At 62.4% G+C, this 115,343-nt stretch carries 94 protein-coding genes, 11 tRNA genes and 1 pseudogene (1 of these 106 running past the window's edge); 23 read left to right on the top strand and 83 right to left on the bottom strand.

Features of this window, described 5'->3' with window-relative positions; translation table 11 throughout:
- Positions 1 to 360 precede the first annotated feature (360 nt).
- The 3 genes from V6093_RS25535 to V6093_RS25525 are packed head-to-tail and all read left to right on the top strand — an operon-like array spanning position 361 to position 5,830.
- A complete protein-coding gene (locus V6093_RS25535) occupies positions 361 to 1,599 on the top strand; it encodes an exonuclease SbcCD subunit D C-terminal domain-containing protein (RefSeq protein ID WP_003247235.1) in 1,239 nt (412 codons plus the stop codon).
- Positions 1,596 to 5,240 (top strand): AAA family ATPase, encoded by a 3,645-nt coding sequence (locus V6093_RS25530; protein WP_179052271.1) that lies wholly within the window; start codon positions 1,596 to 1,598, stop codon positions 5,238 to 5,240. Before V6093_RS25535 ends, V6093_RS25530 begins: the two co-directional genes overlap by 4 nt.
- Positions 5,237 to 5,830, top strand: coding sequence for a glutathione S-transferase (locus V6093_RS25525; RefSeq protein ID WP_017147821.1), 594 nt, complete (start codon positions 5,237 to 5,239; stop codon positions 5,828 to 5,830). Before V6093_RS25530 ends, V6093_RS25525 begins: the two co-directional genes overlap by 4 nt.
- 72 nt (positions 5,831 to 5,902) lie before the next feature.
- Here the strand turns inward: V6093_RS25525 and V6093_RS25520 are convergent, their stop codons facing one another.
- From V6093_RS25520 to V6093_RS25470, 11 genes are all read right to left on the bottom strand, one after another.
- Positions 5,903 to 6,079: a hypothetical protein gene (locus tag V6093_RS25520; protein WP_003247232.1), complete on the bottom strand. Its 177-nt coding sequence runs from the start codon at positions 6,077 to 6,079 to the stop codon at positions 5,903 to 5,905.
- Between the two features lie 122 nt (positions 6,080 to 6,201).
- Positions 6,202 to 7,332: a lactonase family protein gene (locus tag V6093_RS25515; RefSeq protein WP_004577428.1), complete on the bottom strand. Its 1,131-nt coding sequence runs from the start codon at positions 7,330 to 7,332 to the stop codon at positions 6,202 to 6,204.
- On the bottom strand, positions 7,298 to 7,588 hold the full coding sequence (locus V6093_RS25510; RefSeq protein WP_004577427.1) for a DUF5629 family protein: 291 nt from the start codon (positions 7,586 to 7,588) through the stop codon (positions 7,298 to 7,300). Before V6093_RS25510 ends, V6093_RS25515 begins: the two co-directional genes overlap by 35 nt.
- A gap of 151 nt (positions 7,589 to 7,739) precedes the next feature.
- Positions 7,740 to 10,139, bottom strand: a complete 2,400-nt coding sequence (locus V6093_RS25505; protein WP_003247228.1) for an RND family transporter — start codon at positions 10,137 to 10,139, stop codon at positions 7,740 to 7,742.
- Positions 10,136 to 11,176 carry a YCF48-related protein gene (locus tag V6093_RS25500; RefSeq protein WP_003247227.1) on the bottom strand — a complete coding sequence of 347 codons (1,041 nt, stop codon included), beginning with the start codon at positions 11,174 to 11,176 and terminating at the stop codon, positions 10,136 to 10,138. The genes V6093_RS25505 and V6093_RS25500 overlap by 4 nt, the downstream gene beginning before the upstream one ends.
- 271 nt (positions 11,177 to 11,447) lie before the next feature.
- Entirely contained in the window at positions 11,448 to 14,105 is a 2,658-nt protein-coding gene (pepN, locus tag V6093_RS25495; protein ID WP_047604543.1) for an aminopeptidase N, read from the bottom strand.
- 13 nt (positions 14,106 to 14,118) lie between these two features.
- A complete protein-coding gene (locus tag V6093_RS25490) occupies positions 14,119 to 14,949 on the bottom strand; it encodes a DUF2797 domain-containing protein (RefSeq protein ID WP_003247225.1) in 831 nt (276 codons plus the stop codon).
- The gene (locus V6093_RS25485) at positions 14,946 to 15,206 is read right to left on the bottom strand and encodes a YeaC family protein (RefSeq protein ID WP_003247224.1); all 261 of its coding nucleotides are present in this window, start codon (positions 15,204 to 15,206) and stop codon (positions 14,946 to 14,948) included. The genes V6093_RS25490 and V6093_RS25485 overlap by 4 nt, the downstream gene beginning before the upstream one ends.
- Positions 15,207 to 15,219: 13 nt before the next feature.
- Entirely contained in the window at positions 15,220 to 16,107 is an 888-nt protein-coding gene (locus tag V6093_RS25480) for a rhomboid family intramembrane serine protease (RefSeq protein WP_004577424.1), read from the bottom strand.
- The gene (locus V6093_RS25475; protein ID WP_003247221.1) at positions 16,104 to 17,075 is read right to left on the bottom strand and encodes a metallophosphoesterase; all 972 of its coding nucleotides are present in this window, start codon (positions 17,073 to 17,075) and stop codon (positions 16,104 to 16,106) included. The genes V6093_RS25480 and V6093_RS25475 overlap by 4 nt, the downstream gene beginning before the upstream one ends.
- On the bottom strand, positions 17,075 to 17,965 hold the full coding sequence (locus V6093_RS25470) for an NAD(+) kinase (RefSeq protein WP_003247220.1): 891 nt from the start codon (positions 17,963 to 17,965) through the stop codon (positions 17,075 to 17,077). Before V6093_RS25470 ends, V6093_RS25475 begins: the two co-directional genes overlap by 1 nt.
- 43 nt (positions 17,966 to 18,008) lie before the next feature.
- Here V6093_RS25470 and V6093_RS25465 point away from each other — a divergent pair, with 43 nt between their 5' ends.
- Together V6093_RS25465 and V6093_RS25460 are read left to right on the top strand one after the other, a co-directional pair.
- Complete coding sequence (locus V6093_RS25465) at positions 18,009 to 18,986, top strand: DUF1853 family protein (protein ID WP_230623070.1); 978 nt, start codon at positions 18,009 to 18,011, stop codon at positions 18,984 to 18,986.
- 223 nt (positions 18,987 to 19,209) lie between these two features.
- Positions 19,210 to 19,755, top strand: coding sequence for a cytochrome b (locus tag V6093_RS25460; protein WP_003247218.1), 546 nt, complete (start codon positions 19,210 to 19,212; stop codon positions 19,753 to 19,755).
- Here the strand turns inward: V6093_RS25460 and V6093_RS25455 are convergent.
- A complete protein-coding gene (locus V6093_RS25455; RefSeq protein WP_179052304.1) occupies positions 19,746 to 20,639 on the bottom strand; it encodes a 1-aminocyclopropane-1-carboxylate deaminase/D-cysteine desulfhydrase in 894 nt (297 codons plus the stop codon). The genes V6093_RS25460 and V6093_RS25455 overlap by 10 nt on opposite strands.
- Before the next feature lie 236 nt (positions 20,640 to 20,875).
- Positions 20,876 to 22,912, bottom strand: coding sequence for an NADPH-dependent 2,4-dienoyl-CoA reductase (locus V6093_RS25450; protein ID WP_004577419.1), 2,037 nt, complete (start codon positions 22,910 to 22,912; stop codon positions 20,876 to 20,878).
- Between the two features lie 326 nt (positions 22,913 to 23,238).
- Between V6093_RS25450 and V6093_RS25445 the strand changes: the two genes are divergently transcribed.
- From V6093_RS25445 to V6093_RS25430, 4 genes are all read left to right on the top strand, one after another.
- On the top strand, positions 23,239 to 24,471 hold the full coding sequence (locus V6093_RS25445) for a TULIP family P47-like protein (protein ID WP_265980442.1): 1,233 nt from the start codon (positions 23,239 to 23,241) through the stop codon (positions 24,469 to 24,471).
- 25 nt (positions 24,472 to 24,496) lie between these two features.
- Positions 24,497 to 26,140 carry a TULIP family P47-like protein gene (locus V6093_RS25440; RefSeq protein WP_003247214.1) on the top strand — a complete coding sequence of 548 codons (1,644 nt, stop codon included), beginning with the start codon at positions 24,497 to 24,499 and terminating at the stop codon, positions 26,138 to 26,140.
- A 189-nt stretch (positions 26,141 to 26,329) separates the two neighbouring features.
- Positions 26,330 to 27,448 (top strand): nitrilase-related carbon-nitrogen hydrolase, encoded by a 1,119-nt coding sequence (locus V6093_RS25435; protein WP_265980445.1) that lies wholly within the window; start codon positions 26,330 to 26,332, stop codon positions 27,446 to 27,448.
- Positions 27,449 to 27,452: 4 nt separating this feature from the next.
- The gene (locus V6093_RS25430; RefSeq protein ID WP_173880892.1) at positions 27,453 to 28,493 is read left to right on the top strand and encodes an AraC family transcriptional regulator; all 1,041 of its coding nucleotides are present in this window, start codon (positions 27,453 to 27,455) and stop codon (positions 28,491 to 28,493) included.
- A 290-nt stretch (positions 28,494 to 28,783) separates the two neighbouring features.
- On the opposite strand, the gene V6093_RS25425 is transcribed toward V6093_RS25430, so the two are convergent.
- The 21 genes from V6093_RS25425 to leuC form a co-directional block, all read right to left on the bottom strand.
- Positions 28,784 to 29,608, bottom strand: a complete 825-nt coding sequence (locus V6093_RS25425) for a DUF2242 domain-containing protein (protein ID WP_047604529.1) — start codon at positions 29,606 to 29,608, stop codon at positions 28,784 to 28,786.
- A 200-nt stretch (positions 29,609 to 29,808) separates the two neighbouring features.
- Positions 29,809 to 29,885, bottom strand: a tRNA-Asp gene (locus V6093_RS25420).
- 141 nt (positions 29,886 to 30,026) lie between these two features.
- A tRNA-Asp gene (locus V6093_RS25415) sits at positions 30,027 to 30,103 on the bottom strand.
- A gap of 99 nt (positions 30,104 to 30,202) precedes the next feature.
- Positions 30,203 to 30,279 (bottom strand) — tRNA-Asp (locus V6093_RS25410).
- 65 nt (positions 30,280 to 30,344) lie between these two features.
- Positions 30,345 to 30,420, bottom strand: a tRNA-Val gene (locus tag V6093_RS25405).
- 219 nt (positions 30,421 to 30,639) lie between these two features.
- Positions 30,640 to 31,413: an SDR family oxidoreductase gene (locus tag V6093_RS25400; protein ID WP_047604528.1), complete on the bottom strand. Its 774-nt coding sequence runs from the start codon at positions 31,411 to 31,413 to the stop codon at positions 30,640 to 30,642.
- Positions 31,410 to 32,621, bottom strand: a complete 1,212-nt coding sequence (locus tag V6093_RS25395) for an O-succinylhomoserine sulfhydrylase (RefSeq protein ID WP_003247208.1) — start codon at positions 32,619 to 32,621, stop codon at positions 31,410 to 31,412. Before V6093_RS25395 ends, V6093_RS25400 begins: the two co-directional genes overlap by 4 nt.
- 16 nt (positions 32,622 to 32,637) lie before the next feature.
- A complete protein-coding gene (purF, locus tag V6093_RS25390) occupies positions 32,638 to 34,143 on the bottom strand; it encodes an amidophosphoribosyltransferase (protein WP_004574897.1) in 1,506 nt (501 codons plus the stop codon).
- A 42-nt stretch (positions 34,144 to 34,185) separates the two neighbouring features.
- Complete coding sequence (locus V6093_RS25385; RefSeq protein ID WP_047604527.1) at positions 34,186 to 34,743, bottom strand: CvpA family protein; 558 nt, start codon at positions 34,741 to 34,743, stop codon at positions 34,186 to 34,188.
- Between the two features lie 197 nt (positions 34,744 to 34,940).
- Positions 34,941 to 35,585, bottom strand: a complete 645-nt coding sequence (locus V6093_RS25380) for an SPOR domain-containing protein (protein ID WP_003247204.1) — start codon at positions 35,583 to 35,585, stop codon at positions 34,941 to 34,943.
- A complete protein-coding gene (gene folC / locus V6093_RS25375) occupies positions 35,569 to 36,876 on the bottom strand; it encodes a bifunctional tetrahydrofolate synthase/dihydrofolate synthase (protein WP_265978495.1) in 1,308 nt (435 codons plus the stop codon). The genes V6093_RS25380 and folC overlap by 17 nt, the downstream gene beginning before the upstream one ends.
- Positions 36,876 to 37,769 carry an acetyl-CoA carboxylase, carboxyltransferase subunit beta gene (accD, locus tag V6093_RS25370; RefSeq protein ID WP_003247202.1) on the bottom strand — a complete coding sequence of 298 codons (894 nt, stop codon included), beginning with the start codon at positions 37,767 to 37,769 and terminating at the stop codon, positions 36,876 to 36,878. Before accD ends, folC begins: the two co-directional genes overlap by 1 nt.
- 220 nt (positions 37,770 to 37,989) lie before the next feature.
- Complete coding sequence (locus V6093_RS25365; protein WP_014859296.1) at positions 37,990 to 38,610, bottom strand: phosphoribosylanthranilate isomerase; 621 nt, start codon at positions 38,608 to 38,610, stop codon at positions 37,990 to 37,992.
- Positions 38,611 to 38,671: 61 nt separating this feature from the next.
- Positions 38,672 to 39,532: a tRNA pseudouridine(38-40) synthase TruA gene (truA, locus tag V6093_RS25360; RefSeq protein WP_014754042.1), complete on the bottom strand. Its 861-nt coding sequence runs from the start codon at positions 39,530 to 39,532 to the stop codon at positions 38,672 to 38,674.
- Between the two features lie 137 nt (positions 39,533 to 39,669).
- A complete protein-coding gene (locus V6093_RS25355) occupies positions 39,670 to 42,393 on the bottom strand; it encodes a FimV/HubP family polar landmark protein (RefSeq protein ID WP_179052309.1) in 2,724 nt (907 codons plus the stop codon).
- Between the two features lie 71 nt (positions 42,394 to 42,464).
- Complete coding sequence (locus tag V6093_RS25350) at positions 42,465 to 43,469, bottom strand: aspartate-semialdehyde dehydrogenase (RefSeq protein ID WP_004574881.1); 1,005 nt, start codon at positions 43,467 to 43,469, stop codon at positions 42,465 to 42,467.
- A 638-nt stretch (positions 43,470 to 44,107) separates the two neighbouring features.
- Positions 44,108 to 45,220: an aspartate-semialdehyde dehydrogenase gene (asd, locus tag V6093_RS25345; protein WP_003247195.1), complete on the bottom strand. Its 1,113-nt coding sequence runs from the start codon at positions 45,218 to 45,220 to the stop codon at positions 44,108 to 44,110.
- A 63-nt stretch (positions 45,221 to 45,283) separates the two neighbouring features.
- Complete coding sequence (gene leuB / locus V6093_RS25340; protein WP_003247194.1) at positions 45,284 to 46,366, bottom strand: 3-isopropylmalate dehydrogenase; 1,083 nt, start codon at positions 46,364 to 46,366, stop codon at positions 45,284 to 45,286.
- Between the two features lie 54 nt (positions 46,367 to 46,420).
- Positions 46,421 to 47,185 (bottom strand): class I SAM-dependent methyltransferase, encoded by a 765-nt coding sequence (locus tag V6093_RS25335; protein ID WP_003247193.1) that lies wholly within the window; start codon positions 47,183 to 47,185, stop codon positions 46,421 to 46,423.
- Between the two features lie 116 nt (positions 47,186 to 47,301).
- Entirely contained in the window at positions 47,302 to 47,946 is a 645-nt protein-coding gene (leuD, locus tag V6093_RS25330) for a 3-isopropylmalate dehydratase small subunit (RefSeq protein ID WP_003247192.1), read from the bottom strand.
- Positions 47,943 to 49,376 carry a 3-isopropylmalate dehydratase large subunit gene (gene leuC, locus V6093_RS25325; RefSeq protein WP_003247191.1) on the bottom strand — a complete coding sequence of 478 codons (1,434 nt, stop codon included), beginning with the start codon at positions 49,374 to 49,376 and terminating at the stop codon, positions 47,943 to 47,945. The genes leuD and leuC overlap by 4 nt, the downstream gene beginning before the upstream one ends.
- Before the next feature lie 131 nt (positions 49,377 to 49,507).
- Here leuC and V6093_RS25320 point away from each other — a divergent pair, with 131 nt between their 5' ends.
- Positions 49,508 to 50,386, top strand: a complete 879-nt coding sequence (locus V6093_RS25320) for a LysR family transcriptional regulator (RefSeq protein ID WP_003247190.1) — start codon at positions 49,508 to 49,510, stop codon at positions 50,384 to 50,386.
- Between the two features lie 61 nt (positions 50,387 to 50,447).
- Positions 50,448 to 53,744: a bifunctional diguanylate cyclase/phosphodiesterase gene (locus V6093_RS25315; protein ID WP_108078526.1), complete on the top strand. Its 3,297-nt coding sequence runs from the start codon at positions 50,448 to 50,450 to the stop codon at positions 53,742 to 53,744.
- 89 nt (positions 53,745 to 53,833) lie between these two features.
- Here the strand turns inward: V6093_RS25315 and V6093_RS25310 are convergent, their stop codons facing one another.
- The 11 genes from V6093_RS25310 to V6093_RS25260 all read right to left on the bottom strand — a co-directional run bounded on the left by V6093_RS25310 (position 53,834) and on the right by V6093_RS25260 (position 59,097).
- Complete coding sequence (locus V6093_RS25310; protein ID WP_003247188.1) at positions 53,834 to 54,277, bottom strand: Hsp20 family protein; 444 nt, start codon at positions 54,275 to 54,277, stop codon at positions 53,834 to 53,836.
- Positions 54,278 to 55,207: 930 nt separating this feature from the next.
- Complete coding sequence (locus V6093_RS25305) at positions 55,208 to 56,179, bottom strand: tRNA-dihydrouridine synthase (RefSeq protein ID WP_014754050.1); 972 nt, start codon at positions 56,177 to 56,179, stop codon at positions 55,208 to 55,210.
- Positions 56,180 to 56,230: 51 nt separating this feature from the next.
- A complete protein-coding gene (locus V6093_RS25300; protein WP_003247186.1) occupies positions 56,231 to 56,665 on the bottom strand; it encodes a thioesterase family protein in 435 nt (144 codons plus the stop codon).
- Between the two features lie 104 nt (positions 56,666 to 56,769).
- Positions 56,770 to 57,648, bottom strand: a complete 879-nt coding sequence (locus V6093_RS25295; RefSeq protein ID WP_004577677.1) for an alpha/beta fold hydrolase — start codon at positions 57,646 to 57,648, stop codon at positions 56,770 to 56,772.
- 15 nt (positions 57,649 to 57,663) lie between these two features.
- Positions 57,664 to 58,203 (bottom strand): TetR/AcrR family transcriptional regulator, encoded by a 540-nt coding sequence (locus V6093_RS25290; protein WP_121783857.1) that lies wholly within the window; start codon positions 58,201 to 58,203, stop codon positions 57,664 to 57,666.
- Between the two features lie 170 nt (positions 58,204 to 58,373).
- Positions 58,374 to 58,449 (bottom strand) — tRNA-Glu (locus V6093_RS25285).
- A gap of 42 nt (positions 58,450 to 58,491) precedes the next feature.
- Positions 58,492 to 58,567 (bottom strand) — tRNA-Ala (locus V6093_RS25280).
- A 61-nt stretch (positions 58,568 to 58,628) separates the two neighbouring features.
- Positions 58,629 to 58,704: transfer RNA gene (locus V6093_RS25275), tRNA-Glu, on the bottom strand.
- A gap of 42 nt (positions 58,705 to 58,746) precedes the next feature.
- Positions 58,747 to 58,822: transfer RNA gene (locus tag V6093_RS25270), tRNA-Ala, on the bottom strand.
- Between the two features lie 51 nt (positions 58,823 to 58,873).
- Positions 58,874 to 58,949: transfer RNA gene (locus tag V6093_RS25265), tRNA-Glu, on the bottom strand.
- A 72-nt stretch (positions 58,950 to 59,021) separates the two neighbouring features.
- Positions 59,022 to 59,097, bottom strand: a tRNA-Ala gene (locus V6093_RS25260).
- 523 nt (positions 59,098 to 59,620) lie between these two features.
- Here V6093_RS25260 and V6093_RS25255 point away from each other — a divergent pair.
- On the top strand, positions 59,621 to 60,571 hold the full coding sequence (locus V6093_RS25255; protein ID WP_004577666.1) for an IS110 family transposase: 951 nt from the start codon (positions 59,621 to 59,623) through the stop codon (positions 60,569 to 60,571).
- 181 nt (positions 60,572 to 60,752) lie between these two features.
- Here V6093_RS25255 and gltX read toward each other — a convergent pair whose 3' ends face one another.
- On the bottom strand, positions 60,753 to 62,234 hold the full coding sequence (gene gltX, locus V6093_RS25250; protein ID WP_003247183.1) for a glutamate--tRNA ligase: 1,482 nt from the start codon (positions 62,232 to 62,234) through the stop codon (positions 60,753 to 60,755).
- A gap of 143 nt (positions 62,235 to 62,377) precedes the next feature.
- On the opposite strand from gltX, the gene V6093_RS25245 reads away from it, so the two are divergent.
- Both V6093_RS25245 and V6093_RS25240 read left to right on the top strand, forming a co-directional pair.
- Positions 62,378 to 63,433, top strand: a complete 1,056-nt coding sequence (locus V6093_RS25245) for an HlyD family secretion protein (protein WP_265978486.1) — start codon at positions 62,378 to 62,380, stop codon at positions 63,431 to 63,433.
- Positions 63,434 to 63,482: 49 nt separating this feature from the next.
- A complete protein-coding gene (locus V6093_RS25240) occupies positions 63,483 to 64,973 on the top strand; it encodes an MDR family MFS transporter (RefSeq protein ID WP_172830958.1) in 1,491 nt (496 codons plus the stop codon).
- A gap of 128 nt (positions 64,974 to 65,101) precedes the next feature.
- Here the strand turns inward: V6093_RS25240 and uvrB are convergent, their stop codons facing one another.
- Positions 65,102 to 67,117, bottom strand: coding sequence for an excinuclease ABC subunit UvrB (uvrB, locus tag V6093_RS25235; protein ID WP_003247179.1), 2,016 nt, complete (start codon positions 67,115 to 67,117; stop codon positions 65,102 to 65,104).
- Positions 67,118 to 67,401: 284 nt separating this feature from the next.
- Here uvrB and V6093_RS25230 point away from each other — a divergent pair, with 284 nt between their 5' ends.
- Both V6093_RS25230 and V6093_RS25225 read left to right on the top strand, forming a co-directional pair.
- Positions 67,402 to 68,598 (top strand): amino acid aminotransferase, encoded by a 1,197-nt coding sequence (locus tag V6093_RS25230; RefSeq protein ID WP_003247178.1) that lies wholly within the window; start codon positions 67,402 to 67,404, stop codon positions 68,596 to 68,598.
- 62 nt (positions 68,599 to 68,660) lie between these two features.
- Positions 68,661 to 68,736: transfer RNA gene (locus tag V6093_RS25225), tRNA-Asn, on the top strand.
- A 58-nt stretch (positions 68,737 to 68,794) separates the two neighbouring features.
- Here V6093_RS25225 and V6093_RS25220 read toward each other — a convergent pair.
- The 17 genes from V6093_RS25220 to V6093_RS25140 form a co-directional block, all read right to left on the bottom strand.
- The gene (locus V6093_RS25220) at positions 68,795 to 69,196 is read right to left on the bottom strand and encodes a cupin domain-containing protein (protein ID WP_003247176.1); all 402 of its coding nucleotides are present in this window, start codon (positions 69,194 to 69,196) and stop codon (positions 68,795 to 68,797) included.
- An 866-nt stretch (positions 69,197 to 70,062) separates the two neighbouring features.
- The gene (locus V6093_RS25215; RefSeq protein WP_003247173.1) at positions 70,063 to 70,620 is read right to left on the bottom strand and encodes a DUF1285 domain-containing protein; all 558 of its coding nucleotides are present in this window, start codon (positions 70,618 to 70,620) and stop codon (positions 70,063 to 70,065) included.
- Between the two features lie 10 nt (positions 70,621 to 70,630).
- Positions 70,631 to 71,236 carry a DUF4823 domain-containing protein gene (locus V6093_RS25210; protein WP_014861671.1) on the bottom strand — a complete coding sequence of 202 codons (606 nt, stop codon included), beginning with the start codon at positions 71,234 to 71,236 and terminating at the stop codon, positions 70,631 to 70,633.
- Between the two features lie 66 nt (positions 71,237 to 71,302).
- Complete coding sequence (locus tag V6093_RS25205) at positions 71,303 to 72,271, bottom strand: GTP 3',8-cyclase MoaA (RefSeq protein ID WP_406669658.1); 969 nt, start codon at positions 72,269 to 72,271, stop codon at positions 71,303 to 71,305.
- Positions 72,272 to 72,528: 257 nt separating this feature from the next.
- A complete protein-coding gene (locus V6093_RS25200) occupies positions 72,529 to 73,164 on the bottom strand; it encodes a TetR/AcrR family transcriptional regulator (protein WP_003247170.1) in 636 nt (211 codons plus the stop codon).
- Between the two features lie 988 nt (positions 73,165 to 74,152).
- Positions 74,153 to 74,935, bottom strand: a complete 783-nt coding sequence (locus V6093_RS25195) for a TatD family hydrolase (RefSeq protein WP_004576627.1) — start codon at positions 74,933 to 74,935, stop codon at positions 74,153 to 74,155.
- 30 nt (positions 74,936 to 74,965) lie between these two features.
- Positions 74,966 to 75,952, bottom strand: coding sequence for a DNA polymerase III subunit delta' (locus tag V6093_RS25190; RefSeq protein ID WP_003247167.1), 987 nt, complete (start codon positions 75,950 to 75,952; stop codon positions 74,966 to 74,968).
- Positions 75,945 to 76,577, bottom strand: coding sequence for a dTMP kinase (gene tmk / locus V6093_RS25185; RefSeq protein ID WP_121783861.1), 633 nt, complete (start codon positions 76,575 to 76,577; stop codon positions 75,945 to 75,947). Before tmk ends, V6093_RS25190 begins: the two co-directional genes overlap by 8 nt.
- Positions 76,578 to 76,586: 9 nt before the next feature.
- A complete protein-coding gene (mltG, locus tag V6093_RS25180; RefSeq protein WP_003247164.1) occupies positions 76,587 to 77,807 on the bottom strand; it encodes an endolytic transglycosylase MltG in 1,221 nt (406 codons plus the stop codon).
- Positions 77,808 to 77,811: 4 nt separating this feature from the next.
- Positions 77,812 to 78,627 carry an aminodeoxychorismate lyase gene (pabC, locus tag V6093_RS25175; RefSeq protein ID WP_406669657.1) on the bottom strand — a complete coding sequence of 272 codons (816 nt, stop codon included), beginning with the start codon at positions 78,625 to 78,627 and terminating at the stop codon, positions 77,812 to 77,814.
- Positions 78,627 to 79,871 carry a beta-ketoacyl-ACP synthase II gene (gene fabF / locus V6093_RS25170; protein ID WP_110744535.1) on the bottom strand — a complete coding sequence of 415 codons (1,245 nt, stop codon included), beginning with the start codon at positions 79,869 to 79,871 and terminating at the stop codon, positions 78,627 to 78,629. The genes pabC and fabF overlap by 1 nt, the downstream gene beginning before the upstream one ends.
- 188 nt (positions 79,872 to 80,059) lie before the next feature.
- Positions 80,060 to 80,296: an acyl carrier protein gene (gene acpP, locus V6093_RS25165; RefSeq protein WP_265978472.1), complete on the bottom strand. Its 237-nt coding sequence runs from the start codon at positions 80,294 to 80,296 to the stop codon at positions 80,060 to 80,062.
- Between the two features lie 203 nt (positions 80,297 to 80,499).
- The gene (gene fabG / locus V6093_RS25160; RefSeq protein WP_003247160.1) at positions 80,500 to 81,240 is read right to left on the bottom strand and encodes a 3-oxoacyl-ACP reductase FabG; all 741 of its coding nucleotides are present in this window, start codon (positions 81,238 to 81,240) and stop codon (positions 80,500 to 80,502) included.
- Positions 81,241 to 81,255: 15 nt separating this feature from the next.
- Positions 81,256 to 82,194 (bottom strand): ACP S-malonyltransferase, encoded by a 939-nt coding sequence (gene fabD, locus V6093_RS25155; protein WP_265978469.1) that lies wholly within the window; start codon positions 82,192 to 82,194, stop codon positions 81,256 to 81,258.
- Positions 82,195 to 82,321: 127 nt separating this feature from the next.
- Entirely contained in the window at positions 82,322 to 83,332 is a 1,011-nt protein-coding gene (gene plsX / locus V6093_RS25150) for a phosphate acyltransferase PlsX (protein WP_019752226.1), read from the bottom strand.
- 3 nt (positions 83,333 to 83,335) lie between these two features.
- Entirely contained in the window at positions 83,336 to 83,518 is a 183-nt protein-coding gene (gene rpmF / locus V6093_RS25145; RefSeq protein ID WP_003247154.1) for a 50S ribosomal protein L32, read from the bottom strand.
- 13 nt (positions 83,519 to 83,531) lie between these two features.
- Complete coding sequence (locus V6093_RS25140) at positions 83,532 to 84,059, bottom strand: YceD family protein (protein ID WP_010952934.1); 528 nt, start codon at positions 84,057 to 84,059, stop codon at positions 83,532 to 83,534.
- 96 nt (positions 84,060 to 84,155) lie between these two features.
- Between V6093_RS25140 and V6093_RS25135 the strand changes: the two genes are divergently transcribed.
- Positions 84,156 to 84,734, top strand: a complete 579-nt coding sequence (locus V6093_RS25135) for a nucleoside triphosphate pyrophosphatase (protein ID WP_265978463.1) — start codon at positions 84,156 to 84,158, stop codon at positions 84,732 to 84,734.
- Positions 84,735 to 85,181: 447 nt separating this feature from the next.
- Here V6093_RS25135 and V6093_RS25130 read toward each other — a convergent pair whose 3' ends face one another.
- The 3 genes from V6093_RS25130 to rluC are packed head-to-tail and all read right to left on the bottom strand — an operon-like array spanning position 85,182 to position 87,812.
- Positions 85,182 to 86,171 (bottom strand): S49 family peptidase, encoded by a 990-nt coding sequence (locus V6093_RS25130; RefSeq protein ID WP_003247151.1) that lies wholly within the window; start codon positions 86,169 to 86,171, stop codon positions 85,182 to 85,184.
- A 6-nt stretch (positions 86,172 to 86,177) separates the two neighbouring features.
- A complete protein-coding gene (locus V6093_RS25125; protein ID WP_004576623.1) occupies positions 86,178 to 86,852 on the bottom strand; it encodes an HAD family hydrolase in 675 nt (224 codons plus the stop codon).
- A 3-nt stretch (positions 86,853 to 86,855) separates the two neighbouring features.
- Positions 86,856 to 87,812 (bottom strand): 23S rRNA pseudouridine(955/2504/2580) synthase RluC, encoded by a 957-nt coding sequence (rluC, locus tag V6093_RS25120; RefSeq protein ID WP_265978461.1) that lies wholly within the window; start codon positions 87,810 to 87,812, stop codon positions 86,856 to 86,858.
- Positions 87,813 to 88,609: 797 nt separating this feature from the next.
- Between rluC and rne the strand changes: the two genes are divergently transcribed.
- Entirely contained in the window at positions 88,610 to 91,894 is a 3,285-nt protein-coding gene (rne, locus tag V6093_RS25115) for a ribonuclease E (RefSeq protein WP_047604516.1), read from the top strand.
- Between the two features lie 420 nt (positions 91,895 to 92,314).
- On the opposite strand, the gene murB is transcribed toward rne, so the two are convergent.
- The 8 genes from murB to V6093_RS25075 form a co-directional block, all read right to left on the bottom strand.
- Positions 92,315 to 93,334, bottom strand: coding sequence for a UDP-N-acetylmuramate dehydrogenase (gene murB, locus V6093_RS25110; RefSeq protein ID WP_047604515.1), 1,020 nt, complete (start codon positions 93,332 to 93,334; stop codon positions 92,315 to 92,317).
- Positions 93,331 to 93,795 (bottom strand): low molecular weight protein-tyrosine-phosphatase, encoded by a 465-nt coding sequence (locus tag V6093_RS25105; RefSeq protein WP_004575950.1) that lies wholly within the window; start codon positions 93,793 to 93,795, stop codon positions 93,331 to 93,333. Before V6093_RS25105 ends, murB begins: the two co-directional genes overlap by 4 nt.
- A complete protein-coding gene (gene kdsB / locus V6093_RS25100) occupies positions 93,795 to 94,559 on the bottom strand; it encodes a 3-deoxy-manno-octulosonate cytidylyltransferase (RefSeq protein WP_003247143.1) in 765 nt (254 codons plus the stop codon). The genes V6093_RS25105 and kdsB overlap by 1 nt, the downstream gene beginning before the upstream one ends.
- Positions 94,556 to 94,741 carry a Trm112 family protein gene (locus V6093_RS25095; protein ID WP_003247142.1) on the bottom strand — a complete coding sequence of 62 codons (186 nt, stop codon included), beginning with the start codon at positions 94,739 to 94,741 and terminating at the stop codon, positions 94,556 to 94,558. Before V6093_RS25095 ends, kdsB begins: the two co-directional genes overlap by 4 nt.
- 44 nt (positions 94,742 to 94,785) lie before the next feature.
- Positions 94,786 to 95,787 (bottom strand): tetraacyldisaccharide 4'-kinase, encoded by a 1,002-nt coding sequence (gene lpxK / locus V6093_RS25090; RefSeq protein ID WP_014859650.1) that lies wholly within the window; start codon positions 95,785 to 95,787, stop codon positions 94,786 to 94,788.
- Entirely contained in the window at positions 95,787 to 96,221 is a 435-nt protein-coding gene (locus V6093_RS25085) for a biopolymer transporter ExbD (RefSeq protein ID WP_014859651.1), read from the bottom strand. The genes lpxK and V6093_RS25085 overlap by 1 nt, the downstream gene beginning before the upstream one ends.
- Complete coding sequence (locus V6093_RS25080; RefSeq protein ID WP_003247132.1) at positions 96,218 to 96,853, bottom strand: MotA/TolQ/ExbB proton channel family protein; 636 nt, start codon at positions 96,851 to 96,853, stop codon at positions 96,218 to 96,220. Before V6093_RS25080 ends, V6093_RS25085 begins: the two co-directional genes overlap by 4 nt.
- Before the next feature lie 155 nt (positions 96,854 to 97,008).
- The gene (locus tag V6093_RS25075; RefSeq protein ID WP_265978457.1) at positions 97,009 to 99,225 is read right to left on the bottom strand and encodes a DNA internalization-related competence protein ComEC/Rec2; all 2,217 of its coding nucleotides are present in this window, start codon (positions 99,223 to 99,225) and stop codon (positions 97,009 to 97,011) included.
- Between the two features lie 142 nt (positions 99,226 to 99,367).
- Here V6093_RS25075 and V6093_RS25070 point away from each other — a divergent pair.
- A pseudogene (locus V6093_RS25070) lies at positions 99,368 to 99,874 on the top strand (DUF2062 domain-containing protein); the annotation flags it as partial.
- 9 nt (positions 99,875 to 99,883) lie between these two features.
- On the opposite strand, the gene V6093_RS25065 reads toward V6093_RS25070, so the two are convergent.
- The 3 genes from V6093_RS25065 to V6093_RS25055 form a co-directional block, all read right to left on the bottom strand.
- On the bottom strand, positions 99,884 to 100,663 hold the full coding sequence (locus tag V6093_RS25065; RefSeq protein WP_047604512.1) for an ABC transporter permease: 780 nt from the start codon (positions 100,661 to 100,663) through the stop codon (positions 99,884 to 99,886).
- Positions 100,660 to 101,592, bottom strand: a complete 933-nt coding sequence (locus tag V6093_RS25060; protein WP_003247127.1) for an ABC transporter ATP-binding protein — start codon at positions 101,590 to 101,592, stop codon at positions 100,660 to 100,662. The genes V6093_RS25065 and V6093_RS25060 overlap by 4 nt, the downstream gene beginning before the upstream one ends.
- Before the next feature lie 133 nt (positions 101,593 to 101,725).
- Positions 101,726 to 102,349 carry a glutathione S-transferase gene (locus V6093_RS25055; RefSeq protein ID WP_047604511.1) on the bottom strand — a complete coding sequence of 208 codons (624 nt, stop codon included), beginning with the start codon at positions 102,347 to 102,349 and terminating at the stop codon, positions 101,726 to 101,728.
- Positions 102,350 to 102,753: 404 nt separating this feature from the next.
- Between V6093_RS25055 and V6093_RS25050 the strand changes: the two genes are divergently transcribed.
- A complete protein-coding gene (locus V6093_RS25050; RefSeq protein ID WP_047604510.1) occupies positions 102,754 to 105,201 on the top strand; it encodes an acyl-CoA dehydrogenase in 2,448 nt (815 codons plus the stop codon).
- An 88-nt stretch (positions 105,202 to 105,289) separates the two neighbouring features.
- On the opposite strand, the gene V6093_RS25045 is transcribed toward V6093_RS25050, so the two are convergent.
- Positions 105,290 to 106,798 carry a hypothetical protein gene (locus tag V6093_RS25045; protein WP_047604509.1) on the bottom strand — a complete coding sequence of 503 codons (1,509 nt, stop codon included), beginning with the start codon at positions 106,796 to 106,798 and terminating at the stop codon, positions 105,290 to 105,292.
- Between the two features lie 142 nt (positions 106,799 to 106,940).
- Here V6093_RS25045 and V6093_RS25040 point away from each other — a divergent pair, with 142 nt between their 5' ends.
- From V6093_RS25040 to V6093_RS25030, 3 genes are all read left to right on the top strand, one after another.
- Positions 106,941 to 107,378: a PA2817 family protein gene (locus V6093_RS25040; protein WP_052196245.1), complete on the top strand. Its 438-nt coding sequence runs from the start codon at positions 106,941 to 106,943 to the stop codon at positions 107,376 to 107,378.
- Between the two features lie 162 nt (positions 107,379 to 107,540).
- On the top strand, positions 107,541 to 108,074 hold the full coding sequence (locus tag V6093_RS25035) for a fimbrial protein (protein ID WP_052196244.1): 534 nt from the start codon (positions 107,541 to 107,543) through the stop codon (positions 108,072 to 108,074).
- Positions 108,075 to 108,137: 63 nt separating this feature from the next.
- Positions 108,138 to 108,866, top strand: coding sequence for a molecular chaperone (locus tag V6093_RS25030; protein WP_108078205.1), 729 nt, complete (start codon positions 108,138 to 108,140; stop codon positions 108,864 to 108,866).
- A 12-nt stretch (positions 108,867 to 108,878) separates the two neighbouring features.
- Here the strand turns inward: V6093_RS25030 and V6093_RS25025 are convergent, their stop codons facing one another.
- The 4 genes from V6093_RS25025 to V6093_RS25010 form a co-directional block, all read right to left on the bottom strand.
- The gene (locus V6093_RS25025) at positions 108,879 to 110,336 is read right to left on the bottom strand and encodes a hypothetical protein (RefSeq protein WP_265978452.1); all 1,458 of its coding nucleotides are present in this window, start codon (positions 110,334 to 110,336) and stop codon (positions 108,879 to 108,881) included.
- A 49-nt stretch (positions 110,337 to 110,385) separates the two neighbouring features.
- Positions 110,386 to 112,524 (bottom strand): autotransporter outer membrane beta-barrel domain-containing protein, encoded by a 2,139-nt coding sequence (locus tag V6093_RS25020; RefSeq protein WP_223817366.1) that lies wholly within the window; start codon positions 112,522 to 112,524, stop codon positions 110,386 to 110,388.
- Between the two features lie 239 nt (positions 112,525 to 112,763).
- Positions 112,764 to 114,782, bottom strand: coding sequence for a hypothetical protein (locus tag V6093_RS25015; RefSeq protein ID WP_146175953.1), 2,019 nt, complete (start codon positions 114,780 to 114,782; stop codon positions 112,764 to 112,766).
- Positions 114,783 to 114,939: 157 nt separating this feature from the next.
- Positions 114,940 to 115,343, bottom strand: partial view of a hypothetical protein gene (locus V6093_RS25010; RefSeq protein ID WP_406669656.1) — the final stretch only. It continues 2,425 nt past the right edge of the window; 404 of the gene's 2,829 nt are visible here — the last part of the coding sequence; its start codon lies beyond the right edge, outside the window — the gene reads right to left on this strand; its stop codon occupies positions 114,940 to 114,942.

Genomic DNA, 115,343 nt, shown 5'->3' with positions numbered 1-115,343 from the left:
CGTTCAAGGCGGAAATGGCCGAGCGTGTGCTCGACGCTTTGCCGCGACACGTCCGTGGGGCAAACCGAGATGAGCGACACCCTGCTATCAATGTCAGCTTTTCATGGAACCAACGTGGCAACCCGCGTCAACGCCTGGAGTCGCAGGACGCTACCGCGATAAGCCAATGCCATCCATGAACAAGGGGTTTAATGCGCGGGCTTGCCTGTAGGACAACCAGCACCGTGCGCCTATGAGATCAAGCGCTGAACTTTCGGGCCGCACAGCGGCCCCGTGCTTGGGTTACCATACCGCCCTTGCGCAACACCCATCACCCAAGCCAAGCCCTCGCTTGCTCGACTCGACACCAACAGGTCATCCATGCGTCTGTTTCATACCTCCGACTGGCACCTGGGCCAAAGCCTGCACGGCCAGGAACGCGACTTCGAACACGCCTGCTTCCTCGACTGGCTGCTCGGCCAGCTGCGCCTGCGCCAGCCGGATGCGCTGCTGATTGCGGGCGACATCTTCGACACCGTCAACCCACCCGTCAAAGCCCAGGAACGCCTCTACGACTTCATCGTCCAGGCCCATGAGCAACAGCCCAAGCTGGACATTGTGATGATCGCCGGCAACCACGACTCCGGTTCGCGCATCGAGCTGCCCGCCGCACTCATGCGCCGCCTGCGCACCCATGCGTTGGGCCGTGTGCACTGGCTGGACGAGGGTCAGCTGGATGCCGAGCGCCTGTTGATTCCGTTGACCAACGGCCGGGGCAAGGTCGCTGCCTGGTGCCTGGCCCTGCCCTTCCTGCGGCCGGCCGAAGTCACCGGCCCGCAGCTGGGTGACGATTACCTGCAAGGCATCACCCAGGTGCACCAGCAACTGATCGCCGCCGCCCTGAAGAAACGCAAGAAAGACCAGGCGCTGATCGCCATCAGCCACGCGCACATGGCCGGTGGCGCGGTGTCGGAAGACTCCGAACGCAGCCTGATCATCGGCAACGCCGAGGCACTGCCGGCCAAGCTGTTCGACAAAGCTATCAGCTACGTCGCCCTGGGCCATCTGCACAAGCCGCAGAAGGTCAACCGCGAAGAACGCATCCGCTACAGCGGCTCGCCAATCCCGCTGTCGTTCGCCGAAATCAACTACCCGCACCAGGTCCTGGAAGTGGAGCTGGACGGCAACGGCCTGGTCAGCGTCGAGCCACGCCCCGTACCACGCGCCGTGGCCCTGCAACGGGTGGGCCCGGCACCGCTGGGCGAGCTGTTGCAGCAACTGGCCGACCTGCCCGTGGTCGACCTGCTTGAAGACCCCAACCGCCAGCCCTGGCTGGAGGTGCGGGTGATGCTCGACGAGCCGCAACCTGACCTGCGCCAGCAGATCGAAACCGCGCTTGAAGGCAAGGCGGTACGGCTGATCCGCATCAGCGCCGAGTACGCCGGCCGCAACAACGCCGAGGACGATGACCTGGCCTTTGTCGAACTGGCCCAGATGACCCCGCAAGACCTGTTCAGCCGCGCCTGGGAGCAAGCCTACGGCAACCCCGCCGACGAGCAGGCGCTGGCCGACTTCGCCCTGCTGTTGCAGGACGTGCAGCAGGAAGAGGAACAGCCATGAAGATTCTCGCCATCCGCCTGAAGAACCTGGCATCGCTGGCCGGCCCGATCGACATCGATTTCACCGCAGAACCGTTGGCCAGCGCTGGCCTGTTCGCCATCACCGGGCCTACCGGTGCGGGCAAGAGCACCTTGCTTGACGCCCTGTGCCTGGCGCTGTTCGGCACCGTGCCGCGCCTCAATGCCATTGGCCGTGAGGCCAAGGTGCCGGACGCCGACGGCGACATCCCCACCTCCGACCCGCGCAACCTGCTGCGCCGTGGCACCGGCAGCGGGTTTGCCGAGGTCGATTTCGTCGGCATCGACGGCCGCCGCTACCGCGCCCGCTGGGAAGCCAACCGCGCCCGCGACAAGGCCAACGGCAAACTGCAGCACAGCCGTCAAAGCTTCTACGACCTCGACAGCGAGCAAGTGCTCGGCAGTGGCAAGAACGAATACAAGCAACTGGTCGAAGCCCGTCTGGGCCTGAACTTTGAACAGTTCACCCGTGCGGTGATGCTGGCCCAGAGCGAGTTCGGCGCGTTCCTCAAGGCCGACGACAAAGACCGTAGCGAGTTGCTGGAAAAGCTCACCAACACCGCGATCTACACCCGCCTGGGCCAGCGTGCCTTCAGCAAGGCGCGCGAAGCCGGCGAGGCGCACAACGCCCTGAAAGAACGCGCCAACCATCTACTGCCGATGGCTGCCGAGGCCCGTACCGAACTCGACCAGCGCCTGGAGCAGGCGCAACAGCAGTTCAAGGCCGACCAGGCCGGCGAGCGCCAACTGGAGCAGCAACGCAACTGGCTGAATGAACAACGCCAGCTACAGGCCCAACACACCGAAGCCAGCACCACGCTGCAGGCCGCCGAACTGGACTGGCAACAGCTGGCCGAACCACGCCTGGACCTGGCACGTCTGGAGCGCCTGGCCCCACAGCGTCACCAGTTCCACCGCCGACAGGCCCTGAGCGCACAGCTGGCGCCAGTGGCCGCGAAAATGGCCGAACAGCAACAGCAGCAAGCCGAACTGCAGGTGCGCACCCGCGAACTCGAACAGGCGCTGGACACTGCGCGCCAAGCGCTTGCCGACCGCCAGGCCCAGCACAGCGAGAACGCGCCGCGCCTGCGCCAGGCTTTTGCCGCGCAGGACAGTCTGGCACGCCTGGACCAGGAGCTGGCCGCCCAGCGCAGCATCAGCCAACAGGCGCAACAACAGGTCGCTGACGGCCAGCAGCAACTGCAGCAGCTGGAAGACAACCAGCAGCGCAGCGTGCAGCAACTGGCGCAGATCGACACCGCGCTTGCCGACAGCCAGCACCTGGCGGGCCTGGCCAATGCCTGGCACGCCTACCTGCCGCAACTGAAACAGGTGATGCTGATCGGTGGCCGCCTGACCAAGGGCCGAGAAGAGCTACCCGGCTTGCAGGCCCAGGCCAGCCAGGCCAATGCGCACCTGCAGGCCGAGCGCGACGCCTACGACCTGTTGTTCCGTGAAGCCAAGGCCGAACCCCAGGCCCTGGCCGAACAGATCGACCTGCTCGGCGGCATGCTGCAGGACAACCGCAAACAGCAGCGCGCCGTAGAAGAAATGTCACGCCTGCACGGCCGTGAACAGGAGCTGCGCCAGCAGCTGGATGCCCTGCGCGAACGACAGCAGCAGGCCATGCTGCAACGCCAGCAACTGATTACCGAAGGCACCGCCGCCAAGGCCGAGCTGGAGGCCGCCGAGCAGGCGTTGATCCTCACCCGTCAACTGCTGGAACGGCAACGCCTGGCACGCAACACCAGCGTCGAAGAACTGCGTGACCAACTGCGTGACGGCGAACCCTGCCCGGTCTGTGGCAGCGCCGAACACCCCTTCCATCAGCCAGAAGCGCTGCTGCAGAGCCTGGGTCGCCATGACCAGGCCGAAGAGCACGCCGCGCAGAAGCAGGTCGAAACGCTCAACAACAAGCTGGTGGAGCTGCGTACCCAGCTGGGTGTGGTCAATGCCCAGCTCAAGGACTTTCAGCAGCAACAGCAGCAACTGGGCGAACAGTTGCAACCGCTGGTGGCTCAGGTACAGGCACACAGCCTATGGCCAGCCCTCGCCCCGCAGGACGACAAGGCCCGTAGCACCTGGCTCGACAGCCAGCTGCGTCGCCTGGATGAAGAAATCAGCCAGGACGAGAAACGCCAGAGCGCCCTGCTGGCCCTGCAAAAAGACGCCGCCCGCCTGAACCAGCAATTGCAGGCGGCCCACGACGCCCAGCAACAGGCCCAACGCCATCTGGAGCAACAGCACCAGGCCCTGGCCAACGACGAACAGCTGTTGCAGCAAGGCCTGAACGACCTGGCCGGCGTACTGCCAGAGGAAGCGCTCAAGGCCCTCAACGACGACCCGGCCAATGCCTTCCTCGCCCTCGACCAGCAGATTGCCCAGCGCCTGCAGCAACTGGAACAGCGCAAGGACGAACAGGAAGAACAGCAAGCCCGGCAAGCCCAGCTGGACAAACTGCGCGATCAGCAACAGGCGCGCGTGCAAGGCCTGCAGCAGTTGCAACACACACTCGCGGCCCTCGACGAACAGCGCCAGCAGGCCCAGGCGTCGCTCGGCGAGCTGCTAGGCGAACATGCCAGTGCCGAAGCCTGGCAGCAGCATATGGAAGCCACGCTGGAACAAGCCCGCGCCCTCGATGCCGACACCGCCCAGCGCCTGCAAGATCTGCGCACCCAAGGCGTGCAACTGGCCAGCGAGCTCAAGGCCAATACCCAGCAACAACAGGCACTGGATGCCGAATGCCAACAGTTGCAGGCCCAGATCGCCCAGTGGCGCAGCGAGCATCCGGAACTGGACGATGCCGGCCTCGATCGCCTGCTGGCCATGGATGACGCGCAAGTCAATGAATTGCGCCAGCGTTTGCAAGCCGCGGAAAAAGCCATCGAGCAGGGCCGCGTGCTGCTGCAGGAACGTGAGCAGCGCCTGCAACAACACGCCGCACAAATGACCGTGGACACCTCGGCCGAAGCCTTGGAACACGCCCTGACCGAGCTGCGCGGGCGGCTGGTCAACCATGAGCAGCAATGCGCCGAATTGCGTGCACAACAGGCCGACGATCAGCGCCGGCAGCAGGCCCACCAGGCGCTGGCGGCAGAAATCGAACAGGCCCACCAGCAGTGGCAACGCTGGGCCCGCCTCAATGCCCTGATCGGTTCGGCCTCCGGTGATGTGTTCCGCAAGATCGCCCAAGGCTACAACCTTGATCTGCTGCTGCACCACGCCAACGCCCAGCTACGTCAGCTGGCCCGTCGCTACCGCCTCAAGCGCGGCGGCAGCGCCCTTGGCCTGCTGGTGCTGGACACCGAGATGGGCGACGAACTGCGTTCGGTGCACTCGTTGTCGGGCGGGGAAACCTTCCTGGTGTCGCTGGCCCTGGCGCTGGGCCTGGCGTCGATGGCGTCCAGCACCTTGCGTATCGAGTCGCTGTTCATCGACGAAGGCTTCGGCAGCCTCGACCCCGAGTCGCTGCAACTGGCAATGGACGCCCTCGACGGCTTGCAAGCCCAGGGCCGCAAAGTGGCGGTGATTTCCCACGTACAGGAAATGCACGAGCGCATCCCGGTCCAGATCCAGGTGCGGCGCCAGGGTAATGGCCTCAGTGACGTGGAGGTGTGCGGGTGATCCTCTACTCGTTCCGCCGCTGCCCGTGGGCCATGCGTGCGCGCCTGGCCCTGCGCTATGCCGGCTGCGAGGTGGAAATCTGCGAGGTGGCGATGAAGAACAAGCCGGCAGAGCTGCTGGCCTTGTCGCCCAAGGGCACGGTACCGGTGCTGGATACCGGTGCCGAGGTACTGGAAGAGAGCCTGGACATCATGCGCTGGGCGCTGACGCAAAACGACCCGCAGAATTGGCGGCTACAGGCCAACCCTGCGGCTGCGCAGCAGGCTGAAACACTGATTGCACGCAATGACACCACGTTCAAGGCGCACGTGAACCTGTACAAGTATGCCGAACGTTACCCGGAGCATTCCCGCGAGCATTACCGCCAGCAGGCCGAGGCCTGGCTGGCGGAGCTCGAAGGCTTGCTGGTGGGGCGGGCTTACCTGCTGGCCGACCACCCGAGCATGGCCGATGCCGCGTTGCTGCCCCTGATGCGCCAGTTTGCCGGGGTCGAACCGCAGTGGTTCGCCGAGGCGGCTTATCCGCGTGTGCGGAGCTGGCTGGAGGGGTGGCTGGCTTCGGAACTGTTCAGGTCAGTGATGGCCAAATAAGTTCACGCGATACCTTGTAGGAGCGGCCTTGTGTCACGACACAGGCCGCTCCTACAGGACACCGCACAAGGCTCAGTGGTGGTGCTTGCCACTCAGGGCCGCATGGAAATTGGCGCTCTGGCGCAGGTACTGCTCGGTGTAGCTGTGGGTGGCAGAAGCCTTGCTGCTGTCGGCATGGGCATGCGCTGGCAGGACGACCGATGCGGAAATGGCGGATGCGGCAATAACCGGGAAGAGATTGAAGTTCATCTGGGCTGACCTCGACGGCGGTGGTTTGACGGTGGCCCTTTTGGGCCTTGGGTCAAACTTACGCCGCCGAGGCCGCACGCAAAAATTCATTGCGGCAGTACCGATTATCACGCTGATCGATATCACTCGATGAACTTGAGGTCCGAGGGTGCATCCTGCTTCAGCGTCTGCACCGTCTCCAGCAGCTTGCCACTGCGCGGATCGCGACGTATCACCACGATCTGGTTGCTCTTCTGGTTGGCCACCAGCAGGAAGTTGTCACTCGGGTCCAGGGCAAACTCCCGAGGGTGATCACCTTCTACCGGGCGACGCTGCAGGAACGTCAACTGGCCGTCCTGCTTGCCCACGCTGAACGCCACAATTTCATTGGCTGTGCCACGGTTGCTCACGTACAGGAAGCGCCCGTCCGCCGACAGGTGCAAGCCACCTGCTGCCTTCGCTGCGGCCTCCTGGCGCTCGGTCAGGGGTAAGCGCTGGCGTTCAACCAGGTTGCCGTCCTGCACATCGAACATCACCACCTCGGCGTTCATTTCCAGGGTGAGGTAGGCGTGCCGGCCCTTGGCGTCGAACAGCAAGTGACGCGGACCGCTGCCCGGCGGCAAGGCCACGGACGCAGGTATCGCCGCTGTCAGCGGGTGGTCCGCACTGGCACCGTCGTAGCGGTAGATGAACACCTTGTCGGCACCCAGGTCGCTGGCATACAGGTGCTGGCCATCCGGCGACAGCACCAGCGAATGCACGTGGGCACCGGCCTGGCGCTCAGGGTTGACCCCGCTCGCCTTATGCCGGGCCTGTTGCACCACGGGCTTGAGCGTGCCGTCCTTGGCCACCGGGATCACCACCAGGCTGCCACCGGGGTCGGGGTTGACCGCGTAGTTGGCCACAAACAGGTAGCGCTGGTCACGGCTGAGGCTGGCGTGGGTGGGCTCGTCGCCCTGGGTGACCACTTGGTTGAGCGGCTTGATTTCGCCGTTGCTGCTGATGCTGAAACTGCTGGCATGGCCCTGCGGGGTCTCATTCACCGCGAACAGCTGACGCTGGTCGGCCGACAGCACCAGCCACGAAGGGCTGACGCTTTTCACCACCTGCAGGGGCGTGGGGCCGATTTGGCCGGCCTTGTCGTCGAAATGGTAGCGGTAGATACCCTGGCTGGCGCCATCGGTGTAGCTGCCCACCAGCAAGGTGGCGGCGTGGGCAGAGATTGTCAGGCTCATCAGGCTAGCGGTCAGCAGGCTCGTCCAGGTCCGGTTCATCTTGGTCATCATCCGGGGCACGAAAGGCACTCATACAGACTAGCCGATGCTCGCCGTTGGCATCGTTGAGTTGCCATTCATCGCCGGTGGCGATAGCGGCGGCGACTTGTTCGGGGGTGAAGGACCAGCGGCGAAGCTGGCGGCCGTCCATGCATTCGACGGTGAGACCGGATGCGTCGGCGGTGAAATCGAAGGCGTGCAGGCCGTCAATCAAGAGCATGTCGCAGGACTGCAGGGCGGTGGCGAGGGGGGACATGGGGGTACCTGTGGAAGATGTGGCGGCATTATAACCCTGGTGCTGCTTTGCAGCCCAATCGCGACACAAGGCTGCCTCCACACGGGCACGCGAACCTAGTGGAGGAGCGGCCTTGTGTCGCAATTGGGCCGCAATGCGGCCCCCTTGCGATTCAATGGGCGAAAATCGAGCCCCCCTCCTTGCCCACCATCTTCTCCGGCTTGATCAGGAACCGTGCCAGCGCCGGCAGCAGCCACAGTGCGCCAAACATGTTCCACAGCAGCATGAAGGTCAGCATCAGCCCCATATCAGCCTGGAACTTGATTGCCGAGAAGATCCAGGTGCACACGCCGATGGCCAGGCACAAGCCAGTGAACAACACGGCTTTACCCGTCGAGCGCAGGGTCTGGTAATAGGCCTCCTGCAACGGCAGCCCCGCACGCAGGAAGCTTTCCAGGCGGCTGTAGATATAGATGCCATAGTCCACGCCAATGCCCACCCCCAACGCCACCACCGGCAAGGTCGCCACCTTCACCCCGATGCCCATGTAGGCCATCAGCGCGTTGCCCAGCACCGAGGTCAGCACCAGGGGCAGCACGATGCACAGCGTGGCGGCGAACGAGCGGAAGGTGATCAGGCACATCACTGCCACGCAGATGTACACCAGGATCAGGATGGTCAGCTCGGCCGACTTGATCACTTCGTTGGTCGCTGCCTCGATACCGGCGTTGCCCGCCGCCAGCAGGAACTGCAGGCCTTCCTTGTCATGGCTGTCGGCAAACGCCTTGGCCACGGCGGTGACGCGCTCCAGCGTTTCAGCCTTGTGGTCATTGAGGAACACCAGCACGGGTGCCAATGAGCAGTCGCCGTTGTAAAGGCCGTCAGCCCGGGCGATGGAGTTGTTGAGGATGTCCGGGTTACGCGACAGGGTTTCCCATTTCAGGCTGCCCTCGTTCATGCCCTTGATCACCTGCTTGGAAACGGTGACCAAGGAAATCGCCGACTGCACGCCAGGGGTGTTTTCCATGGTCCACATCAGCTCGTCGATCGGCGCCATGGTCGAGTGGACCGAGCACTTCTCCGACGGCGTCTTGACCATGATCACCAGTACATCGGAACTGGTCGAGTAGTTGCTGATGATGAAGTTGTTGTCCTGGTTGTAGCGTGAGTCGGGGCGCAGCTCCGGTGCGCCCTGGTCGAGGTCGCCGATTTTCAGGTTCTGGCTGTACCACAAGCCCCCGGCGAAGGCGAGCAGCGCCAGCACCACCGACACCGGCGCCACCTTGGCACTGGCGAAGTTCGACAACAGGCGCCAGAACGGGTGCTCGCGGGTCGCGTCTTTCTTGCTGCGTTCGATGGCCTTCTTGCTGATGCCCACGTAGGAGATGGCCACCGGCAACAGGATCAGGTTGGTGAACACGATCACCGCCACGCCAATGGAAGCGCCAATGGCCAGTTCGCGAATCACCCCGATGTCGATGATCAGCAGGGTAATGAAGCCCACCGCGTCGGCAAGGATGGCGATCATTCCCGGCAGGAACAACTGACGGAAAGTGCGCCGGGCAGCGGTAAGGGCGTTGTCGGCGTCACTCGACTGCAGGGCGATGCCGTTGATCTTCTGCACCCCGTGGGAAATGCCGATGGCGAAGATCAGGAACGGCACCAGCATCGAGTACGGGTCCAGGCCAAAGCCCACCGCATGCATCAGCCCCAGCTGCCAGACCACCGCCACCAGCGTGGTGATGAGCACGGCGACAGTGCTGCGGATGCACCAGGTAAACCAGTACAACAGCACCCAGGTGATCACCAGGGCGACGCCGAAGAACATCGCCACCATCACCAGGCCATCGATCAGGTCACCGACCTTCTTGGCAAAGCCGACGATGTGGATTTTTACATTGGGGTTCTGCGCCTGGAACTTGTCACGGATCTTCTCTTCCAGCAGGTGAGAGAACTGCTGGTAGTCCAGCTTCACCTGTTTGCCCGGGTCCTGCGGGTCGGGGTAGCTCTCCAGCAGCGGCACGTCGACGATGCTGGACTTGAAGTTGTTGCCTACCAGGCGCCCCACCTGGCCTGACTTGAGCACGTTGTCGCGCAGGGTATCGAGGCTGTCCTGCGACCCGTTGTAGGTGTTAGGGATGACCTCACCACCGGAAAACCCCTCTTCGGTGACCTCGCTCCAGCGCACGCTGGGGCTCCACAGTGACTTCAGCCCGGCCCGATCGACACCCGGGATGTAGAACACTTCGTCATGGATCTGACGCAGGGTCTCCATGTAGTCCTTGTCGAAGATGTCACCGTTCACCGCCTCCACCGAGATGCGCACGGTGTTGCCGAGGTTGGCCAGGTCGTTGCGGTGCTCCATCATCTGCTCGATGAACGGATGCTGCAGTGGGATCATCTTCTCGAAGCTGGTGGAGGGGCGAATCTGCGTGGCCTGCCAGAACAGGAAAATGCTGACCAGCACGCACAGGGCGATGACCACTGGGCGGTTGTTGAAGATCAGACGTTCGAGCAGCGTGGCCTTGTCCTGGTGATGCGGGTGCATGGCAATGCTCTCCCTGCTGGTCATGGGCGCACCTCCCGGGCCGCCTGATCAGCCCCTTCGGCGCTGGCCAGGTGTACACCCCCCTGCCCCACCAGCAGCAGGCCGCCGTTGGCCAGGCCACTGACGCCGGCCAGGGCCAGGCGGTCGGCACGGTTGTACACGCTGAAGGTCTGGCCGTCGTCCGTGCTGCGCAGCACGCTGCCACCATTGCCGACCAGCACCAGGCTGCCATCATCGACAAGCGTAGCGCCTGCCAGGCCGAACTCCAGGGTACCGCGCGCGGCCTTGAGTTCGATCGGCTGCCAGCTGTCACCGAAGTCGCTGGAGCGGAACAGGTTGCCGCGAAGGCCGTAGGCCAGCAGGGTCTGCGGCCTGGCGGTGCCGATCACGCCGAACAACGAGCCCTCGTAGGGGCCCTGGACCTTGGCCCAGGTCTGGCCGTTGTCGGTGGAGCGGAACATGCCGCCCTGCTCACCCACGATGAACAGGCCGGCATCGCGCACGTGGGCGATACCGTTCAGGTGCAGCTGGTCCGGGTTGTCCAGCCGCTCGGCCACATCCTGCCAGTGCTGCCCACCATCGGTTGTTTCCAGCAAGGCACCATAGGCCCCCACGGCAAAGCCGTGCTGGGCGTCAAGGAAGGTGACATCGAGCAAGGGCGCTTCACGGGCGAGGTCTTCGAACTGCTTGCTCCAGGTGGCGCCGCCGTCGCTGCTGGCGAGGATCTGCGCGTCATGGCCGACGGCCCAGCCACGCTTGTCGTCGAGGAAAAACACAGCAGTGAGCAATTGCCGGGTGGGTACCCGGGCCTGGGTCCAGGTACTGCCTTGGTCGTCGGAGAACAGAATGTGGCCGCGATCACCCACCACCACCAGGCGCTTGCCGGCATGGGTGGCGTCGATCAACAGGCTTTGGCTGGCCTTGGCCGATTCGGTGGAGTATTCGTCGGCGGCCGCGGCCTGGGCGCTGTCTGCCCACACCCCCAATGCCAATGCCAGCATCGCGCTGGCTGCCCATGGCCAGGCACCACGCCTGGCTGGCGTACGTAACTGTTCCCTCATGACTGCCCCCTTGTTGTGTTCTTTTTGGTGGGTCAATGCATTGCAGGCTTTGCAAAAAGCCTGATCTAGAGGCCTGCAATCGCTTGAGGGGATCGTAGCGGGGATGTTTGCGGGAAGACAACGGGCGGGGTGTTATGTTTTGTTGTCGGCCGGGGAAAGCCGGGGCCGCTGGGCGGCCCTTCGCGGGTAAACCCGCTCCTACAAGGTTACGCCCCCCTGTAGGAGCGGGTTCACCCGCGAAGGGCTGCAAAGCAGCCCCAATTCACAAGAATTACGCCAGACTCTTGCTCACAACCTCATACACATCACTGGACAACTCACCCGAAGCCAGAATGCGCTCCAGCTCACCCTTCATCAGCGCCTGACGCGCATCGTCATACTTGCGCCAGCGTGTCAGCGGAGCCAGTTGCCGCGAGGCAATCTGCGGATTCAGCGCATTCAGCTCGATCACCAGGTCCGCCAGGAAGCGATACCCGGAGCCATCGGCAGCATGGAAGTTGACCAGGTTCTGCCCGGCAAAGGCACCGATCAGCGCACGCACCTTGTTCGGGTTCTTCAGGGTGAAGGCCGGGTGTTGCATCAATGCCTTGACCCGCGCCAGCCCACCCGGCAGCGTGCTGGCCGCCTGCACGCTGAACCATTGGTCCATGACCAACGGGTTGTCCTTGAAGTGCTCGGCAAACGCCGCCAGCGCTTTGGCGCGCTCGGCCTCGAACGGCGAGTTGACCAGTACCGCCAGCGCGGTAAGGCGCTCGGTCATGTTGTCGCAGTGCTCGAACTGCTCCAGGGTCGCCTCCAGCACCTGTTGCTTACCACTCTGCATCAGGTACGACAGGGCGATGTTCTGCAGGCTGCGGCGGGCAAAGTGCTCGGCCGAGGCCACATAGGCAGTGCTGCGCGACACTTCACGGTTGGCCTGGTAACGCGCCCACAGGGCGTCGAACAGGTGTTCGGCGATCTGCTGGCGTGCGAACTCGCGGGCGGCGTGGATGGCGTCGACGTCGGCCACCTGGCTGATCTCGGTAAGGTACGCCTCACCTGGCAGCGAGAGCATTTCGGCCACCATGGCAGGGTCCAGCGATTCGTTGCCCAGCACAGTGCCCAGGGCGGTGATCAGGCGCTGGTCGAGCTTCAGGGCTTCACCGCGTTGATGCTGGCCGATCAGTTCCTGCAGTACCTGCACCGACAGCTGCTGGCCCGCTTCCCAGCGGTTGAAGCCGTCGCTGTCGTGCTGCATCAGGAACATCAGCTGGTCGCGGTCATACGGGAAGCTCAGCTTCACCGGGGCGCTGAAGCCACGCAGCAGCGACGGCAGCGGCTTGGCCTGAATGCCCTGGAAGGTGAAGGTTTGCTCGGCCTCGGTCACCGACAGCACGCGGCTGGTCCCTTGAGCGGCGTCTTCGCCCGCCAACTGCAGCGGCAGGTCATTGCCGGCGGCATCCAGCAGGCCCAGCTCCACCGGGATCACGAACGGCAGTTTCTCGGCCTTGTCCGGGGTCTGCGGGCAGCTCTGGCGGAACGTCAGGCTGTAGGTCTGCGCGGCGGCGTCATACGCCTCGCTGACCTCCAGACGCGGGGTACCCGCCTGGCTGTACCAGCGCTTGAACTGGGTAAAGTCGACGCCGTTGGCGTCTTCCATGGCCTTGATGAAGTCGTCGGTGGTTACCGCCTGGCCATCGTGACGTTCAAAGTACAGGTCGCTGCCTTTACGGAAGCCTTCGGTACCCAACAGGGTGCGGACCATGCGCACCACTTCGGCGCCCTTCTCGTAGACGGTCAGGGTGTAGAAGTTGGAGATTTCGATGAAGCTGTCCGGGCGCACCGGGTGGGCCATGGGGCCGGCGTCTTCGGCGAACTGGTGGGTGCGCAGGTAGGCGACGTCTTCGATGCGCTTGACCGTGCGCGAGTTCATGTCGGCACTGAACTCGGCATCGCGGAACACCGTGAAGCCTTCCTTCAGCGACAGCTGGAACCAGTCACGGCAGGTGACACGGTTGCCCGACCAGTTGTGGAAGTACTCGTGAGCGACCACCCCTTCGACGCGCTGGTGCGCAGCATCGGTGGCGGTTTCGGCGCGGGCCAGCACACAGCTGGAGTTGAAGATGTTCAGGCCCTTGTTTTCCATGGCGCCCATGTTGAAGTCATTGACCGCAACAATCATGAAGATGTCCAGGTCGTACTCGCGGCCATAGACTTCTTCGTCCCAGCGCATGGACTTTTTCAGGCTGACCATGGCGTGGTCGCACTTGTCGATATTCTCGGGCTCGACGTAGATGCGCAGGGTCACATCACGGCCGGACTGGCGGGTGAAGCTGTCTTCAACGCACCACAGGTCACCGGCGACCAAGGCGAACAGGTAGGCCGGCTTCATGAACGGGTCTTCCCAGGTCGCCCAGTGGCGGCCGTCTTCGGCCGGCCCGCTGCCGATCGGGTTGCCGTTCGACAGCAAGACCGGGTAGCGATGCTGCTCGGCGATGACCGTGGTGGTGAAGGTGCTCATCACGTCCGGGCGGTCGAGGTAGTAGGTGATCTTGCGGAAGCCCTCGGCCTCGCACTGGGTGCAGAACATCTTGCCCGACTTGTACAGGCCTTCCAGGGCGGTGTTGCTTTCCGGGTGGATCTTGACGCTGGTGTCGAGGGTGAAACGCTCGGCCTTGGGCTGAATGGTCAGGCTGTCGGCGTCGAGCCGGTAGTCGCCTGGCTGCAATTCCTGGTCATCCAGGGAGGCGCGCAGCAGTTCCAGCTGCTGGCCATCGAGTTCCAGTGGCGGCAGGCCGGCACCGCGTGCCGGGTTGCGGCGCATGACCAGTTGCGCGTGAACCAGCGTGTGGTCCTCGAACAGCTCGAAGGTCAGGTGCGTCTCGTCGATCAGGTACTCCGGCGCCTGGTAATCCTTGAGGTAGATCACTTGCGGTTGTTCGGTACGCATGTGCAGGTCCTTTTTACTGGAGCACGGCCAACTGGTAGGCCGTGTACTTGCGAATATTGATCACACCGGTGTCGAAGATCAGGTACTGGCCCTTGATGCCCAGCAGCGTGCCCTCGGCCACCGGGTCCTTGTCGAGGTTGAAGCTGACAATCTTCTTCGGGTACGCCTCGACCGGGTAGTTCATCTGCACCACTTCGGCGTCCGGCAGCGGCTGGATCGCCTGCAGGCCAAAGCGCCCCTGCAGTTCGCGCAGGCCGTCGGCGCAGGCTTCGAAGACCTGCTCCCGGATGGCCGGCAGGTCGAGCACCTCGGCATCGCCCTTGAGCAGCGCGCGCCAGTTGGTACGGTCCGGCACCTGGCTGCGCAGCACGTCTTCGACCAGGCCCGATTGCTGCCGGGTGGCCACGCGCATGATCGGCAACGCCTGGCTGGCGCCCTGGTCGAGCCAGCGGGTGGGCAGCTGGGTGGCACGGGTGATGCCGACCTTGATCCCCGACGAATTGGCCAGGTAGACGACGTGGTCGGTCATGCAGAACTGTTCGCCCCACGACGGCTCCCGGCAGGTGCCGGCGTCGTAGTGGCATTTTTCCGGGGCCATGATGCACACATCGCACTGGGCCAGCTTGGTCATGCACGGGTAGCAGTAACCCTGGCTGAAGCTGGTCTTGGTGCGCTTGCCGCAATGGCTGCAATGAATGGCGCCGAGGTATTCCAGGCGCAGGCGCTGGCCGATCATGGGGTTGACCGGCACCTGCGTGTCATCCAGGCGGAAGCTGTACTGCACCACCGGTGCCTGCAGGCTTACCGCCATCTTGCTCAACGAGCCACGTGCGAGTTCGATCAATGTACCGAGTCCGACTTGAACAGAATGTTGGCAATGGGCGCGGACTTCGACGCGCATTCCTGAGGGCCCATGTAGCCGGTGCGCTGGTCTTCAGGCAGGTTCTTCATCTCCCAGGCGATGACCGCCTGCAGCGACAGCTCTTTCTGCTCGGCGGTGAGCTTGCGGCCATCGGACCATTTGCCGATTTCCACGGCCAGTTTCAGGCTCTGGTAGATTTCCGGGGTAATGTTTTCAATCATTTGCGCGAAAGTGGACATAGTGTCTCCTGATTCAAGCCGACAGTTTACGCCGGGCCAGCGCCCCACCCAAGAGCCCGGTCAGGCATCCGATGAGCAGCCCGCCGACGTGGGCGGCATTGGCGATCTGGCCAAGGCCGAGCGTGCCGACCACGCCGGTCAGGCATACCACCAGCCAGATCAGCATCATCACCAGCACGCCCTTGGGCAGGTTGAAGTAACGGTCAGGCGCCAGCCACTGGTACAGCCAGATATGCCCGAGCAGGCCGTACAGCACGCCGGACAGACCGCCAAACAAGCTCGGCCCACTGGTGTAGTGCTGGGCCAGGTTGGACACGAGGCTGAACAGCAGGGTCAGGCCCAGCAACGCCCACGGGCCCTGGCGCAGTTCGATGCGTTTGCCCAGCTCCCAGTACCACAGGCTGTTCATGGCCAGGTGCAGCACACCGAAATGCAGCAGCATGGGCGATACCAGGCGCCACCACTGGCCTTCATCCAGGGTTTGCGCCAGCGAGGTGAAGTACAGGTAGTCGCCCTGGACACGGAAGTCGAGGAAGGTGAACCAGCTGATGGTGGTGAAGTTGTCACCAAGCCCCGTAAGGCCGGCGACGATGAAGCACAGCAGCAGGGTCAGGGTGGTGATTTTGCAGGCCTTGGCCTGGGCTGCCAGGGAAGGTTGTGTGGGGGCATTCGCGGGTGAACCCGCCCCTACAGGGTCGGCGCTGGCCGGCAGGTCGGCGTTGCCGTCGGGGTAGCGCTGGTAAAGCTGCAGCACATCTTCGGCCAGGGTGTCGGGGGCCCAGAGGACCTGGGCATCACCCTCCTCGCTGACCCGGTGCGGCACCTGCAGGCGTTGCAACAGGTGGACGAAGCCGCTGAGGTCGACCGACAGCGGCAGGCGCATCACTTCGATAATGTTCATTGGTTGGCCTGTGGGCGGTCGACGTCGACCCAGACGAACTTGTGTGGGTCGATACGGGTTTCATCATCCAGCCGGTAGGCGACCAGCTTGCCGTAGAGCACGGCGCTGTAGTCCAGGCATGCCAGGTTGGCGCGGATCGGTGCCGGGCGGCCGCTGCGCCAGTAATGCCCGACGAACAGCATCGGCTGGTCTTCGTCATAGCGCAGCAAGGCGTTCTTCTGGCTGTGGCTGAGCGGGGTGCTGGCCACTTCCTCGGGCAGGGCATCGGGCTGGAACACGATGTCACCGTAGGTTTTCGGGTCTTCTTCCCAGAACTTGGTGCGGAAGAACGCGCGGGTCAGGCCGTCGCCGCCGGTCAGCGTCAGCCCGTCCGGCAGGCGCATGTCGGTACCGCGCAACAGGCGGTTGCACACCGTGTCGGCAAAACTGCCACTGACCGCCGAGGCCTGGATGAAGTGCTCATCGATGCGTCCGTCGGGGTATTGCCGGCGCAGCGGCTCGATCAGCCGCGGGTCCCAGCAGGCGTGCACCAGACGGAAGCGCCCTGCATCGATGAACAGCGGCAGCTGGTAGAACCAGTTGACGAAATCGTGCCAATCGCCGGGGTGTTGGGCAAACTGGGTCAGGGTTTCGTCGATCAGCCGGGCATGCCGCGGCGTGTGTTCGCGGACATAGGCCTTGCCGCTGCCAGGCAGCGCCGGGGTGACCCAGCCCAGGGCATTGTATTCGTGATTGCCCATGATGCAGAACGCCTGGCCGGCTTCGACCATGTCGTGGACGATGTGCAGCGCCTCACGAATGCGTGGCCCGCGGTCGACGATGTCGCCAAGGAACAGCGCCTGACGTCGCGGGTGGCGCCACACGCCAGCCACGCGCTTGTATCCGAGGGCGTCGAGCAGGCGTTCAAGGGTCAGTGCACAGCCGTGCACGTCGCCGATGATGTCAAAACTTCGCGCCGGATCGAGCATCAGTCGTCACTGCTCCCCAGGCGGCTGCCCCAACCCAGTTTGGTGCGGCAGACCTCGTAGTAATTGTGGTCCAGCGGGTGGATCAGGCGCAGCTTTTGCGGCTTTTTGCTGACCGTGATGGTGTCGCCGGGGGCGCACGTGAAGTGGTTCTGGCCGTCACAGGACACCTGCGGGTAGATCTGCAGGTCCTTGGACACCACGATCTTCAGCTCGCTGTTGCCGTCAACCACGATCGGCCGACCCGACAAGGTGTGCGGGTACATCGGCACGATGACGATGGCATCGAGCTTGGGGTGCATGATCGGGCCACCGGCCGACAGCGCATAGGCGGTGGAGCCGGTGGGGGTGGCGACGATCAGGCCGTCGGCCTTCTGGCTGCAGACGAACTGGCCGTCGATGTAGATCTCGAACTCGATCATGCGCGTGGACTTGCCTGGGTGCAGCACCACGTCGTTCAGCGCATCGCCCTGGCCGATGGCCTCATGGTGGCGACGCACCTCGGCCTGCAGCAGGAAACGGTTTTCTACCAGGTAGTGGCCGTCGAGCACTTCGGCGACCTTTTGTTCCAGCTCGTCGGGGCGGATGTCGGTGAGAAAACCCAGGTTGCCACGGTTGATACCCAGCACCGGAATGTTGTGCCGGGCCAGCGCGCGGGCAGCGCCCAGCAGGCTGCCGTCGCCGCCGACCACGATGACCAGGTCGCAGACCTCGCCCAGCAGCTTGCGGGTGGACGTCTGCAAGCCATGACCGGGCAGCACTTCGGCAATGGTGTCCTCGAGGATCACGTGCAGGTGGCGATCGAGGAGGAATTTTTTCAGTCGGCGAATGGTGTCGAGCACCTGCGAGCTGCCAAGGCGACCGATGATACCGATATTGCGAAATTGCTCCATGGGGCTCCTGCGAGGCTCTGCGGCGGGTGACGATGCGCCGATTATGGGCGAAACCACCGGGCAGCGGCAAACCGGCTATGCTCGCAGGATGACGCCATTCGCCCAGCTTCACGACCTGCCCCGACAACTGCAGCACTCCACCGTGCGTGACTTGGCATGGGCCCTGTTGTCGCCGCCCCTGCTCAGCGCCCCGCCCTGCCCCCAGCGACACCCGCTGGCGGGCAGCCTGTGGGCGCAGCAGCCGCAACGCCTTGAACAATGGTTGCGGGCCCTGGATGCCGATGACCGACCGTTGCGCGAGTGGCTGGCGCAATTGGGCAGCCGGCGCCTGGGGCATTACTACGAACGCCTGTGGCAATTTGCCCTGGGCCAGGCGCCAGGCATCGAGCTGCTGGCCGCCAACCTGGCGATTCGCGACGGCGGGCGCACCTTGGGCGAGCTCGACGTGGTGTTGCGTGACTGCGACGGCGTGCACCACCTGGAACTGGCGATCAAGCTGTACCTGGGCCCGGAAGGCGCCGGGCACGATCCCCATGCCTGGCTGGGGCCGGGTTGCCATGACCGGCTGGGGACCAAGCTTGCGCACCTGGCGGGGCACCAATTGCCCATGTCCAAGGGGGCGCACAGCCGTCAGGCGCTGGCCCAGCTAGGGGTGGAGCAGGTGCAGGCGCAAATGTGGCTGGGTGGTTACCTGTTCTATCCACGGCCTGGGCATGCCGAGTCGCCGGAGGGCGCCAACCCGCAACATTTGCGCGGGCGCTGGCTTCGTCGGCGGGACTGGGTGATGGCCGAGGGCGAGCGTTGGCAGCCGCTGCAGCGGCATGCCTGGCTGGCACCGGCTAGGGTGGCGTCAGGTGAGTGCTGGCAGGCGGAGCAGTTTGCGGCGTGGCTGCATGTGCTGGAGCAGCAGGCACCGGCGCAGTTGCTGGTACGACTGGTGCCTGATGCCGAGGGTGCCTGGCAGGAGGCAGAGCGGGTGTTTCTGGTGGCTGATGACTGGCCGTATCTGCCCGGTAACTGATGTCGCCTGTTCCGGCCCCTTCGCGGGCCCGCCCGCTCCCACAGGGACTGCACGGCTTCAAAGACTGTGCAGTCCCTGTGGGAGCGGGCGGGCCCGCGAAGAGGCCGGTGGCTGGCAACACAATTTTCACAGACCCAGCGCAAAGATTCGTTTCTGGTAACCATTACAATGGTGCCTGAGCGCCAGCAAGAGCGCCTTTCCGACCTGATGACGAGGACCGATCATGGTTTCATCCAACCCCGCGACCCATTACGCGCGCCTGTCCATCGCCCTGCATTGGCTGATGCTGGTGCTGCTGGCCGCTGTCTATGCACTCATCGAACTGCGTGGCCTGTTCCCCAAGGACAGCGTCGAACGCAACCTGATGAAGGACCTGCACTTCATGCTCGGGCTCAGCGTGTTCGTGCTGGTCTGGCTGCGCCTGGCCATGCGCCTGAGCCGCCCGACTCCGCCCATCGTGCCAAAACCACCGGCCTGGCAGACTGGCCTGGCGCACCTGATGCACCTGGCACTGTACCTGATGATGATCGGCCTGCCGCTGGCCGGCTGGCTGATCCTCAGCGCCGCCGACAAACCGGTGCCGTTCTTTGGCCTGGAGCTGCCACATCTGATCGGCCCGAACCCGGACCAGGCCAAGTTCATCAAAGGCTGGCATGAGCGTATTGGCAGCTGGGGCTACTGGCTGATCGGCCTGCATGCACTGGCCGGGCTTTACCATCACTATGTGCAGCGCGACAACACGCTGTTGCGCATGCTGCCTTACAAGTAACCGCGTCGCCCCTGCAGGCCGCCTGTGTGCACGAAGATCAGGCGGCTCCCGGGCTTGAACAGCCCGGCAGCGACCTGATCACGCAAGGCCAGCAGAGCCTTGCCGGTATAGAGGGCTTCGAGCGGCACGTCAGTGTGCTGCTCGCAGTCGGCGATGAACGTCAGTAGCGCATCGTCGAATTTTCCGAAACCGCCACGGCAGGCGTCGTGTAGCTGGTAGCCGTGCGTGCCGGCCAGTGCTGCCACCGTCTCCGGCACCCCATGATCCCTGGGTACGGCCAAGGCGCCATGCACGGCATGCACCCCTGCCTCCGCCATTACCAGGCCGGCCAAGGTAGTCCCCGTTCCGGCAGCCAACCACCAGGCGTCGTAGTCTGACCACCCCAAGGCCGAGATTTGCGCGCGCGCCTGCTGCATGATCAGCGCGCAGCCCTGCGCACCGGCCAGCCCGCCGCCCCCTTCGGGGATGCAGTGCCAGCCTGGATAGCGCGCCTGCCAGGAAGCCCAAAAGCCTGGCTCGTTACGCGCACGGTAGCCGCCGTAGCCTAGCCAATGCAGTTTCATGCCCAGCGCCTGCAGGTCACGCACGGTTGGCGTGTCCTGGGCATGGCCGCGTAACAGGCCGACGGTGGCGAAGCCGAAACGCTTGCCGGCAGCGGCCAAGGCGTGCAGGTGGTTGGAATGGTTGCCGCCAAGGCTGATCAGGCCTGGAGCATGGCTGGCGCCGGCCTGTTGCAGGTGGTGGCGTAGCTTGAACCACTTGTTGCCGCTGATCAGCGGGTCAATCAGGTCCAGGCGCAGAATGGCGGCCTGGACCTGGGCTTGCCGCAGCCAGGGCAAGTCCAGAAACTGCAGAGGGGCTGGGGGGAGGTCGAATACATGCATGGATCGCAGTGTACAGGGTAATCCCGCAAGCGCTTGTAATCGATGAGTCACCCCCGCCGAGGCATCACAGTGCCAGGGTGGCTCGACACAGGCATCGATACCCAGGCACAGGCCGTCGTAGGAGCGGGTTCACCCGCGAACACCGGCAAAGCCGGTGCCATCCACCGCGTCACCTGTTTCGCGGGCATGCCCATAGATTAAGGCGCAGGTGTCGGGTTCACGCAGCCCCAACGACCTCAGAGCTCAGCCGCCAACCGCGAGCCTTGGTTGATCGCCCGCTTGGCATCCAGCTCGGCCGCCACATCCGCGCCACCAATCAGGTGCACCGACTGCCCCGCCGCCGCCAGCCCTTCCTGCAGCTCGCGCAGCGGATCTTGCCCGGCACAGATCACCACGTTATCCACCGCCAGCACCTGCGGCTCGCCGCCGTCCACACGAATGTGCAGGCCGGCATCGTCGATAGCCAGATACTCGACGCTGTTGAGCATCTGCACCCCCTTGTTCTTCAACCCGGTGCGGTGAATCCAGCCGGTCGTCTTGCCGAGCCCGTCACCCACCTTGGATTTCTTGCGCTGCAACAGGTACACCTGCCGCGCCGGGGCATGCGGCTCGGCCTTGATCCCGGCCACACCACCTCGCGCCTGAAGGTGGGTATCGATGCCCCACTCTTTCCAGAATGCCGCTCGGTCCTGGCTGGTGGCCACGCCCTCATGTACCAGGTACTCGGACACATCGAAGCCGATACCTCCCGCGCCAATCACGGCCACCGACTTGCCCACAGGCTTGCGCTCGAGCAGCACGTCCAGGTAGCTGAGCACCTTGGCGTGCTCCACGCCCGCAATGGCCGGGGTACGCGGGGCGATGCCGGTAGCCAGGATGATTTCATCAAAGCCGCCGCCCACCAGTGCCTGCACATCCACACGGGTATTCAGGCGCAGGTCGACGCCCGTGCTTTTGACCTTGTTGCGGAAGTAACGCAGCGTTTCGAAGAATTCTTCCTTGCCCGGCACCCGCTTGGCCACGTTGAACTGGCCACCGATCTCGCTGGCGGCGTCAAACAGGGTCACCGCGTGGCCCCGCTCGGCCGCCACGGTGGCCGCGGCCAGGCCAGCCGGGCCGGCGCCGACCACGGCAATGCGCTTCACCGTACGTACAGGCAAGTAGTTGAGTTCGGTCTCGTGGCAGGCACGCGGGTTGACCAGGCAGCTGGTCAGTTTGCCGCCGAAGGTGTGGTCCAGGCAGGCCTGGTTGCAGCCGATGCAGGTGTTGATTTCATCCGCGCGACCGGCAGCGGCCTTGTTGACGAAGTCCGGGTCGGCGAGAAACGGTCGGGCCATCGAGACCATGTCCGCATCGCCCTCGGCCAGCACCGCCTCGGCCACCTCCGGGGTGTTGATGCGGTTGGTGGTGATCAGTGGAATGCTCACCACGCCCCGCAACTTGGCGGTGACTTTGCTGAAGGCCGCACGCGGCACTTTGGTGGCGATGGTCGGAATACGCGCCTCGTGCCAACCGATTCCGGTGTTGATCAAGGTAGCGCCGGCCTGCTCGATGGCCTTGGCCAGCAACTCGATCTCGTCCCAGGTGCTGCCACCCTCGACCAGGTCGAGCATCGACAGGCGGAAGATGATGATGAAGTTCGGCCCTACCGCGCCACGCACCCGGCTGACGATTTCCACTGCCAGGCGCATGCGGTTTTCATAACTGCCGCCCCAGCGGTCGGTGCGGTGGTTGGTGTGGGCGGCGAGGAACTGGTTGATGAAGTAGCCTTCCGAACCCATGATCTCGACACCGTCGTAACCGGCACGCTGGGCCAGCACGGCACAATTGACGAAGTCGGCAATCTGCTTCTCGATACCCTCCTCGTCCAGCGCCTTGGGCTTGAACGGGTTGATCGGCGCCTGAATCGCGCTAGGTGCCACCTGGCGTGGGCTGTAGGCGTAGCGCCCGGCATGCAGGATCTGCAGGCAGATCTTGCCACCGGCAGCGTGCACCGCCTCGGTGACGATGCGGTGCTTGTCGGCCTCTTCCTCGGTGCTGAGCTTTGCCGCACCGGAATACACCCCGCCTTCATCATTGGGCGCAATGCCGCCAGTGACCATCAGGCCAACGCCACCGCGGGCGCGCTCGGCAAAGTATGCAGCCATGCGCTCGAAGCCGCCGGGGCGCTCTTCAAGGCCAGTGTGCATCGAGCCCATCAGGGTGCGATTGCGCAAGGTGGTAAAGCCCAGGTCCAGCGGGGCAAGCAAGTGCGGGTAGCGGTCGGCGGCCATGGAAAGGTCCCCTGATGGCGTGATCACGGATTGCGGGCACCTCACTGGGTGGCGGGCCCCGTCGTTTGTCTGTCTGCGACATTAAACAGCCGTTTGAATTGCCTCAATGATCAAAACTGACAAGTTAATGATCGTGATGAACAGTAGAGGCAGCGACTGCCGGGAAGGCTCCAGAACTTCAGCGCTATAAGGTTCGCCTGGCTTGATCGCCAAACAGTCTCCTCGCGCATTTGCCAGACAACGCGGCTCTGCCAGACTCTTCAAGCACGTTTGATCATCCACCCATGGAACGTGGCGCCTACTCAGTGCGCCCGGAGGGTTCGCTCATGCTGACAAAAGGATGGGACACCATCAGCATCGTTCGCCAGGACAGCGTGAACAGTGACCTGGCAGCCAGCTGGAACAGCCTCGACCACGAATTTTCCTATACCTCGGATGAAGGCTACGCCTGCCACGGGGTGTTCGACTGCTGGTCGATCATCAACGGTGGCGGCGGTCGCTTGCTGCGCCTGCGCATGCCTATACGCTCAGGTTTTTTCGAGGCCAGTGGCACCAGCCGCTCGCTGGCCGGCGCGGCTGCCATCATCGAGGTCACCCTGTCGCTGTTGCCACAAGGCAACGGCCAGGTGCAGTTGAAGTCGGCATTCCTGCACAAGGCCGGAGACACTCAACCCCTGCAGGGCGACGAAGGCGGCTGGCTGCGCGGCATCACCCTGCAAGACCCCGACGGTTCGCTAGGTCCTTTCGCCTCCGTGGTGTTGGACTGCATCTGCAACTACCTAGTCGAGCATCCCCGACAGTTCACCCATACCTTCGCGACCATCAACTTCAGCAAAGCCACTGCCCCGGAATGGGCCAGACCGCGAAAATGTACCTATGCGTACCTCGATTCAGGTTTCCTGGCGATCATGGCCGTATGTACCGAACGCGACATCAGTGGGCTGCCACTGGATATCGATGTGTCGGGCATCAGCCAGGGTGGACAGTCGAGCTACGTGCTGTCTCCACGCATGGTCCTGGAGCATCTGGTACTGCCCGGGCTGCTTCAGCTTTACCAGGGTGCCACGGCGCAGGACTACCGCTTCGACAATACGCAAATGGTCAACATACCGACCTTGCGCATGAAGGCCATCAAATCAGGGGCGATCTGGTACACCCCCATTGTCTTCGCCGGTTGCAACCCTGCACGAATGCTCGGTGACTTCATCACCGTCGACTATCAGGGCAACTGTGACCTGCACGCAGGTATCGACATGAAGTGGAACGGCTGGCTGAGGATGAAGCTGGTGCTCGATGGCAACACCATCAACTTCGTCAAGCAATCATCCGACTTCAGAAAGGAAGTGCATATTCCCTGGTACCTGGCCTGGCTCTCGCCCATCGTCAGCCTGATCACCCACATCGTCGCCGCTGTGATCTCCGATGACCTGATCAGCGCCATCGCCGCGCGCGGCGGCTCGGTCAAGGCCGACACCATCGATTGCGTGTCCTGGAGCAACGACACCCATACCGCTTCGTCGAGCTACCTCGCCGAGGCCCTTGTCATCAACTACGTGTGACCCCACCAACACAAGGAGCCGTATCATGAGCAATGAAAGCAAGGTCATGCTGTCCGGGTTTGCCCAACCCATCTCGCTGCGCCTCGATCACCTCAATGAAACCGCGCGCCAGACCCTGCGCGAATCGCCCCTGTACCGCAACGCGGCGTTTGTACACAGTTCCGAAGACACCTTGCGCGCCGCGCAGCTACTGACCAATGCCGGAACACTGGCCAGTACGGTCACGACCAATGGCTGGGATACCGTGAGCATCTGCCGGGTCTCTGCGCTCAACCAGCGCATTGCCCTGGAAAAAACCTACCCCGCCAGCATAGACGCCGGGGTCGATAGCTTCTCGCTCAAGGCCGACTTCGACGCCTGGTCGATTACCACCGGCGGCGACGGACGCAACGTCAAGGTACGCATCCCCTTCGGCTCGGGGACATACAAAGGCCTGAATGGCAAAACCTACCAGGTCCAGGGAATGTCTGCGGATGTCTACGTCAAGCTCAGCTACTTCCCGGCGCCCAATCCAGTATCGGCTTCAGACGGCACGTATGAACTGCAAGTCAACACCCAGGCAACGGACCCGGATGACCCGATCGCTGCGGTGATTGCCCTGAGGGACCCGAACAACGTCTTGAGCGGCATTGACCAGAGCGTGATGCGCGGCGTACTCGAAGACTGGCTGAACCAGCCCGAGAACCTGAAGAAGTTCGACACCCTGTTCAGTACCGTACTGATCAACAACATGGGCAAGGAAAGCGAGGAATTCAAATGGCTGCGCGCCACCTCCATGAGCTATGCCTATACCGACAAGAACACTGAGGAAAGCAGCATCTTCGGGGTGCTGGCCATGACCAACGAGCGTGACTCCACGGGTTTGCCGAACCAGTTGCCTGCCGTGATGCTGGCTGCGGACAACAATGCCAACTTCCTCATCAGCCGGGAGATCTTCGTCAAGTACCAGTTGCTGGCGGCATTGCCGTTCATCTTCGAGGGTACCACCGCGGCCAACTTCACCCTGGATTCAGCGGGCACATCCATCACTGCCAACGACCTGAAGCTCGACAGCGTCAAGTTTGGGGCCATCACCTATCATCCCGTGGCCGAAAAGTTCGATATCAACTTCGACGAGTCCTATATCCGCACCGAATGCAAGGTACGCACCGATATCTCACCGGGTATCGTGGCCTATACCCGTATCGTCACCAAGCAGACGCTGCAACTGGGCGTCAACGACAAGGGCGAACAGGTGATGGTATATGCCATGGTCGGAGACCCGGATGTCCAAAACACGACAGACATCGCCACCTGGGTGGTCGTCACCGAAGCCATTCTAGGCGCGATTGCCGCCGTGGCCACCGCCGTGGCGGGTGGTGTGGGCGGCAAGGTGATGGCGTTGATCGTCGGCATCATCGCAGCGTTGGTGGTGGCCATTGTCAGTATCGTCATCCACGTGATCATCGAGCGCGTGGTGGCGGGTGGTGTAACCAACAACATTCCGTCCATAGCGCCCATGGTCAAGGTGGCGGCGAACCAGGTCAAATGGCCATTCAGTGAACCGGATGCCTTTGTCCTGACCGACATCACCTACTCCGGCGCGCTGATATTCGGTGGCTCGCTGAAGTTGCTCGAGAAATTCTGCATCCAGGACAAACGTCTCGCCCTGGCGACGCTGGCCGCCTGACCCTGCCAACACAACCCCGGGCCTCAACGCCCGGGGTTCCTTGCACGCCCATCGCCATTCCTTTGGTATGATCAAAAGTCGATTGTGCATGGATCCATGCAGTGCGCTGCTCAAACCGATCACAAGGCGCGAGGTTGCGGCTTCATCGTTCCGTATGGCCACTCCACTTTTAGCGAATACCCACGCTTGATGCGAAAACTCCTGGCAAGCGCCCTGGCGCTGGTGATGATCGCCGCCCTCTGCGGCTATGGCTTCTGGACCCAACAGCGCCCGGAAGGCCACTACCTGTCCGACCTGCGCATCGAACTGGCGCTTAACCATGGCGTCCCGGGCGAGCACGGCAACCTGCTCGGTGTCGAACCACTGCTGTACCCGGGCGACTATCAGAACTTGCAACGCCTGCACCGCAAGCTCGCAGCCTATCTGGAGCAAGCCCGCGCCCAAGGCCTGGTGAACCCGCGCACGGTGGTCGTGCTGCCGGAACACATCGGTACCTGGCTGTGGGCGCGCGGAGAGAAGAGCGAGCTGTATCAAGTTACCCAGAGCCGCGAAGCCCAACAATGGCTGGAACTGAGCAACCCGCTGCGCTATGGCCTCGCGGTTCTTGGCGCTGACGGCGACGACTGGCGCGCCGATGCGCACTTGCGCATGAAGGCCGAGCAGATGGCCGCAGACTACCAGCAGCTGTTCGGCGGCCTGGCCAAGGAATTTGGCGTCACCTTGGTGGCCGGTTCGATCGTGCTGCCCGAACCTTATGTGAAACAAGGCGTACTGCATACCGGCCGTGGCCCGCTGTTCAACAGCAGTGTGGTGTTTGCCGGTGACGGCTCGCTACTGGGGCAGCCCCAGCGCCAGCAATATCCCGACAGTGAAATGCGCCGCTACGTCCACGACGGCCGCCAGCACCCGCTGCAGGTCGTGCAGACCCCGGCCGGGCGCCTGGGGATACTGGTGGGCAGTGACAGCTGGTACCCGGAAAACCACCAGCAACTGACTGAACAAGCCGTACAACTGATCGCCAACCCAGCGTTTCTCAGTGGCAAGGGCAGCTGGCAAGCACCCTGGCGGGGAAATCGCCACCAGGATGCCAGCGCCGGGCTGGCCTTGCAGCGCGGCGAAGTCAGTGAACAGGCGGCTTGGCAACGCCTGACCGAAGTGGCCGGAACCGACATCAGCAGTATGAGCGTGTTCATGCGCGGGCAGTTCTGGGAACAGCGCAGCGATGGCCAGGGCTTTGCCCGCCAGTCGGGAGCGTTGCTTGCCGCCCCTCCCAGCCCAGGTGCCCGCCTGCTGAATGTGTGGCTGTAAGCCCATGGCCCGCCCCCGCGTGCGCCTGGGCGAACTGTCGGTGGGTTTTGTCCAGCCTTTGAGCGAAGCCCTGCGCGAGCTGGGCCACGACCCTGAACCATTGCTGCGCCGCTACGGCCTGGACGCGACGCGCCTGGGCGAAGCCGGCGCACGCCTGTCCATCCCCCGCTACATGCATCTGGGCCACGCGGCAATCGAAATGAGCGGCGAGGCTGCTCTAGGCCTGCGTATGGGGCGCCTGAGCCGCCTGGCGCATGCTGGCCTGGCCGGGGTCACCGCGGCCCAGGCCCCCACCTTGGGTGAGGCGGCGCGCACCCTGCTGCGCTTCGAGCCGCTTTACGCGGCCAACTACCGTGGCCATTCCTGCTTTGTGGAAGATGCCCAGGGCGCCTGGCTGCGCTTCTACTCCATCAGCCCGTATAACGACTACAACCGCTTTGTGGTCGACTCACTGCTGGCCGGCTGGCTGGCCCAGTTGACCGACCTTGCCGGCACCCCGGTGCAGGCCGAACGCCTGGACATCGAGTTTGCCGCGCCCTCCTATGCCGCGCGCTATCAACCGCTCTGCAGCACGCCTGTGCAGTTCGCCGCCGACGGCAATCAGCTGCGTCTGAGCCGCGCCACCTTGCAACTGGCCAACCCCAGGCATTGCCCAAGTACCTGGCAGCACCTGCTGCAACTGTGCGAGGCAGAGCTGCTGCAGCGCACGCGGGTGCGCAGCCTGGGTGAGCGCATCACCCACCTGCTGGGCCCGCTGCTCAATGGCGGCCGTGAACCGGACCTGGAAGAAGTGGCGCTGCACCTGCAACTGCCAACCTGGACCTTGCGCCGCAAGCTCGCCGAGGAAGGCACGCGTTTTCGCGACCTGCTCAACGAAACACGGCGCGACCTGGCCGAGACCTACATCCGTGACACGGCGCTGGCCTTTGGCGAGATTGCCTATCTGTTGGGGTTTGCTTCGGCCGAGGCCTTCCAGCGCGCATTCAAGCGCTGGACGGGCCTCACGCCGGGGGAGTTCCGCCGCAGCCAGCGGCAGCCGGGCTAGAGTTCGGTGGCGTCGTCGGCCGGTTCCGGGGTGTCCAGTTCGTAAGCCTGGGTTTCGAGTAGTTCTTCCTGGTATTCATCCATTGCCCTGCGTCCTCTTTGCTCATTTTGCCTTTGTAGGTATCGCCTTCAGCCTAAGCAGGTGGGATGAAGGGATGATGACAAGCTTATGAGTGGTAAACGTAGCAGGTGTTCAGGAAGTTATCGCGGGGCGTCTGTAACAGAGGATGTTTACAGCCTGAACCGTCCCTTTCGCGGGCTGCCGGCGAAAAGGCCGGTTCAGGCGACCCATCAAAGGGAGGGGGCGGCGGCTTCGACCGGCTGGGCATCCTGCTGCACCTGAATGGGTGCAGCTTCCGCCGGCGGGGCCACAGGCTGCGAACCCTGGCTGTCATCCACCACCGGCGCCGCTGCCGCCTCGCTGGCCGGGGCTACCCCCGCAGGTGCAGGCGTCGCCTCAACCAACGGTGCAGCTGCCGGGGCCGGCGCCACCGGGTTTGCCGCCGCTTGCTCCGGAAGCCCAAGGTCAGCCGCCGGTTTTTCAACCTTCGGCGCTGGCTCTTCGACCTTGGCCTTGCTCACTTTTTTCGGCTTGGGCAGGTAGCTCTCCACCAAGGCGAAATAGCGGTCATAGAACTGCGCCGCGGTCACCGTCTCACTGGCCACCTTGACCATCGAGTCGTCACTGGAGCCGATCGGCATCGACACCGAACCCAGCACCCCCACGCCCAGGCTGGCGGAGGTGTTGGACTTTTTCAGCGCATAGCGGTCCTGGAGGGCGTTGGCGAACATGGTCGAGCGCTGATCGTCGCTCACGTCCGGCGCACAGGTGACATTGAAGCTGATCTGCAGGTGGTTCTCGCTGTTTTGCTGAAAGCTCTTGTTACCCACCACCTGGTTGGCGCCGCTGCTGGTGATGATGTATCCCTGGCTAAGCAAAGCACGCCGGGCGGCCTCGCAAGAGCCAGCATCGCTCACCGGAAAGCTGCGCGAGAAGGTACCCGAGTCATCGAAGTTCTCGTGCTCGTAGACGGCCGCTTTTTTCGAGGAACAACCGGTCACGCCCGCCAGCACCAGGGCCAGCCCGAGCGCACCAAAGACGGAAGATCTGGTCATTGCGAATTCCGGGTATGTCGGGAAAGTGCCTATTGTGCAACACAGCAGGCAGGCACAGGAACCGCTGGTCGGTGAAGAATCTGTCAGGTTGGTGTAAATCTGGGTAAAGGCAGGCACTTGCCAGGCGCACCAACGAAAAAAGCGACCCGAAGGTCGCTTTAACGTTGCTTCAAGGCGTTCATGGGGCCTTGAAGCGAAGATGGCGCAGCGGACGGGACTCGAACCCGCGACCCCCGGCGTGACAGGCCGGTATTCTAACCGACTGAACTACCGCTGCGTATCATTCAGGCTTGCGCCCGATTGAAACCTGGGTCTACCCTTCCGGCGCGATCGCCTCAGGGCAGGCACAAAAAAAGCGATAACACGATCGCTTCTCTTGTGTTTGCTTCAAGGTGTTCTAGGGACCTTGAAACGAAGATGGCGCAGCGGACGGGACTCGAACCCGCGACCCCCGGCGTGACAGGCCGGTATTCTAACCGACTGAACTACCGCTGCGTATCGTTCAGGCTTGCGCCCGATTGAAACTGGGATCAGCCCAAGGCGTGTGCCTTGTGGCTTCAGACCGGTGCCAGGCACCCATCTGTTACTGAAAAATGGCGCAGCGGACGGGACTCGAACCCGCGACCCCCGGCGTGACAGGCCGGTATTCTAACCGACTGAACTACCGCTGCGCAGTGCGTTCCTCTCTGGCTATCGGCTTCTTGCGAATCCGATGCTCCAGGAACATCTCAGGAAGTGGTGGGTGATGACGGGATCGAACCGCCGACCCTCTGCTTGTAAGGCAGATGCTCTCCCGGCTGAGCTAATCACCCTTGCGATGTTGCTTGTTGCGTTTGCTTCGCTGAGGCCGCGAAATTTACGCAGGTGGCGAAGCTAAGTCAATAGCCCCATTGAATTTTTTTCAAAAAGACAACGTGAGGTTATTGCCTGTGCCGGCCTCTTCGCGGGTAAACCCGCTCCTACGACGGTTAATGTCCGAGCGTAGGAGCGGGTTTACCCGCGAAGAGGCCGGCGCGGTTTAAACAAGGTGCTCAGCTATAGATCATCTTGCGGGTCATGCCGCCATCGACCACAAACTCCTGGCCGGTGACAAATGCCGCCTGGCGTGACAGCAACCAGGCAACCATGGCCGCGACATCTTCCACAGTCCCTACCCTGCCCGTTGGGTGCTGGGCATGGTCAGCTTCGCTTAACGGCTCGGCACGGCGCTGCGACGGATCACGGGCATCGATCCAGCCCGGGCTCACCGCATTGACGCGAATCTCCGGGCCCAGGCTCATGGCCAGGGCATGGGTCAAAGCCACCAGGCCGCCCTTGCTTGCCGCGTAAGCCTCGGTGTCGGGTTCGGACTGCCGAGCACGGGTAGAGGTCAGGTTGACGATCGCCCCATTGTGCGCACGCAGGTACGGCGCACAATGCTTGGCCAGCAGCATGGGGCCGCTGAGGTTGACCGCCAGCACCCGGTTCCATTGGGTCAGGCTCAGGCTTTCCAGCGTCTGGTTGTGCGGGTTGGCAATGGCCGCATTGCACACCAGCGCGTCCAGCCGGCCGAACTGCCCGAGCACTTCGGACACGCCGGCACTGACCTGGGCCTCGTCGGCAACGTCCATGGTGATGAACCAGGCGTTGTCGCCCAACGCCTTGGCCACTTTGGTACCACGCTGGCGGTCCAGATCACTCAGCACCACTTGCCAGCCTTCGCAGATCAGCCATGCGGCAATGCCAAGACCGATGCCGCGGGCCGCGCCCGTGACCAAGGCTACCCGACCATTGTGGCCCGGGGTGCTGCCGCTGATTTCGATCACAATGCCGCCAGCCCGCGCGCCAGGTCAGCCTGCAGGTCGGCCACGTCTTCCAGGCCCACGGCAACGCGGATCAGGCTGTCGCGGATACCCGCCGCTTCACGCTCCTGCGGCGACAGGCGACCGTGTGAGGTGGTCGCCGGATGAGCGATGGTGGTTTTGCTGTCACCCAGGTTGGTAGTGATGGAAATCACTCGGGTAGCGTCGATGAAACGCCACGCGCCCTCTTTGCCACCCTTGACCTCGAAGCTGACCACTGCACCAAAACCGCTCATCTGGCGCTTGGCCAGTTCGTGCTGCGGGTGGCTGGGCAGGCCGGCGTAATGCACCTTTTCCACGCCGTCCTGCTGCTCCAGCCATTCGGCCAGGGCCTGAGCGCTCTCGCAGTGTGCACGCATACGCAGGCGCAGCGTTTCCAGGCCCTTGGTGAAGATCCAGGCGTTGAACGGGCTGAGGGTTGGACCTGCGGTTCGCAGGAAACCCACCACCTCTTTCATTTGCTCGGTACGGCCGGCAACCACACCGCCCATGCAGCGGCCCTGGCCATCGATGAACTTGGTGGCCGAGTGGAACACAATGTCGGCACCCAGCTTCAGCGGCTGCTGCAACGCCGGGGTACTGAAACAGTTGTCCACCACCAGCATGGCACCCTGAGCATGGGCGATTTCGCTGAGCGCAGTGATATCGACCAACTCGGCCAGCGGGTTGGAAGGCGATTCGACGATCAGCAGCTTGGTGTTGGCCTTGATGGCCTTTTCCCAGCCGGTGAGGTCGACCAGTGGCACGTAGTCCACCTGTAGGCCAAAGCGCTTGAAGTACTTCTCGAACAGGCTGATGGTGGAGCCGAATACGCTCTGCGACACCAGCACATGGTCACCGGCACTGCACAGCGACATGACCACGGCCAGGATCGCCGCCATGCCGGTGGACGTACCCACGGCCTGCTCGGCACCTTCCATGGCCGCCAGGCGCTCCTCGAAGGCACGCACCGATGGGTTGGTGTAGCGCGAATAGACGTTGCCCGGCGTTTCGCCGGCAAAGCGCGCAGCAGCATCGGCTGCCGTGCGGAACACATAGCTGGAGGTCAGGAACAGCGCTTCGCTGTGCTCGCCTTCCGGGGTACGGTTTTGACCAGCGCGAACCGCCAGGGTGTCGAAACCGACACCCTCGAGGTCACTGTCCAGTCGCCCGGCATCCCATTGATCCGTCATGCCGTCGCTCCCAAAATCAGTTGTTGTAAAGGTCGATGATCGCGCTGACGGCCTGGTTCTTGACCTTGGCCAGGTCATTACGGGCCTGCTCGATGCGGTCGAGGTAGGCTTCGTCGATATCGCCAGTGACGTATTCGCCGTTGAACACCGCGCAATCGAACTGCTCGATCTTGATCTTGCCGCCGCCGACCGAATCGATCAGGTCTGGCAGGTCCTGATAGACCAGCCAATCGGCGCCAATCAACTCACCCACCTGTTCGGTGGTGCGGTTGTGGGCGATCAGTTCGTGAACACTCGGCATGTCGATGCCGTAGACGTTGGGGTAGCGTACTGCAGGGGCCGCGGAGCAGAAGTAGACATTCTTGGCGCCGGCTTCGCGGGCCATCTGGATGATCTGCTTGCAGGTGGTGCCGCGCACGATCGAGTCGTCCACCAGCATCACATTCTTGCCGCGGAACTCCAGCTCGATGGCGTTGAGCTTCTGACGCACCGACTTCTTGCGCGCGGCCTGGCCGGGCATGATGAAGGTACGGCCGATGTAACGGTTCTTGACGAAACCTTCGCGGAACTTGACGCCCAGCCGGTTGGCCAGTTCCAGCGCGGCAGTGCGACTGGTATCCGGGATCGGGATGACCACGTCGATATCATGATCGGGGCGCTCGCGCATGATCTTGTCGGCCAGCTTTTCACCCATGCGCAGACGCGCCTTGTACACCGAGACCCCATCGATGATCGAGTCCGGGCGCGCCAGGTAGACGTGCTCGAAGATGCACGGCTGCAGCTTCGGCGCTTCGGCGCATTGCTTGGTGAACAACTGGCCTTCTTCGGTGATGTACACCGCTTCGCCCGGTGCCAGGTCGCGGATCAGGGTGAAGCCGAGCACGTCCAGGGCGACGCTTTCCGACGCGATCATGTACTCCACACCTTCGTCGGTGTGACGCTGACCGAACACCACCGGGCGAATGCCATGGGGGTCGCGGAAACCGACGATGCCGTAGCCGGTGATCATGGCCACCACGGCGTAACCGCCAACGCAGCGGCTGTGCACATGGGAGACCGCAGCGAACACGTCTTCTTCGGTCGGCTGCAACTTGCCGCGCACTGCCAGTTCGTGGGCGAACACGTTCAGCAGCACTTCCGAGTCGGAGTTGGTGTTGACGTGGCGCAGATCGGACTCGTAGATCTCCTTGGCCAACTGCTCGACATTGGTCAGGTTGCCGTTGTGAGCCAGGGTGATGCCGTAAGGCGAGTTGACGTAGAACGGCTGGGCCTCGGCCGAGGTCGAGCTGCCCGCAGTGGGGTAGCGCACGTGGCCGATGCCGATGTTGCCTACCAGGCGCTGCATGTGGCGCTGCTGGAACACGTCGCGCACCAGGCCATTATCCTTGCGCAGGAACAACCGGCCGTCATGGCTGGTCACGATACCGGCAGCGTCCTGGCCGCGGTGCTGGAGGACCGTAAGCGCGTCATACAGCGCCTGATTGACGTTCGACTTACCGACGATACCGACGATGCCACACATGCGACGCAACCCCTACTTTGATGAAACTTGAGTGAATAGCGCTCAGGGCTTGGACGGCCCGAGCAACTGTTCCTTGAACGGAAGATCAGCCGGAGTGCTGATCAGCCCACTGGGCGTCCATTGGCCGGTGAAACCCAGAATCAGGTTTTTCGACCAGTCGGCGACCAAGAGAAATTGTGGTATCAGGCGTGATTCCTGCCACCAGTTGTCTTGTTGAACCGGCCCCAGGCTGATCAGGCCTATGGCCACCACTACCAGCAATGCCCCGCGCGCAGCACCGAAGGCCATGCCCAGGAAACGATCGGTGCCGGACAGCCCGGTCACGCGGATCAGCTCACCGACAAGGAAGTTGACCATGGCCCCCACCAGCAAGGTGGCGACGAAAAGAATGGCGCAGCCAGCGATGACGCGCATCGATGGCGTCTGGATATAGCTCTCAAGATACACCGAGAGCGAACCGCCGAACATCCAGGCAACCGCACCGGCAATGATCCAGATGAGCAAGGACAAGGCCTCCTTGACGAAGCCGCGCTTGAGACTGATCAGTGTGGAGACGGCGATGATCGCAATGATCGCCCAATCAACCAAGGTAAATGCCACGGTGCTGCCTGCAGACGTTTGAGGCGGCGCATTTTACCAGAGCGGCGGGCCGGGAGTAAGCGGAATGTCAGCTGGATTGGTGTTGGGCCATTGGCAGGCAAACCCGCCCCCAACTGGTTCTGGCTGAGCCTTGCAGCGGCGCAGTACCTGCAGGAACGGGCTCACCCGCGAATGGGCGGCATGGCCGCCCCGGGGAATCAGCTGCGCTCAGGCTGGAAGCGCACCACAAAGCCCTTGAGGCTGTTCTGACGGTTGATGGCGTCACGCACGCGCTCGGCTTCGGCGCGCTCGATCAACGGCCCCACGTACACGCGGTTCATGCCCCCCGCCGTACGGATATAGGCGTTGTAACCCTGGCTACGCAGGGTTTGCTGCAGCTTTTCGGCACCGGCGCGGTTGGACAGGCTGGCCAGCTGGATCGACCAACTGACGGGCAGGCCATTGGCGTCGATCTTCGATGGCGCGGCAGGCGCTGGTGTTGCAGCAGCCTTGGCCTCCACCTTGGGCGCGGGCGCCTGCGGCTTGGGCGGCTGAACCTGCGCCTGGGTCTGCGGCGACGGGGTGATTGGCTGGCTGGGCGTACTCGCCGGCGCAGTGGCCTCGTCGATCACCACCGGCGCCGGCTGCGCCTCCTGCGCAATAACCTGTGGCTCCGGCACGGCAACCGGCTCCACCTTCACTTCCGGTAGGCTGGGCATGGCCGGTGCCTGCGGGGCTTCGACGTGCACCTGGCGCATCTCGTCCTCGCGGGTAAACAGCATCGGCAGGAAGATAACCGCCAGCGCCACCAGCACCAGCGCACCCACCATGCGCTGTTTCATCCCTTTATCCAGCACAGCCATCTATTCCACCCTCCTGGGCGTGCCGCTCCAGCCATTCCAGCGCCTGGGCGACACAGAAAAACGAACCGAACAGCAGGATCTGATCATCCGCCGTCGCCTGCGCACATTGCCCTTCAAGGGCGGCGTCGACGCTGGCATAAGACTTCACCGTGGCACCGAGGTTCGCCAAGGACGTGGCCAGTTCGGCAGCCGGGCGACTGCGCGGGGTATCCAGCGGCGCCACCGCCCAGTCGTCGATGAGGCCCTGCAGCGGCGCGATAACGCCCTCCAGATCCTTGTCGGCGAGCAGGCCAAACACCGCGAGGCGGCGCCCCTTGAGCGGCCGGGCCGCCAGGCGCCTGGCCAGGTACTGCGCCGCATGCGGGTTATGCCCGACATCCAGCAGCAACGCTACCGGCTTACCCTGCCAGTTCAACAGACGGAGGTCGAGACGCCCAGTGATACGGGTATCCAGCAATGCCTGGCGAACTTGCGCCGCGTCCCACGGCAGCCCCATCAGCAGGTAAGCCTGCAAGGCCAGCGTGGCGTTTTCCATGGGCAGGTCTAGCAAAGGCAGGTCACGCAGCTCGACCTGCGCACCATCGGCGGCAGTACCACGCCAGCTCCAGCAGCCTTCGGCGCTGGCCAGGTCGAATTCCCGACCGCGCAGGAACAGTGGCGCGGCCAGTTCGGCGGCCTTGTCCAGCAATGGCCCTGGCGGATCCAGATCACCGCACAGGGCCAGTTTGCCCGGGCGGAAGATGCCAGCCTTCTCGAAGGCCACCAGCTCGCGGGTATCACCCAGGTAATCAACATGGTCGACACCGATGCTGGTCACCAGGGCGAAGTCAGCATCCACCACGTTGACGGTATCCAGGCGGCCACCCAGGCCCACCTCCAGCACCACCGCATCGAGCTGCGACTGGTAGAACAACCAGAACGCGGCCAACGTCCCCATCTCGAAGTAGGTCAGGGAAATATCGCCCCGCGCCGCCTCGACGGCGGCGAAGGCTTCGCACAGGTGCTCATCGCTGGCCTCTTGGCCATCGATCACCACCCGCTCGTTGTAACGTAGCAGGTGCGGCGAACTGTACACACCGACCTTGAGCCCCTGGGCACGCAGCAACGACGCCACAAAGGCGCAGGTCGAACCCTTGCCGTTGGTGCCGGTTACCGTCACCACGCGCGGCGCCAGCTTGCCCAGCGCCAAGCGGGCAAGCACCTTCTGCGACCGCTCCAGGCCCATGTCGATGGCCGAGGGGTGCAACTGCTCGAGGTAGGCGAGCCATTCGCCCAGGGATCGTTGTTTCATCACGCGACGGCAGCCGCCTCACGCGCTTCTTCCGGCGTTTGCTGACCGGTCATCTGCGCCAGCAGGCGGGCCAGACGCGGGCGCAATTCGCCACGGGAGATGATCAGGTCGATGGCACCGTGCTCCAGCAGGAACTCGCTGCGCTGGAAGCCTTCAGGCAGCTTCTCGCGTACGGTCTGCTCGATCACGCGTGGGCCGGCGAAACCGATCAGGGCCTTCGGCTCACCGACGATGACGTCGCCGAGCATCGCCAGGCTGGCGGAAACACCGCCATACACCGGGTCGGTCAGGACCGAGATGAACGGGATGCCTTCTTCGCGCAGGCGCGCCAGTACGGCAGAGGTCTTGGCCATCTGCATCAGCGAGATCAGCGCTTCCTGCATGCGCGCACCGCCCGAAGCGGAGAAGCAAACCATTGGGCAGCGGTTTTCCAGGGCATAGTTGGCCGCGCGGACGAAGCGCTCGCCGACGATGGCACCCATGGAGCCGCCCATGAACGAGAACTCGAAGGCGCTAACCACGATCGGCATGCCCATCAGGGTGCCGCTCATGGAGATCAGCGCGTCCTTTTCGCCAGTCTGCTTCTGCGCGCCGGTCAGGCGGTCCTTGTACTTCTTGCCATCACGGAACTTCAGGCGGTCGACCGGTTCCAGGTCAGCGCCCAGTTCCGCCCGGCCTTCGGCGTCAAGGAAGATGTCGATGCGCGCACGTGCGCCGATGCGCATGTGGTGATTGCACTTGGGGCAGACATCCAGGGTCTTTTCCAGCTCCGGACGATACAGCACGGCCTCGCAGGACGGGCACTTGTGCCACAGGCCCTCAGGCACCGAGCTCTTTTTCACCTCGGAACGCATGATCGAAGGGATCAGTTTGTCGACTAACCAGTTGCTCATGCTTTCTTTCTCCAGTATTGGCAGGCGGGGGACGGCGTCACCGACCCTACCCTGCCCTTGAGCTCAAAATCTTTTATGAAACGATGGTGGACCGGCCGCCGGGGTTTCCAGCGCGCCACTCCACCGCTAATGTGTTGTTTGCCACCACAGGTGCTGGCAGCGGCCCGCAGGGCTGCGAAAGCTATGGACGATGGCGCGCAGCCAGCCGTCACATCTGCCATCAAGCCTGTTTCACCGCACGCATGAAGGCCTCGATCTTCGCCGCGTCCTTGATGCCCTTGGCCTGTTCGACGCCGCCACTGACATCCACCGCATAAGGCTTTACCCGGGCAATGGCCTGGCCAACGTTATCGGCCGACAGCCCACCCGCGAGAATGATCGGCTTGCCAAGACGCGCCGGTACCAATGACCAGTCGAACGCCTCGCCGGTTCCCCCTGGTACGCCTGGCACATAGGTGTCCAGCAAAATGCCGCGGGCCCCCGCGTAAAGCTGACAGGCCGCCTCCAGGTCATCGCCAGGGCGCACACGCAGGGCCTTGATCCAAGGGCGGTGGTAGCCTTCACAGTCCTGCGGGGTTTCATCGCCGTGAAACTGTAGCAGGTCCAGCGGAACCACTTCGAGGATCTCGTTCAGCTCACAGCGCGAGGCATTGACGAACAGCCCGACCGTGGTCACGAACGGCGGCAGCTCGGCAATGATCGCCCGCGCCTGGCGCACGTCCACCGCCCGCGGGCTCTTGGCATAGAAGACGAAGCCGATGGCATCGGCCCCCGCTTCGGCAGCGGCCAGTGCGTCTTCGATGCGGGTAATCCCGCAGATCTTGCTGCGAACATTGCTCATGGAACAAGAACCCTGATTGTTGCGGCGAAAGGGCGGATGTTAGCAAATGGCTTTTCGCTCGTCAGTCTGCCAACGCCTCGTAACCACTCAAAAAGTGTGGGCCGATGTAACGCTTGGGCAACGCAAACGCTTCGGGGTACTCCACCTGCACCAGGTATAGCCCGTATGGGTGGGCCGTTACCCCACCTTCACGGCGGTTGCGCCCTTCCAGCACCTCGCGCGCCCAGGCAACCGGACGCTCGCCGGCGCCGATGGCCATCAGCACACCGGCAATATTACGCACCATGTGGTGCAGGAAGGCGGTGGCACGCACGTCCAGCACGATCATCTGGCCATGGCGGGTAACACGCAGGTGGTAGATGTGCTTGATCGGTGACTTGGCCTGACACTGGCTGGCACGGAAGGCGCTGAAGTCGTGGGTACCGAGCAGGTACTGCGCCGCCTCGGCCATGCGATCGACGTCCAGCGGACGGTGGTTCCAGGTCACTTCTTCGGCCAGGTGCGCCGGGCGAATCGGGTCGTTGTAGATGACGTAGCGGTAGCGCCGGGCGCAGGCCTTGAAGCGGGCATGAAAGTCGGCCGGCATTGGCCGCGACCAGACCACACTGATGTCGTGCGGCAGGTTGAAGTTGGTGCCCATGGTCCAGGCGCGCTCGTCACGCACGGCACGGGTATCGAAGTGCACGACCTGCCCGCAGCCGTGAACGCCGGCGTCGGTACGCCCGGCGCAGACCACCGAAATCGGCTCGTTGGCGACCTTGGACAGCGCTTGCTCCAGGGCTTGCTGGACACTCGGCACGCCGCTGGCCTGACGTTGCCAGCCGCGGTAGCGCGCGCCTTTGTATTCCACGCCCAGGGCGATGCGGGAGTAGCCTTCGGCCGCGGATTCGGCGGTAGCGGTGTCGATGATGTCCAAGAGCATGAAACCTGTGGGGTGTACGGAATGGCGGGGATTATAACGACAACGGCAGCCTCGTAGGGCTGCCGGTGGTTGCGCACTGCATGTGCGGGCCTCTTCGCGGGCGCGGTCAGCCCGCCAAGAGGCCTGACCTGCTTGCATCAGACCAGCCGGGAGAGCATGTCCTCGGCTTCCTGACGCTGGCTGTCGTCGCCATCCTTGACCACTTCGTCGAGGATGTCACGCGCGCCCTGGCTGTCACCCATGTCGATATAGGCACGGGCCAGGTCGAGCTTGGTGGCGACTTCGTCACTGCCGGAGAAGAAGTCGAAGTCCAGGTCGTCCAAAGGCTCGGGCTCTGGCTGCGCCACCGCGTCTTCGCTGGTGAAGTGCGGCTCCAGCGATGGCGTTTCGAGGCTCTGCGACAGCTTGTCCAACTCGGCGTTGACGTCATTGAGCTCCGAGGCAAAGCTCTTGGCGGCCGGCGAATCGTCTTCCAGCGACAGGGACAAGTCGAAGTCCGATGGCAGGTCGAACTCGGAGACCGGGTCAAACTCCGGCTCGCTGTCGAAGGCAGCCAGTTCGGACGCGACATCCAGCGGATCTTGCTCCAGCGCCTCCGGGGCAGCCGGGGCAACCGGCTCACTGACGTCGAGGTCGAAATCAGACAGGTCCACGGCAGGCTGAGGCTCGGCCTGAGCCAGCATGGCCTCGAAATCAGCGTCGGCTTGCAGCTCGGCATCCACGGCAAAGGGCTGTTCTTCTGGCTGAGCTTCTTCCTGTACGGGCTCATCCAGCACAGGCTCAGCGATTACCAGCTCGTCGGGTACGCCCCCCTGTGCGATCGGCTCGTCCAGCACGGACGCGGCCAGCGGGTCTTGATCGGCCAGGTCTTCACCCAGGCTCAGGTCGAAGGCGCTGTCCAGATCCTGCTCGGCCAGGTCCGTTGCATCGAGCGTTGGCACTTCATCGAAGGCGTCCAGCTCAGCGTCAGGCTCTGCTTGCGCGACAGCCTCTGGCTCAGCCTCCACGTGCGGCTCGAACCCAGACAACTCGTCAGGCACCACATCGGCAACCACCGGCGCTTCGGGCTCATCGTGCAGCAGCTCTTGCACGTACTGCTCATCCATTTCGGCAGCCAGCGCCGCCGCACCCAGGCCGGCAGCAGCCAGGCCGAGCATGGCGGGGTAACGCTCTTTCAGGCTGGCGACTTCAGCAACGTTCTGCTCGCTGGCCGGCAACTGACGCTCCTGTTCAGCGAACGCGCTCTGGTCACCCTGACGGGCGTACACGTCCATCAGCTTCAGGCGCAGGTCGTCACGCTCCGGCGCGGCGGCCACGGCGGGCTCCAACAGCTCGGCAGCACGATTAAGGCGGCCTTCGGCCAGGCATTGGTCAACTTGCGCCAGCAGCGCGGCGTGCGGGTCTGCTTGCGGCTCAGGCTCGGGTTCTGCCTCGGCGACCGGTTCTGCCACTTTTTCCGCAGCGACGGCAGCTGCAGCCGAAGCGGCAACCACCGCCGGCGACAGGGTTACGCCAGGCTCCCGGGCTTCGACGCCGTCGAAGCTCTCGGTATCGCTGTCGAAACCTGCGCCCTGCTCTTCTTCCAGCGCCCGCGCCATGCGCAGGTGCTTCTCGGCTTCTTGCTGGGCTTTGCGCTTGCGCGCCAGCAGCCACAGCAGCAGTGCCAGCACCAGAATGCTGGAACCGGCAATCACCCCCAAAAGCCACGGGTTGCCCAGGACCGAATCGAGCGTACCCTTCGGCTGGCTGGCGGATGCTGGCTGGGCGTCCGGCACAGGCTTGGGTGCGGTATCGGCAGCAGCAGGTGCCGGATTGACCACGGGCTGCTCCGGGATAGCGGCAGCCGACGCGGCTGCGCCCTGGCCTTCCAGGCGTGCCAACTGGTTGTTCTTCAGCTCGATCAGGCGCTGCAGCTTGTCCAGCTGGCTCTGCAGGTCGGCCATGCGGCTTTTCAGTTCTTCGTTGTCGCGACGGCTGGTGTCCAGGCTTTCCTGGGCCATGGCCAGCTCGTCATTCAACGCCTTGGCCTGGCCTGCACCGGCCTGCTTGCCCGGGCTGACCAGGCGCAGGTTGTCGCCCTGGGCGATACGCGACGGCGCAGCTTCGGCGGCGCCACGGCGGGTGGCATCCAGCTGGCGGGCACGCGGCCCCAGGCGACGGCCTTCACGCCAGGCCGCATACTGCTCGGCCACCTCGCGGTTCGCTTCGCCCTGGGCGATGCTCTGGATCTGCTGCTGGTCGGGCAGGCGCAGTACCTGGCCAACCTTCAGCTGGTTGATGTTGTTGCCGATGAAGGCGTCCGGGTTCAATGCCTGGATCGCGATCATGGTCTGCTGGATCGACCCTCCCTGGGCGTTACGCGCGGCAATCTGCCACAAGGTGTCGCGACGCTGGGTGGTGTAGTTGCTGGCACCGGTCATGGCCGGTGTGACATTGCCTGCCGCCGGCTTGTCGCCCTGCGCCTTGGCCTGGTCGAGCAGCACACTATAGTCACGCAGCAGACGGCCCTGCGGCCACATCACCTGCACCAGGAACTTGACCACCGGACCTGGCAGCGGCTGACTGGACGTCACGCGCAGCACACTTTTGCCGTTGGGGTTGATTACCGGTGTGAAGGTCAGGTCTTCGAGGTAGGTCGGAAACGCCACCCCGGCCTTGCTGAACTCTTCCGGTGGCGCCAGGCTCGGCGCCACCTCGGCGGCTTTGAGGTCGCGCACGTCGAGCAATTCGATCTCGGCGTCCAGCGGCTGATTCTGTGCCGACTTCAGGGTCAGCTCCCCCAGGCCCAGCGCATTCGCCATGCCAGACGACAGCGCGGATGCTGCAGCCATGGCCAGAACCAGTTTGCGAATTCGAAGCATGACCTCTTCCCTTGTATGAATCGTCCCGAAACCTGCATTCGGAGCAGGACAAAAGTGCTCGCCAGTATCTTTTACGGCATGTGTTTAATCAACAATTGCGCCACTTGCACGGCATTGAGCGCGGCGCCTTTGCGCACGTTGTCAGTGGTTAGCCAGAGGTTGAGTTGCTGATCTTCATCAACACCGTGACGTACACGTCCAACATAGACCACGTCTTGGCCCACTGCGTCACCTACCGGGGTCGGATAATCATCGTTTTCCACCCGCTCGATGCTGTCGGCTGCCTCCAGGGCCTGGTTGACCGCTGCCAGGTCTACCGGGCGACGGCTTTGCACGGCCACACTGAAGCTATCGCCGAAAAACACCGGGACTTGAACACAGCTCACGGAAATCTTCAGGTCAGGCAGGCCCAGCAGCACGCGCAGTTCGCTGACCAGGCGGCGCTCCAGCGCGGTATGGCCCTGCTCGTCGGCAGCACCGACCTGGGCCAGCAGGTTGAATGCCACCTGGCGGTCGAAGAAGCGCGGCTCCAGCGGGCGGGCATTGAGCAGTTCGGCGGTTTGCCGGGCCAGCTCGCTGACCGCTTCACGGCCTTGCGCAGACACCGCCAACGCGGCCATCACTTGCACCCGCTCGATGTCCAGCAGGCCTTTGAGCGGCGCCAGCGCGACGGCCAGGGCTACTGCGGCCGAGCATGGGCTGACAATGCGCGCTGGCAACGACAGGCTGGCCAGGCGTTCGGCGTTGGCTTCCGGCACCAGGGCCAAGGCGTCGTCCAGGCCGCCGGACAGGTCGATGACTGTGCAGCCCGCCTGCAGCGCCTTGCTGGCAAAGCTGCGGCTGACGGCGGCGCCGGTGGCGAAGAAGGCCAGCTTGACCTGGGCGAAGTCGAAGCTGTCGACTTCGCGCACCTTCAGTTTCTTGCCAGCGAACATCACGCTGCTGCCCGCCGATTCCATGCTGGCCAGCAGGTGCAGGGTGGCAACCGGGAATGCCAGTTCCTCGAGGATCTGCACCAAGGCTTCACCGACGCTGCCGGTGGCGCCGACGACGGCGATATCCAAAGGGTGTGTCATGGAAGGGATCCTTTTGCTGTAAACGGCGGGGGCGGCACTTTACTCGGATTGTAGGGTTTTGTCTGTGCCCACCCGGCGCTGCTGTTGCTGTTGCTCGATTGCGTCTTGCTTCTTGGATGTGCGCACTCACACCGAGTAGGTATTCATTCGCGCAGGTGGCGCATCGTCACCTTTCCGCCCTTCCGGCGGGTTACTTTGGTCGTGGCCAAAGTAACCAAAGCCGTCGGCTCCCATCATCCGGCCCCTACGCTACGCTCCGGGGTTCCCTCGCTCCGGGCTTGCTCCCGGGAGGACCGCGCTGCAGGCCCCATCCTGGGGCCCAGCGCTTGACGGGCATCCATGCCCGTCACCTCCCTTCGCAAGCCCTGCGCTCGGCCTCCTGAAGTCGCAATCTGCGTCGCCTGAACTACCGCGCACTTAGAAGCAACGGCAACGGCAACGGCAACGGCAACGGCAAGAGCAAGGGCAAGGGCAAGGGCAAGGGCAAGGGCAAGGGCACTGTCAGAGCAGACATTTCGCCATTAAACAGCGGCATGACTTATCCGGCGATTAGGCCCGCGAGCCAAATGCATACTTTCAGGCATAAAAAAATACCGCACTGTCACCAGTGCGGTATTTTTCAGGTAAAGCCTGAACGATCAACGCTCCAGCAGAATCCGCAACATGCGGCGCAGCGGTTCGGCGGCGCCCCACAGCAGCTGGTCACCTACAGTGAACGCGCCCAGGTACTGCGAACCCATGTTCAGCTTGCGCAGGCGACCAACCGGGATGTTCAGGGTGCCGGTGACCTTGGTCGGGGTCAGCTCCTGCATGCTGATTTCACGCTGGTTCGGCACCAGCTTCACCCAAGGGTTGTGCTGGCTGATCATGCCTTCGATGTCGGCGATCGGCACGTCCTTGTTCAGCTTGATGGTCAGCGCCTGGCTGTGGCAGCGCATGGCGCCAATGCGCACGCAGATGCCGTCGACCGGGATCGGGCTCTTGAAGCGACCGAGGATCTTGTTGGTTTCGGCCTGGGCCTTCCACTCTTCGCGGCTCTGACCGTTCGGCAGTTCCTTGTCGATCCACGGGATCAGGCTGCCCGCCAGCGGCACGCCGAAGTTCTCGGTCGGGAACGCTTCGCTGCGCATGGTCTCGGCAACCTTGCGGTCGATATCGAGAATGGCGCTGGCCGGGTTGGCCAGGTCATCGGCCACTGCCGCGTGGGTAGCACCCATCTGCTTGATCAGCTCGCGCATGTTCTGCGCACCGGCACCCGAAGCCGCCTGGTAGGTCATGGCGCTCATCCACTCGACCAGACCGGCCTCGAACAGGCCACCCAGGCCCATCAGCATCAGGCTGACGGTGCAGTTGCCACCGATGTAGTTCTTGGTACCGGCGTCCAGCTGCTGGTCGATGACCTTGCGGTTGACTGGGTCAAGGATGATCACCGCGTCATCCTGCATGCGCAGGGACGAAGCGGCGTCGATCCAGTAACCCTGCCAGCCGGCTTCACGCAGCTTGGGGAAGACCTCGTTGGTGTAGTCGCCGCCCTGGCAGGTCAGGATCACGTCGAGGGTCTTGAGTTCTTCAATCGAATAAGCGTCCTTGAGGGGCGCTGTATCCTTGCCCACGTTCGGACCCTGGCCACCAACATTGGAGGTAGTGAAGAACACCGGCTCGATAAGGTCGAAATCCTGCTCCTCCAGCATCCGCTGCATGAGCACGGAACCGACCATACCGCGCCAACCGATCAGACCTACACGTTTCATCGCAACTACACCTTTGCTAAAAGTGGGCCGCCACCGGGAATTTTGGGGGGCGGGCCAGAGAGATTACAGATTCCGCAGCGCTGCGACTACTGCGTCGCCCATTTCCTGCGTACCAACTTTGCGGCAGCCTTCCGAGAAGATGTCGCCGGTACGCAGCCCCTGGTCCAGAACCAGGCTCACGGCCTTCTCGATCGCCTCGGCGGCAGCCGACTGATTGAAGCTGTAACGCAACATCATCGACACCGACAGAATGGTCGCCAGTGGGTTGGCGATACCAAGGCCCGCGATGTCCGGTGCCGAGCCGTGGCAAGGCTCGTACATGCCTTTGTTGTCGGCATCCAGAGACGCCGAAGGCAGCATGCCGATGGAACCGGTCAACATGGAAGCTTCATCCGACAGAATGTCACCGAACATGTTGTCGGTCACCATCACGTCGAACTGTTTGGGTGCACGCACCAGCTGCATGGCAGCGTTGTCGACGTACATGTGGCTCAGCTCCACGTCCGGGTAGTCCTTGGCCACGTCTTCGACCACTTCACGCCACAGCTGGCTGGAGGCCAGAACGTTGGCCTTGTCCACCGAGCACAGCTTCTTGCCGCGCACACGGGCCATGTCGAAACCGACACGGGCAATGCGGCGCACTTCGCTTTCGCTGTACGGCAGGGTGTCGTAGGCCTGGCGTTCGCCACCTTCCAGCTCGCGCTGACCACGCGGGGCACCGAAGTAGATGCCGCCGGTCAGCTCACGGACGATGAGGATGTCCAGGCCCGACACGATTTCCGGCTTCAGCGACGAGGCATCGGCCAGTTGCGGGTAAAGGATGGCTGGGCGCAGGTTGGCGAACAGGCCCAGTTGCGAACGGATCTTCAGCAGGCCGCGCTCTGGGCGAATGTCTCGCTCGATCTTGTCCCACTTCGGCCCGCCCACAGCCCCCAGCAGCACCGCATCGGCCTTGCGCGCACGCTCCAGGGTTTCGTCGGCCAGCGGCACACCGTGCTTGTCGATGGCGGCACCGCCAATCACGTCGTGCGCAAGGCTGAAGCCGAGCTGGAACTTGTCGTTGGCCAGCTCCAGTACCTTGACCGCTTCGGCCATGATTTCCGGGCCGATACCGTCACCTGGGAGAATCAGAATCTGCTTGCTCATGCTTTCCTCTATCCATTCACGCGGTGCGGCCAAGCGGGCCCCACCGAAAAGTGCTTAACGCTCGGCCCACAACACCAGCACATCGGTGCTGAACGAGCCGTCGGCCTCGATCTGGTAATACTGCCGTACTTCTTCGCCCATGGCTTGCTGCAACTGGCGGATGGCCACGCGCATCGGCTCGGGGGTGCGCATGCGCTCAACCCAGGTGCTCCACTCCAGGCGCAACGGTTGGCGGGTGTGGCTGCGCACGTGCAGGCCGGCTTCGCTGACCTGGCGTTGCCACTCGGCGGCGGAGTAGTCGCGCACATGGCTGGTGTCGCGCAGCACTTCGACCGTTTGCAGGTAAGTGTCGAGCAGCGGGCTGCCCGGCGACATCACGTCGATGAACGCCGCCACACCACCGGGCTTGAGCACCCGGCGCACCTCGCGCAGGGCCAGGCCCAGGTCGCTCCAGTGGTGGGCCGAATAACGGCTGAAGACGAACTCGAACGACGCATCGGCGAACGGCAGGCGTTCGGCAGCGCCGCGCTCGGTCGTGATATTGGCCAGGCCACGTTCGGCGGCGGCGCTGGCGACCACGTCGAGCATGGACTGCGAGAGGTCGTAGGCGACCACTTCGGCAACCAGCGGGGCGACGTGGAAGCTGACATGACCGGCACCGCAGCCCAGGTCCAGCACACGGGCATGGGCCTGCCCTGCCAGCTCAGCCTGCAGCAGGGCGAATTCACTGCCTTGGGCGTGCACGGCGCTGCTGAGGTAGGCGCTGGCCTGCTCGCCGAACTGGCGTTGGACCACATCGATGTGCTGGGTGCTGGTCATGTCTCGTTCCTTTAGATTTTTGTTGCCTGTGCCGGCCTCTTCGCGGGTAAACCCGCGCCTACAACGACCGCGTAACCCTCTGCCCGCGAAGAGGCCCGTCCAGTCACCTACGAACTTCAGGCATCACGGAACAGCCAAGGCTGGCTGGCGCGGTGCTTGGCCTCGAAGGCCTTGATCGCGTCGCTGTCCTGCAGGGTCAGGCCGATATCGTCCAGACCGTTGAGCAGGCAGTGCTTGCGGAACGCATCGATTTCGAAGTGCAGCACCTTGCCATCCGGGCGGGTCACCGCCTGCGCCTGCAGGTCGATGGTCAGCTGGTAGCCCGGGTTGGCTTCGACCTGCTTGAACAGCTCGTCGACTTCCTCATCGCTGAGAATGATCGGCAGCAAGCCGTTCTTGAAGCTGTTGTTGAAGAAAATGTCGGCAAAGCTTGGCGCAATGATGCTGCGGAAGCCGTACTCGTCCAGCGCCCAAGGGGCATGTTCACGGCTGGAGCCGCAACCAAAGTTCTCCCGCGCCAGCAACACGCTGGCGCCCTGGTAGCGCGCGTGGTTGAGCACGAACTCCTCGTTGACCGGGCGCTTGCTGTTGTCCTGGTAGGGCTGCCCCACGTCCAGGTAACGCCACTCGTCGAACAGGTTCGGGCCAAAGCCGGTGCGCTTGATCGATTTCAAGAACTGCTTTGGGATGATCTGGTCGGTGTCGACGTTGGCACGGTCCAACGGTGCGACGAGGCCAGTGTGCTGGGTAAAGGCTTTCATGCTGCGCTCCCTTGGATCAACTCGCGGACATCGATGAAGTGGCCGGCTACCGCGGCAGCGGCGGCCATGGCCGGACTGACCAGGTGGGTACGGCCACCGGCGCCCTGACGGCCTTCGAAGTTGCGGTTGGAGGTGGACGCGCAATGCTCGCCGCTTTCCAGGCGGTCCGGGTTCATCGCCAGGCACATCGAGCAGCCTGGTTCACGCCATTCGAAACCGGCTTCGAGGAAGATCTTGTCCAGGCCTTCACGCTCGGCCTGGGCCTTGACCAGGCCCGAACCTGGCACGACGATGGCTTGCTTGACGCTGGCGGCCACCTTGCGACCCTTGGCGATTTCCGCCGCAGCGCGCAGGTCCTCGATTCGCGAGTTGGTGCACGAGCCGATGAACACACGGTCCAACTTGATGTCGGTGATCGCCTGGTTGGCGGTCAGCCCCATGTACTTCAAGGCACGCTCGATCGAACCACGCTTGACCAGGTCGGCTTCGGCCGCCGGATCCGGTACGCGCTGGTCGACGGCCAGAACCATCTCGGGCGAAGTGCCCCAGCTGACCTGTGGCTTGATCTGGCTGGCATCCAGCTCGACCACGGTGTCGAATACGGCATCGTCGTCCGACACCAGGTCTTTCCACGATTCAACCGCTTGCTTCCACTGCTCGCCCTTCGGCGCGTACGGGCGCCCTTCGACGTAGGCAACGGTAGTGGCATCGGTCGCCACCAAGCCCACACGGGCACCGGCTTCGATGGACATGTTGCAGATGGTCATGCGGCCTTCCATCGACAATTCGCGAATGGCACTGCCAGCGAATTCCATGGCGTGACCGTTGCCACCGGCAGTGCCGATCTTGCCGATCACGGCCAGGACGATGTCCTTGGCGGTGACGCCGGCCGGCAATTGGCCTTCCACGCGCACCAGCATGTTCTTCATCTTCTTGGCGACCAGGCACTGGGTGGCGAGCACGTGCTCGACCTCGGAGGTGCCGATGCCGTGGGCCAGGGCACCGAAAGCGCCGTGGGTGGAGGTGTGCGAGTCACCGCAGACCACGGTCATGCCCGGCAAGGTGGCGCCCTGCTCCGGGCTGATGACGTGGACGATGCCCTGGCGCTCGTCATTCATCTTGAATTCGACGATGCCGTATTCGTCACAGTTCTCGTCGAGGGTCTGTACTTGCAGGCGCGAAACCTGGTCGACGATCGCCTCGATACCGCCCTTGCGCTCTGGCGTGGTCGGTACGTTGTGGTCCGGCGTGGCGATGTTGGCGTCGATACGCCACGGTTTGCGATTGGCCAGGCGCAGGCCTTCGAAGGCCTGGGGCGACGTCACTTCGTGGATGATGTGGCGGTCGATGTAGATCAAGGACGAGCCGTCATCACGGCGCTTGACCTCATGGGCTTCCCAGAGTTTGTCGTAGAGCGTTTTGCCAGCCATCAGACTGTTCCTCATCAGCGTCTTTCTATGCCAAAGACCCCTTGGCTTGTACGGACGATGCTAGGGGGTTAGATTGAATAACTCAAATTCATAATTTTTATGCTTTGGATAACCCAAAGGAATACCACACCATGGACCTGGCCAACCTCAGTGCCTTCATCGCTATTGCCGAAACCGGCAGCTTTTCCGGCGCAGCCGAACGCCTGTTCCTGACCCAGCCGGCCATCAGCAAACGCATCGCCGGCCTGGAGCAGCAACTGGACGTGCGCCTGTTCGACCGCCTGGGCCGCGAAGTAACCCTGACTGAAGCCGGGCGCGCACTGCTGCCGCGGGCCTACCAGATCCTCAACGTCCTTGATGATACCCGACGGGCGCTGACCAATCTGACCGGGGCCGTGAGCGGTCGCCTGACCCTGGCCACCAGCCACCACATCGGCCTGCACCGCCTGCCCCCGCTACTACGGGTTTTCACCCGCCAGTACCCGGCAGTGGCACTGGATATTCAGTTCATGGATTCGGAACAGGCCTACGACGAGATTCTGCATGGCCGCGCCGAAATCGCCGTGATCACCCTGGCGCCCGAGCCACACCACTTGGTCAAGGCCGTGCCGGTGTGGGATGACGCCCTGGACTTTGTCGCCGCCCCCGAGCACCCGTTGGCCAACAACCAGGCGGTAAGCCTGGCTGACGTCGCCCGCCACCCGGCGGTATTTCCCGGCGGCAATACCTTTACCCACCATATTGTCCAGCGCCTGTTCGAAAGCCAGGGCCTGACGCCGAACATCGCCATGAGCACCAACTACCTGGAAACCATCAAGATGATGGTATCGATCGGCCTGGCCTGGAGCGTGCTGCCACGCACCATGCTCGACGAACAGGTTTCACCCATCGCTTTGCCCGGCATACAGCTGTCGCGCCAGCTAGGCTACATTCTGCACACGGAGCGTACGCTATCGAATGCGGCCAGGGCATTCATGGCCCTGCTCGACAGCCACTCAGGGCCCACCTGACTGGCTGTCAGCCAGCTATTCCGATTCCAAGGACACGTCATACGCCAAAGGTCTGGTACCGATGCCCAAATCAGCAAACCGCTTTTTGCGCCTGCCGCGAATACCTGCCGCTGATCCCCAGGAGTCCGAGCAGGCCTGGCAGAACGCCCCGCAACTGCTGGCAGCGCTCAACGGTGCGCGCCTGGGTGCCTGGCTATGGGATATCGAAAGCGGCAGGGTCAGTTGGTCGCGGGGCACCCAGGCCCTGTTCGGTTTCGATCCACAACGGCCACTGCCCGCCGATATCGATTACCTCGACCTGCTGCCCGAGGAGGACCGCGCCCGCACGCGTCAGGTGTTCCAGGCGGTGGTCAATGGCGAGCCGGTGGAGCAAGCCATGCGCCACCGTATCCGCTGGCCGGACGGCAGCCTGCACTGGCTGGAGATCAACGGCAGCCTGACCCACGACCCGCACGGCCGGCCGCAGATGATCGGCGTGATCCGCGAGATCACCCGCCAGCGCGAACGGGAAACAGCACTGATCAATTCGGAAAAGCGCTTCGCCACGCTGTTCCACCTGAGCCCCAACGCCATTTTGCTGACCCGTCGCCACGATGGCATGATCTTCGAGGTCAACCAGCACTTCGAAAACATGTTCGGCTGGCCCGGCAGCCAGGTGATCGGCAAGACCAGCCTGGAACTGGGCCTGTGGGTCAACCCCGAACAGCGCCACCAGATCATGGAGTCGACCCGCGCCAACGGCGGCCCGTTGATCATGGAGGTGCAATTTCGCGCGACCAGCGGCAAGGTGCATGACGGCATCCTGTGCACCCAGGGCATCGAGCTGGAAGGCGTGACCTTCCTGATCAGTACATTCGTCGACACCACCGAACGCAAGCGTGCCGAGCAGGCCCTGAAGGACAGCCAGGAGCGGCTGGACCTGGCCCTGGACTCGGCGCAACTGGGCACCTGGGACTGGCACATCCCAAGCGGCATGCTCTACGGCTCAGCCCGCGCGGCGCAGCTGCATGGCTTGCCGCCCATCCCTTTTCATGAATCGTTCGATGCGTTCTTCGAAGGTGTGCCGGAGCAAGAGCGCAACTCGATGCGACAGGCCTACCGCAGCCTGCGCGAAGGGCCTGCCGGCAACTATCAGATCACCTACCGGGTGCAGTTGGAAAACGGCACTTCACGCTACATCGAAAGCCGCGCGCGGCTGTACCGCGACGACCAGGGCATCCCCCTGCGCATGGCGGGCACCTTGCTCGACATCACCGATCAGGTGGAGCGCGAACAGCGCCTGAGCGCCTCGGAAGAGAAGTTTGCCAGCCTGTTCCAGGTCAGCCCCGACCCGATCTGCGTCACCCGCCAGGACACTGGCCAGTTCATCGAGATCAATCCGGCGTTCACCCAGACCTTCGGCTGGAGCAGCGAGCAGGTGCTTGGGCGTACCGCAGAGCAAATCGGCCTGTGGGCCGAGTCCGTCGAGCGCGCGAAACGTATCGAGCAGGTGATCCGCGAACAGGCCTTGAGCAACGTCGCCGTGGTACTCAACCACCGCAATGGCGCCCCGATGACCTGTGTGATTTCCAGCCGCCTGATCACCGTCGACGACCAGCCCTGCAGCGTGACCACCCTGCGCGACATCACCCAGCAACAACGCGCCGAAGCAGCGCTTAAGTCCAGCGAAGAGAAGTTCGCCAAGGCCTTCCACTCCAGCCCCGATGCCATCACCATCACCGAACGCCACAGCGGCCGCTACCTGGAAATCAACGACGGCTTCTGCCGCCTGACCGGCTACAGTACTGCCGAAGTGATCGGCCACACGGTGTATGAGATCGGCATCTGGGCCGACGACAAGCAGCGCAGCGCGCTGCTGGCCGAATTGCACGAGCGCGGCCGGGTACACCACCGCGAGATGCTCGGGCGCAACAAGCGTGGCGATATCCTCACGGTCGAGGTTTCGGTGGAACCGATCACCCTCAACGAAGTGGATTGCCTGCTGCTGACCGCCCGCGACGTCAGCCAGCTGAAGAACGCCCAGGCGCAGATACGCCACCTGGCCTATCACGACCCGCTGACCAACCTGCCCAACCGCGCCTTGCTGATGGACCGCCTGAGCCAGCAGATCGCCCTGCTCAAGCGCCATAACCTGCGTGGCGCCCTGCTGTTCCTTGACCTCGACCACTTCAAGCACATCAACGACTCGCTGGGCCACCCGGTGGGCGACACCGTGCTGAAGATCATCACTGCCCGCCTTGAGGCCAGCGTGCGCCTGGAGGACACCGTGGCGCGCCTGGGTGGCGACGAATTCGTGGTGCTGCTCAGCGGCCTGGAAGGGAGCCGCGAACACGTGGAAGAGAAAGTGCGCGAGCTGGCCGACACCCTTCGCGAACTGCTGGCCGAGCCAATGTCACTGGATGGCCAGCGCCTGCAGGTAACGCCCAGCATCGGCGTGGCGCTGATCCCCGACCACGGCACCACACCGGCCGACCTGCTTAAACGTGCCGATATCGCCCTGTACCGGGCCAAGGACTCCGGTCGCAACACCACACAGCTGTTCCACACCACCATGCAGAAGGCCGCCAGCGAGCGCCTGCGCATGGAAAACGACCTGCGCCTGGCCCTGGCCCGTGGCGAACTGGCGCTGCACTTCCAGCCGCAGGTGGATGCCCGCGACAACCGCATCGTCGGTGCTGAAGTATTGCTGCGCTGGCACCACCCGCTACTGGGCCAGCAACCGCCCTCGCAGTTCATTCAGGTACTAGAAGAAAGCGGCCTGATCCTTGAAGTTGGCAGCTGGATTCTCGACGAAGCCTGCGACGCCTGCGCCCGCATGCTCACCGACGGGTTGATCGACGCTGATGATTTCAGCCTGTGCGTGAACATAAGCCCGCGACAGTTCCGCCAGAACGACTTTGTCGGGCGGGTGCTGCGCAGCCTGGACGATTACCGCCTGCCGCGGCAGATGCTGACGCTGGAAATCACGGAGGGCATCGTCATCCAGAACCTGGAAGACACCATCAGCAAGATGCGCGAGCTGAAGCGCTACGGGGTAAGTTTTGCCATGGATGACTTCGGCACCGGCTATTCCTCGCTGACTTACCTGAAGCGCCTGCCGGTCGATGCGCTGAAAATCGACCAGAGCTTCGTGCGCGATGCACCGGTCGACCCCAACGACGCAGAAATTGTCCGCGCCATTGTCGCCATGGCGCGCAGTCTGGACCTGGCGGTGATTGCCGAAGGGGTAGAGCTGACCGAACAGCTGGCGTTTCTCGAGCGGCTGGGGTGCCATCTGTACCAGGGTTATCTGCACAGCCGGCCATTACCGTTGCTGGAGTTTCGGCAGATGTTGCTGGAGGCGCCGGCAGATTACTGATCGCATGACGGCCGCGCACCTACCTGGGACCGCGTGAGAAGCACGAAAAAGGGCACCTCTGGAGGTGCCCTTTTTTCAGTGCCGCGCGGTCAGTTCAGCGCTGGTTTTTCGCTATTGATCGGAATGCGCTTGGCCTTGGCTTCTTCAGGCACGATGCGCAGCAGGTCGATGCTGAGCAGGCCATTGGCCAGGCCGGCAGCCTTCACTTCGATGTGATCTGCCAGGCGGAACGACAGCTTGAAGGCGCGTTGTGCGATACCCTGGTGCAGGTAGGTCACTTCAGCGGCGCTATTGTCGCGCTTGCCACCGGTCACGGTCAGGACACCTTTTTCGACCTGCAGGTCGAGGTCCTCTTCCTGGAAACCAGCTGCAGCAACCACGATGCGGTAGTGGTCATCGCCATGCTTTTCCACGTTATAGGGCGGGTAGCTGCTACCGGCCTCGTTACGTGCCGCGGATTCGAACAGGTCGTTGAAACGGTCGAAACCAACGGAATGACGGAACAGTGGAGCAAGAGAGAAAGCAGTAGTCATGGTCATAAACTCCTGAGATTCAGCAAGTAAGTCATTACGCGACCCGGCTTCGGCATCGCGTACTCAAAAGATATGGCCGAGGGAAACGCTTTCAAGGGGCAAACAGAAAAAATTTGATTTTTTTGCACGGGGTTTGATGGCCTCTTCGCGGGTGAACCCGCTCCTACGACGGCCTATGCCCAGCCACCAACATGTGTCCACCACCAATCCGGCGTAGGAGCGGGTTTACCCGCGAATACGGTGGTGGCGGCAACGGTGAAGGAAGGGTGGAAATTGGCCAGCAGGGCCGGCCCTTTCTACACGGCGGCCTGCGCCCAATCACCGACATGTGTCCACCCTCGATCAGACGTAGGAGCGGGTTTACCCGCGAATACGGTAGCGGCGGCATCGGTGAACGGCGGGTGGAAATTGGCCAGCAGGCCCGGCCTCTTCGCGGGTTAACCCGCTCCTACGACGGCCTGTGCCCCGCCACCGACAATGTGTCCACCCTCGATCAGGCGTAGGAGCGGGTTTACCCGCGAATACGGTAGCGGCAGCAACGGTAAACGACGGGTGGAAATTGGCCAGCAGGCCCGGCCCTTTCGCGGGTGAACCCGCTCCTACGACGGCCGATGCCCAGCCACCAACATGTGTCCACCACCAATCCGACGTAGGAGCGGATTTACCCGCGAATACGGTAGCGGCGGCAACGGTGAACGGCCGGTGGAAATTGGCCAGCAGGCCCGGCCTCTTCGCGGGTGAACCCGCTCCTACGACGGCCTGTGCCCCGCCACCAACATGTGTCCACCACCAATCCGGCGTAGGAGCGGGTTTACCCGCGAATACGGTAGCGGCGGCAACGGTGAACGGCCGGTGGAAATTGGCCAGCAGGGCCGGCCCTTTCGCGGGTGAACCCGCGCCTACAGGTGCAGTACCCGCGGAGAGGCCTGCTCAGGCGACGCAAGCCTCCAACGCTTGCGCCTCTACCCCTAGCAACCGGCTGATCCGCGCACAGTCATCTTCCCGGCGCAACTCGGCAAACAAAACCACCGCTTCGGGGTAACTGCGAGTCAGCATCGCCAGCCACTGCTTCATCCGCCCCGGCGCATAACGCGGCGACAATTTGGCCTGGGCCTGGCGCCAGAACTCACGCAACAGTGGCAACAAATCATGCCAGCTCATCGGCTGATAGTCGCGCCCATCCCGCGCCGCTGCAATCTGCAGGCCCAGGTCCGGGCGCGATACCAGCCCACGCCCGAGCATGATGTCTTCAGCGCCACTGACCTCGCGGCAACGCCGCCAGTCATCGACCGTCCATATCTCGCCATTGGCAAATACCGGGACCTTGACCACATCCTGCACCCGCGCCACCCACTCCCAGTGCGCTGGCGGCTTGTAGCCCTCAACCTTGGTCCGTGCGTGCACCACCAGGTGTGCCGAACCGCCCTCGGCCAGCGCCGTGGCGCACTCCAGTGCCCCATCGGGGCTGTCGAAGCCCAGACGCATCTTCGAGGTCACCGGAATGTTCGCCGGCACCGCCCGCCGCACTTCACGCACAATGGCGTGCAGCAACTCCGGCTCTTTGAGCAGTACCGCACCACCACGCGACTTGTTCACCGTCTTTGCCGGGCAACCGAAGTTCAGGTCGATCACCGGCGCCCCAAGCTCGCAAGCCAGTGCGGCGTTTTCCGCCAGGCATACCGGGTCCGAACCCAGCAATTGCACGCGCATGGGCACACCGGCAGCCGTGCGCGCGCCCTGACGCAGTTCAGGCGCCAGCTTGTCGAACGAGGACGCCGGCAGCAGGCGGTCGCACACGCGAATGAACTCGGTGACGCACCAGTCGATACCGCCCACACGGGTCAATACGTCGCGCAGGATGTTGTCGACCAGCCCCTCCATCGGGGCCAGAGCAATTTGCATGTCGGGGTCTCAGCGGAAAAAGCCGGCAGTTTAACAAAAAATGCCGGTGACTCAGGCGCCGATCAGCGCCGGACCGTAACCTTCGACGAATTCCGCCGGCATGCGCCTGGGCTTGCCGCTGGACAGCTCGATGCAGGCAAAGGTGGTTTGCGCACGCAGCAACGTCACACCATCGCGCGGGCGCTTGAGCTGAAACCGCCGCGTCATGCGCAGGCGCTGGTCCCAGTCAATGATCCAGGTGGCCAGCTGCAGCTCATCGTCTTCATAGGCGGCGGCCAGGTAGTCGATTTCGTGGCGCACCACAGCCATCGCCCGGTCAAGGCGCCGGTACTCGGCCAGGTCCAGCCCCAGACGCTGGGAGTGGCGCCAGGCGCAGCGCTCAAGCCAGGTGACGTAGACGGCATTGTTGGCGTGGCCAAGGCCGTCGATGTCCTCGCTGCCGACGCGCAGGTCGATGACGAAGGGTGTTGCCAGGTCCCAGCTCATTTTCGCTTCCTTGGCGCAAAAGGCGATTTAGCAGCGATCTGCGGGGCAATGTCCAGCCCCAGCGAGCCTGAAGCGGTCGTTGTAGGAGCGGGCTTGCCCGCGAATCAGACACCGCGGTGGGTGGCACCGGCGATGCCGATGTTCGCGGCTGAAGCCGCCCCGACACTGACCGCTTCAGCCCGAGCCAGCAATTCGAGCACGGCGTCACTCAGCCGCGGGTCGGCCAGCACTCGCTGGTGACCCCCCCCTTCCAGCAGCATCAGCCGGCTGTCGAACCAGGCCTTGTGGATCACATGTGCCTCATCTGCGGGCACGAGAGCATCATCGGCAGCATGCACCACCAGCCCCGGCAGTTCCAGCTGGTAACCCGTGACATCCAGCCGCGCAATCTGCATGCCCACATCGCGCTCGATCTGGCGAATGAACGCTGCCCGCGCCCGTGCAGGCAGCCCCAGGCGATGGGCAAAACCACGCAACACACCGAGCAACCGCGCCGGCGCTGCAATGCTGACAGCCGCCTCTGTACGCAGCCCCATCTGCAAAGCCAGCAGCACGCTCGCCCCACCCATGGAATGGCCAATGACTGCACGCAAGGGCGGCAACTCAGCCGCAGCCTCAAGCAGCGCCCGGGCAAACAGCACCACATTCGCCTGCTCGCCAGGCGAACGACCATGCCCAGGCCCTTCCAGCGACACCACCGTATGCCCCGCCTGAACCAAAGTCTCGATCAAGGCGGCAAACTGCGTCGGGCGCCCTTCCCAACCGTGCATCAGCAGCACGGTCGGCCCTTGCCCCCAGCGCAAGGCAGACAGCCCGAAGCGCAGTGTAATGCGCTCGGCGCTGGCCAGCACAGGCAGCTCCCAATCCCGCGGCGGCAGGTTGCGCGGGGTCATGAAGGCACGGCGCATCTTGCCCGCGACATGCTCGGGGGCCAGGCGGCCCAAGGTGCCATTGACACCGCGAATCCAGCTCAGGGTGGTCATCGCCATGCTCCAGGGTTAAAGCACCGCCGATTTGGCGGCGCGCAGAATACGGTCAGACAGGTCACTGGCCCCCAAGGCCCGGGCCAGCGCCAGCCCCCCCACCATCAGGGCCAGGTCGGCCAATGCTTTGTCAGCATCCTCAGGGCGGTCGACCATCGCGGCAGCCATCAACTCGATATGCTCGGCCAGCACCTCGCGGAAGACCTCCGGCAGGCGCTGCATTTCGCCCAACGCGTTAGGCAGCGGGCAAGCATGTACTTCGCAGTCCCGGTGCTTGCGCGAGAGGTAGAAGGCGCCGGCCAGCGCTCGCCGCCCGGCGCCATCGAGATTGGGGTCGATCTGGGCGAGCAAGGCACGGCGCTCACCCAACAACTGGCGGAACGCCTCGAGCATCAGCTCGTCCTTGCTGTCGAAGTGCGCATAGAAACCGCCGACGGTCAGGCCTGCCGCACCCATCACCTGGCTGACGCTGGGCTCGGCCGGGCCGTGCTGGATCAGCGCACTGCGCGCAGCTTCCAGAATGCGTTCGCGGGTTTTGCTCTTCTTGTCGCTCATCTGGCACACACCACACAAAATATGATGATCGAAATATTATTCTCATCATATTTTTTGGCAAGCAAAATGTGCGGCCGCTTGTCGGGGGCAAATTATTGAGAAGGGAAAAAACAAAAGGCCCATTCAATAAGCGAATGAGCCTTTAAAGTCCCGCAAAACGCGGGTAAACGTGGCGTCCCCTAGGGGACTCGAACCCCTGTTACCGCCGTGAAAGGGCGGTGTCCTAGGCCACTAGACGAAGGGGACGTAACCTTCGCGAAGATCCACTTGCGTGAACCCTGGCAGAAATGGTGGAGCTAAGCGGGATCGAACCGCTGACCTCCTGCATGCCATGCAGGCGCTCTCCCAGCTGAGCTATAGCCCCGAAACAAAAGGCTCATCAATAAGCGACGAGCCTTTTAAAGCCCTGCAAAACGCAGGAAAAGTGGCGTCCCCTAGGGGACTCGAACCCCTGTTACCGCCGTGAAAGGGCGGTGTCCTAGGCCACTAGACGAAGGGGACGTAACCTTCGTGCCGATCCGCTAACGCGAACCGCGGCAAAATTGGTGGAGCTAAGCGGGATCGAACCGCTGACCTCCTGCATGCCATGCAGGCGCTCTCCCAGCTGAGCTATAGCCCCGGATTTCTAGCCTCGCGGCCCAGCGACATAACAACATCGCTTGTGTAAAACTGGCGTCCCCTAGGGGACTCGAACCCCTGTTACCGCCGTGAAAGGGCGGTGTCCTAGGCCACTAGACGAAGGGGACGAACCTTCTTACCTTCAAGACCTGGTTGCTGGACCCGGTCTTGCTTATCAGCCTTGGCTGCTAAGCGGAATTTGGTGGAGCTAAGCGGGATCGAACCGCTGACCTCCTGCATGCCATGCAGGCGCTCTCCCAGCTGAGCTATAGCCCCACAATGTCGCTTTGAACTGAACCGCTGGCTGGGTGCCTGGCGTTTCGTTTTCGTTCATCGCTGTGGACGGGGCGCATATTAAGTTCGGATTGCAGGGCTGTCAAACGAATTTTTAAAAATATCCAAAAATTTTTTCACAGATAACAATCACTTACCGCCCTGCTCCACTCAATCCGGCTACTTGGTCCTCAGGAATATGCCTGTGGGAGCGGCCTTGTGTCGCGAAAGGGCCGCAAAGCGGCCCCGACGGATTTGCGTCGAGTCAAAGATTGTGGGACCGCGTTGCAGTCCTTTCGCGACACAAGGCCGCTTGTGTCTTGATGGGGGATTAGAATCTGGAGTGAGAGCGGTGAATGGCAAGCTGAATGCCGTAGGTGCCTTGAGCACGTGTGGGAGCACAAGCTGCCATTCACCGTTCCACTTTGGCGAGAGCCCGAACAGTTGGATGCGGCTCTGATCTCGAATCACAAGCGTGGGCCAAGCCAAAGTCCTCTCACTGTGTTGAGTTTAGGAGGTTTTGGTGATGGCTTCCTTCTTGGGTATCGATGTTTCCAGTCTCTCCCTTGATGCTGCGGTGCGGCCACAGGGCATCAAAATGCATTTAAGCAATGATCCCACAGGCTTTGAGGCGCTACTGGAGAGCCTTCGCAAGCTCAGTATCAAGCGCGTCCTGTTAGAGGCGACGGGTGGCTACGAGCGAGATGTCATGCGTTTTCTACAGGACGCTGGCTACAAGGTCATACGCGTTAATCCCAGGCGAGCCAGGTCATTCGCTGACTCTCTAGGCATCAAGGCCAAGACTGACGCCATCGACGCCGAGGTTCTGGCGCACTATGCCGAAGTCATTCCAGATCAACCCTCCCTGCGAATCAGCCCCGAACGAGCGCTTCTGCGAGAGTTGCTTCAGCAACGTGATCGGTTGGTTCAACAGCGAGATGACGACCTGCGGCGCCTGAAGCAGGTGCAATCGACTGCAGTTGCTAACTACCTGAATGCCAACCTGAAACACTTCAAAGCGCAGATCAAACTGGTTGAGCGTGAGATCGAACAGCAAACCGCGATGCTGAACGACGAACGGGTTACCCAACTGATTAAAGTGAAAGGCATTGGGATGGTGACAGCGGGCAAGCTAGTAGCGCTGCTGCCGGAGCTGGGTCGGGTTGAATCCAGAGAAATTGCCTCCCTGGTCGGAGTGGCGCCCTTCAACCACGACAGCGGGAAATTCATGGGCAAGCGCTCTATCTCTGGCGGACGATTTGCGGTCAGGCGATCGCTGTACATGGCATGCCTTGTGGCGATGAGATACAACCCAGCACTCAAGGCTCGTTATCAGTCACTGCGGGAGCGCGGAAAACTTCCCAAAGTCGCTATCGTGGCCTGCATGAGAACGTTCATCGTGCGGTTAAATGCCATGCTCAGAACGGGTACATCATGGCTCGATCTAGTGCTACCGCAGCCTGAAAGTACAACGTAAATCCAGAACGCAGCGTGAGCCGCGTGGAAGCGGGCTTGCCCGCGAAGCCAACACCGTGGTGGATGGCACGGGCTTCGCCCGTGTTCGCGGGCAAGCCCGCTCCCACAGGGAAGGCGCCAGCTTTTAGAAATTGAGCAAGACAGTTGCTCCCACAGTGCTCAACAGCGGTGCTCGGAAACGGTCAGCCGATGGAGCCCAACAGCTTTTCCCACTCTTTGTTTTCTTTCTTCGACACACCACCCAACAGGTCCAGGGCCTGGCGCAGGCGGTAGCGCGTCAGGTCGGGGCCGAGGATTTCCATGGCGTCCAGCACCGAAACCGAGCTGGCCTGGCCCGTGATGGCGGCGAACATCAGCGGCATGGCGTCACGCAGCTTCAGCTCCAGCGCTTCGACCACGGCCTGGATGCAACCGGTGATGCGCTCTTTTTCCCACTGACGCAGGCTTTCAAGCTTCCACAGGATCAGCTGGATCACCTGGCGCACCTGGTCGGCCGACAGTTTCTTGCTTTCGAACAGTTTGGCGTCCAGCTTGAGCGCGCCTTCGAAGAAGAACCCGCCCAACGGGGCAACCTGGCTGAAGGTTTCTACCCGGCCCTGCACGTGCGGGGCAATCTTCATCATGTAGTCGCTGTTGAACGCCCATTTCTGCAGGCGTGCGGCGAATTCCTCTACCGGTAGCTCACGCAGCCACTGGCCGTTGAGCCAGGACAGCTTCTCGATGTCAAAGATCGGGCCGCCCAGCGAGATACGCGACAGGTCAAAGTGCTCGACCATTTCGGCCAGCGAGAACTTCTCGCGCTCGTCAGGCATCGACCAGCCCATGCGGCCAAGGTAGTTGAGCATCGCTTCAGGCATGAAGCCCATGCGCTCGTAGAAGGTGACCGAGGTCGGGTTCTTGCGCTTGGACAGTTTGGATTTGTCCGGGTTGCGCAGCAGCGGCATGTAGCACAGCTTGGGCTGCTCCCAGCCGAAGTACTCATACAGCTTGATCAGCTTGGGCGCCGATGGCAGCCACTCTTCACCACGCAGCACGTGGGTGATGCCCATCAGGTGGTCGTCGACCACGTTGGCCAGGAAGTACGTCGGCAGGCCGTCGTTCTTCATCAGTACCTGCATGTCCATGCGGTCCCACGGGATCTCGACATCGCCGCGCAGCATGTCCGGCACCACGCAGATACCCTCGCTCGGCACCTTCATGCGGATCACGTGCGGCTCGCCAGCGTCCAGGCGGCGCTGCACTTCTTCGGCGCTCAGCAGCAATGCACGGCCATCGTAACGCGGGGTTTCGCCGCGAGCCTGCTGCTCGGCACGCATCTGCTCCAGCTCTTCGGCGGTGCAGAAGCAGTAGAAGGCGTGGCCGGCGTCTACCAGCTCTTTAGCGTATTTGGCGTAGATTTCGCCACGCTCGCTCTGCCGGTAAGGGCCGTGCGGGCCGCCGACATCCGGGCCTTCGTTCCATTCGATGCCAAGCCAGCGCAGGGCGTCGAAGATCTGTTGCTCCGACTCACGCGTGGAGCGCAGCTGATCGGTGTCTTCGATGCGCAGGATGAACTCACCGCCGTGCTGCTTGGCAAAGCAGTAGTTGAACAGGGCGATGTAGGCAGTGCCGACATGGGGGTCGCCGGTAGGCGATGGCGCAATACGCGTGCGTACGGTGGTCATGGAGAGTCTCGAACGAAAGATGAAACAAAGGCGGGATGTTAGCAGGAGGCGGGCACCGGGCTCCAGCAATGGCGCGAACGTCACTTGTCGACAGGCCCGGTGCCGCTGTTAAATTTGTTTACATTTCTGGAACGATAGTCCCCATGCCTGCCCAACTCAAACGCCGCCTGACGCTCTTCTTCGCCCTGGTGGCCATCATCGCCCTCGCCTTCCTGGGCCACTGGTACTTCAAGGGCCGCTTCTACGAGAGCACCGACAACGCTTACGTGCAGGGTGAGATCACCCGTATCTCCAGCCAGCTTGGCGCACGTATCGAAACGGTACCGGTCGAGGACAACCAGCACGTCAGCAAGGGCGACCTGCTGGTGCGCCTGGAAGCCGCCGACTTTGAGCTGGCGGTCGAACGCGCCCGTGCCGCGCTGGCCACCCGCGAAGCCGAGTACGCACAAGCGCAAAGCCGCCTCACCCAACAAGACAGCCTGATTGCCGCCGGCCAGGCCCAGTTGGCGGCCACCCAGGCCACGTTCGACCGTTCACGGCTGGACCTGAGCCGTGCCGAGAAGCTGCGCAAGCCGGGTTTTGTCTCTGAGGAGCGTGTCACTACCCTGTCGGCGGACAGCCATGTCGCCGGCTCCCAGGTCGACAAGGCCCGCGCCGACCTGCAAAGCCAGCGCCAGCAGGTCACCGCCCTGAACGCCGAACTCAAGCGCCTCGATGCGCAAATCGCCAATGCCCGCACCGACCTGGCCCAGGCCGAACTGAACCTGACCCGCTGCGAAATCCATGCGCCGATCAGCGGCACCATTGGCCAGCGTAATGCGCGCAATGGCCAAGTGGTGCAGGCCGGCGCCTACCTGCTGTCGATCGTGCCGGATGAAGACATCTGGGTGCAGGCCAACTTCAAGGAAACGCAGATCGGCCGCATGCACCCCGGCCAGCGCGCGGAGCTGTTGTTCGACAGCTACCCCGACACACCGATCGAAGGCCGGGTGGACAGCCTGTTCGCCGCGTCCGGTGCGCAGTTCAGCCTGCTGCCACCGGACAACGCCACCGGCAATTTCACCAAAGTTGTGCAGCGCATCCCGATAAAACTCACGTTCAGCGCCGACAACCCGTTGCACGGGCGTATTCGCCCCGGCATGTCGGTGACCGCCACCGTCGACCTGCGCAGCGCAGACGAAGGCCACAATGGCCGGTGACCAACTGCTGCGCCCCACTGCGGAGCCAACCCGACGCGACTGGATCGCGGTGATGAGCGTGATGCTCGGTGCCTTCATGGCAGTGCTGGATATCCAGATCACCAATTCCTCGTTGAAGGACATCCAGGGCGCTCTGTCGGCGACCCTGGAAGAAGGCTCATGGATTTCAACCTCCTACCTGGTGGCGGAAATCATCATGATCCCGCTAACGGCCTGGCTGGTGCAGCTGCTGTCGGCGCGGCGCCTGGCGGTGTGGGTATCCAGCGGCTTCCTGCTGTCGTCGCTGCTGTGCTCGATGGCCTGGAACCTGGAGAGCATGATCCTGTTCCGCGCCTTGCAGGGTTTCACCGGTGGCGCGCTGATCCCGCTGGCCTTCACCCTGACGCTGATCAAGCTGCCCGAGCACCACCGCGCCAAAGGCATGGCGATGTTCGCCATGACCGCCACTTTTGCCCCCTCCATCGGCCCCACCCTGGGCGGCTGGCTGACCGAAAACTGGGGCTGGGAATACATCTTCTACATCAATATCCCACCAGGCCTGCTAATGATCGCCGGCTTGTTGTATGGGCTTGAGAAGAAGGAGGCGCACTGGGAGCTGCTGAAAAGTACCGATTACGCCGGCATCGTCACGCTCGGCCTTGGGTTGGGCTGCCTGCAGGTGTTTCTCGAGGAAGGCCATCGCAAGGACTGGCTGGAGTCACACCTGATCGTCGGCCTGGGCAGTGTTGCCCTGGTCAGCCTGATCACCTTCGTCATCTTGCAGTTTTCCAAGCCACACCCACTGATCAACCTGCGCATTCTTGGCAACCGCAACTTTGGCCTGTCGAGCATCGCCAGCCTGGGCATGGGCGTGGGCCTGTACGGGTCGATCTATCTGCTACCGCTGTACCTGGCGCAGGTACAGGGTTACAACGCCTTGCAGATTGGCGAAGTGATCATGTGGATGGGTATTCCGCAACTGTTCCTGATCCCGCTTGTGCCGCAACTGATGAAGGTGATATCGCCCAAGGTACTATGCGCGCTGGGGTTTTGCCTGTTCGGCGCTGCCAGTTTCGGTTCGGGGGTGCTCAACCCGGACTTTGCCGGGCCGCAGTTCAACCATATCCAGATCATCCGCGCCCTGGGTCAACCGATGATCATGGTGACCATTTCGCTGATTGCCACCGCGTATATCCAACAACAGGATGCAGGGTCCGCGTCGAGCCTGTTCAATATTCTGCGTAACCTCGGTGGCGCGATTGGTATTGCCTTGCTGGCCACCCTGCTGGATGCGCGCACCAAGGTGTACTTCGACTACCTGCGCGAATCGGTGGTGCCGAGCAACCCGCAGGTGGCTGAGCGGCTGGCGCAACTGGCGGAGCGCTTGGGCAATGACAATGCGGCGCTGGGCAAACTTAGCGAGATTACCCACCAGCAGGCACTGATCATGGCTTACAACGATGCCTTCCACTTTGTCGGGATCGGGTTGGCGGTGAGCATGGTGGCGGTGTTGCTGACCCGCAAGTTGCCGGAGGGGCTGAAGGCTGGGGAAGCCCATTGAGGCTATTACAGATCAGATGCGGTCCCTGTGGGAGCGGGCATGCCCGCGAACACCGGCGCAGCCGGTGCCAGCCACCGCGTTGAATTCTTCGCGGGCACGCCCCGCTCCCACAGGGCCCGCGCCCGGCTTCAGCTGCTAATCAACCGCTCCCGCAGCTGCGCAATCTCGTCACGCAGCTGCGCCGCAGCTTCGAACTCCAGGTCGCGGGCGAACTGCATCATTTTCTCTTCCAACTGCTTGATGCGCTTGGTGATCTCGCCCGGCGTACGCAGTTCGGCCTCGTAACGGGCGCTCTCCTCCGCCGCCTTGGCCATGCCCTTGCGCTTCTTGCTGCGCGCACCAGGCACGGCGGCACCCTCCATGATGTCGGTGATGTCCTTGACCACGCCCTTGGGCACGATACCGTTGGCTTCGTTGAAGGCGATCTGCTTCTCGCGGCGACGCTCGGTTTCGTCAATGGCCCGCTGCATCGAGCCTGTTACGTTATCGGCATACAGGATGGCCCGGCCATTGAGGTTACGTGCCGCGCGGCCAATGGTCTGGATCAGGGAGCGCTCGGAACGCAGAAAACCTTCCTTGTCCGCATCGAGGATGGCCACCAGCGACACCTCGGGCATGTCCAGGCCCTCGCGCAGCAGGTTGATGCCCACCAGCACGTCGAAGGTGCCCAGGCGCAGGTCACGGATAATCTCCACCCGCTCCACCGTGTCGATGTCCGAGTGCAGGTAGCGTACCCGCACATCATGGTCGGCCAGGTAATCGCTGAGGTCCTCGGCCATGCGCTTGGTCAACGTGGTCGCCAGCACACGCTCGCCTGCCGCGACACGCTTGCGGATCTCAGACAGCAGGTCGTCGACCTGGGTCAGCGCCGGGCGCACCTCTACCTGCGGGTCGACCAGCCCGGTCGGACGCACCACTTGCTCCACCACGCGCCCGGCATGCTCAGCCTCGTAGGGGCCCGGAGTGGCCGAAACAAAAATGGTCTGCGGGCTGACATCCTCCCACTCGTCGAAACGCATCGGCCGGTTGTCCAGCGCTGAAGGCATGCGGAAGCCGTACTCGACCAGGGTCTCCTTGCGTGAACGGTCGCCCTTGTACATGGCGCCGACCTGCGGAACGCTGACGTGTGATTCGTCGATCACCAGCAGCGCATCAGGCGGCAGGTAATCGTACAGGGTGGGCGGCGGTGCCCCGGCCGGGCGCCCGGACAGGTAGCGCGAGTAGTTTTCGATGCCGTTGCAGTAGCCCAGCTCGAGGATCATCTCCAGATCGAAGCGGGTGCGTTGCTCCAGACGCTGCGCTTCGACCAGCTTGTTGGCCTTGTGCAGGTACTCCAGACGCTCCTTCAGTTCTTCCTTGATGCCCTCCACTGCTTCCAGCAGCGTTTCCCGCGGGGTGACGTAGTGGCTCTTGGGGTAGAAAGTGAAACGTGGCAGCTTGCGGAAAACCTCGCCGGTCAACGGATCGAAGGCGGCGATGTTCTCCACTTCATCATCGAACAGCTCGATGCGGATGGCTTCCAGGTCCGATTCGGCCGGGAAGATGTCGATCACGTCGCCGCGTACCCGGAAGGTGGCGCGGGCAAAGTCCATTTCGTTGCGGGTGTACTGCAGGTCGGCCAACCGGCGCAGCAGCGCGCGCTGGTCGAGCTTGTCGCCACGGTCCACGTGCAGAACCATTTTCAGGTAGGTCTCGGGGCTGCCCAGACCGTAGATGCACGATACGGTGGTCACGATGATCGCGTCACGCCGCTCCAGCAGCGCCTTGGTCGCCGACAGGCGCATCTGCTCGATATGGTCGTTGATCGAGGCGTCCTTCTCGATGAAGGTGTCTGACGAAGGGACGTAGGCTTCCGGCTGGTAGTAGTCGTAATAGGAAACGAAGTACTCCACCGCGTTGTTGGGGAAGAACGCCTTGAATTCCCCGTACAACTGCGCGGCCAGCGTCTTGTTGGGCGCCAGCACCAGCGTTGGGCGCTGCACCTGCTGGATGACGTTGGCAATGCTGAAGGTCTTGCCCGAACCGGTCACCCCGAGCAACGTCTGGTGCGACAGCCCCGCCTCGATGCCTTCGACCAACTGGCGGATAGCCTCGGGCTGGTCGCCGGCCGGCTGGAAACGTGTGACGAGCTGGAACTCGGACATGAAGGACCTCGCGGTGCAGCAGCTGTAAATTTAGCCAGTAGTCTATACTCAAATGCGCCCGTTCGGGGGCGCTTTCAAGGTACAGGTGTGGGCGGGCCCAACGGTGGACACGGCATTTAGACCAATGGTCGAAAAATATTTGCGCAAATAGCCCCAAAAGCTGCGCCAGAGTGTCGCGGTGACCGGTCGGTATCACTATACTGACTCCCCGTTTGTGCACCGCTTCAGTGCATTCGGCTGGAGCGTGTACGCCCTATCACACTCCAATCAGAGCCAAGGTAACAATGAGCCTGTTTTCCGCTGTCGAGCTGGCACCCCGCGACCCTATTCTGGGCCTCAACGAAGCATTCAACGCCGACCCACGTACCGACAAGGTCAACCTGGGCGTAGGCGTGTATTGCAATGAGGAGGGCCGCATTCCGCTGCTGCGCGCCGTGATCGAAGCCGAAACCCAGCGTGCCGCCCAGCACGCTTCGCGCGGCTACCTGCCGATCGACGGCATCGCCACCTACGACCAGGCTGTGCAGAAGCTGCTGTTCGGCGCCGAGTCGCCACTGCTGGCCGCCGGCCGCGTGGTCACCGTGCAGGCCGTCGGTGGTACCGGCGCCCTGAAGATCGGTGCCGACTTCCTCAAGCGCCTCTCGCCCAACGCCGTGGTTGCCATCAGCGACCCTAGCTGGGAAAACCACCGTGCGCTGTTCGAATCGGCCGGCTTCCCGGTGCAGACCTACCGCTACTACGATGCGCCGACCAACGACGTCAACCGCGCCGGCATGCTCGAAGACCTCAACGCCCTGCCGTCCGGCTCGATCGTGGTGCTGCACGCCTGCTGCCACAACCCGACCGGTGTCGACCTGAACCTGGACGACTGGAAGAACGTCCTGGAAGTGGTCAAGGCCAAGGGCCACGTGCCGTTCCTCGACATGGCCTACCAGGGCTTTGGTGACGGTATCGCCGAAGACGCCTTCGCCGTGCGCCTGTTCGCCGAGTCGGGCCTGGAGTTCTTTGTTTCCAGCTCGTTCTCCAAATCGTTCTCGCTGTACGGCGAGCGCGTCGGCGCACTGTCGATCGTCACCGCCTCCAAGGACGAGAGCACCCGCGTGCTGTCGCAGGTCAAGCGCGTGATCCGCACCACCTACTCCAACCCGCCAACCCACGGCGCAACCATTGTTGCCACCGTGCTGAACAGCGCAGAACTGCGCCAGATGTGGGAAACCGAATTGGCCGAAATGCGTGAACGCATCCACGGCATGCGCAAGCAGATGGTATCGCTGCTGGCCGAATACGGTGCCAACCGCGACTTCAGCTTCGTTGGCCGCCAGGTCGGCATGTTCTCCTACTCGGGCCTGACCGTTGAACAGGTCGCCCGCCTGAAGAACGACTTCGGCATCTATGCCCTGGACACCGGCCGTATCGCGGTGGCCGCGCTGAACCAGAGCAACATCCACGTGGTGACCAAAGCGATCGTGGAAGTGCTGTAACTCATTGTTTTGCCTGGGGGTGGGTTGACTTCTCCCAGGCAATCAGTAAGATACGCGCAGATTCCGCGATAGCTCAGTCGGTAGAGCAAATGACTGTTAATCATTGGGTCCCTGGTTCGAGTCCAGGTCGCGGAGCCAGACATTGAAGAAGCCCCCGGATGCGCAAGCAACCGGGGGCTTCTTCGTTGCGCTGGAATTATTGGCCAAGCACCTCGGTCACTGGCTTGCCCTCGTCCACCAGGCTCCAGACCAGCAAACTGGCCGGCTGGGTTTTGCTGGCGTTGCGTGAAACGCTGTGCACGGTGCCCGGCGCCTCGTACCAATAATCGCCGGCCTTGTAGGTCTTTTCCTGCTCGCTGTTGAGCTTCGAGACCACCGCCCCTTCCAGGACGTAAGCCATGACTGCGCCCGGATGCTGATGTGCGGGTGATGCCTCGCCCGGGGCGTAGCTGACGGTGAGCATGACGGCGGTTTTGCCGGGGGCATTAGAGGGCTGCTGTTGTTGCAGGACCTTGACCTGGTCGGCGACATCACCGTGGGCCCAAGCGGGTGTTTGGGCGGCGAGCAGTGCGAAGAGGATGATGGCTAATGGGTTCATGAGCTTTCCTGGAGGACAAGTGCCTGCAGGTTAGACCCTGACTGGCTGAAGACAAATGGCCAATCCGGGGGAAAAGCAGGGGGCCGATTTTCGCCTGTACTGGCCCATTCGCGGGTGAACCCGCTCCTACGACGGCCTGTGCCGCCCTCGATGCGTGTGTAGGAGCGGGTTTACCCGCGAATACGGTGGCGGCGGCAACGGTGAACGGCGGGTGGAAATTGGCTGGCAGGCCCGGCCCATTCGCGGGTGAACCCGCTCCTACGACGGCCTGTGCCGCCCTCGATGCGTGCGTAGGAGCGGGTTTACCCGCGAATACGGTGGCGGCGGCGACGGTGAACGACGGGTGGACATTGGCTGGCAGGCCCGGCCCATTCGCGGGTGAACCCGCTCCTACGACGGCCTGTGCCGCCCTCGATGCGTGTGTAGGAGCGGGTTTACCCGCGAATACGGTGGCGGCGGCAACGGTGAACGGCGGGTGGAAATTGGCTGGCAGGCCCGGCCCATTCGCGGGTAAACCCGCTCCTACGACGGCCTGTGCCGCCCTCGATGCGTGCGTAGGAGCGGGTTTACCCGCGAATACGGTGGCGGCGGCGACGGTGAACGACGGGTGGACATTGGCTGGCAGGCCCGGCCCATTCGCGGGTGAATCCGCTCCTACATCGGCCTGTGCCGCCCTCGATGCGTGCGTAGGAGCGGGTTTACCCGCGAATACGGTGGCGGCGGCGACGGTGAACGACGGGTGGACATTGGCTGGCAGGCCCGGCCCATTCGCGGGTGAACCCGCTCCTACGACGGCCTGCGCCGCCCTCAATGCGTGCGTAGGAGCGGGTTTACCCGCGAAGAGCCCGGCATCGCCAACATAGGCCTCAGCCGCGCCCGATCGGGTAAAACGCCCCCCGACTCCACACCCCAAGCCACTCCTCCCCGTCGATCACATGCGGCACCGCCAGCTCCACCAGTTGGTAAAACACATTGCGATGTATCAGCGCCTCCAGGTTGCTGCGCATCAGCACATACGGTGATGGCTCCTGCGTCACCGGGTCGATCACTACCCGCAGGGGGTTATCCGGCCCCGCCTCGACCTGGTCCTCGACATTGCTGGTAAAGCGCAGCACCTGCTGTTCGCCTTCGCCCTGCACGTCCAGCAGCACGGCCACGAATGGCGCATCGTCGACACGAATGCCAACCTTCTCTACCGGGGTAATCAGGAAGTAGTCATCGCCGTCGCGGCGAATGATGGTAGAGAACAGCCGCACCATCGGCTTGCGCCCGATCGGCGTGCCCAGGTAGTACCAGGTGCCATCGCGGGCGATGCGCATGTCGATGTCACCACAGAAATCCGGGTTCCACAGGTGCACCGGCGGCAGCCCCTTGGCCTTGGGGATCTGCGCCAGAAGGTCATTGGCCTTGCCGGAGTCGCTCATCACGCTTGCCTCATTCACTCATGCCCAGGAGGCTACGAGCGTACTCGCGCATCGGCGCACCAAGCAAATCCTCCGGCGTGTTGTCGTGGAACGTCAACAAACCGCCACGGCTCTTGATGCGTGCGGTGTCGATCAGGTAGCGGGTACTGGTTTCGATCAGCATCATCTGCACCACGCCAGAGTCCCAGCCCAAGCGGTCGACGGCCTGCTCGTCATACCACTCGTCACCATTGCCGATGCGATCGTCGGTACGTGCGAAGCGCGTGTACAACACGTAGTCCGCACCTACCGAGCGCGCCTGGGCGATGGCCTCTTCGAGGCCCAGCGGGCCCTGGGCACGACGCACCATCGGGAAGTATTCGACGAAGCTCTTGTAGGCCTGCTGGGCCACTGCATTCTGCCGAGGCACCGGCCCCTCGCCCGGCGGCACGAATGCACCCTGACCAATGAAAATGAACGAATCGGGCTGCAGGCGGATCGACAAGGTGCGACGGGTTTCGCTGTGGTCCAGCAGACCGGCATCGCTCATGTGATAGCGGACGCCTTCGCCCATATCGCTGACATTCATGCAGCCGCCCAGCGCCATCAGCGCCAGCAGCAAGACCAGGCTACGCATCTTTCCTCCAGTGGCCGGCGACGAAAAACCGGCGAATAGCCGGCGGATGCAGCTTTTGCGCCAGCTTCAGCCACCGATCACTTTCATGACTGTCACGCCACCGGAGAAGGCCACGTCCTGCTTGTCAGCCAAAGCCTTGACCAACAACCGCTGCAAGGCCGGCAGCGCCTGATGACGCGGCTTCTCCAGCAGGTCGCCGACGAAGTGCCGGTTACCTGACGACAGGCAGCCATGCAGCCAGCCCGTAGAAGACAGGCGCAGCCGCGAGCAGGTCCGGCAAAACGGCACGGTTTCGTTGGCAATGACGCCGAAGTGGCCCCTGCCAGGGATGTGGTAACGCATGGCTGTGGCGTCCAGCGGCGCATTCACCTTGGCGTAGGTATGCTGGCCGCCGATCAGCGCAAGCAGCTGGTCGAGGCCTACAAACTGTTGGAGGAATGCGTTGCGATCGTGAGAGAGGTGACCCATGCGCATGAGCTCGATGAAGCGCAGCTCGAAGCCGCGCGCGAGGCAGTAATCCAGCAGCGGCAGTACCTGATCAAGGTTTTTCCCGCGCATCGGCACCATATTGACCTTGATTCGCATACCCACGGCGCGGGCCTGCTCCATTGCGTCCAGCACAGTGCCCAGGTCGCCGCCACGGGCAATCTGGCGGAAAGCCAGCGGGTCGAGGGTGTCGAGGGAAACGTTCAGCCGACGAATCCCCGCCGCCTGCAGTTGCGGCAACTTGCGCGCCAGCAACTGGCCGTTGGTGGTCAGCGAGACGTCGTCAAGGTCGAGTTTGGCCACGGCAGCCAGAAAGGCATCCAGGCGCGGGCTGACCAGTGGCTCACCGCCAGTAATCCGCAGACGCTCGATGCCGGCGGCTTCGATCAGATAGGCCACGCCACGGGCCAGGGCATCCGCAGACAGCTCGTCCTGCGCCGCCACCAGCCGCTTGCCGTCGGGTACGCAGTAGGTGCAAGCGTAGTTGCAGGCAGCCGTCAGGCTGACGCGCAGGTTGCGAAAGCGCCTGCCTTGACGATCGACAATCATGAATGACTCCGGCATGGATGAAGGGGCCGGCAAAACCTGACTCATAAATCAGGTTTTTGCAAGCCCCAATGAGCAATGCCGAATGTCCAGACGATAGCCAAACGCTTTGGGCTGCACTGCCGCGCAGAGAACGCACGACGAAGTGCTTATGGGAGCGGGCGTACCCGCGAAGAATCAAACGCGGTGCCTGGCACGGGCTGCGCCGGTGTTCGCGGGCGCGCCCGCCCCCATAGGGCCCGCGCAGTTTAGCGCAAGGGTCAGTTCGAGGGTTCCGGGTCGCGCTTGCGCTTGTTGCCCATACGCACGCCAATGTCCATCAGGAACTGGAAGAAGCCTTCCTGGTCCTCCAGCACATTGCTCCAGAACGGCGAGTGGTACAGCGCCACAGCGCCGTGCACCAGCGCCCAGGCAGCGCAGTAGTGGAAATACGGCGGCACGTCTTCGAGCTTGCCTTCGCTGATACGGCCCTTGATCAGCTGGGTCAGGCGGTCGAAGTTGGAGGCACGGATGCTGTGCAGCTGCTCGACCATTTCCGGCACCTGATTGCCCTTGACCACCTTTTCTTCAAGGCGGTCGAACAGCCGGTAGCGTTGCGGATCGCGCATGCGGAACTCGAAGTAGGCGCGCGACAGCGCTTCCTTGTCACGGTCGACGTCGGCCGAGTGCAACAGCTCATTCAGGTCACGCTCGTAATCGAGCATCAGGCGAAGGTAGATCTCCGCCTTGGACTTGAAGTGCTTGTAGATCGTACCTTTGCCGATGCCCACGGCGTCGGCGATCATCTCGACGGTGACGCTGTCTTCACCTTGCTCGAGAAACAGCTTGAGCGCGGTATCGAGGATTTCCTGTTCGCGACGGCGAAACTCACGGACCTTACGAGGTTCTTTCTGCATGGGAAGGACTGGATGACAATCGAAGCGGTTTATTATGCCTAACTTGCGGGAAATTGCACGGATCATCCACGCATGTCTGTGTTTCACGATGCATACAGCCATGCGCTGCGGGAGGAATGAAACGTTGGCGTATTCCAAATCTGTTTAAAAAACGTCCAATATGCACTGGCACTGCGCCAAACCTGACCAATACTTGAAGTGTTGGCGCGGCGCATCCCCCCCAGTGGCGCGCCGATAAAGGTGCTCAGGGACCGCGTACCTTTGTTTTACTCCTAATGGTCTTAACCCGGATTCCTCCCCCAGAACCCGGGTTTTTTTTGTGTTTTTGTGGGGAGGATGGTGTGACGGCTGTCAGGTGCGTGACGCAAGATTTTCAGCGCCTGTGAGATCGAGCGCCGCCCGCGCGGCGCTTCGCGGGTAAACCCGCTCCTACGCTTGTTTCGGGCCAATTAGGCCTGTGGGATTTGCGCGCGAACGCCTTGGCGCACGCCTCGATATCGCGTCGTACAAACAAGGCGGTCGCGCGCGCCTGGCACAGAAGGGAGATCGGGCGCCGCCCGCGCGGCGCTTCGCGGGTAAACCCGCTCCTACGCTTGTTTCGGGCCAATTAGGCCTGTGGGATTTGCGCGCGAACGCCTTGGCGCACCCTCGATATCGCGTCGTACAAACAAGGCGGTCGCGCGCGCCTGGCACAGAAGGGAGATCGGGCGCCGCCCGCGCGGCGCTTCGCGGGTAAACCCGCTCCTACGCTTGTTTCGGGCCAATTAGGCCTGTGGGATTTACGCGCGAACGCCTTGGCGCACCCCTCGATATCGCGCCGTACAAACAAGGCGGTCGCGCGCGCCTGGCACAGGAGGGACTGGCCAGAAACAAACGTAGGAGCGGGTTTACCCGCGAAGCGCCGCGCGGGCGGCGCTCGATCTCACAGGCGCTGCAAGGGTTGTGGCAGGCACCTTGTGCCCCTCACACAATCTTTAACCCCGGTAAATCAAGCCACCCGCGCCAACGGGAACAGCCGCTTGAAGTTGGCGGTAGTCTGCTCGGCCAGTTGCTCATAACTGGCCCCGCGCAACGAAGCCACATACTCCGCCACCTCCCGTACATACTGCGGCAAGTTCGGCTTGCCGCGATAGGGAATCGGCGCCAGGTAGGGCGAATCGGTCTCCACCAGCAAGCGATCGACAGGCACCTGCCGCGCCACTTCCCGCAAGGCATCGGCATTGCGGAAGGTCACGATGCCCGACAGCGAAATGTAATAACCCAGGTCCAGCGCCGCCTTGGCCATGTCCCAGTCTTCGGTGAAGCAGTGCAACACGCCCGCTTGCGGCAGGCTCGCCTCACGCAGCAGCGCCAGGGTATCGGCGCGCGCCGCCCGGGTATGCACGATCACCGGCTTGCCGGTCTGCCTGGAGGCCTCAAGGTGCAGGCGGAACGAAGCCTGCTGCAGCTCTGCCGCCTCTGGCTCATAGTGGTAATCCAGCCCGGTTTCACCAATCGCCACCACATGCGGGTGGGCCAATTCGCGCAACAGCCACTCCAACGCCGGGGTTTCGCCAGGGGCCAGGTCCAGCGGGTGCACGCCCACCGAGCAGTCGACGTCAGCGTACTGCTCGCTCAGCGCCTTCACTGCACCCGCATTCTCGGCACTGACGCCAATGCACAGGAAATGCCCGACCCCACGCTCACGCGCCGCCTGCAGGGCAGCATCGAGGGAGCCCTGGTGGGCACTGAGATCAAGACGGTCGAGGTGGCAATGGGAATCTACGAGCATGGGATAACGGCACACATGAAAAATGGGAAATCAGCGGGCACCCGGCAGTTGCAGCCAGTGAGCCAGCAGCGATTCAAGCAACAAGGCACGGTTGAGGTTGGCCTTGCCCAGCACCTTCTGGCGCTGCTCGAGGATCCAGGCCTGCACTTCCAGCACCTTGGCCTGGCGGCTCTTCTGCGCCAGGTATTGCACGACCTTGCGCATATCGGCCAAGCCTAACCCTTCCTCGTCCTGGGTCAACTGGTAGCGCAGGATCAGGTGCGACCAATCGCAGAACCAGTCGAACAGCAGCAACAACGGCACACCGCTCCAGGCATCGGCCAACTGGCTGGGCGATTGCTGCTGCTTGAGCAGCTTCTTCACCCCATCGGCCACCAGCGCGCGTTGCTCGCGCACACCCTGCGCCTGCAGGCTGACCGCCATCAATGGCGAGCCCGCTGCCAGCGTCAGCAGCTCATCGCGCTCGACCTCGTCGCAGTCGGGTAACGCGCCAGCCAGCCATGCCTGGCTTTGGGCCAGGCTGGGCTGCGGACAGGCCACCTGCTGGCAGCGGCTCTTGATCGTCGGCAGCAGACGGCTGGGCTGGTGCGTCACCAGCAACAACACGGTGTCACCGGAAGGTTCTTCAAGGCTTTTGAGCAGGGCGTTTGAGGCGTTTACATTCATCGCCTCCACCGGCTCGATCAACACCACCTTGCGCCCGCCCAGCTGCGCGGTCTGCACCACAAAGGCCACCAGCTCCCGTACCTGGTCGACCTTGATCGGCTTGTCAGCCTCCTCCGGCTCGAGGACGAAGTTGTCCGGGTGGCTGCCGGCCTTGAGCAACAGGCACGACTTACACGCCCCACAAGCGTCCAGGCCCTGCGGCTGCTGGCACAACAGGCGCGCCATCAGGCGCTCGGCCATGGCCCGCTTGCCAATACCCTGCGGCCCATGCAGCAGATAAGCATGGGCGTGGCGGCTGCGACCGGCCAGTTGCTGCCACAGCGCCTGCTGCCAAGGGTAGGCCTCAGCCACGGCAACGCTCCAGAATGCCTGGCAGCAGAGCGTCGATGTCACGCTGCACAGCCTCCAGGGATTGCGCGGCATCGAGCAAGCTGTAGCGCTGTGGCGCGCTTTGGGCGCGCTGCAGGTACGCCTGGCGCACCGCCTCGAAGAAGGCCTGCCCTTCCTGCTCGAATCGGTCCAGGCGGCCACGGGCGGCGGCGCGGGCAAGGCCCACTTCTACCGGCAGGTCGAAGACCAGGGTCAGGTCCGGGCGCAGGTCGCCCTGGACGAAATGCTCCAGAACCGCGATACGCTCGACCGACAAACCACGACCGCCGCCCTGATAGGCATAGGTGGCGTCCGTGAAACGGTCACACAGCACCACAGCCCCACGGGCCAGCGCCGGGCGGATGACCTGCGCCAGGTGCTGGGCGCGAGCGGCGAACACCAGCAACAGCTCGGTGTCGGCCGCCATGCCTTCGTCGCTGGGCGTCAGCAACAGTTCACGCACCTTTTCCGCCAGCGGCGTACCGCCTGGCTCACGGGTCAGCACCACGTCCAGGCCGTGCTCGCGCAGGCGTGCGGCCAGGTAGTCGCGATTGGTGCTCTTGCCCGCGCCTTCGGGGCCTTCCAAAGTAATAAACAAGCCGCTCACAGGCAGTCCTTAATGTTGTTCGTCAGGCGTCGGCCGCTCGGCCGCTTGCGCACCGCCGGCAGGGGCATCCTGCGCGGGCGCTTGATCGGGGGCTGGCTGCGCAGCTGGCTCGTCCGCTGCTGGGGGCTCAGGGCGCTGCGCATCGTCGGCGCCCGACGCCTGTTCGGCATCATCGGCCCCTGGCTTGGCCTCTTGCTGCGGCGCGGGGCTGGAGCGGTAGTCCGACCGGCGCTTGAGCTGGAACTCGCGCACTGCCGAATTGTGGTCGTCGAGGTCGTCTGAAAACACATGGCTGCCATCGCCGCGGGCGACGAAGTAAAGGCTGGTGCCATTGGACGGGTTCAGCGCCGCGTGAATCGCCTCGCGGCCGACCATGGCGATCGGGGTCGGTGGCAGCCCAGTCATGGTGTAAGTGTTGTAGGGCGTTGGCTCGCGCAGGTCGGCGCGGGTGATCTTGCCGTTATAGCGTTCACCCATGCCATAGATAACCGTCGGGTCCGTCTGCAGCATCATACCCAGGCGCATGCGCCGCACGAACACGCCGGCGATCTGCCCCCGCTCCTGCGGAATGCCGGTTTCCTTTTCGACCAGGGAGGCCATGATCAGCGCCTGGTAAGGGTCACGATACGGCAGGTCGGTGGAGCGCTCGGCCCACTCCTTGGCCAGCACTTCGTCCAGACGCATGTAGGCCTGCTGCAGCAACTCGACATCGGTCATACCCCGCACGAAGCGGTAAGTGTCGGGGAAGAAGCGGCCTTCGGGGAATACACCGGTATGGCCGAGCTTGTCCATGACCTCGGCATCCGACAAGCCGTCCAGGGTATGCTTGATCTTTTCATGCTTGGCCACGGCCGCACGCACCTGACGGAAGGTCCAGCCTTCGACCAGGGTGAGGTTGTACTGCACCACGTCGGCACGGCGCCAGGCGTCGAACAACTGCTCGACGGTCATCCCAGGGGTAAGACGGTACTCGCCAGTGTGCAGCGGGGTGCCGGCCATGTTGAAGCGCCAGTACAAACGCAACCAGACAGCATCGTCGAGCAACCCATCTCTTTGCATGCTGTAGAACATGCGGTTGGGGTTAGTGCCATTGGGCACATCCAGCAGGCGCTCCTGCGTGACGTGCAGGGGCTGCTCCAGGACCGAGTTGACCTTCCAGGCCGACCAGCCAAACGCCAGGCCGGCAAGGATCAAGCCCATTTCCAGCAACAGCAGGAATTTACGTCTCACGAATTCAGGTTTCCAGTAACGTACGGGCAACGGCCTGCAGTTTACGAGTGAGCGGGCCCGGCGACCAGTTTAGCGCGGCTACGCCACACACGGGCCAAATGCCGTAAACGCTATTGCAAACAAATACTTCATCCGCTTGCTCAAGCGCCTCGAACGACAGGTCGCAGACATGTGCCGCAATACCCAGCAGCGGGGCCTGTTCCAGCAGTGCGGCACGCATCACGCCCGCCACGCCACAACGGCTAAGGTCGGCGGTAAGCAACACGCCATCGCGCACCAGAAACAGATTGCTGTATACCCCTTCGATCACCCTGCCCTGCGCGTCACGCATCAGGCCTTCGGCATGGTCGCTGTCCTGCCATTCGGCACGGGCCAGCACCTGCTCCAGGCGGTTAAGGTGTTTGAGGCCGGCCAGCAGTGGTTGTTCCCCAAGCCGGGTCTGGCAAGGGAACAAGCGCACGCCGTACTCGGCATGCTCGACAGGATAGCTGGGTATTGGGCTGCCTTGGAGGATTCGCCGCGGTGCGACACCAGCAACCGGCGCATAGCCACGCTGGCTGTCGCCACGGGTGAGGATGAGTTTGACCACGCCATCACCGAGCTGGCTGGCAAAGCGCAGCAGCTCGTCGCGCAACAACCCCAGGTCGGCGCTGATCGCCAGGCGCTGGCAGCCCAGCGCCAGGCGTGCGAGGTGGCCGTCCAGCAGGCTAGGCCGGCCGCCGCGCACGGCGATGGTTTCAAACAGGCCATCGCCGTAGGCCAGGCCGCGGTTCTGCAGGTTGACTGCAGTCGCCGGCTGGCCATCGATCCAGCTGTGCATCAACCGGCGAACCGGCGGAACACCAGCGAGCCGTTGGTGCCGCCAAAGCCGAACGAGTTGGACAACACCACGTCGATCGGCATGCTGCGCGCCTGGTGCGGCACGAAGTCGAGGTCGCAACCTTCGTCCGGCTCATCCAGGTTGATGGTCGGTGGTGCCATCTGGCTGTTGATCGCCAGCACGCTGAAGATTGCTTCCACCGCGCCAGCGGCACCCAGCAGGTGGCCAGTCATCGATTTGGTCGAGCTGACCGCCAGCTTGTAGGCATGTTCGCCGAACACACGCTTGATCGCTGCCACTTCGGCCACGTCACCCGCAGGTGTCGAAGTACCGTGGGCATTGATGTAGCTGACCTCTTCTGGCTGAATGCCGGCATCGCGCAGGGCATTGGCCATGCAGCGGGCAGCACCTTCACCGGTCTCGGGTGGCGAGGTCATGTGGTAGGCGTCACCGCTCATGCCAAAGCCGACCAGCTCGGCGTAGATGGTCGCACCGCGCGCCTTGGCATGTTCCAGCTCTTCAAGCACCAGCGCACCGGCACCGTCCGACAACACGAAGCCGTCACGGCCTTTGTCCCACGGGCGGCTGGCACGGGCCGGCTCATCGTTGCGGGTCGACAGCGCACGCGAGGCACCGAAGCCGCCCATGCCCAGGCCGCAAGCGGCCATTTCGGCGCCACCAGCGATCATCACGTCAGCTTCACCGTAGGCGATATTGCGCGCGGCCATGCCGATGCAATGGGTGCCGGTGGTGCAGGCGGTGGCGATGGCGTAGTTCGGCCCCTGCAGGCCCAGGTGGATCGACAGGAAACCCGAGATCATGTTGATGATCGAGCCCGGCACGAAGAACGGCGAAATGCGGCGCGGCCCTGAATCGTGCAGGGTGCGGCTGGTTTCTTCGATGTTGGTCAGACCACCGATACCCGAGCCCATGGCCACGCCAATACGCTCGCGGTTGGCATCGGTGACCTCCAGGCCGGCATTACGCACGGCCTGGAAACCAGCCGCCAGGCCGTACTGGATGAACAGGTCGAGCTTGCGGGCCTCTTTGGCCGACAGGTACTGCTCAACCTCGAAGCCTTTCACCGAGCCGCCAAAACGGGTGGAGTAGGCAGACAGGTCCGTGTGTTCGATCGGACCAATGCCACTGCGGCCAGCCAGAATGCCCTGCCATGTGCTCGGTACATCGGTACCCAGTGGCGACAGCATACCCATACCGGTGACCACGACGCGTCTACGCGACACAGTACTCTCCTTTTCTAATGACAGAGTTTCTTGCCATTGCATTCAGCGCAACGGAATGAAATGGCAACAAGCTCTCGATGCCTGGGATCGAGCCCAAGAAAACCGCCACAGGACGCTTGCAAAGAAAAAACCGCACGCCAGCAAAGGCAGTGCGGTTCTTCTCGACAAAAAGCGTCGACTACAACGTCTTAAGCCTGGTGGTTTTTGACGTAGTCGATGGCAGCTTGAACGGTAGTGATCTTCTCGGCTTCTTCGTCAGGGATTTCGGTCTCGAATTCCTCTTCCAGAGCCATCACCAGTTCAACGGTGTCAAGCGAATCGGCACCCAGGTCATCGACGAAGGACTTAGTCTCAGTCACTTCTTCTTCCTTGACGCCCAGTTGCTCGGCGACGATTTTCTTGACGCGTTCTTCGATGGTGCTCATACCTAGTTTTCACTCCTAATGGATATATGTCAGGCAGCTGGCCGGTGGCTAATTTTATAGAAAGACGTTCGCTTTTCAAGCTAAACGCACCTTCAGGCTAGTCACCACACCCGCTGCCTGGAATCTGGTTGCAGCTTTATAACGGATTTTAGGCTCGCAGTATGACTCTTTTTTTACGAAACCCGTCACATTGAGTTGCAGTATTACATGTACATCCCGCCGTTGACCGGCACGGTAGCGCCGGTCACGTAGGCGGCGCCGTCGGACGCCAGGAACGAAACCACCTTGGCAATTTCGTCAGCCTGGCCCAGGCGGCCCAGCGGAATCTGGGTCTGCAGGGCTTCGCGCTGAGCTTCTGGCAGCTCGCGGGTCATGTCGGTATCGATGAAGCCTGGGGTCACCGAGTTGACGGTGATACCACGCGAACCCACTTCACGCGCCAGGGCGCGGCTGAAACCTTCCAGACCGGCCTTGGCAGCCGCGTAGTTGGCCTGACCTGCGTTACCCATGGCACCAACGACCGAGCCGATGCTGATGATACGACCCCAACGTGCCTTGGTCATGCCACGCAGCACGCCCTTGGACAGACGGTAGAGGCTGTTCAGGTTGGTGTCGATGACATCGAACCACTCGTCGTCTTTCATGCGCAGCATGAGGTTGTCGCGGGTGATACCGGCATTGTTGACCAAGATGGCCGGCGCGCCGAACTGCTCGCCAATGGCGGCCAGTACGGCTTCAACCGATTCGGCGCTGGTCACGTTCAGCTCCATGCCAGTGCCGGTAATGCCGTGTTCTTTCAGGGTGGCAGCGATGCGCTCGGCGCCGGACGCCGAAGTGGCGGTACCGATCACGGTCGCGCCCTGGCGGCCCAGCTCGAGGGCGATGGCCTGACCAATACCACGGCTGGCGCCGGTAACCAGTGCAACTTTACCTTGCAGGCTCATGCAAGCTTCTCCAAATCAGGCCAGTGCCGCGCGAGTGGCAGCAACGGCGTCAGGGGTGTTGAGGTTGTAGGTGGTCACGCCGTCGGCGCAACGCTTGTTAAGGCCAGCCAGCACCTTGCCCGGGCCACACTCGACCAGGTTGACCGCACCGTTGGCGGCCAGGGTCTGCACGCACTCGACCCAGCGCACCGGCTGGTACAGTTGTGCCAGCAGGTCGTGCTTGAGGGCATCGAGGTCGGCGGCGACGGCGGCAGTGACGTTCTGCACCGCCGGAATCTGCGGGGCCTTCCATTCGATGGCATTGACCGAATCGGCAAAGCGCTCGGCGGCTGGCTTCATCAGGGCGCAGTGCGACGGGACGCTGACCGCCAGTGGCAGGGCGCGCTTGGCACCTTTGGCCTTGCACAGCTCCATGGCGCGGTCTACCGCCGCCCTGTTGCCGGCGATGACCACCTGACCAGGCGAGTTGAAGTTCACGGCGCTGACCACTTCATCCTCAGCGGCTTCGGCGCAGATTTCCACGACCACAGCATCGTCCAGGCCGAGAATGGCAGCCATGGCGCCGTGACCGGCCGGTACGGCTTCCTGCATCAGCTGACCGCGGCGCTCGACCAGGCGAACGGCATCTTTCAGGCTGATGCTGCCGGCGGCGACCAGGGCACTGTATTCGCCCAGGCTGTGACCGGAAACGAAGGCCGGCTTGGCACCGCCCTCTTCCAGCCACAGGCGCCACAGTGCGATGGACGCCGTGAGGATTGCCGGCTGTGTCTTGTCGGTCTGGTTAAGTTGCTCTTCCGGGCCGTCCTGGACCAGCTTCCACAGGTCGTAGCCGAGCGCTTCGGACGCTTCCTTGAAGGTTTCGATGATCACTGGCTTCTCGGCGCCGAGCTCGGCGAGCATGCCCAGCGACTGGGAACCTTGACCGGGAAAGACGAATGCGAGGGATGCAGACATTGAACAAGCCCTTATGATCTTGTCGTCGGATAGTGTGCGCCAGGCCCGAGGCCAGGCGCGGAATCTGAAAACTTGGATGGAAACACAGACCAAGCGGTCACATTTAAGCACTTCATCGGCGAAATGCCTAAGGCAACAGGTCTTCAAGGCGGCCGTGCAGCCGCTGCGGCAGGTTTTCCTGAATTTCGATCAGCGCCCGCTGGATGGCACTCTGAAACCCCTGCACGCCCGCCGAGCCATGACTCTTGATGACGATACCCTGCAGCCCCAGGAAGCTCGCCCCATTGTGCCGCGCCGGCGCCAGGTCGGCCTGCAGACGCTTGAGCAGCGGCATGGCAACGGCCCCGGCAACGCGGGCAAAAGCACCGCCCTTGAACAGTTTTTCGATGCGCGCACCGATCATCGTCGCCAAGCCCTCGCTGGACTTGAGCAGTATGTTGCCGACAAAACCGTCGCACACCACCACGTCTGCCTCACCCCGATACAGGCCATCCCCTTCGACGAAACCGACATAGTTGAGGCCGCGGGCGTTCTGCAACAGCGTGGCAGCCAGCTTGACCTGCTGGTTACCCTTGATGTCCTCGGTACCGATGTTCAACAGCGCCACGCGTGGCCGATGCACACCCAGGGCCTGAGCGGCCACCGAGCCCATTACCGCGAACTGGTAGAGGTTTTCGGCGCTGCAGTCGACATTGGCGCCCAGATCGAGCAATTGACAGTAACCCGTCTGGGTCGGGATCGCCGCCACCATGGCCGGCCGGTCGATACCCGGCAAGGTCTTGAGCACGAAGCGCGACAACGCCATCAGCGCCCCGGTATTGCCGGCACTGACACAGGCCTGGGCTTTTCCGTCGCGCACCAGTTCGAGGGCGATGCGCATCGACGAATCCGGCTTGCCGCGCAACGCCTGGGATGGCCGCTCGTCCATGCCGACTACCTCACTGGCGGCCACAATCTGCAGGCGCGCGCGATCCGCAGCTGGCAAGCCACTGATGAGATCTTCAAGGAGGGAGGGTTGACCGACGAGGGTCAGGTGGAGCGAGGGGGTAGCCGAAAGGCAGGCAATGCTAGCCTGGACAATGCTGCGGGGACCGAAGTCCCCGCCCATTGCGTCGATCGCGATGACCTGAGCGGACAAGGATTACTCGTCAGCGCCCTTGTCGACCACTTTACGACCACGGTAAACGCCTTCTGGCGAAACGTGGTGACGCAGGTGAACTTCACCGGTGGTTTTCTCTACCGACAGCGCGTTTTCCGACAGAGCGTCGTGCGAACGGCGCATGTCACGGGCAGAGCGGGATTTTTTGTTCTGCTGAACAGCCATAATTGATTAACTCCTAAACGTTTGGGTCACGCTTTAACTGCGCCAAAACACTGAACGGGTTGGACCGCGATACCTCGTCCTTGCTCGATTCGGGCTCGTCTGCGCCCGCCGGCTGCTGGCATTCTTCCGGATGATGAGCAGGCACGATTGGCAAGGCGAGCAAAAGCTCCTCCTCGACCAATGCCTGCAGATCCAAAGGATCTTCGCCCAGTTCCAGCACGTCATAGCCTTTCGGCAACGACTGGGTATTCGCACCCTCCTTCACCACGGCGTAAGTACATTCGCTGTGGATCGGCAGGGTGACCAGCTCAAGACAACGCTGGCAAACCATCTTGACCTCGACGTCCAGCTCGCTGTGGATAACCACTACGTGCTGTTCATCTCGTTCAAAATCGAACTTCGCCTGCACCGTACCGACATTGTCGGAAAGCGGGTCGCAGAGTCTTTCCAAATCAGCGAGTTGCAGCGAACCGTTAAGGGTTACGCCACGATCGGCTAATTTGCGCGGGTCAACGTGAGGTGGAATCGGGTCATTCAACATAGGCGCAGCATAATAGGGATGCCCCCCGCCCCTGTCAAAGGAAATTAGGCGGCATCGTGCGTGATAGAATTTATTCAACTGATTCAGGAGTCTACCATGCTTCCTCTGTTACTGGCTTCCAGCTCTGCCTATCGCCGCGAACTGCTCGCCCGCCTGCGCCTGCCCTTCACCTGGGCAAGCCCCGATATAGACGAGCAGCGCCGGCAAGACGAGCCAGCCGTTGAGCTGGTACGCCGCCTTGCCAGGCAAAAAGCCGAGGCCTTGGCGGGCAGCCATCCCAGGCACCTGATTATCGGGTCGGACCAGGTAGCTGTGTTGGGCGAACAGGTGCTGGGTAAGCCGCACACCTTCGAGCGGGCTTGCGAGCAACTGCTCGAGTGTAGCGGGCAGCAGGTGAGCTTTCTGACTGGACTGGCACTGCTGAACAGCGCCACCGGGCAATGCCAGGTGGATTGCGTGCCGTTTACCGTCACGATGCGCGAATTGAGCCGCGAGCGCGTGGAGCGCTACGTCGCGACGGAACAGCCGCTGGATTGCGCAGGGAGCTTCAAGGCGGAGGGGTTGGGGGTGAGCCTGTTCCAGAGCACCCATGGGTGCGATGCAACCAGCCTGATCGGGCTGCCACTGATTCGGCTGGTGGATATGCTGACCAAGGAAGGGGTGGTGGTTCCGTAGCCTGGATGGAGATTTTGGCGCCCGACGGATCGAGCGCCGCCCGGGAGGGTGAACGATCGGGGATATTGGCCGGCAGGTCCGGCCTATTCGCGGGTAAACCCGCTCCTACAACGGGCGTGGCGACACCAGCTCATGCTCGCGAATGCGATGGTGCTGCGACGGTGAATGGCCGGGGGATATTGGACGGCGGGTCCGACCCATTCGCGGGCACACCCCACAACAGCACATGGCGACACCACCGATTGTTGTAGGAGCGGGCTTGCCCGCGAATGCGATGGTGCTGCGACGGTGAAAGGCCAGGGTATTGGACGGCAGGTCCGGCCTATTCGCGGGTAAACCCGCTCCTACAACGCACCGTTGGGCACCCCGATCGATGAGCGGGCCTGCGCGCAACGCGCCGCGCGGGCGGCGCTCGATCTGCCAGACACCACAAGAACTGCGACGAACTCAACGCAACTGCGGCCCCTGGAACCCCATCCACATCGCCAGGTGCTCAGCCACGCTGGCACCCACGCGCTTGGAGAAGCGATCGAAAGGCGACTCCTGAACGGTGAAGTCCACCAACTCCTTCTCCCCCACGATCTCACGCGCCACATAGCTGGCACTGCCCAAGCCATCCACCAGCCCCAGCGCCTTGGCCTGCTCACCCGACCAGATAAGGCCACTGAACAACTCCGGATGCTCCTTGTCCTTCAGGCGCTCACCCCGCCCCTGCTTGACCATGGCGATGAACTGCTGGTGCGTGGTATCCAGCACGCCCTGCCAGAACCGGGTCTCTTCTGGTTTTTCCGGCGAAAACGGATCAAGGAACGCCTTGTGCTCACCCGATGTATAGGCACGCCGCTCGACCCCAAGCTTCTCCATGGCACCAACAAAGCCATAACCCGCCGCCGTCACCCCAATGGAACCCACCAGGCTGGCCTTGTCGGCATAGATCTCGTCCGCCGCACTGGCGATATAATAGGCACCGGAAGCCCCAAGATCAGCGATCACCGCATACAGCTTGATGGCGGGATATTCGGCACGCAGGCGACGGATTTCGTCATACACGTAACCCGCCTGCACCGGGCTGCCACCCGGGCTGTTGATGCGCATCACCACAGCCTTGGTCTTGTCGTCCTTGAACGCCTCTCGCAGGCTCTTGACGATGTTATCGGCGCTGGCAGCCTCCTGATCGGCAATCACCCCCCGCACCTCGACCAACGCGGTATGACTGGCACTGCGCGAAGCGGCCTTGTCCATGTCCATCAGCGGCGAGAACAACGCCAGAATGCCAAACAGGTAGACAAAGGTCAGCAGCTTGAAGAAGATCCCCCAGCGCCGCGACCGTCGCTGCTCCTGCACGCTCGCCAGCAAGGTCTTTTCCAGGAGCTTCCAGCTGTTGCGCTCTTCGCGCTCCCCGGGCTCAGGCTCAGGGGCTTTCCATTCGTCTGCCATGCTTACCTACCTTGGAAGTGGAATTGCGGAACCACCCAGCCACTCGCGCAACTGGGAAAAGTGATCGATACATACCTGCGGGCCAAACTCGGCCAGCGCCTGCAGCGACATGGCACCATAGCCAACCGCCACCGAATGCATGCCGGCATTGCTGGCCATCTGCAGGTCGAATGCCGAATCTCCGACCATCAGCGCACGCGACGGTTCGACGCCACAATGCCCGAGGATTTCCTCAAGCATCAGCGGGTGTGGCTTGCCACGGGTCTCGTCAGCGGCACGGGTGATGTCGAAGAACCGCTCCCAGCCATTGGCCTTGAGCACCCGATCCAGCCCGCGACGAGCCTTGCCGGTGGCCACCGCCAGGCGGTAGCCCTCGGCGCGAAAGGCATCCAGCGACTCGACCACGCCATCGAACAGCGGCGAAGGTTGCTGATCCAGTGCGACGTAGACATCGGCATAGTGCTGGCGGAAGCTGGCAACCTCTGCGGGCACCAGGTGCGGGTACAAGGTGTGGATCGCCTCGTCCAAGGCCAGGCCGATGATACCCTTGACCGCATCATCGCTGCTCTGTGCCTCGCCGGCACGCTCTGCGGCGACATTCATGGCCTCGACGATACGACCAATGGAATCGGCCAGGGTGCCGTCCCAGTCGAAGATCAGTAGCTCATAGCCTTTTTTCATGGATCAGGACGCACTCAAACGTTCAACGGTTTTCGCCCAGACCTCATCCACAGGCGCCTCGAGCTTCAACTCGCCACCGTCGGGCAGCGGTACAGTCAACGCGTAGGCATGCAGGAACAGGCGCTTGCCACCCAGCTCGCGAATTTCCCGACTGAAGTCTTCGTCGCCGTATTTGCTGTCGCCTGCGATCATGTGCCCGGCATGCAGGGTGTGCACGCGGATCTGATGGGTACGACCAGTGATCGGGCGCGCCTCGACAATGGTGGCAAAGTCACCAAAACGGCGCAGGACGCGAAACAGGGTCAGCGCCTCCTTGCCTTCATCGTTCACTTCGACCATGCGCTCGCCGGAACGCAGGTTGCTCTTGAGCAACGGCGCGTTGACCTGCTTTTTCGAGGTTGGCCAGTGGCCGCGCACCAGCGCCATGTAGCGCTTGTCGACACCATCGCCGCGCAGGGCGGCATGCAGGTGGCGCAGCATGCTGCGCTTCTTGGCGATCATCAACAGGCCAGACGTGTCGCGATCCAGGCGGTGCACCAGCTCCAGCTCCTTGGCGTCCGGGCGCAACTGGCGCAGCGCCTCGATCACCCCGAAGCTCAGGCCACTGCCGCCGTGCACGGCGATGCCGGCCGGCTTGTTCATCACGATAAGCGCTTTGTCCTCGTAGACAATGGCGGTTTCCAGACGCTGCAGCAGGCCTTGGGCCACCGGCGCCGGCTCGTCTCGTTCCGGCAAGCGGACGGGCGGAACCCGCACGATGTCGCCGGCCTGGATCTTGTACTCCGGCTTGACGCGGCCCTTGTTGACCCTCACCTCACCCTTGCGCAGGATGCGGTAGACCAGTGTCTTGGGCACGCCCTTGAGGGCCGTGATGAGGAAATTATCGATGCGTTGGCCGGCAAGCTCCGGCGCGACTTCGATCAGCTGAACGCCGGAAGTCGGAGGGGTATTGGTCGTCATTGCGAGATCATAACAATTTTTTATGGAATTGAAGCACTTAATCATTGCTGCTATAGTCGCGAACGCCGCCAAAAGCGGCAGGCCAGCGGCACCAGGCTCTTTGCCGGTCCTTGACCTTCGCAATTCTCCAGGACGCGAGGCCGTCCTACGGGGTTTTCGCCAGTTTACCGAAATGCCTGGAATCGCCACCAGCGCCGTGTAGAGAAGACCGAAAAAAAACGACAAGTGCGGTGTTTCACCTGCTTACCCGATTCTTTTCGCTGCACCTCTGCCCGCGAGTCGCTTCCACGCATCGCCCGGCGAATGCTTCGGAAATACCTGCCTTGGACATGAATGGCGCCAGCGCAGAACCAGCGCTGGCGAAAAATGCAACCCGTTGCGGATTCAGCGCGCGGCAGCACCCGAATTATCAGGGATACGTGCAGGGTGGAGATGCACAGCCCTCGGACCGTGTAGCACCGCGTCCGGCCACCAGCCCACTGACGGCTGGTGAGCGGATAAGGTCCTGAACAGATGCCCTCCGGGCGTCCACGGCTGACGGTTGATTCCTCCTCCTGACTGAGTGCACAAGGCCCGCTTGGTTGATTCGGATACCTATTCGAAGCCACCGGGGCCTTGTTGGCACCGCAGCAAACAGGACGCGTCGTCGCGACAACGGCAGGCTGGGCAACCGGCTGGTGCCGAACGTCGCTCGACACGGGGGTGGCCCGGCCACCCTTTGCGCACCTTGGCACCGACCATGAGACGTCGTGTGTGCCGAACGCCGTTTCCGGCAGCCCGGAAACCGACGGTACAACATGAAAAGAATGCTGATTAACGCGACTCAACCCGAAGAGTTGCGTGTAGCCCTGGTGGACGGCCAACGTCTCTACGACCTGGACATCGAGTCCGGCGCGCGCGAGCAGAAAAAGGCCAACATCTACAAAGGCAAGATCACCCGCATCGAACCCAGCCTCGAAGCCGCCTTCGTCGACTTCGGTTCCGAACGTCACGGCTTCCTGCCGCTGAAAGAAATCTCCCGCGAGTACTTCAAGAAGGCCCCAGAAGGCCGGGTCAACATCAAGGAAGTGCTCAGCGAAGGCCAGGAAGTCATCGTTCAGGTCGAGAAGGAAGAGCGCGGCAACAAAGGCGCCGCCCTCACCACCTTCATCAGCCTGGCCGGCCGCTACCTGGTGCTGATGCCCAACAACCCGCGTGCCGGTGGCATCTCGCGCCGCATCGAAGGCGAAGAGCGCAACGAACTGCGCGAAGCCCTGAACGGCCTGACCGTACCGGGTGACATGGGCCTGATCGTGCGCACTGCCGGCCTTGGCCGCAGCAGCGAAGAAATGCAGTGGGACCTGGATTACCTGCTGCAGCTGTGGACCGCCATCAAGGAAGCGTCCCTGGACCGCGCCGCGCCATTCCTGATCTACCAGGAAAGCAACGTCATCATCCGCGCCATCCGCGACTACCTGCGCCAGGACATCGGCGAAGTGCTGATCGACAGCATCGACGCCCAGGAAGAAGCGCTGACCTTCATCCGCCAGGTGATGCCGCAGTACGCCAGCAAGGTCAAGCTGTACGAAGACAGCGTACCGCTGTTCAATCGCTTCCAGATCGAAAGCCAGATCGAGACTGCCTTCCAGCGCGTGGTCGACCTGCCGTCCGGCGGTTCGATCGTGATCGACCCGACCGAAGCCCTGGTGTCCATCGACATCAACTCGGCGCGCGCCACCAAAGGCAGCGACATCGAAGAAACCGCCCTGCAGACCAACCTGGAAGCGGCCGAGGAAATCGCCCGCCAGCTGCGTCTGCGTGACATCGGCGGCCTGATCGTCATCGACTTCATCGACATGACCCCGGCGAAGAACCAGCGCGCCGTTGAAGAGCGCGTTCGTGAATGCCTGGAAGCCGACCGCGCCCGCGTGCAGGTAGGCCGCATCTCGCGCTTCGGCCTGCTGGAAATGTCCCGTCAGCGCCTGCGCCCATCGCTGGGCGAAAGCAGCGGCATCGTCTGCCCACGCTGCTCCGGCACCGGCATCATCCGTGACGTCGAATCGCTGTCGCTGGCCATCCTGCGCCTGATCGAAGAAGAAGCCCTGAAGGACCGCACCGCCGAAGTACGTGCTCAAGTGCCGATCCCGGTAGCCGCGTTCCTGCTGAACGAAAAGCGTAACTCGATCACCAAGATCGAGCTGCGCACCCGTGCGCGCATCATCATCCTGCCGAACGACCACCTGGAAACCCCGCACTTCGAAGTCCAGCGCCTGCGCGACGACAACCCTGAAGTGCTGAACAACCAGTCCAGCTACGAAATCGCCGCCGCCGAAGCTGAAGAAGCGCCGCAGCCGACCGCCACCCGCACCCTGGTACGCCAGGAAGCCGCAGTGAAGACGGCCCCGGCCCGCGCCAACGCACCGGTACCGGCCGCCGCTGAAGAGCCCCAGCCTGCCGCCCCGGTCGCCCCTGCCCCGAGCGCTCCGGAGCCAAGCCTGTTCAAAGGCCTGGTGAAGTCGCTGGTGAGCCTGTTCGCCGGCAAGGACGAGCCTGCCGCCGCGCCAGTGGTGCCCGCCGCCGAAAAACCGGCTGCCGAGCGCAGCCCGCGTAACGAAGAACGCCGCAACGGCCGCCAGCAAAGCCGCAACCGCAACGGCCGCCGCGACGAAGAACGCAAACCGCGTGAAGAGCGTGCCGAGCGCGCACCGCGCGAGGAACGCGCCCCACGCGAAGAACGTGCACCGCGTGAGGAACGCGCCCCACGTGAAGAACGTGCACCGCGTGAGGAACGTGCCCCACGTGAAGAGCGTGCACCGCGTGAAGAACGTACTCCGCGCCAGCCACGCGAAGACCGCCGTAGCAACCGCGGCGAAGAGCGCGTTCGCGAGCTGCGCGAACCGCTGGACGCCACCCCGCCAGCCGAACGCGAAGAGCGCCAGCCGCGTGAAGAACGTGTAGCCCGCGAAGAGCGTGCTCCACGCGAAGAACGCGCACCTCGCGAAGAACGTGCGCCACGTGAAGAACGCGCACCGCGTGAAGAACGTGCTCCACGTGAAGAACGCGCACCGCGTGAAGAACGTGCTCCACGTGAAGAGCGCGCACCTCGGGAAGAACGCGCCCCACGTGAAGAGCGCGCCCCGCGCCCACCACGCGAAGAACGCCAACCACGCGCTGCTGAAGAAGCAACCGAGCAGGCTGCCGAACTGGCCGAAGAGCAACTGCCAAGCGAAGAGCTGCTGCAAGACGAGCAGGAAGGCACCGATGGCGAGCGCCCACGCCGCCGCTCCCGTGGCCAGCGTCGTCGCAGCAACCGTCGTGAGCGTCAGCGCAATGCCAATGGCGAGCTGATCGACGGCAGTGAAGAAGAAGGCAGCGAAGAGCAGCCACAACAGCACCAGGCCACCGAGCTGGGTGCCGAACTGGCTGCCGGCCTTGCCGTGACGGCTGCTGTCGCCAGCAGCAACATCAGCTCCGACGCAGAAGCCCAGGCCAACCAGCAGGCCGAGCGTGCCACCGCCGAAGTCGCTGCCGTTGCAGAAACCGACAACAGCGAAGCCGCCCAACCGGTCGAGCAGGTCGAGCAGGCCGAAGCGGTCACCAAAGCTGAAGAAGCGTCCGTGGCCCCAGCGGTCGAGCAGCCGGTCACCGAGCCAGTGGCCGCAGCCGAGGCAACTGCCGAGCCTGTGGTCGAAATAGCCCCGCAGCCTGTCGCTGAAGATGCACCTGCTGTTGAGCCGGTCGTAGTTGCAGAAACCGTGGTCACTGAAACCCCAGCAGAAGCCCCAGCGGTAGAAGCCGGCGAGATCGAACAGGCCCCGGCCGTGGTCGAAGTCGCTCCGGTTGCCGCACAGCCTGCCCCGGTTGTCGAAGCCCAGCCAGAAGTGGTGGCCGAGCCTGCACCTGCGGTGGTCGAACCTGCACCTGCAGTGGTCGAACCTGCCACTGTCATGCTGGCCAACGGCCGTGCACCGAACGACCCACGTGAAGTGCGTCGCCGCAAGCGGGAGGCCGAGGCTGCTGCCAAAGCGGCACAGGAAGCTGCTGCAGCTTCCCAGGAACCAGCCCTGGAAGCCGCCGATGAGCACAAACCTCATCACGGCTGATAGCCAAAGCTGAATGAAAAAGCCCCGCCAGTGTAAACTGGCGGGGCTTTTTTTGGTTTGCCTGACGGGCCTCTTCGCGGGTAAAACCGCTCCTACAATGGCCTGTGTCCAACCCCCCGATGTGTGTCCACCACCGATCAGCGTGTAGGAGCGGGTTTACCCGCGAATACGGTGGTGGTGGCAACGGTGAACGGCGGGTGGAAATTGGCCACCAGGCCCGGCCCTTTCGCGGGTAAACCCGCTCCTACACGACGGCCTGCGCCCAATCACCGATGTGTGTCCATCCCCGATCAGGTGTAGGAGCGGGTTTACCCGCGAATACGGTGGTGGTGGCAACGGTGAACGGCGGGTGGAAATTGGCCACCAGGCCCGGCCCTTTCGCGGGTAAACCCGCTCCTACGGGGGGTCACAGCCGGCAAATCAGTAAAGATTAGGCTCCATCTCCAGCTCAACCCCAAACCGCTCGAAGATATCCGCCTGAATCTTGCGCGCCAGCGCATGCATCTGCGCTCCGCTCGCCTGGCCATAGTTGACCAGCACCAGCGACTGCAAGCGATGCACGCCAGCATCACCGTCACGATGACCCTTCCAGCCCGCCTGCTCAATCAACCAGCCCGCCGCCAGTTTCACCTGGCCATCCGCTTGGGGGTAAGCCACAACCGCGGGATACTGCGCACGAATTCGCTCGACCAGATCAGCCGTTACCACCGGGTTCTTGAAGAAGCTCCCGGCATTGCCAAGCTCTACCGGGTCTGGCAGCTTCTCGCGGCGAATGCTGCAGATTGCATCGCTGATCGCTTGCGCGGTCATCTCGGTCACACCCTGCTCAGACAGACGATGGCGCACCGGGCCATAGTCCAGATGAGCGTGCAGGGTGTGGGTCAAGGCAAAGCGCACACGCAGGATCAGCCAGCGACCGGGATTGCGCTTGAAAAGGCTGTCGCGATAGCCGAAAGCACATTCCGCCAAACTGAAGTCACGCAGCGCGCCCGTCTCACGGTCCAGGGCTGTCAGCCCGGCGAATACGTCCTTGATTTCCACCCCGTAAGCGCCCACGTTCTGCATCGGCGCAGCACCCACGGTGCCGGGGATCAGGCTGAGGTTCTCCAACCCGCAATAGCCCTGCGCCAGCGCCCATTGCACAAACGCGTGCCATGGCTCACCGGCCTCGGCTTCGACCACGATACGCTCGCCATCGTCACTGAGCACACGCCGACCGCGGCTGGCCATGTGCAGCACCAGTGCATCGATATCGCGGGTCAGCAGCAGGTTGCTGCCACCCCCGATCACCAGTACCGGCAAGCCCCTCTGCTGTGCCTGGCCCAGTGCCTGACGCACCTGCTGGTCGTCCTGCACCTGGCTGAAATAGCGCGCCTTCACGTCGATGCCGAAGGTATTGTAAGGCTTGAGCGATACCTGCTCCTGCCACTGCACTGTCATAGACGCCCCTTGATTTCCAGTACCAGCGCCTGGCAAGCCGCTTCCACCAGGTCCAGCACCTGCTCGAAGCCGTCGGCGCCACCGTAGTACGGGTCTGGCACTTCATCCAGGGCTGCACCGTAGCGGCGCAGGAACAGGTCGAGTTCGCCCACTGCCGTGGACGGGCGCAGGGCGCGCAGATCGCGCAGGTTGTGCTCATCCATGGCCAACACCAGATCGTATTCGGCGAAGTGCGATGCCTTGACCTGTTGGGCGCGTTGCTGCGACAGGTCGTAACCGCGCGCCAGCGCCGCCTTGCAGGTGCGGCTGTCTGGCGCCTTGCCGACATGCCAATCGCCGGTGCCGGCAGAAGCCACCTGCACCTTGTCAGCGAGCCCGGCGGCGTGCAATTGATGGCGCAGCACGCCTTCGGCGGTGGGCGAGCGGCAGATGTTGCCCAAGCACACGAACAGGACGCGCATCAGGCCTCCAGCAAGCGCCGTACGCGCTCCAGATCCTCAGGGGTGTCGACACCCACGGCTGGCGCCTCGATGGCGTCCTCGATGTGAATGCGTACGCCGTGCCACAGGGCACGCAGCTGCTCCAGCGCTTCAGCCTGCTCGAGCCAGCATGGGCCCCAGCTGACGAAGTCGTGCAGGAAGCCGACACGGTAGGCGTACATGCCAATATGACGGCGATAGGGCACCCCTTCCGGCAGCACGTCGCGGGCCTTGGCAAAGGTATCGCGGGCCCAGGGCAGCGGCGCTCGGCTGAACGTCAGGGCCAGGCCGTTCTTGTCACTCACCACCTTGACCGCGTTCGGGTTGAACACGGTTTCCGGTTCATGGATCGGCTCGGCCAGGGTGGCGATACCGGCTTCCGGATGCGCCGCCAGGTTGGCCGCCACCTGGTCGATGATCACCGGCGGGATCAGCGGCTCGTCGCCCTGCACGTTGACCACAATGGCGTCAGCCGGCAACCCTAGGTACGCGGCCACTTCGGCCAGGCGGTCAGTGCCCGATTCATGATCGGCACGGGTCATCAGCACTTCGGCACCGAAGGCCTGGCAGGCTTCGAGGATGCTGGTGTCGTCGGTGGCGATGACCACACGGCTGGCACCGCTCTTGCGGGCCTGCTCCCACACATGTTGCACCATTGGCTTGCCGGCAATCAGCAGCAGCGGTTTGCCTGGCAGGCGGGTGGAGCGCAGCCGGGCGGGGATTACTACCGTAAATTCCAGGCTCATTTGTCAAGACGCTCGTCGTCGGTCAGGGTGCGTGCCTCGCTTTCCAGCATGACCGGGATACCGTCGCGAATCGGGTAGGCCAGGCCAGCGCCTTTGCTGATCAGCTCGGTCTTGTCGGCGCTCAGCTTGAGCGGGCCCTTGGTGATCGGGCAGGCCAGGATATCAAGCAGTTTGGTGTCCATTGGAGGCTTCCTTTAGGCCAGGTGGCCGGAAATTGAAAACGGGCTCAGGGTTTGCGCAACAAGCGTTGCAGCTGGTTGTCGAACCAGGCGCTGAAAGCCGGCGTAGGCTGCGCTTCGACGGCCAGGTACCACCAGTCGTCAGCGGCAAAGGCCCGGCATTTCACCGCGTCCTTCTCGGTCATGACCAGCGGCAGTGGCGGGCTGAAAACCAGGCTCCGGGCACTGAACTGCGCATGGTCGGCGAAGGGATGCGGCACCGGCTGCCAGTTTAGCCCCAGCAGGGTGTTGAAGAAACGTTGCGGGTTGCCGATACCGGCCACCGCATGCAGGCGCTGGCCGGCGGGGAAATGGTCGAGCGCACGGCGCTCGCCAGTGCGCACGTTGACCAGGGCCGACGGCTGCAGGCGGAAACCAAAACCCTCGGTGCGGTCTTCGCTGGCGCCGTTGAACAGCACCGCGTCAGCCTCACGCAAGCGGTCGGCCGGCTCACGCAACGGCCCCGCCGGCAGGCAGCGGCCATTGCCCAGGCCGCGGGCAGCGTCGATCAGCACCAGTTCCAGGTCACGGGCCAGGCGGTAATGTTGCATACCGTCGTCGCACAGGATCAGGTCGAGGGGTTCGCTGGCCAGCAATGCCTGCACGGCCCGGGCGCGATCCGGGTCGATCATCAGTGGCACGCCGGTGCGTTGCACGATCAGCAGCGGCTCGTCGCCCGCCTCATCGGCCGGCTGATCGGCCTGCACCCGCCAGGGCAGCCGTGGAGGCCTGGCACCATAACCGCGGCTGACTACGCCCACCTTCAGCCCTTGCTGGCGACAGTGTTCGATCAACCAGAGAATCATCGGCGTCTTGCCGGTGCCACCGACGGTGATGTTGCCCACGACAATGACCGGTACCGGTGCCCGGTAGCTGGCACTGTCACCCCTTAGAAAACGTGCCCGCTTGCGCGTGACCACGCGGCGATACAAGGCCTCCAGCGGACGCAGCAGCGCCAGCGCCGGATGCCCGGCGTACCAGGCAGCGAGCAAGCGGTCGGCGAAAGCCATCAAGGCGTGCCCTGGGCCGCCTCGACGGTGGTCATGCGCAACTGGCTGAAACCGAGCTTGCCGGCAGCATCCATTGCGGTGACCACAGCCTGGTGCGGGGTCTTGCCGTCGGCGCTGATGGCCAGCGGCAGCGTGTTGTCGCCGCCCGACTCGCGCGCTATGGCCTCGCTCAGGGTGGCCAGGTCGCTTTTGGGCAGCAGGTGGTTGTTCACCGAATACACGCCTTCGGCGCTGATGGTGATTTCCACCAGCTTGCCCGGGTCGGCCGGCGCCGGCTCGGCGCTGGTGGCTTCGGGCAACTCGACGCGCAGTTGCGTTTCGCGGGTGAAGGTGGTGGTAACCACGAAGAACAGCAGCAGGACGAACACCACGTCGATCAGCGACGCCAGGTTGATGTCGACGTTCTCCCGCTGGCGATTGCGCCGGAACTTCACGCCTTGCCTCCGGCCACTTCCACTTCACGGTCGCCCTGGATCACTTCCACCAGCTTGATCGCCTCCTGCTCCATGCCGACCACCAGCTCATCGATGCGGCGCAGCAGGAAGCGGTGGAAGAACACCGCCGGGATACCGACCATCAGGCCTGCCGCAGTGGTGACCAGGGCCTTGGAGATACCACCGGCCAGCACGGCGGCGTTGGCGGTCATCTGCGAGCCCATGAAGGCGCTGAAAATGTCGATCATGCCCAGCACGGTGCCCAGCAGGCCCAGCAGAGGCGCCATGGCGGCGATGGTGCCGAGGGTGCTGATGTAGCGTTCCAGTTCGTGGATGACGCGCGAGGCGGCCTCCTCGATGCACTCTTTCATGATTTCACGACCATGGCGCGAGTTGGCGAGGCCCGCTGCCAGGATTTCGCCCAGTGGCGAATCGGCCCGCAGCGCCTTGAGCTTGTCACTGGTCAGTTGCTTGTCCTTGATCCACATCCACACCTGGCCCAGCAGGTGGGGCGGGGTGACGCGGCTGGCACGCAGGGTCCACAGGCGCTCGACGACGATAGCCATGGCAACGATGGAACTCAGAATGATCGGCAGCATCATCCAACCACCGGACTTGACCAATTCCCACACAGTAAACGCCCCTTCGGAAAAAGGCCGCCACTCTACCATAGGCGCGCCGAGGGCTCATCTGCCGGAGGTCAGGGAATTAGGCTGTCGGGCTACCGGGTCGGCCCTCTGGGCCGTGCAGTACCTGTGGCAGCGGCTTTACCCGCGAAAGGGCCAGATCAGCCACCCCCCACATCACGCCAGAATCGCCGCTGTCGGCGCACACCCTCAACCTCCCCATGCCGCCCCAGCACCAACCGCAATGCCCCCTCCACTGCCGTATCATGCATCACCACCCCATGCCGCTTATACCGCTCGACCACCTGCACGTGGGGGTGCCCGAAGCTGTTGTTGCGCCCCCGCGAAATCAATACCCCGCGCGGTGCGGTAGCCCGGACGAACGCCTCGGTGGACGAGCTGCGACTGCCATGATGCGGCGCCTGCAGCCAGTCGATACGCGGCACTTCAGTGTCCGCCAGCCAGGCCCGTTCGGCGGCAGCTTCCACATCCCCCGCCAGCAGCAAGCGCTCGCCCTGCGCCTCGACCAACAGCACACAGGAACGGTCATTACTGCTCTGCCCGTCCACCCAGCGCCACAACGAAAAACGCACGCCATCCCAGTCCCATTGCTCGCCACTGGCACAAGGCTGCAACGGAACATCAACCAGCGCTTCCCCACCGATTATCCGCTTGATCGGCAAACCACGCGCAATGGCCTCGGCCCCGCCCGCATGATCGGCATGCGCATGGCTGATCACCATCACGTCAAGGCCGCCCACCCCCAGCTTGCGCAAGGTTGGCAGCACCACGCGTTCCCCCAAGTCGCTTTCCCCCCTGGCCGGCCCGGCATCGTAAAGCAGGCTGTGATGCCGCGTACGCAAGAGCACCGCCAGCCCCTGGCCGACATCCAGCTGCCAGACCTCGATTTGGCCAAACGGCACCGGCTCCCTGGGTACCCACAGCGCCAGCAGCATCACCCCTCCCAACCCGCGCAGCGGCACACCACGAGGCAGCAAAAGCAACAGCGCACCCAGACATACCAGCAGCCAGGCCCACCACGGCAGGGCCGGCGGCACCCATGCCGGGCGCTGCTGCGCCACCAGCGCCAGCCCGCGGAACAGCACATCCAGCAGGCCACCTGCCAGCCAGAGCAACGCCTCGCCAACACCCGCCAGCGGCAACATCAGCGTGCCCAACAACGCCAACGGCAAGACCGCCAGGCTGACCCACGGCACCGCCACAAGATTGGCCAGCGGCGCACTCAAGCTCACCGGCAAGCCCGTGGCCAGCAACACCGGCAGCAAGCCGACAGCGATCACCCATTGCGCTCGTGTCCAGGCCTGCCAGGGCCGCCAGCCACCCAACCGGGCACTGAAGCAGTAGATGAGCGTGGCCACGGCGGCGAACGACAGCCAGAACCCAGGCAGCAACGCCGCCAGTGGCTCGAAGACAAGCACAGCGACCAGTGCAACCAGCAACGGAAAAAAAGCGCCAAGGTGGCGAAAGCGCAGACGCCAGAGCAGCACCACGGCCAGCATCAGACAGGCCCGCTGCACTGGCACCCCACCACCCGCCAGCCACCCGTAGGCCAGCGCTGCGGCCATGGCCAGGCCACAGGCCCAGGGTAACCACGGTAGCCTTGCCGGCCATAGCCCCCAACGCGCCAGCCCGGCGACCAGGCCATAGAGCAAACCGGCGACCAGGCCGATGTGCTGGCCGGAAATCACCAGCAGGTGCACCGTGCCGGTGGCCTGCAACGTCTGCCAATCCTCCCGGGCCATGCCCGCACCATCGCCAAGCACCAGTGCCACCAGCGCTGCCTGCCGGCCATTGGCTTCGACCATCAGCAAGCGCTGACGCAGCGCATCGCGCCAACCACCGGCGACTGGCGCCAGCAACTGCCCCGCCTTGACCGTACCCGTAGCCCCCACCCGTCGCGCCAGCAACTGCGCTTCCCGGTCAGGCCCGTGCGGGTTCAGCAGCCCGGCCGGGCGTTGCAAGGTCACCGCCAGCCGCCACTGCTCGCCCGCCCGCAGCGGCGGCCCATCGAACCAGCTCAGTTGCAAACGCTGAGGCAGTTCGGCCCGCCGCGAGCGTGGCACTTCCAGCTCGAAACGCACGCCTTGTGCAGTGCGGGCCGGCAAACCCGCCACCCGCCCCTCCAGCCACAAGGTGCGCCCCTCCAGGCCGGCAGCCAGACGATCATCAAGGGCCTGCTGAGCAGACCCGCACGCCCAACACAAGCCCAGCAGAAACCATCCCAACGGCCATACGCGGGTAAACAGGCTGCCGACAGCGCAGGCTGCCAGGGTTATCAACCATCCGACCGATGGCAATGCGGGCAGAAAGCCCAGGCACAACAGCCCGAGCGCGAGCGCAAACATCCCTGTGCGCATGAGGTAGAGCTCCAGAAGGCGAGTCACCTCCTGAGGCATAGCTCAATTGCCGGCATCGCTTGCTCAACAATTGTCACAAACTCTAAACGAGGCGGAGCAGGATTAAGGGCATACTGCCAGGGTCAACGCTCCGGGAGCCTACATGCCGCGCCGACTTTTCAAACGCTACATGCCGGACCCGACCAGCATTCGGGAACACAAGTCCTTACGCTTTTTCGGCAAATTGCTGCACGACCCCAACCTCTGGCACCTGAACCGCCATTCGGTGGCCAGAGCCATGGGTGTGGGCCTGTTCGCGGCGCTTATTCCCATCCCGATGCAGATGCTGCTGGCGGCGGCCCTGGCGATCCCGGTGCGCGGCAACCTGCCGGTCGCCGTCAGCCTGGTGTGGCTGACCAACCCGTTGACCATGCCGCCGGTGTTCTTCGTCACCTACATGACCGGTGCCTGGCTGATGCAGGTACCGCCGCGCACCCTGCCCGACGAGCTGACCTTCCAGTGGATCACCGACCAGCTGTCGACGCTGTGGCAACCCTTCCTGCTCGGCTCGGTGGTGTGCGGCGTGGTGCTGGGCATCCTTGCCTACTTCACAACCATGTTCTACTGGCGCTGGTGGGTGGGCCGGCAGTGGCGTCGTCGCCAATGCCGGTGCAAGGCTTCAGGCCCGCATGCCACGGCCGCTGACCAGCAAGCGAACGCAAACAACGTAGAGCACCGCAGTGGCCACCAGCATGAAGGTGATCGCCGTGCCAATGCTGATATCCGACACCCCTAGAATGCCGTAGCGGAACGAGTTGACCATGTGCAGCACCGGGTTGGCCAACGACACGGTCTGCCAGAACGGCGGCAGCAGGTTGATCGAGTAGAACACCCCGCCCAGGTAGGTCAGCGGCGTCAGCACGAAGGTCGGGATGATCGAGATATCGTCGAAGTTGCGCGCGAACACTGCGTTGACGAAGCCAAGCAGCGAAAAGATGGTGGCTGTCAGCAGCACAACCACCACGGTCACGCCCAGGTGGTGCACCTGCAGGTCGGTGAAGAACATCGACAAAATGGTCACGATCACCCCCACCGCCAAACCACGCAGCACCCCACCCAGCACATAGCCGATGAGTATGGTGTGCGGCGACACCGGCGACACCATCAGTTCTTCGATCGAGCGCTGGAACTTGCTGCCGAAAAAGCTCGACACCACGTTGCCGTATGAGTTGGTGATCACCGACATCATGATCAGCCCCGGCACGATGTACTGCATGTAGGTGAAGCCACCCATGTCGCCGATCTGCCGGCCAATCAGGTTACCGAAGATGACGAAGTACAGGACCATGGTGATCGCTGGTGGCAGCAACGTCTGCGGCCAGATGCGCAGGAAGCGCCGCACTTCGCGGTAGACGATGGTGTTCAGGGCGACCCAGTTGGTGCGCAGTTCCACACTCATACGGCCACCTTCGACAGGTTTTTTTCCACCAGGGACACGAACAGCTCCTCAAGTCGGTTGGTCTTGTTGCGCAGGCTCTGTACCTCGATGTTCTGCAGCGCCAGCTGGCCGAACAGCGCGGTGATGCCGATGTCCTTCTCCACCTGCACTTCCAGGCTATGCGGGGTCAGCAGCCGGCACGGGTAGCCCTGCAGTACCGGCGCCGTGGCCAGGTCCTGCTTGAGGTCGAGCACGAAGGTTTCGACATGCAGCTTGCCCAGCAACTGGCGCATGCTGGTGTTCTCGACGATGGTGCCGTGGTCGATGATGCCGATGTTACGGCACAGCTGCTCAGCCTCTTCCAGGTAGTGGGTGGTGAGGATGATGGTGATGCCCTTCTGGTTCAGCTCGGTGAGGAAGCTCCACATCGAGCGGCGCAGCTCGATATCCACCCCGGCGGTGGGTTCGTCCAGGATCAGCAGACGCGGTTCGTGGATCAATGCGCGGGCAATCATCAGACGCCGCTTCATGCCGCCGGACAACGAACGCGACTGCACATCACGTTTGTCCCACAGGCCCAGCTGGGTCAGGTACTGCTCGGCGCGCTCCTTGGCCAGCTTGGGCGGGATGCCATAGTACCCGGCTTGGGTCACGACGATGTCGAAGGTCTTCTCGAACTGGTTGAAGTTGAACTCTTGCGGCACCACGCCCAGGCAACGCTTGAGCGCGGAGGGCTCGCGGTCCAGGTCGTGACCGAACACGCTCACTGTGCCGCTGGTCTTGTTCACCAGGGTCGAGAGAATGCCGATGGTGGTGGATTTGCCGGCGCCGTTGGGGCCGAGCAAGGCGAAGAAGTCGCCTTCGGCAACATCGAGGTCGATGCCTTTGAGGGCCTGAAAGCCATTGCCGTAGGTCTTGGTCAGCTGTCGGATGGACAGGGCGGAACTCATAGCGGGTCACTTACCGAAGAAAAAGGTGCAGGACACGCCAGGTAAAGTCACTGGCGCAGTGAGTGCAGCCATGGTGCAAGGCCAGGCTGCACAAGTACAGTCACATCTATTGATAATGACTATCGAAGCGGGTTCAAGTGAGCGCGGTCATCACGGCGGCCTGGTAGGCCGGGCGTTGCTTCAGGCGCTCATACCAGGCTTGAAGGTGGTACATGTCCGGGCGCTCGATGGGCAGTTCGAACCAGGCATAGATGAAGCTACCCAGTGGGATGTCGCCCATGCCGATCTGGTCACCGGACAGGTACGGCTGATTGGCCAGGGTTTCGTCGGCAATGGCCAGTAATTGCGCGCACTGCTTGTGCGCGGCGTTGATCGCCACCCAGTCGCGCTGGTCTTCCGGCGTGCGCAGCAGCCCCCAGAACAGCGGGCGGAAGGGTGCGGCGAAGGACGATGTGGTCCAGTCCATCCACTTGTCGGCCAGGGCGCGCTGGCGTGGGTCTGCCAGATACCAGCCCTGCTCCGTGCCGTACTCCGCGCACAGGTAGCGAACGATGGTGTTGGATTCCCACAAAGTCAGGTCGCCGTCTTCGAGCACCGGCACCAGGCCGTTGGGGTTGCGGGCGCGGTAGTGCGGCTCGTTGACCACGCCGAAGGCGCCGCCGGCGTCGATGGATTCGAAGTCCAGGCCCAGCTCGTGGGCGATCCACAGCGCCTTGCGCACATTGCTCGAATTCTTGCGGCCCCAGATCTTCAGCATGGCAACATCCTTTTGAGTGCGGAGGTGGCACAGTCTACTCCAGACCTTCGCCGCCTGTACGGGCCTCTTCGCGGGCAAGCCCCTGCATCGCTCGGTGATGTTGCCACGTACCGTCGTAGGAGCGGGTTCACCCGCGAAAGGGCCGGACCTGCCGGCCAACATCCCAGATCATTCACCGTCGCAGCACCATCGCATTCGCGGGCAAGCCCGCACCTACATCGATCGGGGGGCTCGCCACATACCGTCGTAGGAGCGGGTTTACCCGCGAACAGGCCTGTACAGGCGAACAAATGAACTGAAACTCCCACCGCCACACCCTGTCACTGTTCTGAACATGCCGTTCACAGCATTGCGTCTAAGCTGTCTGGGACGGCTCAAGCCCTTGGTTCCAAGGAGGACCGATTATGTTGCTGTTGTGGTTGGTGGTGCTGGTGATCGGCGCGGCGTACCTCACGCACCGGCGCCTGGCGCCCTTGCAGATTCTCGGCATCCTGGCGGCCTATGTGCTGTTGATGGGCATTTTCAGCAGTGCCCCCGGCTGGCTGCTGGCCTTGATCTGGGTGGTGCTGGCCCTGAAGATCGCCCTGGTTGCGCTCCCGCAGTGGCGGCGCAAGGTGTTTACCGCCCCGGTATTTCGCTGGTTCCAGCGCACCCTGCCACCCATGTCCCAGACTGAGCGCGAAGCCATCGACGCCGGCACCGTGTGGTGGGACGGCGAACTGTTCAGTGGCCGCCCCGACTGGCGCACCTTGCTGGCCTACCCGGCACCGAAACTGACCGAAGAAGAACAGGCCTTCATCGATGGCCCGACCGAAGCACTGTGCGCCATGGTCAGCGACTGGCAGATCGGCCAGGACCTGGACCTGCCGCCCGAAGCCTGGGCACATATCAAGCAGCATGGCTTTTTCGCCTTGATCATCCCCAAGGAATACGGCGGCAAGGGCTTCTCCGCCTACGCCCACTCCCAGGTGGCGATGAAACTGGCCACCCGCAGCGGCGACCTGGCCTCCACGGTGATGGTGCCCAATTCCCTGGGCCCAGCCGAACTGCTGCTGCACTACGGCACCGACGAACAACGCAACCACTACCTGCCGCGCCTGGCCCGAGGCGAGGAAATCCCCTGCTTCGCTCTCACCGGCCCATTGGCCGGCTCCGACGCTGGCGCCATGCCCGACACCGGCATCATCTGCAAAGGCCAGTGGCAAGACGAAGAAGTCATCGGCCTGCGCCTGAACTGGGAAAAGCGCTATATCACTCTCGGCCCGGTCGCCACCCTGCTGGGCCTGGCATTCAAGGCCTACGACCCGGACCACCTGCTGGGCGATGAGGAAGAACTGGGCATCAGCCTGGCACTGATCCCTACCGATACCCCCGGCGTCGAAATCGGCAAACGTCACCTGCCGCTGGGCGCCGCCTTCATGAACGGCCCCAACAGCGGCAAAGACGTGTTCGTACCGCTGGACTTCCTGATCGGTGGCCAGGCCATGCTCGGCAAGGGCTGGATGATGTTGATGAACTGCCTGTCGGTAGGCCGCTCCATCTCACTGCCGGCGGTCGGCACCGGTGCCGCCAAGTACACCAGCCTGGTCACCGGCCAGTACGCCAATATCCGCGAGCAGTTCAACGTGCCACTGGCGGCCTTCGAAGGTATCCAGGAATCGCTGGCACGCATTGGCGGCAACGCCTGGCTGATGGACAGTGCCCGCCTGCTGACCGCCAAGGCCGTAGACCTGGGCGAGAAACCTTCGGTGCTGTCGGCGATCCTCAAGTACCACCTGACCGAACGAGGCCGCGAATGCATCCAGCACGCCATGGACGTGCACGGCGGCAAGGGCATCATCATGGGCCCGAACAACTACCTGGGCCGCAACTGGCAAGGGGCGCCGATCTTCATCACGGTTGAGGGCGCCAACATCCTTTCGCGCAATTTGATGATCTTTGGCCAGGGTGCAATTCGCTGCCACCCGTTCGTGCTCAAAGAGATGGCCTTGGCCGGGCTCAAGGATCAAGACCAGGCGTTGAGAGCGTTCGACGATCTACTGATCAAGCACATCATGTTCGCCGCAGGCAACGCCTCCAGTACGTTGATCCATGGCCTGGGGCTTAGCCGTCTGGAAACGGTCCCAGGCGACGCGCTGAGCCAGAGCTACTTCCGCGCCCTTAATCGCCAAGCTGCAGCGTTCGCATTGCTGGCGGACCTGTCCATGCTGCTGCTCGGCGGCACTCTCAAGCGCCGAGAACGGCTCAGCGCACGGCTGGGCGATGTCCTCAGCTATCTATACCTTGCCAGCGCTGCACTCAAGCGTTATCACGATCTGGGTTCGCCGGAGCACATCAAGCCGCTGCTGCGCTGGGCCATGGAAGAAAGCTTGGGCCAGGCGGAAAAGGCCCTCGACCGCTTGCTGGACAATTTCCCCAACCGTTTTGTCGGCTGTGCGCTAAGGGTATTGGTGTTCCCTTTGGGCCGCCGCCATACTGGGCCTAGCGATGAGCTGGATGCCGAGGTGGCGGGCCTGATTGGGCGGAGCAAAGGAGACCCGGCGCTAGAGGAGTTGCTGGCGGGATGCTTCAGGCCCAGCGCCGAAGGCGACCCGGTCGCTACCCTGCAAACGGCCAGCGACCTGATGGCCGAAACTGCACCGCAGGCCAGGGAACTTCAGCAAGCAATGCGAGCCGGTAAGTTGCGTGTTGCTGCAGGTGAAGGGCCAGTCGAGGCAGCGGTCCGAGCCGGTATATTGCACCCGGCGCAAGCACGGCGCCTAGAGGAGGCCGAACATCATAGACGCCAGGTGATTGAGGTAGATGCATTCGATAAAGAAAGTCTCGCATTAACGAAGGGCAAAATTCGCTAGGTGGCTGCGGCACAACACCGATGAGGCCACGAAGTGCCTCATCGGTTCGCTGCGCGGATGCGTCCTGGCACCGCAGTGAAAGCGCACATCAGCTTTCGAATAATGCTACAAACTGCGGCGGGGTATACAAGGGGACCGGTATGACTGTGACCGCCCAGTAAAGAAGCCTGGAACTGCCCCGATCGCGCCCAGCAATTACGGTGAATGGCGTAGGCGCTTCAGGCCCTTGAGTAAATACACCCGACCTGGAAACTGATCCATTTCCAGCGATGATCTTCCACTCAGTATTATCGTCAGTCACTGGCACCTCCTTCCCAACCTCAGTATCGAAATACCAGAGCTTAAGTTTCAGCGCATTCCCTTCCAGTGCAAATTTCAAATAGTGAGTTTGTGGAGCATAGAGCGTGACAAAGGTTGACACGGCGCTCTCATTATTTACAGTTACCTGAATTAAATCCGTACTCGCCCAATCGCGCAGTGCCTCCAGTATCGCCGGCGCCTGGAGGGTCTTGCAGTCTTCCTCATAGTCAATGGGTGACAGTTGGTTCGCAGGAGGCACATAATAATGAGTGCCATTTTCTTGATGAAGCCCGCCTCTATGCTCACCTATGAACTTGACCTCGGCAGTGCCAGAGCGAGAGATCTCAAGCGGCTGTTTGCCATAGCCGGCACCAACAACGCTGATCAGAGGGCTGACAGTGAGGGCACCTGGGGCATTGCCCACCTGCGGCGCTGTCTGCGCATTGCTGGTCCGACGGTAGCCAAAAGCAAAAGCGACCCTTCCGGTAGGTGTGTCTTGCGAGGGATCGTATGTTACGGTTCCTGGCGGAACCATTAACGAAGGCAACCAGGCAACGTCCAATGGCGGCTTATTCAACATGTTCTCCGGAAATACCAGCGCTACAGTGCTCATCCAGAAATCACTTTCAGCTATGCCGTTCAATGGTGACGCTAACGGGTCCGGATCCGGGATTGAAAATAAGGGTGAAAATAGATGGTAGAGCATCTGGTCGGCTTTGGAGATTATTGGCACGACCATCAAATCGCGCAGCAGTGGATTAATCGGAACCGGTAACGTATAGAGAACGACCGCTTTTCTACCATCATAGTGTTTTGCCAATAGCCGTTTGTCAGTATCGTTGCCGCCGTAGCTATATTCGACATCCCCTTCCCACACAACCGTAAGCTCCCGGCTCGGCAGCGACTTGTAAATAAATTTATGCCGCTCGCCACCATCGACAAAAGAAATTTCGATAGCCAACACCCTGTCGAGGGGCAGATTCATCTTTCGAATGCTACTCACCCAAGGGCTATCCGAACCTTGTTCGGTAAGCAGAACAACCTCCTGTTCATGTAACGCTCGCTGCCTAAGGGTCAGGTACAGTGTGGCATTCGAAACAGTATATTCGAGCTTTGGTAACCCCATCCGAATGTGTTTGATTTTTCGGGTATTCCCTGCTGACTCCCTGTCTAGAACAATCAACTCTCCAGGTTCGTCGGACAATTCGGGGTAGCGCGCCTGCCAGCAGGATCCAAGCAGTCCAAGCTTTATTGTAATGCCAGCAATCGGAAGCTCTGTTGATAATTTACTCGACATATGGGTTGCTCCTCGAGATCGAAACACCAAACCAGATCATCGCTATGGGTTTCGTAAGGTTGACCCAGCCGCCCGCTCGACGCTACTGGCAAAAATGTCAGTACGGCGCTCGATTCAGCTGGATGCTCTGCAACGAGGTACAATGCCTTCATCACCCCTGCATCAGGATCAACCCGTGACCACCCCCTACCAGCGTTACAACCTTCAGCTACTAGAACACCTGCGCACCATCCTGGTCGCTCTCGAAAACGCCGAGCAAGTACCCGAGGAAAGCCATGCCTTGTTTCTGGAGCGCTTCGACGAACTGTTAAGCCTGCTGCCGCAGGACCCGCTACATAGCCAATACTTGGGGCAAGATCTGCTTTGCCAGGTGATCCAGCGCTACCCGCAAATCGCCCACTTGGTGCCACGCGACCTGCTCTGGTTCTTTGGCGGCGACTGCCTGCACTTCATGCCCGATGAAGAGTTGAACCTGTATCAGCAGCTGGAAGAGCGCCGCTATGAAGCCGAGCAGAATGGCGAACCCTTCGACTGGCATCAGCAGAAGCAGTTGCTGGCTGCTTCAGGCCATAGCCACTGACCATCCATTTCGGCAGGCGTCGCGCTCTCCACACATCAAAAAGAATTCTCCTACAGATTACCTTTTGCGATCTCCGTAGGCTTGCACAGTACCGATTCAGCCTCCCTCTACGGGATGCCGGATCGGCATACACCGACAACCACCTACCGGATCGCAAAATTAATGAAACGTATCCTTACACTGTTCGCCTTGGGCCTGAGCTGCAGCTCTGCCATGGCCAACACTGGCGTCATCGAATTCGAAGGCTCCGTGAGTACCGGCGGCACCTGCCCGATCGACGTTGTGACACCTGGCGCTGGTGCACTGCCGAAGATCTCCATGGGTAACTTCAGAATCAAGGATTTCACGGGGGTAGGCGACAAAACTCAGCTCGAAAAGTTCGCCCTGCGGATTGACAACAGTATCTGCGGCCTTGGGGCAGACTCCACGGCAACCGTGAAGTTTAATGCCAACTATGGCACCGACCCTTCTGGCACGCTGTATAGCCTGCAAAGCGGCCGCGGCTACAGCGCTGGCTTAGCGCTGGCTATCTACGACAAGAACGGCACTCAGATCCCCCCGGGTACAGACTCCGTTGAATACCAGAACGTAGAAAGAGAGGACATGAACTTCTCCGCACGGCTACACACCATTGCACACCCCGTGACCGAAGGGCGTATCTGGACAAGCGTCAACTTCGTGGTTGCCATTCCTTGACACCGGCACCCAGCAAGTGCAGACCGCTGCGCTTGCTGGCGGCCATCTACAGAACACCCACTTATGCCTACCTCATTTCTGCGCAACCTGCTGTTGGTTGCCGCCGCTACAAGCGGCTTCATGTCGGCTGCCCAAGCATCACTCACCCTCAGCGCTACACGCATCATCCACGGCAGCGACAAACAAAGCAGTTCGATCATCGTTGCCAACCCCAGCACTCACACTTTTGCGGCCCAGACCTGGGTCAACACGGAAACGGACGACAGCACCACCGCTGTGCCACTGATCGCCACGCCTGCCCTGTTCAGGCTGGATCCTGGCAACGAACAAACCGTACAGATCAATCGCCTCCCCAATGACCTGCCAAAGGATCGGGAATCACTGTTCTACTTCAACGTGCAGGAAATCCCTCAAGCAGATGACGAACCATCGAACACGCTGACCATTGCAATGCGTACCCGGATCAAACTGTTCTATCGCCCAGCCGGGCTGCAAGGTTCTCCGGAAGAAGCCTTGAAGAGCTTGCAGTGGTCCGTGCAACACACCAACGGCAAAGCAAAACTGTTAGTGCACAACCCTTCGCCCTACCATTACACCTTCCAGCGCGTTCAAGTAGGCCAGCTCACTGCGCGTGAAAGCGTCGAGGCCCGGGAGATGGTTGCCCCAGGGGGTACACAGGCCTATGCCCTGCCAACGCCAGTTCCAGCGCCAGGCATGCAGGTATTTTTTACCACAATCAGCGATTATGGCGGCACAACCAAAGAGATCACAGCCCCCGTATCCGGGCTGTGAGGGTACTGCGGCTCACGGTATCAGTGTTGGGCTCAAGAGCGGGAAGTTCACCGGAACGCCCTGCGCGGCAAATCTGACCTGAACGTGCAGGGTGAACCGAACGTCGAGCTCCAGCGTCTGCAGGTAGGACTTTAATACGACCACATCGTCAGCCTGACCTATGCCTCCAATCAGATCAGCAGGCTTGACTTCATAGTCTTTCAGCACCTGGAATGGCTCTGCATCCCCGCCATTGTTCAACGCCCCAGTGACCCAGATGTCGACGAACTGCCCGTCAGCCATCAACGGCCAGGTACCCAGCGTTACGGGAATACGGTCTGGCGCCTTTGACAGGCTCAAATTGTTGCTGGCGACGCCATCTAGCTGAACCCTGGGCAAATTCTTGCTCAGCGGTGATATGAACAGATCGACCGCTGGCGACGGATAATCATGACGCTTGTCGCCAGACGCCACGAACTTCACCTTGGTGGTGATTCCGCTCTGCGCCGCGATTTTCTGCACCGGAATCTCAAACGCTCGCTCTTGCCCCTCATAGCCAGTCGTCGCGGAGAAATAGCCAGGATCACCGGGCTCCCCCCATTCGACTCGCAGCGCTTCATCCGGATAAACCAAAGCGTCAGCCGGCACCACCACCAGCAGCGGCAGCTCCAGGTCATTCAGCGCAAGGCGCAACTGCCCCCCCGTTCCCTCGACCTGCTCAATGTCCGGTAGCGGAAAGGTTCGCGCACCTGCCGATACGGCCACCTTCAAGGGTTTGGAAAACGCGCTGAGGTTGCCTGCTCGATCCTTGATCGCATAGTGCAGGTAGCGATTACCGTCGCCGCGCTGAAGAATCATTTCACTTTCAAAGTCGATGTAAAACGGGCCAGAAATGTCTTCGTAGCCCACTTCGTATCGATCAACCTCGTTCTCGTCTAAAGACTCGTCATCCCAGTAGTAGATAATCGTGTCACCCGCCACGGGCGTCGTGTACCGCGGCACCTCGGTTCGCAGGCGCTGGCCATGGTTTCTCAGATAGCGCTCCGTCAAGCCGTCGCGCTCGATTTCATCCGCGTCCTCCACTATCGTCAGCATGCCCCGCTCCCCGCCCAATGCGGGCGGAGCGAGGTCAATCAACAACTCCAGGACCTCGGAGGGGCTCATGCCACCGGTTCCCGTCACCTCATAACGCAGTTCATGGGCTCCGCTCACGAGTTTTTCCACTGGAACGCTAAAAATCAAGTCCTTAGGTGGCACCTCAGACTCCCAGCTTTTTTCGGCCACAACGTCATCATTCCAGAAAAGCTGGAGGACATCCGGCTCACCGGGTTGAGGATAGGAGACAGGCCACATGGGTACCACTACGGCTAAAGCTTGCTCCGTTGCAACGACGGGTAAAAGGTTGTGATCGCCGCCTGGAATATCTTCGAGCAGCGCCGGCACCTCTGCAGGCAGCAGCAATCCAGGGTCGCCTGGTGGCATGGAACTCATTTGTCTCGCTCTCCTTGAATGGAGGCCAAGTGGCCTCCTCGATCAGCGCTTACCAGTTGTAGCGCATACCCAGGTTCACACCCCAAGGCTGGTCAACGTGCTCACCACGGCTGTGATCAAGGTCGACATGCATTTGCAGTCGCTCGGCCACCGCTACCGCCAGGCCTGCCCCCAGCTCCAGCCGCGAACCCGAAAGATCATTGGAAAAACGGTTCCGGTTGACATTCACATCGTTATTGTCGATGAACTCATGAACGTAGGCTGCACGCAGATATGGCTGGATGACACGACCGTTCTTCCCCTCAAAATTACGGCCAAAGGTCGCCCCTGCCTTGCCAAGCACGGAGGCCACGGCGTCACCCTCAGCCTGCAGGCCATTATCCAGGTGGTAATCCTTGCCTTGGAAATACGCCGTGGACCATTGGGTAAACGGCTCGATGAAATACCCTTGCTCCAGTTCGATATGCCGCCCAAACTCGGCCGACATGCCGAAACCCTGGCTGCTGTAGTGCCCCTTGGCCCGGGTGCCGTCACTCATCGCAACTTTCGAATCATTATCGAAGCGGTTGAGTTTCATAACGCCATCGAAGTAGTAGCCACTGCTTCGATCGAGCCAGGTGGTGTAAAGCCCCAGGTAGTAGCTGTCGATATCGCCACTGGTGCCACCACCGAGGTCCAGGTCCGAACGGCTATGACCGGCCAATATACCGAGCAACCACTGACCGTCCCCCACCGGCAGCGGCGCGTCCGCCCCCAGGGAAAACCCCTGCTGAGTTTGCTTGTAGGCAACGCCGGAACTGGCGGCCACGTCGTACTTGTTGCCATAAGTACGCATCCAGCCACCTGCCTTGCCATTGTCCAGCCGCAGTTCTCCCATGCGGCTGCGCAAAGATGTCAGCTCGCCGTACCATACAGTGGGTGCTGCATTGAACAACGCCATTACAGAACTTGTGCCGGGGCTGATGATCTTGCGCGAGCCATCCAGGTACCAGTCGTTGCCGCGCTGAACGAGCTCATAGGAAAAGGCCCCCAGGTCCACTGTGCCGTTGACCAACGAGAACGAAGCGTCACCACCGCCTGTGTGCACCACCTGAAGGTTGCCTTCCTCCTGTGGCTCTGCACCGCTACTGCCAATCAACAAATCGTGATTGCCACTGGCATTGCCCGTGATATCAAGAAAATCGGTTTGTCCGCTGGTGAAGTCTGCATGCATGACGAAAGCGCCGCTGCCCGACAAGCTATCCAGCGTCAGGCGGTGGTAGTCGGTGGGCTGGCCAAACTCCACCGTACCGCCATCGAGGGCCAGATCACCCACGCTGGCATCGGCGACCATGATCCAGCGCGATTGATTGCCGATGGTCAATTTACCGACATTTTCCAACTGCCCAGTGAGCGTGGCTTGCTTGTCCAGCATAACGGCAGCGCTGGAGCCTTGCTCAGCCCAGATATTCCCCTCCAGATGACTATTCTCGACGGTCAGTTCGGCATTGGACTGGTTACGCACCTCAAGCAGGTTTCCATTGCTGCCACTTAATTGCGACCCATTGCTGACCGTTATTTTTGCCGCTGCCGGCCCTTGTCGTCCACCCGCTACCACCATGGCCGCGCCGTCCTGCCCAACGACTTGCGAACCGTCCAGCTCAACCCTGGCCTCACCCACAGTGCCATCGCCACTGACCAGAATCCCCTCTTGCGCACCGATGATCTGGCTGCCTTTTGCCTCCAGCCAGCCATTGACCATCCGCACGCCGGCACTGCCCGGGCCTGTGCCCTGTACCTTGCTGCCGTTGAGGTGCAACTCGGAAGTGCTGGCAACAGCGGCACCGCCATCCTTGCCAGTCACGGTGCTCCCGCTTAGCCAGACAGCCGAACCGCCCACACTGCTACGGGCAACAACGACGCCACGACCCTCACTGGCAATGCTGCTGCCATTGATGATGGCCTGCGCGCCACCCTCCGTCAGCACGCCATCGTCCGTTGCAATGATTGAACTGCCGTTGAATTCCAGTGCTCCCCCCTCGCGCAGGAAAATCTGCTCGGTGGTCGCACCATTGGCTGTCAAAGTGGCGCCATTCAAAACCTGATAACCGACCAAGGGATTGGAACCATCGATAACCGTATCACGCTCGATAATGGCCTGGGCGGCCAAAAGATCACCAGCGTACATACCCACAGGCAATGCCGTCACGCAATACACCAAGCCACGGCAAAATTTTCGCTGAAATAACGTGCTGCTCATATCAAAACTCTCATGCTATTCAGGTTCAGGCACCACCTTGGCGATTAGGAAAATGCGCAAGTCAGCACCGGTAGCAGTCACGCTACAAGGACGAAAACCTCGCTCATATAGGAATAATCCTACAAGTGACAGGGAATAAACCGACACTGCACAGAGGCCACCCGTGCAGTATCGGCTCGCGCCGAGGCCTAAGAGCCGTAAGGATTGCAAGTGCCTGAAGGGGGAATGAAAGAAAGCCTAACCTTGGCGACTTCGGAAAGGACATCCCCCTTTGCCATCTTCAGGGCGTAGGTTACGTTTGCCCTGGAGCTCATGTAGAGAGGATCTTTAGAGCCCTCATCAGTAGGAAGAACATATTTATCAAAAGGTATGCGCCAGGTAAAACCAGTAATCGGATGCTCAGCATCCAATGTGATCTGCTCCTCAAACCTGACGTTGTCAATTTCTTCGTAACCTTGTTCATCGGTGCGCCCGCGATAGACCCACCATGTGAGATCAACTTTCGTAAACTCACCATGTTGCTGATACTCAGTGAGGTTTGGGATCAACACCTCGACTGCGGGCCCTTTAGGATCACCTCCCGTTGCCTGGATGCTGGTGCAGGTGACCACTCCTTTGACCAAGTGATCGAACGTGGCTGCTACTGGGGTGATGGTAATGGCCTCAACCTTGACGAAAGTAGTGGCAGATCGCACGGGGTTGTGCACCCCAGGGCGTCTGGCCTCATAGTACACAGGCACAGCGGAGTGGTTGCCAATTTTTTCAATAACCTCCCAAGGAACTTCAAGATCAATTGATTCACCTGACTTGTCGGAACCTCCTACCGTGTGGGTCGCCGCTACCTCATCCACCCAATAGAACGTCAGCTCATCATCTTCTTCGGCAAAATTGTAAAGTTCGAACGCCAGATCCGCTGGGGATTTTGCATCCGTCTCATCCAACTCATCTGTTAGGCCGCTGTTACGGCCGGTGATAACGACCTTTTTCAAATCTGGATGAATCGGCAATGGCCAAGTCGGGTCGGGACCGCCCGGATCCATGGTTTCGAAATCGACCTGGATATCAATATCAGCGCCTCCCATCGGGTGGCTGCCACGCAGCAGTGTATAGCTGACCTTGGTTGGCACTTGGCCTGAGCCACTGCCGTATTCCTTCAGCATTACCTCGTGGGGTACCCTAACCCGAATAAAATCATCCGGAGCAGAGCCGACCGTTTCACGCTGCAAAGGTGTGCCACCCCATTTCACCTCAACGAAATCGCTGGCCTTCTTGCCCTCGTAAACCGGGACCCAAACTTCAACGCCCTCGTTGGCGTCAGCCTGGTCGATCAGGAACGCGTCGTCTACCGTGGCAAGCGGCACAACAGGAGGGTCAAAAACAGTGGGCAGCTGGCCAAGTGCCACTGCGATACTGGTGTAAATAGAGATTTCACTGACGTTGCCAGCCTTGTCTATCAGCAAGTAGACCACGAACACGCCACCGTCGCCCACTCTGCGAATGTCCGCTCCAGCAATCTCCAGCTGCTGATCAGCTCCGGTTGTATCCAGACGGAGAACGGGTTCGTCCAAGTCTGCAGCATCTAGGGGGAGGCGGTTCATCCAGTATACAAAGACCTTATCGCCTTCTGCCCAATCTGGATAGCTTGGCAACGTCAGAACGGCCTTGTCGCTGGCGGCACCCAAAGATTCATCAGTCACTACAGGAATGCTGGGGAACTTGGGGGGGGAAATATGATTGTAGGGGGGGAAACGATCAAAAATCAGTGCCAGCGGTTTAGAGACCGAAGTATCCGGATTGGGGTTCTGGACCCAGCTCCTGAAATAATGGATACCCTCCAACGTCATTTGGTCACTGCCTTTATCCAGCTGGACCGGGTGAGGGTTATCAATTGGTTTGTCGAAATACTCTACGATCTCCTGATGGAGCGTGGTCCAGACCACCCCATCGCGTGAGTGCTCGATGCGCAGCTCGTCCCTGTCGGAAAAAGACCAGGCCGGCACACTCAAAACAAAAGCGAGCGTATCGTCTTTCAAGTAGCGGCTGTACACCAGGCCGGTATCTCCAGCTAACATTTCAGCGGCGATCTGTAGATCGTCCAAACCTGGATCAGGTTCAAGTGAACGGCGCGTTCGCCAGGCCGTGATCAAGCGTCGATAAGCCTGGCGAACACGTTCGGATGCAGTTTTATTTTGACGGGGAGCACTCATATTTTCTCTCTCTATACGAGGACAAAACAGACGACGCGGGCTGATTTAAAGCGATACGCCCCAGCATGACAACTGGCATTTTTACCAGGTAGCGCAACACGCTAATATATTTCGCCCAATAATAAGGGGCTGCAGCACAACCCCTTCACTACAAAAATTATTGCAGCTTGAGCTCTAGATAATTGCGAGGGTTCAGCTCACCGGAAAACAGCAGCCTGAGCTTGTGCTTGTTCCCGTAATTATCGGTAACTGTGAATTTTATGGGATTCGTCAGCACCTTTCGGTATGAAGTGTCTCTATAGTCGTCCCAGAACGTCAACCCCGAACTACGATCCAGTGTGACCAGTATCGCGCCAGCCGTAGGCTCCTCCTGACCGTGGAAACCATATTCAAGCCCGGTAATTTTGACTTCCGGCTCATTGACCAACAGTTGTAGTTCAGCTTGATAATTCACGCCTGACGGCACGTCCGTCTCTTCATCTGGTCGCCGTGGTTTGAAGGCGATCCCGGTGTAGCTGCCAAAAGTCTCTTCGATTTGTTCCGACTCCCACTTGACCATCG

The sequence above is a fragment of the Pseudomonas putida group bacterium ESBL64 genome (assembly GCF_045277175.1).
GTDB lineage: Bacteria > Pseudomonadota > Gammaproteobacteria > Pseudomonadales > Pseudomonadaceae > Aquipseudomonas > Aquipseudomonas alloputida.
The sequence above is the reverse complement of the archived record's forward strand: the minus strand, read 5'-3'. Positions and strand labels throughout refer to the sequence as shown.

Excerpts from the sequence above, each read along its gene's own strand:
- V6093_RS25365 (WP_014859296.1), bottom strand. The coding sequence starts at position 38,610 with ATGAGCAATGTTCGCAGCAAGATCTGCGGGATTACCCGCATCGAAGAC.
- V6093_RS25135 (WP_265978463.1), top strand. The coding sequence starts at position 84,156 with ATGCTTCCTCTGTTACTGGCTTCCAGCTCTGCCTATCGCCGCGAACTG.
- V6093_RS25105 (WP_004575950.1), bottom strand. The coding sequence starts at position 93,795 with ATGCGCGTCCTGTTCGTGTGCTTGGGCAACATCTGCCGCTCGCCCACC.
- V6093_RS25515 (WP_004577428.1), bottom strand. The coding sequence starts at position 7,332 with ATGAACCGGACCTGGACGAGCCTGCTGACCGCTAGCCTGATGAGCCTG.
- V6093_RS25035 (WP_052196244.1), top strand. The coding sequence starts at position 107,541 with ATGAAACGTATCCTTACACTGTTCGCCTTGGGCCTGAGCTGCAGCTCT.
- V6093_RS25520 (WP_003247232.1), bottom strand. The coding sequence starts at position 6,079 with ATGAACTTCAATCTCTTCCCGGTTATTGCCGCATCCGCCATTTCCGCA.
- fabG (WP_003247160.1), bottom strand. The coding sequence starts at position 81,240 with ATGAGCCTGCAAGGTAAAGTTGCACTGGTTACCGGCGCCAGCCGTGGT.
- V6093_RS25290 (WP_121783857.1), bottom strand. The coding sequence starts at position 58,203 with ATGAGCGACAAGAAGAGCAAAACCCGCGAACGCATTCTGGAAGCTGCG.
- V6093_RS25045 (WP_047604509.1), bottom strand. The coding sequence starts at position 106,798 with ATGTCGAGTAAATTATCAACAGAGCTTCCGATTGCTGGCATTACAATA.
- V6093_RS25025 (WP_265978452.1), bottom strand. The coding sequence starts at position 110,336 with ATGAGTTCCATGCCACCAGGCGACCCTGGATTGCTGCTGCCTGCAGAG.
- lpxK (WP_014859650.1), bottom strand. The coding sequence starts at position 95,787 with ATGGCTTTCGCCGACCGCTTGCTCGCTGCCTGGTACGCCGGGCATCCG.
- V6093_RS25125 (WP_004576623.1), bottom strand. The coding sequence starts at position 86,852 with ATGAAAAAAGGCTATGAGCTACTGATCTTCGACTGGGACGGCACCCTG.
- V6093_RS25355 (WP_179052309.1), bottom strand. The coding sequence starts at position 42,393 with ATGCTTCGAATTCGCAAACTGGTTCTGGCCATGGCTGCAGCATCCGCG.
- V6093_RS25440 (WP_003247214.1), top strand. The coding sequence starts at position 24,497 with ATGAGCAATGAAAGCAAGGTCATGCTGTCCGGGTTTGCCCAACCCATC.
- V6093_RS25245 (WP_265978486.1), top strand. The coding sequence starts at position 62,378 with ATGCCTGCCCAACTCAAACGCCGCCTGACGCTCTTCTTCGCCCTGGTG.
- V6093_RS25195 (WP_004576627.1), bottom strand. The coding sequence starts at position 74,935 with ATGCTCGTAGATTCCCATTGCCACCTCGACCGTCTTGATCTCAGTGCC.
- V6093_RS25475 (WP_003247221.1), bottom strand. The coding sequence starts at position 17,075 with ATGCTCGATCCGGCGCGAAGTTTTGACATCATCGGCGACGTGCACGGC.
- folC (WP_265978495.1), bottom strand. The coding sequence starts at position 36,876 with ATGAAACAACGATCCCTGGGCGAATGGCTCGCCTACCTCGAGCAGTTG.
- V6093_RS25230 (WP_003247178.1), top strand. The coding sequence starts at position 67,402 with ATGAGCCTGTTTTCCGCTGTCGAGCTGGCACCCCGCGACCCTATTCTG.
- V6093_RS25470 (WP_003247220.1), bottom strand. The coding sequence starts at position 17,965 with ATGGAGCAATTTCGCAATATCGGTATCATCGGTCGCCTTGGCAGCTCG.
- leuD (WP_003247192.1), bottom strand. The coding sequence starts at position 47,946 with ATGAAAGCCTTTACCCAGCACACTGGCCTCGTCGCACCGTTGGACCGT.
- rpmF (WP_003247154.1), bottom strand. The coding sequence starts at position 83,518 with ATGGCTGTTCAGCAGAACAAAAAATCCCGCTCTGCCCGTGACATGCGC.
- rluC (WP_265978461.1), bottom strand. The coding sequence starts at position 87,812 with ATGACGACCAATACCCCTCCGACTTCCGGCGTTCAGCTGATCGAAGTC.
- asd (WP_003247195.1), bottom strand. The coding sequence starts at position 45,220 with ATGAAACGTGTAGGTCTGATCGGTTGGCGCGGTATGGTCGGTTCCGTG.
- V6093_RS25050 (WP_047604510.1), top strand. The coding sequence starts at position 102,754 with ATGTTGCTGTTGTGGTTGGTGGTGCTGGTGATCGGCGCGGCGTACCTC.
- V6093_RS25430 (WP_173880892.1), top strand. The coding sequence starts at position 27,453 with ATGGCCCGCCCCCGCGTGCGCCTGGGCGAACTGTCGGTGGGTTTTGTC.
- V6093_RS25350 (WP_004574881.1), bottom strand. The coding sequence starts at position 43,469 with ATGACACACCCTTTGGATATCGCCGTCGTCGGCGCCACCGGCAGCGTC.
- V6093_RS25500 (WP_003247227.1), bottom strand. The coding sequence starts at position 11,176 with ATGAGGGAACAGTTACGTACGCCAGCCAGGCGTGGTGCCTGGCCATGG.
- purF (WP_004574897.1), bottom strand. The coding sequence starts at position 34,143 with ATGTGTGGCATCGTCGGTATCGTCGGTAAGTCGAACGTCAATCAGGCG.
- V6093_RS25335 (WP_003247193.1), bottom strand. The coding sequence starts at position 47,185 with ATGACCAGCACCCAGCACATCGATGTGGTCCAACGCCAGTTCGGCGAG.
- fabD (WP_265978469.1), bottom strand. The coding sequence starts at position 82,194 with ATGTCTGCATCCCTCGCATTCGTCTTTCCCGGTCAAGGTTCCCAGTCG.
- V6093_RS25465 (WP_230623070.1), top strand. The coding sequence starts at position 18,009 with ATGGGCGAAACCACCGGGCAGCGGCAAACCGGCTATGCTCGCAGGATG.
- V6093_RS25445 (WP_265980442.1), top strand. The coding sequence starts at position 23,239 with ATGCTGACAAAAGGATGGGACACCATCAGCATCGTTCGCCAGGACAGC.
- V6093_RS25075 (WP_265978457.1), bottom strand. The coding sequence starts at position 99,225 with ATGCGCACAGGGATGTTTGCGCTCGCGCTCGGGCTGTTGTGCCTGGGC.
- V6093_RS25060 (WP_003247127.1), bottom strand. The coding sequence starts at position 101,592 with ATGAGTTCCGCCCTGTCCATCCGACAGCTGACCAAGACCTACGGCAAT.
- V6093_RS25435 (WP_265980445.1), top strand. The coding sequence starts at position 26,330 with ATGCGAAAACTCCTGGCAAGCGCCCTGGCGCTGGTGATGATCGCCGCC.
- V6093_RS25300 (WP_003247186.1), bottom strand. The coding sequence starts at position 56,665 with ATGAGCTGGGACCTGGCAACACCCTTCGTCATCGACCTGCGCGTCGGC.
- V6093_RS25305 (WP_014754050.1), bottom strand. The coding sequence starts at position 56,179 with ATGCAAATTGCTCTGGCCCCGATGGAGGGGCTGGTCGACAACATCCTG.
- V6093_RS25065 (WP_047604512.1), bottom strand. The coding sequence starts at position 100,663 with ATGAGTGTGGAACTGCGCACCAACTGGGTCGCCCTGAACACCATCGTC.
- V6093_RS25205 (WP_406669658.1), bottom strand. The coding sequence starts at position 72,271 with ATGATTGTCGATCGTCAAGGCAGGCGCTTTCGCAACCTGCGCGTCAGC.
- rne (WP_047604516.1), top strand. The coding sequence starts at position 88,610 with ATGAAAAGAATGCTGATTAACGCGACTCAACCCGAAGAGTTGCGTGTA.
- V6093_RS25220 (WP_003247176.1), bottom strand. The coding sequence starts at position 69,196 with ATGAACCCATTAGCCATCATCCTCTTCGCACTGCTCGCCGCCCAAACA.
- pabC (WP_406669657.1), bottom strand. The coding sequence starts at position 78,627 with ATGCACAGCTGGATCGATGGCCAGCCGGCGACTGCAGTCAACCTGCAG.
- V6093_RS25380 (WP_003247204.1), bottom strand. The coding sequence starts at position 35,585 with ATGGCTGTGCTGGATAAAGGGATGAAACAGCGCATGGTGGGTGCGCTG.
- V6093_RS25395 (WP_003247208.1), bottom strand. The coding sequence starts at position 32,621 with ATGACGGATCAATGGGATGCCGGGCGACTGGACAGTGACCTCGAGGGT.
- V6093_RS25510 (WP_004577427.1), bottom strand. The coding sequence starts at position 7,588 with ATGTCCCCCCTCGCCACCGCCCTGCAGTCCTGCGACATGCTCTTGATT.
- V6093_RS25095 (WP_003247142.1), bottom strand. The coding sequence starts at position 94,741 with ATGGACACCAAACTGCTTGATATCCTGGCCTGCCCGATCACCAAGGGC.
- V6093_RS25310 (WP_003247188.1), bottom strand. The coding sequence starts at position 54,277 with ATGACTACTGCTTTCTCTCTTGCTCCACTGTTCCGTCATTCCGTTGGT.
- V6093_RS25530 (WP_179052271.1), top strand. The coding sequence starts at position 1,596 with ATGAAGATTCTCGCCATCCGCCTGAAGAACCTGGCATCGCTGGCCGGC.
- V6093_RS25485 (WP_003247224.1), bottom strand. The coding sequence starts at position 15,206 with ATGTCCACTTTCGCGCAAATGATTGAAAACATTACCCCGGAAATCTAC.
- V6093_RS25040 (WP_052196245.1), top strand. The coding sequence starts at position 106,941 with ATGCCTTCATCACCCCTGCATCAGGATCAACCCGTGACCACCCCCTAC.
- uvrB (WP_003247179.1), bottom strand. The coding sequence starts at position 67,117 with ATGTCCGAGTTCCAGCTCGTCACACGTTTCCAGCCGGCCGGCGACCAG.
- V6093_RS25215 (WP_003247173.1), bottom strand. The coding sequence starts at position 70,620 with ATGAGCGACTCCGGCAAGGCCAATGACCTTCTGGCGCAGATCCCCAAG.
- pepN (WP_047604543.1), bottom strand. The coding sequence starts at position 14,105 with ATGCGTACCGAACAACCGCAAGTGATCTACCTCAAGGATTACCAGGCG.
- murB (WP_047604515.1), bottom strand. The coding sequence starts at position 93,334 with ATGACAGTGCAGTGGCAGGAGCAGGTATCGCTCAAGCCTTACAATACC.
- V6093_RS25030 (WP_108078205.1), top strand. The coding sequence starts at position 108,138 with ATGCCTACCTCATTTCTGCGCAACCTGCTGTTGGTTGCCGCCGCTACA.
- V6093_RS25200 (WP_003247170.1), bottom strand. The coding sequence starts at position 73,164 with ATGCAGAAAGAACCTCGTAAGGTCCGTGAGTTTCGCCGTCGCGAACAG.
- V6093_RS25255 (WP_004577666.1), top strand. The coding sequence starts at position 59,621 with ATGGCTTCCTTCTTGGGTATCGATGTTTCCAGTCTCTCCCTTGATGCT.
- V6093_RS25450 (WP_004577419.1), bottom strand. The coding sequence starts at position 22,912 with ATGGCCGCCGACCGCTACCCGCACTTGCTTGCCCCGCTGGACCTGGGC.
- V6093_RS25015 (WP_146175953.1), bottom strand. The coding sequence starts at position 114,782 with ATGAGTGCTCCCCGTCAAAATAAAACTGCATCCGAACGTGTTCGCCAG.
- kdsB (WP_003247143.1), bottom strand. The coding sequence starts at position 94,559 with ATGAGCCTGGAATTTACGGTAGTAATCCCCGCCCGGCTGCGCTCCACC.
- V6093_RS25425 (WP_047604529.1), bottom strand. The coding sequence starts at position 29,608 with ATGACCAGATCTTCCGTCTTTGGTGCGCTCGGGCTGGCCCTGGTGCTG.
- V6093_RS25055 (WP_047604511.1), bottom strand. The coding sequence starts at position 102,349 with ATGCTGAAGATCTGGGGCCGCAAGAATTCGAGCAATGTGCGCAAGGCG.
- V6093_RS25535 (WP_003247235.1), top strand. The coding sequence starts at position 361 with ATGCGTCTGTTTCATACCTCCGACTGGCACCTGGGCCAAAGCCTGCAC.
- leuB (WP_003247194.1), bottom strand. The coding sequence starts at position 46,366 with ATGAGCAAGCAGATTCTGATTCTCCCAGGTGACGGTATCGGCCCGGAA.
- V6093_RS25295 (WP_004577677.1), bottom strand. The coding sequence starts at position 57,648 with ATGACCACCCTGAGCTGGATTCGCGGTGTCAATGGCACCTTGGGCCGC.
- V6093_RS25455 (WP_179052304.1), bottom strand. The coding sequence starts at position 20,639 with ATGCATGTATTCGACCTCCCCCCAGCCCCTCTGCAGTTTCTGGACTTG.
- V6093_RS25505 (WP_003247228.1), bottom strand. The coding sequence starts at position 10,139 with ATGACCAGCAGGGAGAGCATTGCCATGCACCCGCATCACCAGGACAAG.
- V6093_RS25480 (WP_004577424.1), bottom strand. The coding sequence starts at position 16,107 with ATGAACATTATCGAAGTGATGCGCCTGCCGCTGTCGGTCGACCTCAGC.
- V6093_RS25210 (WP_014861671.1), bottom strand. The coding sequence starts at position 71,236 with ATGCGTAGCCTGGTCTTGCTGCTGGCGCTGATGGCGCTGGGCGGCTGC.
- V6093_RS25315 (WP_108078526.1), top strand. The coding sequence starts at position 50,448 with ATGCCCAAATCAGCAAACCGCTTTTTGCGCCTGCCGCGAATACCTGCC.
- accD (WP_003247202.1), bottom strand. The coding sequence starts at position 37,769 with ATGAGCAACTGGTTAGTCGACAAACTGATCCCTTCGATCATGCGTTCC.
- V6093_RS25320 (WP_003247190.1), top strand. The coding sequence starts at position 49,508 with ATGGACCTGGCCAACCTCAGTGCCTTCATCGCTATTGCCGAAACCGGC.
- acpP (WP_265978472.1), bottom strand. The coding sequence starts at position 80,296 with ATGAGCACCATCGAAGAACGCGTCAAGAAAATCGTCGCCGAGCAACTG.
- gltX (WP_003247183.1), bottom strand. The coding sequence starts at position 62,234 with ATGACCACCGTACGCACGCGTATTGCGCCATCGCCTACCGGCGACCCC.
- leuC (WP_003247191.1), bottom strand. The coding sequence starts at position 49,376 with ATGGCTGGCAAAACGCTCTACGACAAACTCTGGGAAGCCCATGAGGTC.
- V6093_RS25460 (WP_003247218.1), top strand. The coding sequence starts at position 19,210 with ATGGTTTCATCCAACCCCGCGACCCATTACGCGCGCCTGTCCATCGCC.
- V6093_RS25140 (WP_010952934.1), bottom strand. The coding sequence starts at position 84,059 with ATGTTGAATGACCCGATTCCACCTCACGTTGACCCGCGCAAATTAGCC.
- truA (WP_014754042.1), bottom strand. The coding sequence starts at position 39,532 with ATGCTCTTGGACATCATCGACACCGCTACCGCCGAATCCGCGGCCGAA.
- V6093_RS25130 (WP_003247151.1), bottom strand. The coding sequence starts at position 86,171 with ATGGCAGACGAATGGAAAGCCCCTGAGCCTGAGCCCGGGGAGCGCGAA.